Source organism: Mycolicibacterium sp. XJ662 (genome assembly GCF_053484035.1).
This window is the reverse complement of sequence record NZ_JBEFTL010000008.1, coordinates 53,586-166,571: the sequence shown is the minus strand read 5'-3', so window position 1 is coordinate 166,571 and position 112,986 is coordinate 53,586. Positions and strand designations below refer to the sequence as shown.

108 protein-coding genes, 1 pseudogene and 2 riboswitches (2 of these 111 running past the window's edge) are annotated in these 112,986 nt (G+C 68.5%); of the genes and pseudogenes, 55 read left to right on the top strand and 54 right to left on the bottom strand.

From position 1 onward, the window contains the following. Positions 1 to 2,192: the 3' portion of a CaiB/BaiF CoA-transferase family protein gene (locus ABQE93_RS20230; protein ID WP_448409828.1), read on the top strand. The gene continues 109 nt to the left of window position 1, outside the view; only the last 2,192 of its 2,301 coding nucleotides appear in the window; its start codon lies beyond the left edge, outside the window; it ends in the stop codon at positions 2,190 to 2,192. A gap of 15 nt (positions 2,193 to 2,207) precedes the next feature. Here the strand turns inward: ABQE93_RS20230 and ABQE93_RS20225 are convergent, their stop codons facing one another. Next, complete coding sequence (locus tag ABQE93_RS20225; protein WP_448410054.1) at positions 2,208 to 3,395, bottom strand: cytochrome P450; 1,188 nt, start codon at positions 3,393 to 3,395, stop codon at positions 2,208 to 2,210. A 139-nt stretch (positions 3,396 to 3,534) separates the two neighbouring features. Here ABQE93_RS20225 and ABQE93_RS20220 point away from each other — a divergent pair, with 139 nt between their 5' ends. Genes ABQE93_RS20220 through ABQE93_RS20200 form a run of 5 tightly spaced genes read left to right on the top strand, consistent with a single transcriptional unit; the run spans position 3,535 to position 7,629 of the window. After that, a complete protein-coding gene (locus ABQE93_RS20220; protein ID WP_448409829.1) occupies positions 3,535 to 4,641 on the top strand; it encodes an aromatic ring-hydroxylating oxygenase subunit alpha in 1,107 nt (368 codons plus the stop codon). A 17-nt stretch (positions 4,642 to 4,658) separates the two neighbouring features. After that, positions 4,659 to 6,239 (top strand): AMP-binding protein, encoded by a 1,581-nt coding sequence (locus ABQE93_RS20215; protein ID WP_448410056.1) that lies wholly within the window; start codon positions 4,659 to 4,661, stop codon positions 6,237 to 6,239. Positions 6,240 to 6,251: 12 nt separating this feature from the next. Then, positions 6,252 to 6,662 carry a nuclear transport factor 2 family protein gene (locus tag ABQE93_RS20210; RefSeq protein ID WP_448409831.1) on the top strand — a complete coding sequence of 137 codons (411 nt, stop codon included), beginning with the start codon at positions 6,252 to 6,254 and terminating at the stop codon, positions 6,660 to 6,662. A gap of 53 nt (positions 6,663 to 6,715) precedes the next feature. Further along, the gene (locus tag ABQE93_RS20205; protein ID WP_448412445.1) at positions 6,716 to 7,189 is read left to right on the top strand and encodes a MaoC family dehydratase; all 474 of its coding nucleotides are present in this window, start codon (positions 6,716 to 6,718) and stop codon (positions 7,187 to 7,189) included. Further along, the gene (locus ABQE93_RS20200) at positions 7,186 to 7,629 is read left to right on the top strand and encodes a MaoC/PaaZ C-terminal domain-containing protein (protein WP_448409833.1); all 444 of its coding nucleotides are present in this window, start codon (positions 7,186 to 7,188) and stop codon (positions 7,627 to 7,629) included. The genes ABQE93_RS20205 and ABQE93_RS20200 overlap by 4 nt, the downstream gene beginning before the upstream one ends. On the opposite strand, the gene ABQE93_RS20195 is transcribed toward ABQE93_RS20200, so the two are convergent. Together ABQE93_RS20195 and ABQE93_RS20190 are read right to left on the bottom strand one after the other, a co-directional pair. Continuing rightward, positions 7,621 to 9,078, bottom strand: a complete 1,458-nt coding sequence (locus ABQE93_RS20195; RefSeq protein ID WP_448409834.1) for an aldehyde dehydrogenase — start codon at positions 9,076 to 9,078, stop codon at positions 7,621 to 7,623. The two genes, ABQE93_RS20200 and ABQE93_RS20195, sit on opposite strands and share 9 nt — an antisense overlap. 80 nt (positions 9,079 to 9,158) lie before the next feature. Continuing rightward, complete coding sequence (locus ABQE93_RS20190; RefSeq protein WP_448409835.1) at positions 9,159 to 9,560, bottom strand: Rv0313 family protein; 402 nt, start codon at positions 9,558 to 9,560, stop codon at positions 9,159 to 9,161. Positions 9,561 to 9,666: 106 nt separating this feature from the next. Between ABQE93_RS20190 and ABQE93_RS20185 the strand changes: the two genes are divergently transcribed. From ABQE93_RS20185 to ABQE93_RS20170, 4 genes are all read left to right on the top strand, one after another. Further along, positions 9,667 to 10,467 (top strand): nuclear transport factor 2 family protein, encoded by an 801-nt coding sequence (locus ABQE93_RS20185; protein WP_448409836.1) that lies wholly within the window; start codon positions 9,667 to 9,669, stop codon positions 10,465 to 10,467. A gap of 50 nt (positions 10,468 to 10,517) precedes the next feature. Then, complete coding sequence (locus tag ABQE93_RS20180; RefSeq protein ID WP_448409837.1) at positions 10,518 to 10,703, top strand: hypothetical protein; 186 nt, start codon at positions 10,518 to 10,520, stop codon at positions 10,701 to 10,703. Positions 10,704 to 10,772: 69 nt separating this feature from the next. Next, positions 10,773 to 11,336 (top strand): hypothetical protein, encoded by a 564-nt coding sequence (locus tag ABQE93_RS20175; protein WP_448409839.1) that lies wholly within the window; start codon positions 10,773 to 10,775, stop codon positions 11,334 to 11,336. A gap of 30 nt (positions 11,337 to 11,366) precedes the next feature. Next, a complete protein-coding gene (locus ABQE93_RS20170) occupies positions 11,367 to 11,732 on the top strand; it encodes a DUF732 domain-containing protein (RefSeq protein WP_448409841.1) in 366 nt (121 codons plus the stop codon). Here the strand turns inward: ABQE93_RS20170 and ABQE93_RS20165 are convergent. The 3 genes from ABQE93_RS20165 to ABQE93_RS20155 form a co-directional block, all read right to left on the bottom strand. Beyond that, the gene (locus ABQE93_RS20165) at positions 11,729 to 12,667 is read right to left on the bottom strand and encodes an ankyrin repeat domain-containing protein (protein WP_448409843.1); all 939 of its coding nucleotides are present in this window, start codon (positions 12,665 to 12,667) and stop codon (positions 11,729 to 11,731) included. The two genes, ABQE93_RS20170 and ABQE93_RS20165, sit on opposite strands and share 4 nt — an antisense overlap. An 88-nt stretch (positions 12,668 to 12,755) precedes the next feature. After that, the gene (locus tag ABQE93_RS20160) at positions 12,756 to 13,169 is read right to left on the bottom strand and encodes a hypothetical protein (protein WP_448409844.1); all 414 of its coding nucleotides are present in this window, start codon (positions 13,167 to 13,169) and stop codon (positions 12,756 to 12,758) included. A gap of 108 nt (positions 13,170 to 13,277) precedes the next feature. Beyond that, entirely contained in the window at positions 13,278 to 14,087 is an 810-nt protein-coding gene (locus tag ABQE93_RS20155; protein ID WP_448409846.1) for an LmeA family phospholipid-binding protein, read from the bottom strand. A 76-nt stretch (positions 14,088 to 14,163) separates the two neighbouring features. On the opposite strand from ABQE93_RS20155, the gene ABQE93_RS20150 reads away from it, so the two are divergent. The 3 genes from ABQE93_RS20150 (at position 14,164) to ABQE93_RS20140 (ending at position 16,295) form a co-directional block, all read left to right on the top strand. Continuing rightward, a complete protein-coding gene (locus ABQE93_RS20150; RefSeq protein WP_448409848.1) occupies positions 14,164 to 15,486 on the top strand; it encodes an NAD(P)/FAD-dependent oxidoreductase in 1,323 nt (440 codons plus the stop codon). Positions 15,487 to 15,519: 33 nt separating this feature from the next. Further along, a complete protein-coding gene (locus ABQE93_RS20145) occupies positions 15,520 to 15,711 on the top strand; it encodes a hypothetical protein (RefSeq protein WP_448409849.1) in 192 nt (63 codons plus the stop codon). A gap of 92 nt (positions 15,712 to 15,803) precedes the next feature. Continuing rightward, positions 15,804 to 16,295: an NUDIX hydrolase gene (locus ABQE93_RS20140; protein ID WP_448409851.1), complete on the top strand. Its 492-nt coding sequence runs from the start codon at positions 15,804 to 15,806 to the stop codon at positions 16,293 to 16,295. 22 nt (positions 16,296 to 16,317) lie between these two features. Here the strand turns inward: ABQE93_RS20140 and ABQE93_RS20135 are convergent. The 5 genes and pseudogenes from ABQE93_RS20135 to ABQE93_RS20115 form a co-directional block, all read right to left on the bottom strand. Continuing rightward, positions 16,318 to 16,713, bottom strand: a pseudogene (locus tag ABQE93_RS20135) (nuclear transport factor 2 family protein); the annotation flags it as partial. Beyond that, a complete protein-coding gene (locus tag ABQE93_RS20130; protein ID WP_448409853.1) occupies positions 16,710 to 17,585 on the bottom strand; it encodes an LLM class F420-dependent oxidoreductase in 876 nt (291 codons plus the stop codon). The gene ABQE93_RS20130 and the pseudogene ABQE93_RS20135, both read right to left, overlap by 4 nt. Then, positions 17,582 to 19,006: a serine/threonine-protein kinase gene (locus ABQE93_RS20125; RefSeq protein ID WP_448409854.1), complete on the bottom strand. Its 1,425-nt coding sequence runs from the start codon at positions 19,004 to 19,006 to the stop codon at positions 17,582 to 17,584. Before ABQE93_RS20125 ends, ABQE93_RS20130 begins: the two co-directional genes overlap by 4 nt. 22 nt (positions 19,007 to 19,028) lie before the next feature. Continuing rightward, entirely contained in the window at positions 19,029 to 20,144 is a 1,116-nt protein-coding gene (locus tag ABQE93_RS20120) for a PDR/VanB family oxidoreductase (protein WP_448409855.1), read from the bottom strand. After that, the gene (locus tag ABQE93_RS20115) at positions 20,144 to 21,058 is read right to left on the bottom strand and encodes a metal-dependent hydrolase (RefSeq protein WP_448409857.1); all 915 of its coding nucleotides are present in this window, start codon (positions 21,056 to 21,058) and stop codon (positions 20,144 to 20,146) included. Before ABQE93_RS20115 ends, ABQE93_RS20120 begins: the two co-directional genes overlap by 1 nt. 94 nt (positions 21,059 to 21,152) lie before the next feature. Here ABQE93_RS20115 and ABQE93_RS20110 point away from each other — a divergent pair, with 94 nt between their 5' ends. Further along, positions 21,153 to 21,998: a lysophospholipid acyltransferase family protein gene (locus ABQE93_RS20110; RefSeq protein ID WP_448409859.1), complete on the top strand. Its 846-nt coding sequence runs from the start codon at positions 21,153 to 21,155 to the stop codon at positions 21,996 to 21,998. Between the two features lie 3 nt (positions 21,999 to 22,001). Then, positions 22,002 to 22,436 carry an SRPBCC family protein gene (locus ABQE93_RS20105; RefSeq protein ID WP_448409861.1) on the top strand — a complete coding sequence of 145 codons (435 nt, stop codon included), beginning with the start codon at positions 22,002 to 22,004 and terminating at the stop codon, positions 22,434 to 22,436. A 6-nt stretch (positions 22,437 to 22,442) separates the two neighbouring features. Here ABQE93_RS20105 and ABQE93_RS20100 read toward each other — a convergent pair whose 3' ends face one another. Further along, complete coding sequence (locus tag ABQE93_RS20100) at positions 22,443 to 22,871, bottom strand: hypothetical protein (RefSeq protein ID WP_448409862.1); 429 nt, start codon at positions 22,869 to 22,871, stop codon at positions 22,443 to 22,445. Positions 22,872 to 22,950: 79 nt separating this feature from the next. Next, positions 22,951 to 25,089: a 4-alpha-glucanotransferase gene (malQ, locus tag ABQE93_RS20095; RefSeq protein WP_448409864.1), complete on the bottom strand. Its 2,139-nt coding sequence runs from the start codon at positions 25,087 to 25,089 to the stop codon at positions 22,951 to 22,953. Positions 25,090 to 25,191: 102 nt separating this feature from the next. On the opposite strand from malQ, the gene ABQE93_RS20090 reads away from it, so the two are divergent. Continuing rightward, positions 25,192 to 26,394, top strand: coding sequence for an MFS transporter (locus ABQE93_RS20090; RefSeq protein WP_448409865.1), 1,203 nt, complete (start codon positions 25,192 to 25,194; stop codon positions 26,392 to 26,394). On the opposite strand, the gene ABQE93_RS20085 is transcribed toward ABQE93_RS20090, so the two are convergent. Genes ABQE93_RS20085 through ABQE93_RS20070 form a run of 4 tightly spaced genes read right to left on the bottom strand, consistent with a single transcriptional unit; the run spans position 26,363 to position 28,594 of the window. Then, positions 26,363 to 26,686: a DMT family transporter gene (locus ABQE93_RS20085; RefSeq protein ID WP_448410057.1), complete on the bottom strand. Its 324-nt coding sequence runs from the start codon at positions 26,684 to 26,686 to the stop codon at positions 26,363 to 26,365. The two genes, ABQE93_RS20090 and ABQE93_RS20085, sit on opposite strands and share 32 nt — an antisense overlap. A gap of 7 nt (positions 26,687 to 26,693) precedes the next feature. Next, entirely contained in the window at positions 26,694 to 27,032 is a 339-nt protein-coding gene (locus ABQE93_RS20080) for a DMT family transporter (protein ID WP_448409866.1), read from the bottom strand. A 9-nt stretch (positions 27,033 to 27,041) separates the two neighbouring features. Next, entirely contained in the window at positions 27,042 to 27,665 is a 624-nt protein-coding gene (locus tag ABQE93_RS20075; protein ID WP_448409867.1) for a TetR/AcrR family transcriptional regulator, read from the bottom strand. Continuing rightward, entirely contained in the window at positions 27,662 to 28,594 is a 933-nt protein-coding gene (locus ABQE93_RS20070; protein ID WP_448409868.1) for an oxygenase MpaB family protein, read from the bottom strand. The genes ABQE93_RS20075 and ABQE93_RS20070 overlap by 4 nt, the downstream gene beginning before the upstream one ends. A 150-nt stretch (positions 28,595 to 28,744) precedes the next feature. Between ABQE93_RS20070 and ABQE93_RS20065 the strand changes: the two genes are divergently transcribed. The 7 genes from ABQE93_RS20065 (at position 28,745) to ABQE93_RS20035 (ending at position 35,174) form a co-directional block, all read left to right on the top strand. Next, the gene (locus ABQE93_RS20065) at positions 28,745 to 30,301 is read left to right on the top strand and encodes a carboxylesterase/lipase family protein (RefSeq protein ID WP_448409869.1); all 1,557 of its coding nucleotides are present in this window, start codon (positions 28,745 to 28,747) and stop codon (positions 30,299 to 30,301) included. 24 nt (positions 30,302 to 30,325) lie between these two features. Continuing rightward, the gene (locus tag ABQE93_RS20060) at positions 30,326 to 31,264 is read left to right on the top strand and encodes a sterol desaturase family protein (protein ID WP_448409870.1); all 939 of its coding nucleotides are present in this window, start codon (positions 30,326 to 30,328) and stop codon (positions 31,262 to 31,264) included. Positions 31,265 to 31,439: 175 nt separating this feature from the next. Then, positions 31,440 to 32,129 carry an Rv1815 family serine proteinase gene (locus tag ABQE93_RS20055; RefSeq protein WP_448409871.1) on the top strand — a complete coding sequence of 230 codons (690 nt, stop codon included), beginning with the start codon at positions 31,440 to 31,442 and terminating at the stop codon, positions 32,127 to 32,129. Positions 32,130 to 32,177: 48 nt separating this feature from the next. After that, positions 32,178 to 32,516 (top strand): ArsR/SmtB family transcription factor, encoded by a 339-nt coding sequence (locus tag ABQE93_RS20050; RefSeq protein ID WP_448409872.1) that lies wholly within the window; start codon positions 32,178 to 32,180, stop codon positions 32,514 to 32,516. Continuing rightward, entirely contained in the window at positions 32,513 to 33,151 is a 639-nt protein-coding gene (locus tag ABQE93_RS20045; RefSeq protein ID WP_448409873.1) for an SRPBCC family protein, read from the top strand. Before ABQE93_RS20050 ends, ABQE93_RS20045 begins: the two co-directional genes overlap by 4 nt. A 50-nt stretch (positions 33,152 to 33,201) precedes the next feature. Continuing rightward, the gene (locus tag ABQE93_RS20040; RefSeq protein WP_448409874.1) at positions 33,202 to 33,672 is read left to right on the top strand and encodes a VOC family protein; all 471 of its coding nucleotides are present in this window, start codon (positions 33,202 to 33,204) and stop codon (positions 33,670 to 33,672) included. After that, complete coding sequence (locus tag ABQE93_RS20035) at positions 33,669 to 35,174, top strand: FAD-binding protein (RefSeq protein WP_448409875.1); 1,506 nt, start codon at positions 33,669 to 33,671, stop codon at positions 35,172 to 35,174. Before ABQE93_RS20040 ends, ABQE93_RS20035 begins: the two co-directional genes overlap by 4 nt. Here ABQE93_RS20035 and ABQE93_RS20030 read toward each other — a convergent pair. Both ABQE93_RS20030 and ABQE93_RS20025 read right to left on the bottom strand, forming a co-directional pair. Then, positions 35,171 to 37,090 (bottom strand): ABC transporter ATP-binding protein/permease, encoded by a 1,920-nt coding sequence (locus ABQE93_RS20030; RefSeq protein ID WP_448409877.1) that lies wholly within the window; start codon positions 37,088 to 37,090, stop codon positions 35,171 to 35,173. The two genes, ABQE93_RS20035 and ABQE93_RS20030, sit on opposite strands and share 4 nt — an antisense overlap. 45 nt (positions 37,091 to 37,135) lie before the next feature. Beyond that, on the bottom strand, positions 37,136 to 38,782 hold the full coding sequence (locus ABQE93_RS20025) for an FAD-dependent monooxygenase (protein WP_448409878.1): 1,647 nt from the start codon (positions 38,780 to 38,782) through the stop codon (positions 37,136 to 37,138). 20 nt (positions 38,783 to 38,802) lie between these two features. On the opposite strand from ABQE93_RS20025, the gene ABQE93_RS20020 reads away from it, so the two are divergent. The 13 genes from ABQE93_RS20020 to ABQE93_RS19960 all read left to right on the top strand — a co-directional run bounded on the left by ABQE93_RS20020 (position 38,803) and on the right by ABQE93_RS19960 (position 52,905). Next, positions 38,803 to 40,446 carry an acetolactate synthase gene (locus tag ABQE93_RS20020; RefSeq protein ID WP_448409880.1) on the top strand — a complete coding sequence of 548 codons (1,644 nt, stop codon included), beginning with the start codon at positions 38,803 to 38,805 and terminating at the stop codon, positions 40,444 to 40,446. Positions 40,447 to 40,493: 47 nt separating this feature from the next. After that, the gene (secA2, locus tag ABQE93_RS20015) at positions 40,494 to 42,830 is read left to right on the top strand and encodes an accessory Sec system translocase SecA2 (RefSeq protein ID WP_448409881.1); all 2,337 of its coding nucleotides are present in this window, start codon (positions 40,494 to 40,496) and stop codon (positions 42,828 to 42,830) included. Between the two features lie 9 nt (positions 42,831 to 42,839). Next, positions 42,840 to 43,466: a CDP-alcohol phosphatidyltransferase family protein gene (locus tag ABQE93_RS20010; protein ID WP_448409883.1), complete on the top strand. Its 627-nt coding sequence runs from the start codon at positions 42,840 to 42,842 to the stop codon at positions 43,464 to 43,466. Then, positions 43,463 to 44,377, top strand: coding sequence for a DUF881 domain-containing protein (locus ABQE93_RS20005; protein ID WP_448409884.1), 915 nt, complete (start codon positions 43,463 to 43,465; stop codon positions 44,375 to 44,377). The genes ABQE93_RS20010 and ABQE93_RS20005 overlap by 4 nt, the downstream gene beginning before the upstream one ends. A gap of 6 nt (positions 44,378 to 44,383) precedes the next feature. Further along, positions 44,384 to 44,716 (top strand): small basic family protein, encoded by a 333-nt coding sequence (locus tag ABQE93_RS20000; RefSeq protein WP_069404734.1) that lies wholly within the window; start codon positions 44,384 to 44,386, stop codon positions 44,714 to 44,716. Between the two features lie 60 nt (positions 44,717 to 44,776). Beyond that, entirely contained in the window at positions 44,777 to 45,550 is a 774-nt protein-coding gene (locus ABQE93_RS19995; RefSeq protein WP_448410059.1) for a DUF881 domain-containing protein, read from the top strand. Between the two features lie 33 nt (positions 45,551 to 45,583). Next, positions 45,584 to 45,979 carry a glycine cleavage system protein GcvH gene (gcvH, locus tag ABQE93_RS19990; protein ID WP_448409886.1) on the top strand — a complete coding sequence of 132 codons (396 nt, stop codon included), beginning with the start codon at positions 45,584 to 45,586 and terminating at the stop codon, positions 45,977 to 45,979. A 154-nt stretch (positions 45,980 to 46,133) separates the two neighbouring features. Then, complete coding sequence (gene garA / locus ABQE93_RS19985; RefSeq protein ID WP_448393992.1) at positions 46,134 to 46,613, top strand: glycogen accumulation regulator GarA; 480 nt, start codon at positions 46,134 to 46,136, stop codon at positions 46,611 to 46,613. Continuing rightward, positions 46,614 to 47,372, top strand: coding sequence for a transcriptional regulator FtsR (ftsR, locus tag ABQE93_RS19980; protein WP_448409888.1), 759 nt, complete (start codon positions 46,614 to 46,616; stop codon positions 47,370 to 47,372). Positions 47,373 to 47,420: 48 nt separating this feature from the next. Then, on the top strand, positions 47,421 to 47,915 hold the full coding sequence (locus ABQE93_RS19975; protein ID WP_448393990.1) for a bifunctional nuclease family protein: 495 nt from the start codon (positions 47,421 to 47,423) through the stop codon (positions 47,913 to 47,915). A 234-nt stretch (positions 47,916 to 48,149) separates the two neighbouring features. Next, positions 48,150 to 48,773 (top strand): MerR family transcriptional regulator, encoded by a 624-nt coding sequence (locus tag ABQE93_RS19970; RefSeq protein WP_448394086.1) that lies wholly within the window; start codon positions 48,150 to 48,152, stop codon positions 48,771 to 48,773. Positions 48,774 to 48,828: 55 nt separating this feature from the next. After that, positions 48,829 to 48,927: riboswitch (glycine riboswitch) on the top strand. Continuing rightward, positions 48,928 to 49,040: riboswitch (glycine riboswitch) on the top strand. Positions 49,041 to 49,094: 54 nt separating this feature from the next. Continuing rightward, the gene (gene gcvP, locus ABQE93_RS19965) at positions 49,095 to 51,941 is read left to right on the top strand and encodes an aminomethyl-transferring glycine dehydrogenase (protein ID WP_448412441.1); all 2,847 of its coding nucleotides are present in this window, start codon (positions 49,095 to 49,097) and stop codon (positions 51,939 to 51,941) included. A 91-nt stretch (positions 51,942 to 52,032) separates the two neighbouring features. Beyond that, positions 52,033 to 52,905, top strand: a complete 873-nt coding sequence (locus tag ABQE93_RS19960) for an alpha/beta fold hydrolase (RefSeq protein ID WP_448409891.1) — start codon at positions 52,033 to 52,035, stop codon at positions 52,903 to 52,905. Here ABQE93_RS19960 and ABQE93_RS19955 read toward each other — a convergent pair. Genes ABQE93_RS19955 through ABQE93_RS19935 form a run of 5 tightly spaced genes read right to left on the bottom strand, consistent with a single transcriptional unit; the run spans position 52,902 to position 60,427 of the window. Then, positions 52,902 to 54,896 carry a hypothetical protein gene (locus ABQE93_RS19955; RefSeq protein WP_448409892.1) on the bottom strand — a complete coding sequence of 665 codons (1,995 nt, stop codon included), beginning with the start codon at positions 54,894 to 54,896 and terminating at the stop codon, positions 52,902 to 52,904. The two genes, ABQE93_RS19960 and ABQE93_RS19955, sit on opposite strands and share 4 nt — an antisense overlap. Beyond that, entirely contained in the window at positions 54,883 to 57,090 is a 2,208-nt protein-coding gene (locus ABQE93_RS19950) for a malate synthase G (protein WP_448409894.1), read from the bottom strand. The genes ABQE93_RS19955 and ABQE93_RS19950 overlap by 14 nt, the downstream gene beginning before the upstream one ends. 49 nt (positions 57,091 to 57,139) lie before the next feature. After that, positions 57,140 to 58,024: a 3-methyladenine DNA glycosylase gene (locus ABQE93_RS19945; RefSeq protein ID WP_448409895.1), complete on the bottom strand. Its 885-nt coding sequence runs from the start codon at positions 58,022 to 58,024 to the stop codon at positions 57,140 to 57,142. Beyond that, positions 58,017 to 59,069: a hemolysin family protein gene (locus ABQE93_RS19940; protein ID WP_448409896.1), complete on the bottom strand. Its 1,053-nt coding sequence runs from the start codon at positions 59,067 to 59,069 to the stop codon at positions 58,017 to 58,019. Before ABQE93_RS19940 ends, ABQE93_RS19945 begins: the two co-directional genes overlap by 8 nt. Then, positions 59,066 to 60,427 (bottom strand): hemolysin family protein, encoded by a 1,362-nt coding sequence (locus tag ABQE93_RS19935; RefSeq protein WP_448409898.1) that lies wholly within the window; start codon positions 60,425 to 60,427, stop codon positions 59,066 to 59,068. Before ABQE93_RS19935 ends, ABQE93_RS19940 begins: the two co-directional genes overlap by 4 nt. A 304-nt stretch (positions 60,428 to 60,731) precedes the next feature. Between ABQE93_RS19935 and ABQE93_RS19930 the strand changes: the two genes are divergently transcribed. The 3 genes from ABQE93_RS19930 to ABQE93_RS19920 are packed head-to-tail and all read left to right on the top strand — an operon-like array spanning position 60,732 to position 64,390. Further along, positions 60,732 to 61,760 (top strand): iron ABC transporter substrate-binding protein, encoded by a 1,029-nt coding sequence (locus ABQE93_RS19930; RefSeq protein WP_448409899.1) that lies wholly within the window; start codon positions 60,732 to 60,734, stop codon positions 61,758 to 61,760. A gap of 4 nt (positions 61,761 to 61,764) precedes the next feature. Further along, a complete protein-coding gene (locus tag ABQE93_RS19925) occupies positions 61,765 to 63,300 on the top strand; it encodes an ABC transporter permease (protein WP_448409900.1) in 1,536 nt (511 codons plus the stop codon). Beyond that, positions 63,293 to 64,390 (top strand): ABC transporter ATP-binding protein, encoded by a 1,098-nt coding sequence (locus ABQE93_RS19920; protein ID WP_448409902.1) that lies wholly within the window; start codon positions 63,293 to 63,295, stop codon positions 64,388 to 64,390. The genes ABQE93_RS19925 and ABQE93_RS19920 overlap by 8 nt, the downstream gene beginning before the upstream one ends. Here ABQE93_RS19920 and ABQE93_RS19915 read toward each other — a convergent pair. The 4 genes from ABQE93_RS19915 to ABQE93_RS19900 form a co-directional block, all read right to left on the bottom strand. Next, positions 64,343 to 65,779 carry a GuaB1 family IMP dehydrogenase-related protein gene (locus tag ABQE93_RS19915; protein WP_448409903.1) on the bottom strand — a complete coding sequence of 479 codons (1,437 nt, stop codon included), beginning with the start codon at positions 65,777 to 65,779 and terminating at the stop codon, positions 64,343 to 64,345. The genes ABQE93_RS19920 and ABQE93_RS19915 overlap by 48 nt on opposite strands. 88 nt (positions 65,780 to 65,867) lie before the next feature. Beyond that, positions 65,868 to 67,340 carry an NADP-dependent phosphogluconate dehydrogenase gene (gene gndA / locus ABQE93_RS19910; RefSeq protein WP_448409905.1) on the bottom strand — a complete coding sequence of 491 codons (1,473 nt, stop codon included), beginning with the start codon at positions 67,338 to 67,340 and terminating at the stop codon, positions 65,868 to 65,870. A 52-nt stretch (positions 67,341 to 67,392) separates the two neighbouring features. After that, positions 67,393 to 68,337, bottom strand: a complete 945-nt coding sequence (locus ABQE93_RS19905) for a M56 family metallopeptidase (protein WP_448409906.1) — start codon at positions 68,335 to 68,337, stop codon at positions 67,393 to 67,395. A 14-nt stretch (positions 68,338 to 68,351) separates the two neighbouring features. Next, a complete protein-coding gene (locus tag ABQE93_RS19900; protein ID WP_448409907.1) occupies positions 68,352 to 68,768 on the bottom strand; it encodes a BlaI/MecI/CopY family transcriptional regulator in 417 nt (138 codons plus the stop codon). Positions 68,769 to 68,988: 220 nt separating this feature from the next. Here ABQE93_RS19900 and ABQE93_RS19895 point away from each other — a divergent pair, with 220 nt between their 5' ends. Further along, a complete protein-coding gene (locus ABQE93_RS19895; protein WP_448409909.1) occupies positions 68,989 to 69,750 on the top strand; it encodes an iron reductase in 762 nt (253 codons plus the stop codon). Between the two features lie 147 nt (positions 69,751 to 69,897). Here ABQE93_RS19895 and ABQE93_RS19890 read toward each other — a convergent pair whose 3' ends face one another. Further along, positions 69,898 to 70,278: a rhodanese-like domain-containing protein gene (locus tag ABQE93_RS19890; RefSeq protein WP_448409910.1), complete on the bottom strand. Its 381-nt coding sequence runs from the start codon at positions 70,276 to 70,278 to the stop codon at positions 69,898 to 69,900. A gap of 78 nt (positions 70,279 to 70,356) precedes the next feature. Here ABQE93_RS19890 and ABQE93_RS19885 point away from each other — a divergent pair, with 78 nt between their 5' ends. Genes ABQE93_RS19885 through ABQE93_RS19855 form a run of 7 tightly spaced genes read left to right on the top strand, consistent with a single transcriptional unit; the run spans position 70,357 to position 75,105 of the window. Then, positions 70,357 to 70,746 (top strand): PaaI family thioesterase, encoded by a 390-nt coding sequence (locus ABQE93_RS19885; RefSeq protein ID WP_448410061.1) that lies wholly within the window; start codon positions 70,357 to 70,359, stop codon positions 70,744 to 70,746. Positions 70,747 to 70,800: 54 nt separating this feature from the next. Beyond that, positions 70,801 to 71,103, top strand: coding sequence for an urease subunit gamma (locus tag ABQE93_RS19880; RefSeq protein ID WP_448409912.1), 303 nt, complete (start codon positions 70,801 to 70,803; stop codon positions 71,101 to 71,103). Positions 71,104 to 71,111: 8 nt separating this feature from the next. Then, the gene (locus ABQE93_RS19875; protein ID WP_448410062.1) at positions 71,112 to 71,426 is read left to right on the top strand and encodes an urease subunit beta; all 315 of its coding nucleotides are present in this window, start codon (positions 71,112 to 71,114) and stop codon (positions 71,424 to 71,426) included. Next, positions 71,423 to 73,147: an urease subunit alpha gene (locus tag ABQE93_RS19870; RefSeq protein WP_448409913.1), complete on the top strand. Its 1,725-nt coding sequence runs from the start codon at positions 71,423 to 71,425 to the stop codon at positions 73,145 to 73,147. The genes ABQE93_RS19875 and ABQE93_RS19870 overlap by 4 nt, the downstream gene beginning before the upstream one ends. Then, positions 73,147 to 73,782 (top strand): urease accessory protein UreF, encoded by a 636-nt coding sequence (locus ABQE93_RS19865; protein ID WP_448409914.1) that lies wholly within the window; start codon positions 73,147 to 73,149, stop codon positions 73,780 to 73,782. The genes ABQE93_RS19870 and ABQE93_RS19865 overlap by 1 nt, the downstream gene beginning before the upstream one ends. A gap of 10 nt (positions 73,783 to 73,792) precedes the next feature. Beyond that, positions 73,793 to 74,479, top strand: a complete 687-nt coding sequence (gene ureG, locus ABQE93_RS19860) for an urease accessory protein UreG (RefSeq protein WP_448409916.1) — start codon at positions 73,793 to 73,795, stop codon at positions 74,477 to 74,479. Further along, positions 74,479 to 75,105 (top strand): urease accessory protein UreD, encoded by a 627-nt coding sequence (locus ABQE93_RS19855; protein ID WP_448409918.1) that lies wholly within the window; start codon positions 74,479 to 74,481, stop codon positions 75,103 to 75,105. The genes ureG and ABQE93_RS19855 overlap by 1 nt, the downstream gene beginning before the upstream one ends. Here ABQE93_RS19855 and urtE read toward each other — a convergent pair. The 8 genes from urtE to ABQE93_RS19815 all read right to left on the bottom strand — a co-directional run bounded on the left by urtE (position 75,102) and on the right by ABQE93_RS19815 (position 83,142). Beyond that, positions 75,102 to 75,794 carry an urea ABC transporter ATP-binding subunit UrtE gene (gene urtE / locus ABQE93_RS19850; RefSeq protein WP_448409920.1) on the bottom strand — a complete coding sequence of 231 codons (693 nt, stop codon included), beginning with the start codon at positions 75,792 to 75,794 and terminating at the stop codon, positions 75,102 to 75,104. The genes ABQE93_RS19855 and urtE overlap by 4 nt on opposite strands. Continuing rightward, positions 75,794 to 76,585 (bottom strand): urea ABC transporter ATP-binding protein UrtD, encoded by a 792-nt coding sequence (gene urtD, locus ABQE93_RS19845; RefSeq protein ID WP_448409922.1) that lies wholly within the window; start codon positions 76,583 to 76,585, stop codon positions 75,794 to 75,796. Before urtD ends, urtE begins: the two co-directional genes overlap by 1 nt. Further along, positions 76,582 to 77,700: an urea ABC transporter permease subunit UrtC gene (urtC, locus tag ABQE93_RS19840; RefSeq protein WP_448409924.1), complete on the bottom strand. Its 1,119-nt coding sequence runs from the start codon at positions 77,698 to 77,700 to the stop codon at positions 76,582 to 76,584. Before urtC ends, urtD begins: the two co-directional genes overlap by 4 nt. After that, on the bottom strand, positions 77,697 to 78,581 hold the full coding sequence (urtB, locus tag ABQE93_RS19835) for an urea ABC transporter permease subunit UrtB (RefSeq protein ID WP_448409926.1): 885 nt from the start codon (positions 78,579 to 78,581) through the stop codon (positions 77,697 to 77,699). The genes urtC and urtB overlap by 4 nt, the downstream gene beginning before the upstream one ends. Positions 78,582 to 78,588: 7 nt before the next feature. Next, the gene (gene urtA / locus ABQE93_RS19830) at positions 78,589 to 79,839 is read right to left on the bottom strand and encodes an urea ABC transporter substrate-binding protein (RefSeq protein WP_448409928.1); all 1,251 of its coding nucleotides are present in this window, start codon (positions 79,837 to 79,839) and stop codon (positions 78,589 to 78,591) included. Between the two features lie 186 nt (positions 79,840 to 80,025). After that, the gene (locus ABQE93_RS19825; protein WP_448409930.1) at positions 80,026 to 81,399 is read right to left on the bottom strand and encodes a type II NADH:quinone oxidoreductase Ndh; all 1,374 of its coding nucleotides are present in this window, start codon (positions 81,397 to 81,399) and stop codon (positions 80,026 to 80,028) included. Between the two features lie 112 nt (positions 81,400 to 81,511). Continuing rightward, positions 81,512 to 82,441: an LLM class F420-dependent oxidoreductase gene (locus tag ABQE93_RS19820; RefSeq protein WP_448409931.1), complete on the bottom strand. Its 930-nt coding sequence runs from the start codon at positions 82,439 to 82,441 to the stop codon at positions 81,512 to 81,514. A gap of 29 nt (positions 82,442 to 82,470) precedes the next feature. Beyond that, complete coding sequence (locus tag ABQE93_RS19815; RefSeq protein WP_448409933.1) at positions 82,471 to 83,142, bottom strand: SDR family oxidoreductase; 672 nt, start codon at positions 83,140 to 83,142, stop codon at positions 82,471 to 82,473. Between the two features lie 169 nt (positions 83,143 to 83,311). Between ABQE93_RS19815 and ABQE93_RS19810 the strand changes: the two genes are divergently transcribed. The 3 genes from ABQE93_RS19810 to ABQE93_RS19800 all read left to right on the top strand — a co-directional run bounded on the left by ABQE93_RS19810 (position 83,312) and on the right by ABQE93_RS19800 (position 86,490). Further along, a complete protein-coding gene (locus ABQE93_RS19810; RefSeq protein WP_448409935.1) occupies positions 83,312 to 84,106 on the top strand; it encodes an ABC transporter permease in 795 nt (264 codons plus the stop codon). Between the two features lie 6 nt (positions 84,107 to 84,112). Beyond that, complete coding sequence (locus ABQE93_RS19805; protein WP_448409936.1) at positions 84,113 to 85,165, top strand: sulfate/molybdate ABC transporter ATP-binding protein; 1,053 nt, start codon at positions 84,113 to 84,115, stop codon at positions 85,163 to 85,165. A 188-nt stretch (positions 85,166 to 85,353) separates the two neighbouring features. Then, complete coding sequence (locus ABQE93_RS19800) at positions 85,354 to 86,490, top strand: alanine and proline-rich secreted protein Apa (protein WP_448409938.1); 1,137 nt, start codon at positions 85,354 to 85,356, stop codon at positions 86,488 to 86,490. Between the two features lie 28 nt (positions 86,491 to 86,518). Here ABQE93_RS19800 and ABQE93_RS19795 read toward each other — a convergent pair whose 3' ends face one another. Then, positions 86,519 to 86,764, bottom strand: a complete 246-nt coding sequence (locus ABQE93_RS19795) for a CDGP domain-containing protein (protein WP_448409940.1) — start codon at positions 86,762 to 86,764, stop codon at positions 86,519 to 86,521. Between the two features lie 134 nt (positions 86,765 to 86,898). Between ABQE93_RS19795 and ABQE93_RS19790 the strand changes: the two genes are divergently transcribed. After that, positions 86,899 to 87,915 (top strand): zinc-binding alcohol dehydrogenase family protein, encoded by a 1,017-nt coding sequence (locus ABQE93_RS19790; protein WP_448409942.1) that lies wholly within the window; start codon positions 86,899 to 86,901, stop codon positions 87,913 to 87,915. Here the strand turns inward: ABQE93_RS19790 and ABQE93_RS19785 are convergent. Continuing rightward, positions 87,912 to 88,367, bottom strand: coding sequence for a hypothetical protein (locus ABQE93_RS19785; RefSeq protein ID WP_448409943.1), 456 nt, complete (start codon positions 88,365 to 88,367; stop codon positions 87,912 to 87,914). The two genes, ABQE93_RS19790 and ABQE93_RS19785, sit on opposite strands and share 4 nt — an antisense overlap. 114 nt (positions 88,368 to 88,481) lie before the next feature. Here ABQE93_RS19785 and ABQE93_RS19780 point away from each other — a divergent pair, with 114 nt between their 5' ends. Next, positions 88,482 to 89,069: a CGNR zinc finger domain-containing protein gene (locus ABQE93_RS19780; protein ID WP_448409944.1), complete on the top strand. Its 588-nt coding sequence runs from the start codon at positions 88,482 to 88,484 to the stop codon at positions 89,067 to 89,069. Here ABQE93_RS19780 and ABQE93_RS19775 read toward each other — a convergent pair. Both ABQE93_RS19775 and ABQE93_RS19770 read right to left on the bottom strand, forming a co-directional pair. Next, on the bottom strand, positions 89,058 to 89,813 hold the full coding sequence (locus tag ABQE93_RS19775) for a CPBP family intramembrane glutamic endopeptidase (RefSeq protein WP_448409946.1): 756 nt from the start codon (positions 89,811 to 89,813) through the stop codon (positions 89,058 to 89,060). The genes ABQE93_RS19780 and ABQE93_RS19775 overlap by 12 nt on opposite strands. Before the next feature lie 11 nt (positions 89,814 to 89,824). Then, on the bottom strand, positions 89,825 to 92,242 hold the full coding sequence (locus tag ABQE93_RS19770; protein WP_448409948.1) for a phosphoketolase family protein: 2,418 nt from the start codon (positions 92,240 to 92,242) through the stop codon (positions 89,825 to 89,827). A gap of 69 nt (positions 92,243 to 92,311) precedes the next feature. Between ABQE93_RS19770 and ABQE93_RS19765 the strand changes: the two genes are divergently transcribed. Further along, a complete protein-coding gene (locus tag ABQE93_RS19765; protein ID WP_448410063.1) occupies positions 92,312 to 94,660 on the top strand; it encodes a CaiB/BaiF CoA-transferase family protein in 2,349 nt (782 codons plus the stop codon). Next, complete coding sequence (locus ABQE93_RS19760; protein WP_448409950.1) at positions 94,660 to 96,129, top strand: acetyl-CoA acetyltransferase; 1,470 nt, start codon at positions 94,660 to 94,662, stop codon at positions 96,127 to 96,129. Before ABQE93_RS19765 ends, ABQE93_RS19760 begins: the two co-directional genes overlap by 1 nt. 3 nt (positions 96,130 to 96,132) lie before the next feature. On the opposite strand, the gene ABQE93_RS19755 is transcribed toward ABQE93_RS19760, so the two are convergent. From ABQE93_RS19755 to ABQE93_RS19700, 12 genes are all read right to left on the bottom strand, one after another. Further along, a complete protein-coding gene (locus ABQE93_RS19755) occupies positions 96,133 to 96,750 on the bottom strand; it encodes a hypothetical protein (RefSeq protein ID WP_448409952.1) in 618 nt (205 codons plus the stop codon). Between the two features lie 3 nt (positions 96,751 to 96,753). Next, a complete protein-coding gene (locus ABQE93_RS19750) occupies positions 96,754 to 97,959 on the bottom strand; it encodes an NAD(P)/FAD-dependent oxidoreductase (protein ID WP_448409953.1) in 1,206 nt (401 codons plus the stop codon). Between the two features lie 11 nt (positions 97,960 to 97,970). Then, positions 97,971 to 98,741, bottom strand: a complete 771-nt coding sequence (locus ABQE93_RS19745; protein WP_448409954.1) for a DUF72 domain-containing protein — start codon at positions 98,739 to 98,741, stop codon at positions 97,971 to 97,973. Then, a complete protein-coding gene (locus ABQE93_RS19740) occupies positions 98,738 to 99,385 on the bottom strand; it encodes an HhH-GDP family DNA glycosylase (RefSeq protein ID WP_448409955.1) in 648 nt (215 codons plus the stop codon). Before ABQE93_RS19740 ends, ABQE93_RS19745 begins: the two co-directional genes overlap by 4 nt. Positions 99,386 to 99,526: 141 nt before the next feature. Beyond that, a complete protein-coding gene (gene lon, locus ABQE93_RS19735; protein ID WP_448409956.1) occupies positions 99,527 to 101,860 on the bottom strand; it encodes an endopeptidase La in 2,334 nt (777 codons plus the stop codon). 215 nt (positions 101,861 to 102,075) lie between these two features. Then, positions 102,076 to 103,080 (bottom strand): esterase family protein, encoded by a 1,005-nt coding sequence (locus tag ABQE93_RS19730; RefSeq protein WP_448409957.1) that lies wholly within the window; start codon positions 103,078 to 103,080, stop codon positions 102,076 to 102,078. 192 nt (positions 103,081 to 103,272) lie between these two features. Beyond that, on the bottom strand, positions 103,273 to 104,526 hold the full coding sequence (locus ABQE93_RS19725) for an alpha-hydroxy acid oxidase (protein ID WP_448409958.1): 1,254 nt from the start codon (positions 104,524 to 104,526) through the stop codon (positions 103,273 to 103,275). Between the two features lie 5 nt (positions 104,527 to 104,531). Further along, on the bottom strand, positions 104,532 to 105,929 hold the full coding sequence (locus tag ABQE93_RS19720; RefSeq protein ID WP_448409959.1) for a mechanosensitive ion channel domain-containing protein: 1,398 nt from the start codon (positions 105,927 to 105,929) through the stop codon (positions 104,532 to 104,534). Further along, the gene (locus ABQE93_RS19715) at positions 105,926 to 108,103 is read right to left on the bottom strand and encodes an adenylate/guanylate cyclase domain-containing protein (RefSeq protein ID WP_448409960.1); all 2,178 of its coding nucleotides are present in this window, start codon (positions 108,101 to 108,103) and stop codon (positions 105,926 to 105,928) included. Before ABQE93_RS19715 ends, ABQE93_RS19720 begins: the two co-directional genes overlap by 4 nt. A gap of 65 nt (positions 108,104 to 108,168) precedes the next feature. Next, positions 108,169 to 109,446, bottom strand: a complete 1,278-nt coding sequence (locus ABQE93_RS19710; RefSeq protein WP_448409961.1) for an alpha-amylase family protein — start codon at positions 109,444 to 109,446, stop codon at positions 108,169 to 108,171. Next, positions 109,443 to 109,922, bottom strand: a complete 480-nt coding sequence (locus ABQE93_RS19705) for a nucleoside deaminase (protein WP_448409963.1) — start codon at positions 109,920 to 109,922, stop codon at positions 109,443 to 109,445. The genes ABQE93_RS19710 and ABQE93_RS19705 overlap by 4 nt, the downstream gene beginning before the upstream one ends. 10 nt (positions 109,923 to 109,932) lie before the next feature. After that, positions 109,933 to 111,615 carry a tetratricopeptide repeat protein gene (locus ABQE93_RS19700; protein WP_448409964.1) on the bottom strand — a complete coding sequence of 561 codons (1,683 nt, stop codon included), beginning with the start codon at positions 111,613 to 111,615 and terminating at the stop codon, positions 109,933 to 109,935. A gap of 76 nt (positions 111,616 to 111,691) precedes the next feature. Between ABQE93_RS19700 and ABQE93_RS19695 the strand changes: the two genes are divergently transcribed. Next, a complete protein-coding gene (locus ABQE93_RS19695) occupies positions 111,692 to 112,321 on the top strand; it encodes a PaaI family thioesterase (RefSeq protein WP_448409966.1) in 630 nt (209 codons plus the stop codon). Here the strand turns inward: ABQE93_RS19695 and ABQE93_RS19690 are convergent. After that, positions 112,293 to 112,986, bottom strand: the end of a protein-coding gene (locus ABQE93_RS19690; RefSeq protein ID WP_448409968.1) for an FUSC family protein. 1,292 nt of this gene lie beyond the right edge of the window; only the last 694 of its 1,986 coding nucleotides appear in the window; its start codon lies beyond the right edge, outside the window — the gene reads right to left on this strand; its stop codon occupies positions 112,293 to 112,295. The genes ABQE93_RS19695 and ABQE93_RS19690 overlap by 29 nt on opposite strands.

Sequence of the window (112,986 nt, the reverse complement as noted above, 5' to 3'; positions counted from 1 at the left end):
CGGTCAAGGTCGAACCGCCACAAGGCGATCCGTTCCGCCGCTATACGCTCACCGGCGCCGCGCCTCCCGCGGGGGCCGATGCGCCGCTGTTCAGCTATCTCAACGCCGGAAAGCGCAGCGTCACAAGTATTTCCGATGACCTGCTGGCGCGTGCGGACATCGTGGTGCTGACGGCCGACCGTGACGGCGCGCAGCGACGCGGTCTCGACCCGCAGCGGCTTGGCGAAATCGCACCCCATTGCGTGGTGGTCACCGTCTCGGACTTCGGTTGGGGCGGCCCGTGGTCGCAACGCCCGGCGACGGAGTTCACGCTGCAGGCCGCGTCGGGTCTGACGGGGTTTCGCGGTGACCCGGCGGGCCCGCCGATCTCGATCGGCGGTGAGCTGGGGGAGTTCATGGGCGGGGTGTGGGCGGCCTACGGCGCGCTGGCCCTGCACCGGCGGGTGCGCCGCGGCGGTCCGGGCGGCCATCTCGACATGTCGATGCTCGAGGCGGTCACGCTGATGCAGAGCGGCGAGTGGCTGCACAGCCAGCTGCTGCAGGTGCCGCCCGTGCGGCGTTCGGTCGAGGTCCCCTCGATCGAGCGGGCCAAGGACGGCTACGTCGGGATCAGCATGGTGACCGGTCAGCAGTGGCTGGACTTCGCCGCGATGGTGGACTGCCCGGAGTTCACCGAGATTCCCGCGCTGCAGTTCCAGATCGGCCGGTGGGACTACCGCGACTGGATCCGCGAGCGGATCGACCCGTGGATGCGCGCGCGCACCGTCGACGAGATCGTCGAGCTCGGGCAACTGTTCCGGCTGCCGCTGGCGCCGCTGGGCAACGGCGCGACGATCCCGCAGATGGACCACATGGTGCAGCGCGGCGTGTATGTGGACAATCCCGCGGGTTTCCGGCAACCGCGTCCACCGTGGTTGATGAGCGAGGCCCGCCCCGCACCGCTGCGCCGGGCACCGGCTGTCGGCGCCAGCGACGGTGAAAGCCTCTGGGCACCAAGGGCAACGGTGCCGCCGCCGTCCACCGGTGACCGGCCGCTTGCCGGTGTCCGGATCGTGGACTTCACCGCGTTCTGGGCGGGCCCGGCGGCCACCCACGCGCTGGCGGCATTCGGCGCGGACGTGATCAAGATCGAGTCGGTGCAGCGCCCCGACGGCATCCGGTACTCCGGCGGTATGCGCAAGGACGTCGACGACTGGTGGGAGTACGGCTGGGTCTTTCACGCCATGAACACCAACAAGCGGTCGGTGACACTGGATCTGCAGTCGCCCGAGGGGCTGCGGCTGGTCAAGGAACTGGTGAGCAAGGCCGACGCGGTGGTGGAGAACTTCTCCCCGCGGGTGATGGACCAGTTCGGCCTCGGCGCCGACGTCCTGCTGGGCATCAACCCCCAGCTGGTCATGATGCGGATGCCCGCGTTCGGCCTGAGCGGTCCGTGGCGGGACCGGGTGGGGTTTGCGCCGACGATGGAGCAGATCGCCGGCCTGGCGTGGGTGACCGGGCTACCCGACGGATTGCCGATCGCCCCCCGCGGGGCGTGTGATCCGCTCGCGGGTGCGCATGCCGCGTTCGCCCTGCTCGCGGCGTTGGATTTCGCCGAGCGCACGGGCCGCGGCCAGCTCGTCGAGGTGCCGATGATCGAGACGGTGTTGAATGTGACCGCGGCGCAAACGATCGAGTACGAAGTCTTCGGCGAGGTGATGGAGCGCCGCGGCAACCGAGGCCACACCGCGATCACCCAGGACATCTATCGGTGTGCGGGGCAGGACAATTGGGTGGCGGTGTGCGCGCATACCGATGCCCAGCGCGCTGTGCTCAGTGAGCTCGCCGGCGGACTGGAAGCCCGGCTGGAGGGGTGGCTGGCTGGTCAGGATGCCGAGGTCGTGGTGGAAACGCTTGTGGACAGGGGTGTTCCGTCGGCCGTGGTGGTTTCGCCGTCGCTGGTGGTGGACAACCCGCAGCTGGTGCACCGTGGATTCTTCGAGAAGCTCGTCCACCCGAGCACCGGGCCCGGGCTGTATCCGTGTCCGCCGTTCGCCCGCCCCGACGGCGTCGACGCGTGGCTGTACCGCACACCACCGACGCTCGGTGAGCACAACGCCGAGGTGCTGTCGCAACTCTGCGGGCTCGACGACGCCGACCTGGCGCGGCTCAGCGCCGACGCCGTGATCGGCACCCGCCCCAAGGGCCTGTGACCCGCACCGCCTCGGCTAGCGCGGCGTCAGGGTGATCGGGAGCGCGTCGAAGATCGTCATGTTGTTGGTCAGGTTGGGGTGCGACACCCGCGCCGGTCCGAGGCTGATCTCGTCGGCGCGGCAGAGCAACTCGTCGAGCACCGCCCGGATCTCCGCGCGCGCCAGCATCGCGCCCAGGCAGTAGTGCGCCCCGCCGCCCCCGAACGTGACGTGCGGGTTGTCGACACGGCCGATGTCGAAACGGAACGGGTCGTCGAACACCTCCTCGTCCCGGTTGGCCGAGCGCAGCATCGCGACCACCCGCTGACCCGCCGGGATCGTGACGCCGTCCATCTCCACGTCCACCTTGGTCGTGCGGGTCCAGAACGCCACCGGGCTCGACCAGCGCAGCACCTCTTCGACCGCGCTCGACCGGATCGACTCGTCGGCGCGGTACCGCTCGATCTGAGCGGGGTCGGCGACGAACGCCTGCAACCCGTAGGCCAGCGCGTTCTTCGTGGTGTCGCTACCGGCGAACGCCAGCACGAAAAAGAAGCTCTCGAGTTCGGTTTCGGCAATGGACAGTTGCTCGCCGGATTCATCGGTGATCACCGCGGTGGCCAGCGTGCTCCAGATGTCGTCGACGGGGTCGCGCCGCTTCTCGGCGGTGAGATCGACCGCGTACGCGAAGACTTCTGCGAAGGCGTCCACCTGCTCTTGTGTCGACGCCGCCTTCAGGATCCGGTCGAAGGTGGTGAAGATCTGCGGTCGGTCCTTCTCGGGAATCCCGATAATGTCGCCGATGACCGACATCGGCAGCACGTCGGCGACGTCGTCGATCCAGTCCCCGCCACCGGCCTGCAGCAGGCGGTCGACGAGCGAGGCCGCCCGCTCGCGAATCCCGTTCTCGAGCTTGCCGATAGCGCGCGGCGTGAAGGCATGTGACATCACCCTGCGCCGCTTGGTCTGCTCGGGCGGGTCCATGTTGATGATGTTGGGAAACGCGCCCGCCGGTCCGATTCCCTGGATGAGCGGGCCGTCCACGGCGGTAAACGCGTCGGTGTCGCGGTGGATCCGTAGCGCGTGGCGGTGCTTGGTCGCCACCCAAAAGTCGCGGGTGACGGTGCTGGCGACACCGTCGGTGAGCTCATGGTGAAAGAGCGGTCGCGCGCGGCGCAGCGCCGTGAACAGCTCGTCGGGGAAACCGTTCTGCCACAACGACATATCGGACAGGTCGACCGGTTCGGTCGTCGTCACGCGCGGTCCTCCTGGGTCGTCCTTGCTTTAGAATGCCTAAAATAGTAAAAATAGGCAACGGTGGGTCCTCGCGACCTGCGGCGTTGCCTCGCGGACGGAGACAGCAGTGACGGAGACGGACATCCTGGACCCGTCGGAGCGCGAGTTCGGGTCAAGCGGGATCAGCCTGTCGACGTATCGCTTCCCGACCGGCTGGTTCATCGTCGGGTTCGCCTCGGAGCTGTCCGCGGGCCAGGTCAAACGCGCCCACTACTTCGGCGAGGAGCTGGTGATCTTCCGGGCCGAATCCGGTCAGGTCAACGTGTTGGACGCCTACTGCCAGCATCTCGGCGCGAACATGGGTGTCGGCGGCACGGTCGAGGGTGAGCGCATCGTCTGCCCGTGGCACGGCTGGCACTGGAACGGCGACGGCACCAACGCGCTGATCCCGTACAGCAAGATCGGCTGCAAGCAGAACGTGCGCATCCGCAGCTACCACAGCATGGAGTGGTACGGCTTCATCCTGGTGTGGCACGAACGCCACGGCCGCGCACCCTATTGGCAGCCGCCGGTGCTGCCCGAACTCGAAACCGGTGAGTACTACCCGCTGCACCCGCACACCCGGATGCTGAACCGGGTCAAAGTGCATGCCCAGATGATCATCGAGAACGCCGCCGACCCGTATCACGTCCAGTACGTGCACAAGGCCGCGAACCCGGCCAACACCGCGTCCTTCGAGCTGTCCGGCTATCACCTGCATGCGACGGTGAACGCGAATTTCGGTGGGGGACGGGCCAAGACGTGGCTGACCCCCAACGGCCCCGTCGACGCCAAGATCATCTACGACAACTACTCGCTGGGTCTCGGGGTCGTCCGGTTCCCCTCCGAGTTGGTGGCCACCGTTCAGGTGACGGGCCAGACCCCGGTGGACGAGGACTACACCGACTACTTCTACACCCAGGCTTCGGTCCGCGAACCCGGCGACGCCGGCGACAAACCGACGGGGCGGGCCGCGAAATTCCTGCAGCTGCAACAGGAGGTCATCAAACAGGACTTCTTCACCTGGGAGAACATGAAGTACCTGGAGAAGCCCAACCTCGCCCCCGAGGAGGCCCGCGACTACGCCGCCCTGCGGCGCTGGGCACACCGGTTCTATCCGGGCCCCGAGCCGTCGGCGACCGATTTCGGCTACACCGCCGACGGCCAACCCGATCCGGCGGCAGCGCAAGCGTGACATCCGCCGGGCGCCGGATGCCGCCGATCGAGCCGGCGGCGTTCGGTGTCGACCAGTTCACCGTCGCGGCGGTGCTGGACCGCCGGGCCGAACATGTCCCCGACCGGGTGATGATGTCGATCGGCGGGAAACCGGTGACGTTCGCCGAGATGCGCCAAAGGTCGTGTGCCGCAGCCAACCTGCTTCTCGAGTCGGGTCTGGGCGCCGGCGACACCCTCGCGCTGTTCACCGGCACCTGCCCCGAGTGGGTGTACTTCTGGCTGGGCGCCGCCCGGGCCGGGGTGATCACCGCGGCCGTCAACGCCGCCAGCAAGGGCGACTTCCTGGCCCACGCGCTCACGTTGTCACGGGCCAAAGCGGTGCTCACCGACGGCGAGCGGGCACCGCGGCTCGCCGAGGTCGCCGGTCGCGTCGACACGCTCAGCACCACCCTGGTGCTGGATGCTTCGCTTTTCCAGCGACTCGCCGTGGCGCCCGCTGATACGGGACCGTCGGCACCGGTCGCGGCCGGTGACGTCGGCGCGCTGTTCTTCACCTCGGGAACCACCGGTGCCTCCAAAGCCGTCGCCACCACCTGGCACTACCTGTTCTGCGCGGCCGCCACCGTCGCGTCGGCGTGGGAGTTCGCGGCGGGGGAAGTGATCTGGACGGCGATGCCGCTGTTTCACCTCAGCGCGGCGCCCACCGTGCTGGCGCCGATGCTGGTGGCCGGAACCAGTGTGCTCGCCGACGGCTTTCATCCGAGCACGGTGTGGGATGAGATCCGGTCCTGTGGGGCAGTCGGTTTCGCGGGGGCGGGCGCGATGGTGTCGATGTTGTGGAACCTGCCGCCCGACCCGTCCGACAGCGACACCGGTCTGCGGTTCATCTCGGCGGCCCCGATTCCGGCGGAAATCTACCGGGCCGTCGAACGGCGTTACCGCTGCCGCGTGGTGACGATGTACGGCCTGACCGAGGCTTTCCCCATTGCCTACAAGTCGGTTTCAGACGACGGTGTGCCGGGTACGTCTGGTCCCGTCAACCCGGCGTTCGACGTGCGCATCGTCGGCCCCGACGGATCCGAAGTGCGCGACGGGGACGTCGGGGAGATCACCTGCCGGGCGCGGGCGACACATCCGATGAGCGAGGGGTATGTGTCGTCCGTGTCCGGCGGGCTTCAAATCCAACCGCACCCCGAGTGGTTCGCCACCGGAGACCTGGGCCGTCTGGACAGCGACGGCAACCTCACCTACGTCGACCGGGTCAAGGACTCGCTGCGCCGCCGCGGCGAGAACGTCTCCTCGGTAGAGGTGGAGCAGACCGTGATGCGCCACCCCGCGATCTTCGAGGCGGCCGCGGTCGCGATCCCCAGCGAGCTCGGCGAAGACGACATCCTGGTGGTGGTGACCCTGCGCCCGGGCGCGACGGTCGACTTCCGCGAGCTACTCGACTTCTGTGCGGGGCGCATGCCGTACTTCTGCGTGCCGAGATATGTCGAAGTGCTCGACGACATTCCGAAGAACGTCATCGGCCGGGTACGCAAGGACGTGCTGCGCCGCCGCGGGCTCGGCGCCGACGCCTGGGACCGCGACGCGCACGGCTACGTGCTGAGTCGCTAGAAGGAGACGCCTATGACCATGACCTACCAGCAGCAGTACGTGCTCGACAGCCTCGCTGCACGGGCGGCGATCCTCGATCTGGATGCCCGACACAACCGGTTGTACTCCGCCGGTGACCGGAACGGGTGGATCGCCACGTTTCGGCACGCGGGCGCGACGTACACGCGCGGGGGAGAAGCGTTCAGCGATCTGCGGGCCGCATTCGACGGCGGCGGGCGGCGGCTGGTGACGCTCGACCACGAGATCGCGGTGGACGGCGTGGACGCGACCCAGCAGTGTGTCGCGGTGTTGTTCGGCGCCGACACCGTTTTGGCGACCGGCACCTACACCGACCGGCTGATCTACGAGCGGGGCGGCTGGTACTTCACGTCGCGTGAGCTCGAATGGGACCGGGCGCCACGCGAAAACGCACTTCTGTTGTGAGCCAAACCATTCGGTACGCGTTCGCGTTCGGCACCTACGCCGACGCGCTGCGCATGGTCGGGACGAAGACACCGCCGAGGTTTGCGGGCACCGCGGTCAGCGGCGCGCGGATTCAGCACTTCGCCGCCATGGTGCACGATGCCAACCCGGCGTACTGGGATGAGGAGTTCGCCCGCGAGGTGTGGGGCGGGCTGCTCGCCCCTCCTGCGATGTTGATGGGCTGGTTGATCCCGGCGCCGTGGCTGCCGACCGAGCAGCCGCCGACACCGTCGATCGCGATCCTGGTACCGCTTCCGGGTACGACGTTCATCAACGCGTCCAACGACGTCGAGTTCCTCATCCCGATCGTCGAGGGAGACCGCCTGCACGTGGTCGAAGAGGTGGCGTCGGTGTCCCCGGAGAAGACGACCCGCTTGGGCACAGGGCATTTCGTCGAGACCCGCGATGAGTTCTACCGCGCCGACAACGCGTTGGTCGCCGTCAACCACAACACGTTGTTCCGGTTCACCCCGGCGGAGCGGCCGTGACCGCCCGCCCCGAGGTGTCGTGGCAGAACGTCGTGGTGCCGACCGAACTCCCGGAGGTGGTCGACCACATCGACTATCAGCGGGTGGTGATGAACCCCGGCGCGACGTGGGACTACTTTCCCGCCCATTACGATCCGGAATACGCTCGGCGCCAGGGGCATCCGACGATCTTCGTCAACACCATGCACATCGCCGGGTTCGTCGACCGGGTGGTCACCGGCTGGGCGGGCCCGTACAGCCGGGTGGTGCGCCGCAGGGTCAGGTTGCTCGGCTCGATCTATGCCGGCGACACGATGGTGGGGCGCGGCCGGGTGGTCGCCAAACGCCAGGGCGCGTCGAGCGGGGCGCCGCGGCTGCTGGTCGATCTCGAGGTCACGGTGTGCAATCAGCGCGACGAGGTGTGCTGCCCCGCCGAGGTCACACTGCAGCTGTCAGATTAGGTCCGGCAGCGGCTGCGCGCTGACCGTGCTCTGCAACTCCACGTATTCCGACAGGCCCTCGGTGCCGAACTCGCGGCCGATACCGGACTGCTTGAACCCGCCGAACGGGGCGGTGGTGTCCAGGGTGTACATGTTGATGCCGTAGGTGCCGGTGCGGATCTGCTCGGCGATCTGCAGACCGTGCGCGGCGTCGGAGGTCCACACCGAGCCGGCCAGCCCGTAGTCGCTGTCGTTGGCGATCCGTACGGCGTCGCGTTCGTCGGCGTACTTGAGCACCGTGAGCACCGGCCCGAAGATCTCTTCGCGGGCGATGCGCATCTGGTTGGTGGCGTCGGCGAACAGCGTGGGCCGCACATACCAGCCCCGGTCATGCGGTGAATCGGTGCCGCCCAACACCATCCGTGCACCTTCGTCCGCGCCGGAGCGGATGTAGCCCTGTACCCGCTGCTGCTGACGTTGTGCCACGAGCGGCCCGATGTCGGTGCCGTCGTCGGCGGGGTCGCCGACCTGCAGGTCCGCCATCATTCCCGCGAGCGCGTCGACGACCTCGTCGTGGCGGCGTTGGCTGACCAGGATCCGGGTCTGCGCCACGCAGGCCTGTCCGTTGTTCATCAGGCTGGCGGTCTTGAGATGTTTGACGGTGTGCTCGAGGTCGGCGTCGTCGAGGATGATCGCGGCCGATTTGCCGCCCAGTTCCAGGCTGACCCGCTTGAGATGTTCACCGCACAGGGCCGCGATGTGGCGGCCGGTCGCCGAAGACCCGGTGAACGAGATCTTGTCGACGCTCCGATGGCGCACCAGGGCCTCACCGGTGTCGCGCCCGCCCGGCACCACGGAAACCACCCCTTCGGGCAGGTCGATCTCGTCGAGCATCTCCGCCAACCACATGGCGTCCAAGGGTGTTTCGGGTGCGGGTTTGATCACCACCGTGCAGCCGGCGATCAGCGCCGGAACCATCTTCGGCATGATCAGAAACTGCGGTACGTTCCACGGCACGATGGCGCCGACGACGCCGACCGGCGCACGCCGGATGTGCACGTCGCCGAACAACCCCGGCCTGCGTTCCACCCACGGGAAGTCCCGCGCCGTGGCCAGGCCCAGCTGCATCTGCGCGACGGCGCCGGTGGCCTGCCCGAGCCTGCTGAAGCTGCGCGGGGAGCCCATCTCCGCGGTGATCAGATCGGCCATCTCGTCGGTCTGCGCGGCGTAGATTTCGGCGAGCTTTTCGACCTTGGCCATCCGGTCGGCCACGCTCATCCGCGGCCACGGCCCCTCGTCGAACGCCGCTCTGGCGCACTGCACCGCGCGGTCGACGTCTTGGGGTGCCGCGTGCGGGGTCTCGCCGATCGGCTCCTCGGTGTGCGGGGAGAACACCGAGATCCGCTGCGCCGTAGCGGGTTTGCACCATCGCCCGCCGATGAAGAGCCGATCGTAGACAAGCGGTCTCATGAGGGGCCTCCTCGTCGGGCGACGTGCCCAGCTATTGCTGCAAAGATAGCAAAGATGCTGGTCCGCGCCGCGCGGGACGGCTAAGCGTCGTCCTCCGAGGATTCGGCCGCCGCGTCGAGCACGCTGACTGCGATGCCGTACGGCAGGAACCGCACCTTGCGGGTGGGGTCGGTGTTGTTCTTGTTGGCCCGAAGCGCGTCCAGTTCGGTCGGGTACACCTGCTCGATGTGGGCGCTGCCGTCGTCGGCGACGGTGTAGATGGCCCACACGCCGTCGCCGGTCTCCCCGGTGGTCTCGGGTTCGCGCTTGGGACGCGACGACCGGGTGAACTCGTCGATGAGGTTCGCCCACCCCGCGCGTTCCCCGGAGGTGGCGAAGAACCTGCCGACCCCGTCGAGGGCGTCGCGCAGCCCTTCACCGGCTTCGCGGACGACCCGGTCGAACTCTTCGGGGTCGATCCCGAACGGTCCATTGCTGGTCATGGCGGTTCCTCCTCCGCGCCGTAGGCTCGATGCACGGCGGTAAAACCAGTGTGCCCGTCGGTGGCGAACTAGTCGACTGCGGCCGATGAGGGTGGTAGGCAACCTTATGGCCATCTCACGGGCGGACGCGCTGGTCGCCGTCGAGCGATCCCCCGCGGCGTCCGGTGCGCATGACCGCGACCGGTGGGTCGACGCCTTCACCTTCGACGGACGCGTCGAGGACCCGGTCGGTTCTCATCCGCACCGCGGGCACGCCGCCATCGCGCGCTTCTACGACACGTTCATCGGCCCGCGCGACGTCGCGTTCGACCGCGACGTCGACATCGTGGTCGGCTCCACGGTGATCCGGGATCTGGACCTTGAAGTGGGCATGGCCGCCGGGGTGACGATGCGGATACCGGCCTACCTGCGCTACGACGTTGCCCACGACCAAGGCGAACTGAAAATTGCTGCGCTGTATGCGTTTTGGGAACTTCCGGCGATGGTCGCACAGTTTCTGCGCAGCGGTGTCCGTGCGGTCGCACCGGGTCTGCAGCTGTCGAAGGGGCTGCTGCTCAACCAGGGTCTGATCGGCACGCTCGGTTTTCTCAGCGGCTTCCGGGGTCCGGGCCCGCACGGTAAGCGCCGGTTCGGCGAATTCCTCTCCGATGCGCAGGCGGGCAACGAGGTCGCGCTGCGGCGCTGGCTCGGCAAGGGTGCGCGCATCACCCACGGCGACGACGTGGCGATGAGCGGCGCTGAACTGCTGTCGCGCCTGGCCGGGTCCCGGCACCGCAAGCCGATCGCGGCCGGCCACCACCAGGTCGTCGGCATCGACCGCGACGGGCACCGCGATGTGCTGATGGCCGAAGTGTCGAGCAGGCCGTTCGCGATCGACCGGATCCGCTACTTCTCCGACGCCGACTGAGCGGTGCGGCGGGCCGTTTGAACATGGCTGAGACGGGTAGAAAAGCCCCTATGGTCAGGCGTGATGATGAGGAAAAGACGGAAGACGACGTCGACGACGACGAGCACGTCGTGGGTTCGCGTGCGGGCAAATCCGACGGCGACGACGGCACGTACGTCGGGCAGACCGCATCTGATGACGCGCTTGACGTAGGCGAGACGGGCGCCGAAGCGCGCAGCGAAGACGGCGAGCGCTAGCTGCGGCGTTGTTGCGATTCGGTCGCGGATACGCGATGGGCAACCCGGACGTGAGACGGTAAACGCACCATGCACGTCGACGATGAGATGACCTACGAAGAGTTCGGTCGCAAGTTCTTCGAGATCGCGGTGACCGAAGATCGCGTGGGCAGTGCGATCGCCGCGATCGCCGGCGACGAGTTCGAGATGGGCCCGATCGCCCAGGGGCCCGGCAAAATCGCGAAGGTCTTGGCCAAGGTCCGCATCCAGGACCCGCGGTTGACTCGCCAGGTCGGCGACATGATCACCTTCGACATCCGCATCCCGCTGGAGATCGACATGGTGATCGACCTGCGCATCGACAAACCCAAGTTCATGGTGTTCGGCGAGATCACGCTGCACGCGACCGCGCGGGCCGCCGCGCCGCTGTTGCTGATCCTCGACGTCGGCAAGCCGCGGCCCTCCGACATCGCGATACACGTGACGTCCAAGTCGCTGCGCGGCGAGGTGTTGCGGGTGCTGGCCGGGATCGACGCCGAGATCAGACGCTTCATCGCGGCCCACGTCGCCGGGGAGATCGACAGCCCGGCATCGCAGAAGGCCAAGATCATCGACGTGTCCGAGAGCATCGACGCGGGCTGGACCGGCGTCTGAGCGGTGCCCGGCGAAGCGTAGGCTTCGCCCGTGCTTCGCCAACCCGCCACGGCCGCCGTGCTGGCCGCTGGATTTCTCGCCGCGGCGGCCGTCGTGCCGTCACCTGCCCAGGCCGACCCCGTCGAGGACGCGTTCTTGCACGCCGTCGGCGAGGCCGGCGTATTCGTCGGGGATCCCGGTCGCGCCGTCGCCGTCGGTCACCAGGTCTGCCCGATGCTGGCCGAACCCGGACAGAACGCCGCGAACGTCGCCGCCCAGGTGGCCGACGCCGCCGGCATGTCGCTGGGCCCGGCCACCATGTTCACCGGCATCGCGATCTCGATGTTCTGCCCGGCGATGGTGTCCTCGCTGGGGACGGGAACCTCGCCGATACCGCTGCCGTTCCTCGGGATCTAACGGCGCAGCGCGGCTTCGACCGCCGCCCCCGCGGCCGAGGCCAGCTCACGGTGGCGCTCGGTGACGGCGGCACCTGCGCGGCGCAGGGTGTCGATGACGTCGATCACGTCGTCGGCGCGGCAGCCCGCGACGTGCGCACCGCACGACGACAGCAGGGCGTCCAGACCACGGCCGGGTTCGGCGCCCAATTCGACCAGCGCCGCCACCGTGGCGGGCAGTATCTGCTGCGCGGCCCGCTCGATGGGTTGGATGCCGGTCGGGGTGCGCCTGTTGACCGACGCGCCCGCGCGCGCCAGCGCACGCACGATCTGTGCGTTGACCTGATCCCCGGCGCCGTCGATGACGTGCATCGGGGTGGCGCCGGCGGAGTCGACCAACGACGGGTCCACGCCCTGGGCCAGGGCGTGGCTCAGCGCCACCGTGCGGCCCACACGCACGATCTCGTGCAGGATCGTGGTGTAGCGCTCACCGCGGGCGGAGAGTTCGATACGGCGCCCGGCGTCCGCCCCGGCGTCGATCAGGGCCACCACAAGTCCCGCGGACAGGGACCGCACCCCGTACCAGAGCGGCGACGCGCCGCAGGGGTCGAGCGGGTCGGGGTCAAAACCCATTGCGAGCAACTCGATCACCGACGAGTCACCGCGGTGTGCGCGCTCGAAAAGGTCGAGGATGTCAGCGGGCAACGGCTCGGTCCATGCCGGGCGGCCGACACCGAGCGCGTCGAGCACCCGGATCATCCCGTCACGCTTTTCGTACAGGTCGAACCACGGCCACGGCCCGGCGCCCCTGGCGATGAAGTCGGCGACCCGCACGCGCGAACATGCCACGGCGGCTGACCCGCCCTCCGCGCATTGTGTCGAGAACACGAGGTCGCCGCCGTCGTGCGAGACGACGACGCGCGCGTGCCCGTCCAGATACGACGCCAGTTCTTTCACAGCATGTGGATTGTGCCCAAATGCACCAAGGGGCACCCGATCGGGTGCCCCTTGGCGTGGTCAGGACCTACCTGAGCCCTACCGCACGTCAGCTGACGTCGACGTAGACGGTCCGCTCCTGGAACTTGGCGAAGTTCTTGTTGCTACCCACGACCGGAGTGCCTGCGTCAATGCGCTGGAAAGTCGTTCCGGGCCGAATCGAGAGCACCTCGGCCTGATCCAGCGGAGCGTTACCGAAGCGGTTCACGATCACCGTGTAGCCCTCCGACGTCAGCCGCGCGATGGTGTCCTGAGCGTTGGTGTCACCAGTGGGCGCGGCGGCGACCGGCGCGGCAAGCCCGATGACTGCGGCAGCCAGCCCGGCGACAACGGCACTGCCCACTGTTGCCAATCCGAAGTTCTTCATTTCGATGCCTTCCTTTGCAGTTGTAGAGCCGTCGGGCGAAAGCCGCGTCACCAAACAGCGGTCCTTTTTGCTTTCGAAGCCTTCGCGCCGGCTCACCCGAGATAACAAGCAGGTGGGGGGTTTAATTCCACTGGCAGGAAATGGTTGAACCTGGCAGGAATTTATGCATGGAAAAGACGTCGGGAGCGAAAAAAGAACGAATTGCTAACGCAGCCGGCCAAAACCGGTGAGGTTCAACGGCCGGCCCACGACGTTCAGCGCGCCGATGAGGTCCTCGAGCCGTGTTGGCGGGATTTCGATCCGCCACTCCGGAAGCATCCCGGACAGCCGCACGACGTCGGGGCCGAATTCGATCCCGGTCAGCCGCAGACCCCGCGGCAACACGGGCAGGTGCACCGGATAGCTCGGGGTGCGCGAGGGCAGCGGCGAGCGGTACCGGCCGACGACCAGGCCGCGTGGCCGCAGCCACAGCGTCGAACCGTCCAGGCTGGCGTCGACCTCGAGGTGACCCAACGACGGCCGTCGGGTCAGCCGCAGCCGCGCGACGCTGTCGGCGCCGACGGTCGCGCACCAGCGCGGGGCCACCTTCTGCAAGACGCCGTCGATCTCCGACGCGGACACCTCGACGGTCAGCTCCACCGGCGCGGCCACCAACACCGGTGTGGCCGTAGGCCGCACGTGCACGTTGTGCAGCACTGCGGTGACGTGATCGAACCCGCCGGTTGCGTACCGGACGTCGCGGGCCGCCAGGCGCACGTCGTCGAGCTGGCCGACCGACAGCGTGCGCGCGTCGAGGCGGGAGTCGAACTCGGTGACCGTCAGCGTCACGTCGCCTTCCTCGAGCCGGACCGTCAGCCGTCGCCCCACCACGAGCCGACGCACCGTGGTGAACAACGTCCGGTAGGCCACCGTCGCGCCGCTGACCGGTGCCACCGCAGCAGCCGACCACAGCGAGGTCAGCATGTCGATCGGCCGGAACGGATCGAACCGGCGAAGCGGCCGCGGGCGGGTCATACCCTAAGCATCGGCCTCCGCGTCCCGGATGTGAAGCGGTAGCCGGGCCCGGTGGGCATCCGTAGAGTGGATTGCAATGACCTCCGTGGTGATCGTCGGCAGTGGTTTCACCGGTTTCGAGTGCGCACGCAGTCTGGCCCGAAGGTTGCGCAAACATGAAGCAGACGGCGCCGAGCCGGTCGAAATCTCGATCATCTCGCCGGTCGACTACATGCTGTACACCCCGCTGCTGCCGGACGTGGCCGGCGGTCTGGTCGACGCCCGCTTCGTCGCCATCCCGCTCGCCAACACCCTGCGCGGGGTGCAGGCCATCCGCGGCCGCGTCGAGCGCGTCGACTTCGATGAACGCACCGTCACGTTCATCGATCCCGAAGAGCGCGCGCGCAGCCTGTCGTGGGATCGGCTGGTGCTGACGCCCGGATCGGTGACCCGGCTGTTCGACGTGCCGGGGCTGGCCGAGCACGCCCGCGGGCTCAAATCCACGGCGGAGGCGCTCTACCTGCGCGATCACGTGCTGCAGCAGCTCGAGCTCGCCGACGTCGACGACGATCCGGGCCGGGCCGACGCCCGGCGCACGATCGTGGTCGTCGGCGCGTCGTACTCGGGCACCGAACTGGCCACGCAACTGCGCGCGCTCGCCGACTCGGCGGCCAAACAGATGGGCTTTGATCCCGCCGCGGTGAAGTTCGTGCTGCTGGATCTGGCCGAGCAGGTCATGCCCGAGGTCGGGGAGAAGCTGGGCGGCTCGGCCATGAAGGTGCTCGAGGAGAAGGGCATCGATGTCCGGCTGGGCGTCACGCTCAAAGAGGTGCACGCCGAACACGTTGTGCTCAGCGATGATTCGCTGGTACGCACCCACACGGTGGCGTGGGTGACCGGCGTCACCGGTGCACCGCTGATCGATGACCTGGGGTTGCCGACCGAAAAGGGTCGGTTGAAGGTCACCACGGAGTTGCAGGTGCCGGGGCATCCCGACGTGTTCTCCGCCGGGGACGCCGCCGCGGTGCCCGATGTCACCCAGCCCGGCAAGATCACGCCGCCGACCGCGCAGCACGCCACCCGGCAGGGAAAGCTGTTGGCCCGCAACGTGGCCGCCAGCCTGGGCTACGGCAAGCCCAAGAAGTACAAGCACCGCAACATGGGCCTGGTCGTCGACCTCGGGCCCAGATACGCCGTCGCCAACCCGCTCAACGTGCAACTGTCGGGGTTCCCGGCCAAAACCGTGACGCGGATCTATCACCTCTACGCCATTCCACGGTTCGTCAACCGGTGGGCGGTGGCGCTGGCGTATCTGACCGATGTGTTCTTCGACCGCTCGGTGGTGTCGTTCGGGCTGTCCACGCAGGAGGATGCGCAGTTCTCCAGCAGCGAGGGCATCCCGCTGCCGAAGGCGCACTGATTCAAGCCGCGGTGAAGCGGGAACGCTACCCGCATGGCTACTTATCGCGTGTTGAACCCGCAAGGTGATGTCGTCGACACCAAGGACATTGAAAGCGCTGACGACGCGCACGCCTGGTTCGTCGACCAGAAGGCCGGTCCGGAACTGGGCTGGCGCATGGAGGTCAAGGCCGATGACGGCCACTGGGCGTTCTTCGACAGCAGCGAAGGCGACCGCAAGTACTGACTCGATCGGCGCTTTGCGAGCGTGCGCAAACTCGCGATTCGCAACGGCGTGTCGCCCTCTGACACGCACGCTCGCGGTAGAGGGTGAAGGCGATGCCCAAACTCAGCGCCGGTCTGCTGCTGTACCGCGTAGCCGACGGTGTCGTGGAGGTGCTCATCGGGCATCCCGGCGGGCCGTTCTGGGCCCGCAAGGACGACGGTGCGTGGTCGATTCCCAAGGGGGAGTACACCGAAGGGGAAGACCCGTGGACCGTTGCCCAACGTGAGTTCGAAGAGGAACTGGGCAAACCCGCACCGGCCGGTCCGCGCATCGACTTCGCCCCGCTCAAACAGCCCAGCGGCAAGGTGATCACCGCGTTCGCGGTGCGTGGGGATCTCGACCTGACGGGCACCGTGTCCAACACCTTCGAGTTGGAGTGGCCGAAGGGTTCCGGAAAACTCAGGGAGTTCCCCGAGATCGACCGGGTCGGTTGGTTTTCCGTGGCACAGGCTGAGTCCAAGCTGCTGAAGGGTCAGCGTCCGCTGCTCGACCAGTTGGTTGCGGCGCTCGAAGACGCCGAACCGGACGGGTCTCGATCGCGTTGATGGTCAGCGCGCGGCCGTGGATGCGCCAGCCGACCCGGGTCCGCATGTACTCGTCGTCGTAACGCAGATGCCAGACGAGGTCGGTGATCTGCCCGTCGGCCACCGTCCAGTGGTGGGCGATGCAGGTGATGCGCCCCAGCGCGTAGTCGGGCTCATCGCGGGCGGCGGCGTAGACCTCGCCGACGATCGCGTGCTCGGTGCGGGTCACGGCGGCCAGGGCGGCCATGGCCGCCCGCACCCCCTCGCGGCCGTGGTTGCAGCGCACCGGCTCCAACGAGCGCGGCGGATCGGGTAGCCGCAGTTCGGCTGTCTCGGTGAACAGTTCGACCACATCGTCGAACCGGCGGTCGTCGACGGCCGACGCGTACAGGTGCACCAGGTCGGCCAGCGCCAAGCGGTCCGCGAGCGCCAGCGTCACGACGTCAGCCCGAGCCGCTGCGCGCAGGCCGACAACACGTCGCGGGCCTCGTCGATGTCGGTGATCGCCGGCATGGCCAGCACGACGCGGTCGGCGCCCAGCGCGGCCAGCTTGTCCGCCCGGTCGCGGTCGATCTTCGGCACGCTGTGCCCCAGCGACAGTTCGAGCGCATCGGGGTCGCGCCCGTGCTCCTGGGCGCTGGCGCGCATGACGGCGACCAGCTTGTCGAGGTCGGCACCGCCGACACCAAGGGGCTGAAAGCCGTCGCCGAGGCGGCCCGCCCGCCGCGCCGCGGCCGCGCTGTGCCCGCCGATGGTGACCGGAACGGCCGCAACGGGTTTCGGATAGCACATCGCATGGTCGAAGGCGAAGAACTCGCCGTGGAAGCTGACGCCGTCGGGCCGGTGCTCCCACAGCAGCCGCATCACCTCGAGCTGTTCGTCCGCGCGCCGGCCCCGGCTGGCGAAATCGGTTCCGCAGGCTTGGATCTCCTCCTTGAGCCAGCCCACGCCCACGCACAGCCGCACCCGCCCACCCGACAGCGCGTCGAGCGTGGCCACCCGCTTGGCCAGCACCACCGGATGATGGTTGGGCAACACGAGCACACCCGTGGCCAGACCCAACCGCTGCGTGTGGGCGCCCAGAAACGTCAGCAGCTCAAGCGGATCGGGCACCACGCAGTCGGCGCGCAGTTCGACGCGACCGGACGGGTCATACGGGTAGACGCTGCTGTACTGCGTCATCAACACCGTGTGTTCGACCACGACGACGGATTCGAAACCGCACGCCTCCAGGTGGGCGGCGAACGCCGCCATGTACGCCGGATCCGCGGTGACCCCCGCGGCGACGGGCGCGACGACGGCGAATTTCATGGCAGCACAGGCAATCCGTTGCTCTCGCGGATATCCCTTCGGCATTCGCGGCGGGTTTGTCCGGTCTGCTCCATGCACACGCGCACCGGCGAATCTTCGGCGACGGGCAGCGGTTCGTCGGCGGGCTCGACGGTGACGGTCGGGCTGGGCACCTCACCTTCGGTGAGCGACCAGATCGTCGCACCGGTGCTCTGCAGGGTGGCGCAGTACGCGGTCGAGCCATCCTCGGTGGTTCCGGTGGACCCGACCGGTGCGCAGTGCGCGCCGATCACCGCGGTCTGCGCGGCGGCGGGGGCCTCGGTGGTCTCGGCGATCTCGGTTGTCGTGGTGGTCGTCGTCGGTGCCGGCGCCGGAGGCGGCACCGGCCGTGGCGACGCGGAGGTGGTCGACGTCGTCGTCGGCGCCTCGGCGGCGAGCCGTTCCGCGCTACGCGCCTCGCGGAACTCGGCGAGCGCGAAGCCCACCGCGACGACCAGCAGCACGGCCAGCACCGCGGGCACCAGAACCCCGGCCCGCAGCCACGAGCGTTTCGGCGCCTGCGCGACGGGCGCCATGCGGGTGGCGTCGTCGTCTGCGGACGCGTCCGATAGCCGGTGGCGCAGCGCGCGGGCGAAGTCGGCGCACCGGTCGAACCGGTCGTTGGGGTTCTTGGCGAGCGCCTTGGCGAAGACGGGGTCCAGGCCGGCGAGTTCCGGTCGGCGCACGCCGATGGCGGGCGGCGAGGACGATAGGTGCTGGCTGATCACCACCGCCGCGTTCGAGTTGGAAAACGGCGGCGACCCGGTCAGCAGGTGATACGCGGTGGCCGCCAACGCGTACTGGTCGGAGCGGCCGTCGAGGCGCTCACCCATGAGTTGCTCCGGCGCGGCGTAGGACACCGTGCCCACCGTCATGTTCGTGGCGGTCAGCCCGCTGACGTCGTTCACCCACTTCGCGATCCCGAAGTCAGCCAACAGAATTCGCTGATCACCTGCCTGCAGATGAGCGAGCAGGATGTTGGCGGGCTTGACGTCGCGGTGCAACAGGCCGCGCTGGTGCGCGTAGTCCAGCGCGTCGGCGACGGCGGTGACGATGGCCACGACCTCCGAGCTGGGCATGCCGTGCGGATGACGATCCCGCAGCAACTGGGCGGCGTCGGTGCCCTCGACGTAGTCCATCGAGATCCAGATCTGCCCGTCGGCCTCACCGCGGTCGTGCACCCCCACGATGTGCGGATGCCACAGGGTGGCGGCGATATCGGCCTCGCGGTGGAACCGCTCGCGGTACTCATTGTCCTTCGACACCGAGGCGGGCAGCACCTTGAGCGCATCGCGGCGCGGCAGGCGTGGATGCTGCGCGAGGTACACCTCGCCCATGCCCCCGGAGCCGAGCAACCGCACGATGGTGTATCCGGCGAACGTCGCACCATCGGGCAAAGCCATGGGCGAAATAGTAGGGGACGGACTACAGGTCGAGCGTCAGATGTGCGCCCTCGGTGCCGCGGGAGATACAGATCAGCATCATGCCGCCGTCCCGTTCGGGGTCGGTGAGCAGCGTGTCACGGTGGTCGACGTCGCCGTCGGCCACGCCCAGCACGCGGGTGCGGCAGGTTCCGCAAAACCCCTGCTGACAGGAGTACCGGGCACGCACGCCGGCCCGGTTCAGCGCGCCGAGCAGCGTCTCGTCGGCGCCGACGCGCACCGTGTCGCCGGTCGAGGCGGCCGTCACCGAGAACTGCCTGCCGTCCACGACGGGCGGCGCCGCGAACCGCTCGAAATGCAGTTCGACGTCGTCGCGGCCGACCAGTGCGGCGCGGATGGATGTCAGCATCGCCGCTGGCCCGCACGCGTAGACCGCCGTGGCGCCCGGGCAATCGCCGAGCAGTTCGGCCGCGCTCGGCAGGCCGGACTCGTCGTCGGTGCGGATCGTGACGCGCTCGCCGAAGCGCGCGAGCTCGTCGAGGAACGGCAAGCTGTCGCGGGTGCGCCCGACGTACAGCATCGACCAGTCCACGTCGTGCCGCGCCGCGAGGTCGAGCATCGGCAGGACCGGGGTGATCCCGATCCCGCCGGCGATGAACCGCAAGCGCCGGGTGGGCGAACCGTAGCCGGGCACGGTCAGCGGGAACGCGTTACGCGGCCCGTGGGTGGTGACGGTGACGCCGGGTTGCAGCGCGTCGTGCACTTCGAGGGATCCGCCGCCGCCCTCGGGGATGCGTCGCACCGCGATGCGGTAGGCGTCGCGCACGGCGGGGTCCCCGCACAGGGAGTACTGGCGGATCCGCCCGCTGGGCAGGTGCAGGTCGATGTGGGACCCCGGATACCAGCGCGGCAGCGGACCGCCGTCGGCGCCGATGAGCGTCACCGCGACCACCTCCTGGTCGCGGGCGACGACGCGGCGCTCGGCGACCTTCAGCGTGATGGTGCGGTCGGCGGGGGCCGGCGGGATCATGTGGCGTACCCGGCCCGAGACGGCCATCATTCCGGTGAACGCCGCGTCGGCCACGCGCAGTGACAGGTCGTGGCGCATCCGGCCGAAGGCACTGGGCGGCGCCTGCCGGATGCGTTGCAGAAACCCCATCAAATGTGGGCGGCGCGGGCCGCGGGGGAGCTGGCGAGATAGGCCACCGCCTGCGCCGTCGAGCCCATCTGGTCCGGGGAGAACCCCGGCCGAAAATACATCAGCGTGTTGGACCCGAACAGTTTGCGGTAGCGGGGCAGCAGCCCCAGCTTGGAGTCGCGCATCCGCAGCCGGTTGAACTTCCACCAGCCGATGTCGGTGTTCGGGTCGGTGCGCACCAGGTAATAGGCCGCGCGTTGGAAGAACACGAAGATCATCACCACCGCCATCGTCATGGCCCGGATCCGGTCGAGGTAGCTGTCGTGGAAGTACACGGCCACGTCGTGGGCGACGTTGCGGTGCTCGACCTCTTCGCTGCCGTGCCAGCGGAACAGGTCGACCATCGTCGGGTCGGCGTCGTGGTCCTCCCACGCGCAGTTCAGCGCGAAATCACCCATCACCGCGGTGTAGTGCTCGATCGCCGCGATCAGCCACAGGCGGTCGCACAGGTGGTTGAGCCGGCGCTTGGGATCGGTGGAAGTGCTTGGTGCGAGTATCTTTTCGAAGACGTACTCGATCTGGTCGAGGATCGGTTTCGGGTCGATGCCGTTGACCACCATGTACTCGTGCAGAACCTGCTCGTGCACATCGGCGTGGGTGGCCTCCTGGCCGATGAACCCGCGCATGTCGTCGGCCAGGTGCGGATCGGTCACCAGCGGCAGCGCCTCGTTGAAGGTGTCGACGAACCACCGCTCGGCAGCGGGCAGCACCACGTTGAGCAGGCTGACCACGTTGGAGGCCACCGGATGGCCCGGTATCCAGTGCAGGCCAATGTCGTTGACGTCGAAGTGCACCTTGCGGGCCTGGATCTGCACCGGTCCCGGATCGAACTCCCGGTCGAAACGGCGTGGTCGCAGCGTCGGAATTGTCGCCATGCGGCCTCCCTTCGAGACAGCGTTGCCATCGAGTCTAGGGCCAGTATGTGGGAACGCAGGTTTCAGGTACGTCCGCCTTGTCAATAACTTCCCCATGGCGGGCGTCAACGACGTGCTCGAATGGGCCAAGCACCAAGTGACCAGCCGGGTTCCGAAGGCCGATCTGGACCAGCGCGACCCCGACTACATCCGCGAACAGCTGCCGGGGCTGTGGCTGGTCGCGTCGCTGTACTTTCGCGCCGACGTGCGCGGCCTGGACCGCATCCCGGCCGAGGGCCCGGTGCTGCTGGTCGGAAACCACAGCGGTGGGAACGTCCCGCCGGACACGTTCGTGTTCACGTTGGCGTTCTGCTCCTACTTCGGTGTCGAGCGCCCGTTCTATCAGCTCGCGCACAACCTGGTGGTGTCCGCGCCGCCGCTGGCTTCGCTGCGCAAGTTCGGCACCGTCGCCGCCAACCACGAAAACGCGCAGCTGGCGCTGAAATCCGGTGGGGCGCTGCTGGTGTATCCGGGCGGCGACTACGAGGTGTTCCGGCCGTCGTGGGAACGCAACCGGGTCGATTTCGGCGGCCGCAAGGGCTATGTCCGGCTCGCCCGCGAGGCCGGGGTGCCGATCGTGCCGGTGGCCAGCGTGGGCGGTCAGGAGAGCGTGCTGTTCCTCAGCCGCGGCCAGTGGTTGGCCAGGCTTCTGCGGGTGGACAAGATGTTTCGGCTCAAGAGCGTGCCGATCGCGATCGCCCCGCCGTGGGGCCTGGTGATCAGTGACCTCGCAGGCCATATCCCGCTGCCCGCGAAGATCACGGTGGAGGTCCAGGAGCCGATCGGCGTCGAGGAGGTGCGCGGCGGCGACGACGACGTGGTCCACGACAAGGTCATCAGCAGCCTGCAGGCCGGGGTCGACGCGTTGGCCGCAGAGCGCCGCTTCCCGGTGATCGGCTGATCGATGCGCGTACAACGGCACTGCATCATCGACGCCGGGCGCGACGAGGTGTGGCGGGTGGTCAGCGATCCGGGCTGCTACCCGGAGTTCATGGCCAGCCTGCAGCGCTGGGAGACCGTGACCGACGTGCCGCCGGGGGTGGGTGCGCGCTACACCGTGCACTGGAAGATCGGCTCGGTGCCGATCGGCGGGTCGGTGGAGGTCGTCGAGTTCGATCAGCCGCGCGAGCTGTCGTGGATCGGCATCACCGGGGTGTCGCAGCGCGGCCGGTTCCGGCTGCGCCAAACGTCCGACGGCAAGACCAAGGTGAACTTCCGGCTGTCCTACGAGTCGGCGGGCAACCTGCTCGGGCTGATCGCCGACCGCGTCGCGGCCAGGCAGGTCGGCCGCAACATGGGGCAGACGCTGAAGAACCTCAAACGGATGGTCGAGAGCTAGCGAGCCTCAGGCGGGCGGAGGCGGCGGCGGTGGCGCCATGCCGGGGCCCGGGGCGCCCTGGATCGGCACCACCGGGGTGGGGGTGACCGTGGTGACGCCGTTGGATCCCACCCGCGGTCCGCCCGACGGGCCCATCTGCTCGAGTCGGTCGGCGGCGGCCTGGCTGCAGTCCAGCATCAGCAGGATGCGGCCCCGCGAAGTCACCTTCTGCGTGTCGACCAGGCAGTCGGACTGGCGCAGTTCGCTGCCGAACGAACCGCCGAAATATCCCTTGTAGCCCTGGGCCTGCAGGATGCGCAGCGCCTTGTTGTACGGCTCACCGACCACATTGAGGGTGGAGGACCCGGCCGGCTGCGACATGGCGATGCCCGCGCCGACCAGCGCCGCCCCGCCGGCGGCCACCAGCCCACCGCTGAGCACAACGAGCTTGTTCACGTGATCTCTCCTAAGTCGGTGGCGGTGCGAACATATCGCAGTCGTGACATATGGGAAACCGGAGAACCGGCCCCGCGCGTTACACCGGTGGTTGCACCGCAGCCCGCATGATCGCGGCCGTCTCGGCCGCGCGGGCATCGGTGAAGACGTCTTCGACCAGGAGTTTCTTCCCGTCGGGTCCGGTCAGCGGTATCCGCCAGTTGGGGTATTCGTCGGTGGTGCCGGGCTGGTTCTGGGTGCGGCGGTCACCGACCGCGTCGGTCAGCGACAACGCGAGCAGCCGCGACGGGGTGCGGCCCAGATACCGGTGCAGCGCGGCGACGATGTCGTCGACACCGGCGTCTTCGGAGTCGGCCAGCAGCCCGACGCGGCGCAGTTCGGCCAGCCAGCCGGCCTGCTGGGCACGGTCGGCGGCCAGCTCCTCCTCGGCCGGACGGGTCAGCAGCCCGAGCTGTTCACGGAGCCGGACGTGTTCACCGGCCAGGTAGCCGGCGGTCGGCGGCAGGTCGTGGGTGGTGACGGCGGACAGGCAGTACTCCCGCCACCGTTCGGCGGGCAACGGCCCGCCTGCGCCGTCGCGGTCGGCCTCGAACCACAGAATCGACGTGCCGAACAGCCCGCGCTGATACAGGTAGTCGCGCACCCACGGTTCGACGGTGCCCAGGTCCTCGCCCACGACGACGGCTCCGGTGCGGTGCGCCTCGAGCGCGACGATGCCGATCATCGCCTCGTGGTCGTAGCGCACGTAGGTGCCTTCGGTGGGCGCCGCGCCGTTGGGGATCCACCACAGCCGAAACAACCCGATGATGTGGTCGATGCGGACCCCGCCTGCGTGCCGCAGGACGGCGTTGACCAGCGCCCGGAACGGTTGGTAGGCCCGCTGTTCGAGTTGGTCGGGCCGCCACGGCGGCTGCGACCAGTCCTGGCCGAGCTGGTTGAACTCGTCGGGCGGCGCGCCGGCGGTGACGCCCAGCGCCAGCACATCCTGCAGCGCCCACGCGTCGGCCCCGTTGGGGTCGACCCCGACGGCGAGGTCGTGCATGAGGCCGAGGTCCATGCCGGCCTGCAGCGCCGTGGCCTGTGCGGCGGTCAGCTGATCGTCGAGTTGCCACTGCAGCCAGCGGTGAAAGTCGACGATGGCGGCGTGCGTTGCGGCGAATTCGGCGACCGCCGGGTGGACGGGATGCTGAAGTTCCTGCGGCCAGCCGTGCCAGTCGTTGCCGTACTCCTCGGCCAGGGCGCACCAGGTCGCGAAGTCGTCGAGGCTGGCGCCCTCGCGGTTGCGGTAGGCGGCGTAGGCCAGATCGCGCCCTGCCGAGCGCGGCACCCGATGGACGGCCTGCAGGGCCGCGCGCTTGGCCTGCCAGGCGGCGTCGCGGTCGATCAACTCGGCGCGATCGGCGGCAGCCTGAACCTGTTCGCGCGCCTTTCTGCTGCGGCCGCGCCGGCGCAGATAGGCGTACTCGGGGATGGCCTCCACCCGCAGGTAGATCGGGTTGACGAAGCGCCGCGAGGTCGGCAGGTACGGTGACGGCTCCATCGGGGCGTTCGGCGCTGCGGCGTGCAGCGGGTTCACCAGCAGGAACCCGGCCGCGTGTTCGGCTGCCGACCACACGGCCAGATCGGTCATGTCGGTCAAATCGCCGATGCCCCAAGATCTTTGCGAACGCACGCTGTAGAGCTGCACGGCCAGCCCCCAGCTGCGGCCGGTGCCCAGCTGCGGCGGCGCCAGCGAGGCGGGGGTGACGATCAGGGCGGTGCTGACGTCGTCGTCGCCGAGTTGCAGGTGCAGTTCGTGGTAGCCCAGCGGCAGGTCGGGCGGCACCTCGAAGCTGGCTTCGCCGACCAGTTGCCCGTCGAGATCGTATGGCGCGCTGTGGTTTTCCAGTTGACGCAGGCCGGTGCGGGTGCTGCCGTCCTCGAGCCGCACCCATACCCGCGCCGGGTCGCCGTGGGTGACGTGCACCCAGAACGACGCCGCGGTCCCGGCGCGCGCCACGATCGTCGGGGGCAGCGGCCGCGCCCAGTAGGCGCGGTAGTGCGCGGCCAGCGCGGCGGCACGCCGCTGTTCGGTGTCGGCCTGCACGCCCAGCGCGTCGAGTACGGCGGTGAGCGTGGACTCCGCGACGGTGATGCGGCGGCTGGCCCAGTCTTCGTACTCGGTGGCCACGCCGTAGCGCCGGGCCAACTCGATCAGCGACTGCGGCAGGTCCGTCATGCCGTCAATCTTGCCTGTTGGGAATGCACCTCGCCGACCGTCACCACCGGGGTGTACCCACGCGAACCCGCGCGCATGCGTCGGGTCGGTAGGGTGCGGTGCATGGCGTCTGACGCTGTGGAAGCGGCCACGGCGCAGAACCGGCGAGCCCGCATCGCCGTCGCGGTGCTGTTTTTGACCAACGGCGCCGTCTTCGCCACCCTGCTGCCACGGTATCCGGAGATCAAGACCGACCTGGGGTTGTCCAACGCGGTCTACGGCGCGGCGATCGCCGCGTTCTCGGCGGGCGCGTTGGCGGCCGGGTTGACCGCTGCGGCGCTGATCCGGCGGTTCCGTTCGGCCCGGGTGGCCGTGGTCGGCACGATCGGGCTCGCGGTGTTCGTCCTGTCGGCGGGGCTGGCGCCGTCGGCGGTGGCGCTGGCAGGCGCACTGTTTCTGGCCGGTGCGTGCGATGCGGTCACCGACGTCGCACAGAACGCGCACGGGTTGCGGGTGCAGCGCCGCTACGGGCGCTCGATCATCAACTCGTTTCACGCGGTGTGGGCGCTGGGCGCGATCCTCGGTGGCCTGACGGGTGCGGCCGCCATCGCGTTGAACGTCTCGCGGGCCGTGCACCTGGGCGCAGTGGGGATCGTGCTCAGCGTGGTCGTCCTCATCGCCTACCCGTCTCTGTTGGCGGGCCCCGACCACGACGATCACGACAGGTCGGCACGCACCGGCGGGAGGGGAGCAGCGGGCACGACGGTGTATGCGACGCTGCTCGCGCTGGTGGTCATCGCGGTGGCGGGGGCCGTCGTCGAGGACGCCGGAAGCTCCTGGGCCACCCTGTATCTGCGCGACGGCCTCGGTGCGCCGGGTCCGGTGGCGGCGCTCGGATACGTCGCGTTGGTGGGCTTCATGTTCGTCGGGCGGCTGATCGGTGACCGGCTGGTCGACCGGTTCGGCGAACGTGCGGTGGTGCGCGCCGGTGGGTTCATCACCACCGCGGGAATGGGTGCGGCCCTGGCGTTTCCGTCCGTGCCCGGCACGATCGCGGGGTTCGCGGCGGCGGGTTTCGGTGTGGCCGCGCTGATCCCGTCGGCGATGCACGGCGCCGATCAGCTTCCCGGGCTGCGTCCCGGCACCGGCCTGACGGTGGTGACCTGGCTGATGCGGATCGGTTTCTTCGGCGCGCCACTGGTTGTCGGGTTGGTCGCCGACGCCACCAGCCTGCGGGGCGGGTTGCTTTCCGTACCGGTCGCCGGCGCGGCGGTGATGCTGCTGGCCGGTGTACTCAGTGGGAGACGCCGGCCATCTCGATCGTGAGCACGCCTGCGACGATGAACGCGATACCGACCAGCATCATCAGGGTCAGCGGTTCGCGGAACAGCCCGCGGGCGATCAGCGCCACGAGGGCCACACCGCACGCCGTCCACACCCCGTAGGCCACGCCCACCGGCATGCCCAGGCCCAACGTCACCCACAGCAGATAGAACGACACCGCGTAGCCGGCGATCACCGGGAGGATCCACGCCCGCTTGCGAAAGCCCTCGGAGGCGCGCAACGACAGCGTCGCGATCACCTCGAAGACGATCGCGCCGGCCAGCGCCCACCACATCACGGCATCACGGCGCATCCGCCGACGCGCGGTGTGACCCGAGTTCGACGAGCAGCACCCCGGTGATGATCAACGCGATGCCGGCGACGATCGGCCAGGTGAACGGATCGCCGAACAGGACGGCCGCCAGCGCCGCGGTGCCCGCGGTGCCCAGCGCGCCCCAGATGCCGTAGGCCACCCCGACCGGCATTCCGGCGCGCAGCACCATGGTCAACAGTACGAGCGCACCCACATATCCGGTTACGACGACCGCCAGCCACGCCGAATGGTCTTGCGAGGCACGCAAAGACAACGTTGCGGCGATTTCTGTGACGATGGCCGCGCCGAGCAACCCCCAGGTGCGCACCTGACCAAACTAGCTGACCGCGCGTTCCACCATCGGTGTCAACACCTCGTGGGCGAACCGCCGCAACTGGGCGTCGTCGCCGAAATCAGGATCGGCCGGAGGAATCGAGATGTAGGTGAAGAACAGCCGGGCGAAGACGTCGGCGACCCAACGCACCGGTTGTGAGGGATTACCCGGCGCCTCGCCGTGAATGTAGTTGGCGATAAAGGCAGAACCCATCGTCAGCAGTTCGGCGGAGTCGCCGATCGGCGCGGGCTCGACCTGTCCGGCCCGGCGCAGCATCGGGTGCTCGCGGGCGAACCGGACCGCGCCGATGAACGCCTCTGCCACGCCTTCGTGGGGGCCGGCAGCGGCTTCGATGGCGTCGGCCACCGCGGCAAGAAAACGCTGGGTCTCCCGCCGCACCAACGCCTGCACCAGATCGTCGCGGCGTGGATAGCGGCGGTAGGCGGTCATTCGCGACACCCCCGCACGACGAACGACGTCCTCCACCGTGATCCGTTGCAACCCAACGGCCGCGGCTTCCTGCAGTGCGGCGTCCAGGATCCGTTGGCTGGTGCGGTCGGCGCCTTCGTCGACACTGCGGTGCGCCGACACGCCGCCGACGATGTCGATCAGCTCGGCGTCGATCACCGCGCGACGGCCTGTGGTAGCCCCGCCCCAATGGCCCGCTGCTGGGCGAGGCGGACGTAGCGCGGCGTTCCGATCGCCCATCGCAGCTGGTGCGCGTCGAACCGCAGCGCCGGCCCGATCAGCCGCCGGGTCAGCGCTGACGGGCGATCGAAGCCGACGAGCTCACGCGCCCAGCGCGGCGCGCGGCTCATGCCCGCATACATGGCGAACCGGTGCAGTTGCCGGTCGAGCGGTCCGGGCAGGTAGGGAAAGAACGGGGAGGTCATCACGAAGTCGATGAACTCGCGGGTCTGGGCGTTCACTCCCAGGCGGGGACGCATCGTCGCGACGTAGTCGTCGAGTTCGTCGGTGGTCGTGGGCACCCAGTCGGCGCCGCCCATCCTGCCGATGACGGCCTGCTCGGCGAGGTAGCGGTCGCGTTCCCGTTGCGACAGCGGCCGTCTCGTGCGTTCGAACGCGCGCAGGATCATCCACGGTATGCAGGTGTGCACCCAGCCGATCAACTCGGGGTCCAGCGCGCGGTACGGCACGCCGTCGGGTCGGGTGCCGTTGACGAAGGAATGCACGTGCTTCACGTGTTCGATGACGCCGGTCGCGGCTTCGGTGTTGCCGAACGTCGTGGTCAGCACGTAACCCAACGTGGCGCGGGCCCGGCTGAACGGGTCCTGCCGGTAGTTCGACAGATCCTGCACGCCGGCGGCGACGGAGGGGTGCAGCATCTCGAGCACGATCGCAGGCAGGCCGGCCTGCGATACCGACGCCAGGTCGGCGTTGATCTCCCACGAGATGCTGTCGGGGCCGATGAGCCCGGGATCGCCGGGCGGACCGCCGTAGACCGCCGGGTCGTCGTGGCGGCCGGCAGTTTTCTCGAAGTCCGCGGCGATGCGTCGCTTGAGCACATCACCGAACGGTATGGATGTGACACTCACACCATCATCTATACCACTCCGTGTGCCAAAACTCACCTTTGGGCGACAAAGTGCCTGGTAGCACCCATCACACAGCGATCTCGGCGTCCGGGCGCGGCGTAACCTGAAGTGGTTGGAACTGCTCGAGATGAGCCGACGCAAGGAGTTCGCATGACGGCCGACGCACGACGCGCAACCGATCACGCGCTCGTCGTCGACACCGCCAACGGGCCGGTGCGCGGAATCGACGACGGAACGGTCAAGTTCTGGAAAGGGATTCCCTATGCCGCCGCGCCGGTGGGCGAACGGCGCTGGCGCGCACCCGAACCGCCGCAGCGGTGGACCGAACCGCGCGACGCCACCCGGGTGGGCCCGGTGTGCCCCCAGCCCACCGACGCGAAAATCCCGATCGACCTGGGCGCCCCGCAGGGTGACGACTGCCTGACGCTCAACGTGTGGGCCGCTTCCGACATCGAGGCCGGCGCGGGCAAACCGGTGATGGTCTGGGTGCACGGCGGCGCCTACATCCTGGGCTCCTCGGCACAGCCGCTGTATCACGGTCGTGCGCTGGCCAGTTCCGGCGACGCCATCATCGTCACCATCAACTACCGGCTGGGTGCGCTGGGGTTCTTGGACCTGTCGTCGTTCGGTGACCAGTTCGCCACCAACGTCGGCATGCGCGACGTGCTGTTCGCGCTGCAGTGGGTGCGCGACAACATCGCCGCGTTCGGGGGAGACCCCGACCGGGTGACGATCTTCGGCGAGTCCGCAGGCGCCGGCATCATCACCACCCTGCTGGCCAGCCCGGCGGCCGCCGGACTGTTCTGCGCGGCCATCGCGCAGAGTTCACCGGCGACGTCGATCTATGACCAAACGCGTGGCCGGCGCATCGGCGAACAGTTCCTCGCCGCACTGGACGTGCGCGCCGACGAGGCCCACCGGCTGGCCTCGGTTCCGATCTCGGCCGTCAACGCCGCAGCGCAACGGGTCTTCGACGCCGTCCCGTCGACCACGCCGGGCACGCTGGCGTTCGCGCCGATCATCGACGGCGACATCGTGCCCGCCCACCCGGTCGAACTGGCCCGCGAAGGCCGGACTCACCGCGTCCCGCTGATCATCGGCACCAACAAGCACGAGGCCGCGCTGTTCCGCTGGATGAAGTCGCCGCTGATGCCGATCACGCCGAAGGCGATCCGGGAGATGTTCGCGACGATCGCCGCCGAGCAGCCGGGGCTGCAGCTGCCGAGCGAGGCCCAGATCCGGGCGGCCTACCGTGGCAGGCCCAAGATCATCGGCATGGGCGTGGCCCGCGACATCGGCTTCCGCATGCCCTCGATCTGGTTCGCCGAAGGACATTGCCAGATCGCGCCCGTCTACCTGTACCGGTTCGACTTCGCCACCCCGATGCTGCGGCTGCTGCGACTCGACGCCGCTCACGCCACCGAACTGCCCTTCGTGTGGGGCAACCTGGTCGCCGGCCCCAGGGATCCGACGTTCAAGCTCGGCGGGTTGAAGGCCGGCCGAGCCGTTTCGGCGCGCATGCGGACCCGCTGGCTGAACTTCGCCGTCGACGCCACACCGGCAGGCCCGCAGGGCGATCCGCTGTGGCGTCCGTACCGCGACGACGACCGGGCCACCCTGGTCATCGACGCCCAGGACGGAGTGGTCGACGACCTCGACGCCGACGTGCGCACCGCCTGGGGCGATCAGGTCCTCAGCTTCCGCTAGACCGTAGACTTACGGGCTGGAGGTATGGCGTTGGACTGGATTTTTGCGGACGTGCTGCCGCCGTTGATGCACGACCCGGTGATGTACGCGGTGCCGTTCTTCTTGCTGCTGCTGGTCATCGAATGGGCGGCGGCCCGCAAGTTGGCCCACGACGAGCAACGCGCCCCGGCGGGCGCCTACTCCAAACCCGACGCCTGGGCCAGCATCTCGATGGGTGTGGTGTCGATCGGCACCAGCGGCGTACTCAACTTCGTCGCACTGCTGGCCTACGCGGCCCTTTACGCCTACGTCGCGCCGTGGCACCTGCCCGCAAACGCCTGGTACACCTGGGTCATCGCGATCGTCGGCGTCGACCTGATGTATTACCTCTACCACCGGCTCGCGCACCGGGTGCGGCTGATCTGGGCCACGCATCAGGCCCACCACTCCAGCCAGTACTTCAACTTCGCCACCGCGCTGCGGCAGAAGTGGAACATCAGCGGCGACGTGTTCCTGCGCGCGGTGCTGCCGCTGCTGGGCGTGCCGCCGTGGATGGTGTTCGCCAGCTTCTCGATCAACCTGATCTACCAGTTCTGGATCCACACCGAACGCATCGGAAAGCTTTGGGCGCCAATTGAGTTCATCTTCAACACCCCGTCGCACCATCGGGTGCACCACGGAATGGACAACCAGTACCTGGACAAGAACTACGGCGGCATCTTCATCGTGTGGGACCGGCTGTTCGGCACCTTCGCGCCCGAGACCGTGCGGCCGCACTACGGGCTGACCAAGCAGGTCGACACCTACAACATCTGGAAGCTGCAGACCTACGAGTACGTCGCGATCCTGCGCGATATGCGCCAGGCCACCCGGTGGCGCGACAAGCTCGGCTACGCGTTCGGCCCGCCCGGCTGGCAACCGGCCGAACACCGCGCGGCCGATGCGCCCCGCATCGCGGATCCGGCCGCCGAACTGCCCGCCTAAATTTTTTTCGCGGGCCCGTAACATTCCCGTGATCTTGAGCGATGGCCAAGGATAGGTGCCACCGTACGCGGTTGCTGCTGGTCGGGCGGATTATGAGTTCTCTGGCTCGGGTACAGGAAACCGCATCACAGCGGTACCGTTGTCACCCTGTTACTCGAGAGGATCGGTGCGGAAGATGCTCCGACGACGATTTCGCGCGATGGCAGCGTTGGCCGCCCCGATCATCGCGCTCGCCATCCCCGCCGCGCCGGTAAGCGCCTCACCCGGGATCGTCGTGCATCCCGGGATGGAGATCCGTCAAGACAATACCGTGTGCACGCTGGGATTCGTGGACCTGCACGCGCGTGTCGCGTTCACCGCCGGGCACTGCCGGGGCAGCGGTCATGTCCGCGACCGCAGCGGCAACTTCGTCGGCACCCAGGTTCAGTTCCGCGACAACACCCCCAACGGCGCCACCGTCGACACCAACCATCAGATCACCGACTGGCAGATCATCGGCCTGGGCCCCGACGTGGCGGTCAACAACGTCCTGCCCGGCGGACGGGTGCTGGTGTCGGATCCCGCCGTGGTGCCCACACCGGGTCTGCCCGTCTGCCACTTCGGCGTCGTCACCGGGGAGAGCTGCGGAACCATCGAATCTGTCAACAACGGCTGGTTCACGATGGGCAACGGCGTCGTCAGCGGTAAGGGCGACTCCGGCGGGCCCGTCTACGTGGTGACCCCGGACGGTCGGGCGGCCATCATCGGGATGTTCAACAGCACGTGGGGGCAGTTCCCCGCGGCGGTGTCGTGGCAGGTGACCAGCGCGCAGGCGCGCGAAGGGGTCATCTCCGCGGCGTCGAGCAACGCCGGATCGATGCCGTAACCTCTATTGAGTGTTGACTTATATAAGTCATCGCTTTAATTTAGGTGGGTGCACGCGTTCGACGTCCTGGGCGATCCGGTGCGCCGCCGCATCCTCGAACTGCTCGCCGACGGTGAAATGTCGGCGGGGGCCATCGGATCGGCGGTCCAAAGTGAGTTCGCGATCACCCAGCCAGCGGTGTCGCAACATCTGAAAGTGCTGCGCGACAACGGGTTCACGTCGGTGCGGCCGGACGGTCAACGGCGGCTCTATGCCGTCGACGGTGCGGGGCTGCGCGAAGTCGACGAGTGGCTGGACGGGTTCCGCCGGTTCTGGACACCGCGGCTGGATGCGTTGGCCACCGAGATCGCGCGCGGCAAACGACAACGGCGAAAGAAGACGACATGATCGACGTCAACGTCGAGTACCAGATCAACGCGGTGCAGCGGACTTTCGGCACCCGAACCATCGAGACCGGGCAGGCCCACGTCGCCACCATCGCCCAGACCTACGACACCGACGCCGAGGACCTCTGGGATGCGGTCACCAACATCGAACGCATACCGCGGTGGCTGCTGCCGATTTCCGGTGATCTGAAGCTCGGCGGCTCCTACCAGCTGGAGGGCCAGGCCGGTGGCACCATCCTGACCTGCGACCCGCCCAGGAACTTCACCGCCACCTGGGAGTACGGCGGCGGCACCAGCTGGATCGACGTCACCGTCCGCGGCGAGGGCCCGGACAAGGCCCAGTTGGTGATCGAGCACATCGCCCACGTGGACGACGACACCTCCCGCATGTACGGGCCGGGCGCCGTCGGCATCGGGTGGGATTCCATGGTGCTGGGGCTGGCGATCCATCTGCGCACGGGGGAGTCCGTCGACCCCGCGGACGGACAGCGATGGCTGGGCACCGACGACGGCCGGCGCTTTCTGGCACTGTCCAGCGAGCGGTGGTACGACGCGAACGTGGCCCGGGGCGAAGACCCCGTCGCCGCGCGGGAGATGGCCGATCGCTGTCTTGCGGCCTACCTCGGCGAAGGCTGAACTAGAACACGTTCTAGCCAACGGTGCGGGGCGGCGATATCCTCGACGCGATGCTTGCCCAGACACCTGTCCAGATTGCGTGGGTGACCCGGGATCTCGACGCCACCGAAGCGGCGCTGACCGCGCTGCTCGGCGCCAAGAAGTGGATCCGCATGCCCGAGGTGCACTTCGCCCCCGATGCCTGCACCTACCGCGGCCGTCCCGCGGATTTCGTCGCCGCCATCTCGCTGAGCTACGCCGGGGACACCCAGTTGGAGATCATCGCGCCGGTGCGCGGGGACAGCATCTACACGGAGTTCCTCGACCGCGCCGGGCCGGGGTTGCATCACATCTGCGTGGAGGTCGACGACGTGGACGCGGCACTGGCCGAACGCGGCGCCGAGGCGGTGCAGCGCGGCGTGATGCCGGGCGGTATGGAGTTCGCCTACATCGAAGCCCCCGGCGTGCCCTACCTCGAGATCGCCTACGTGCCCGACGAGATTCGCGCGTTCTTCGACTACATCAAACAGGAGCAACAGTGAGCGAACTGGACATTCCCGACACCGTCGACGCGGCCGAGGTGGCGGCGTGGTCCGACGAGGTCGACGTCGTCGTCATCGGTTTCGGCATCGCCGGCGGCTGCGCGGCGGTCAGCGCGGCGGCCGCGGGCGCGTCGGTGCTGGTGCTGGAACGCGCGGCCGCAGCGGGCGGGACGACCTCGATGGCCGGCGGGCACTTCTATCTCGGCGGCGGCACCGCCGTGCAGCAGGCCACCGGGCACGACGACAGCGCCGAGGAGATGTACAAGTACCTCGTCGCGATGTCGCGCGACCCCGAGCACGACAAGATCCGCGCCTACTGCGAAGGCTCCGTCGAGCACTTCAACTGGTTGGAGGACTTGGGGTTTCAGTTCGAGCGCAGCTACTACCCGGGCAAGGTCGTCGTCCCGCCGGGCACCGAAGGCCTGTCCTACACCGGCAACGAGAAGGTGTGGCCGTTCTGCGAACAGGCCAAACCGGCGCCGCGCGGCCACTCCGTGCCCGTACCGGGTGAGTTGGGCGGCGCCGCCATGGTCATCGACCTGCTGCTCAAGCGCGCCACCGACCTGGGCGTGCACATCCGCTACGAGACCGGGGTGACCAACCTCGTCGTCGACGACGGGTCGGTGGTCGGGGTGGCCTGGAAGCACTTCCGCGACACCGGCGCGGTCAGGGCCAAGTCGGTGATCATCGCCGCGGGCGGGTTCGCGATGAACCCCGAGATGGTCGCGCGCCACACCCCGGCGTTGGGCCAGCAGCGAAAAACCAAACACCACGGCGTGGTGGAGCCCTACATCCTGGGCAACCCGCACGACGACGGCCTGGGCATCCGGATGGGCGTCTCGGCGGGCGGCGTCGCCAAGAACCTGGACCAGCTGTTCATCACCGCGGCGGCCTATCCGCCGGAGATCCTGCTGACCGGCGTCATCGTCAACAAGGATGGTAAGCGGTTCGTCGCCGAGGACTCCTACCACTCGCGGACTTCGGCGTTCGTGCTGGAGCAGCCCGAGCAGAAGGCATACCTGGTCGTCGACGAAGCGCACATGCAGATGCCCGAGATGCCGCTGATCAAGTTCATCGACGGCTGGGAGACGATCGCCGAAATGGAAGCCGCGCTTGGCATTCCGGAAGGCAACCTGGCGGCCACCCTCGAGCGCTACAACACCGACGCCGCTCGCGGCGCGGACCCCGACTTCCACAAACAACCCGAATACCTTGCGGCCCAAGACAAGGGGCCGTGGGCCGCCTTCGACCTGTCGCTGGGCGTGGCGATGTATTCGGGGTTCACGATGGGCGGTCTGGCGGTGTCGATCGACGGCGAGGTGCTGCGCGAGGACGGCAGCGTCGTGCCGGGCTTGTACGCGGCAGGCGCGTGCGCGTCCAACATCGCCCAGGACGGCAAGGGCTACGCCAGCGGCACGCAGCTGGGCGAGGGGTCGTTCTTCGGGCGGCGGGCGGGTGGACACGCAGCGCGGCGGGCAGGGGCGCACGCCGACAAGCTTTAAACGGGTACCGGCTCGTCCTGGATGCGGCCGAGCCGCCACTCACCGTCGCCGAGCAGCTTGAGCTCGTGGGTGTGATGTTGTTCCACGCTGCTGCGGTGGCTGACGGAAACCAGGATGGTGTCGGGCAGTTCGGTGCGCACGAGGTCATAGAGCAGGAACTCCAGGCCCTCGTCGAGCGCAGACGTGGACTCGTCGAGGAAGACCGCCTTGGGTTTGGTCAACAGGATGCGGGCGAACGCGATCCGCTGCTGTTCGCCGGGGGAGAGCACCTTGGCCCAGTCGTCGACCTCGTCGAGGCGGTCCACGAGATGCGACAGCGCCACCTTGGTCAGCGTGTGACGCAACATCTCGTCGTCGATGCTGCCCACTTCGCTCGGGTAGCTCACCACCGTGCGCAGGTCACCGAGCGGCACGTAGGGCAGCTGCGAGAGGAACATCGTCTCGTTGGGTCCGCACGGGCGCGTCAACGCCCCCGAGGTGAACGGCCACAGCTGGGCCAGGCTGCGCAGCAGGGTGGTCTTGCCGCTACCGGACGGCCCGGTGATCACCAACGTGTCGCCGACTTCCAGCCGCATGTCGAGCGGTTTGACCAGTTGCTTGCCGTCGGGCGTGCGGACCTCCACGTCGGTGAGTTCCACGGTGCCGTCGACGCAGGCGTTCGTGGTCAGCTCCGGCAACGCCCGGCCCTGGTCGTTGGCGAGCACCAGGCCGTGCAGCCGGATGATCGCCGCCCGGTATCCGGCGAACTGGTCGTAGGCGTTGCGGAAGAACGAGAGGCCCTGCTCGATGTTGCCGAACGCCGCGGCGGTCTGTGTCATCGCGCCCAGGGTGATCTCGCCGGACAGAAACCGCGGGAACTGCAGCAGGTAGGGCGGCACCACGATGATCTGGTCCATCGAGAGGTTCCACCCGTAGAACCCCATCATGCGGTTGATGTAGCGCTTGTAGTTGGACACCACCGGCGCGAACAGGCGCCGCAGGCCCGTGCGTTCGGCGAGTTCGCCGCGGTAGAAAGCGACCGCCTCTGCGGCGTCGCGCAACCTGACCAGCGCGTACCGGAAAGCGGCGTTGTACTTCTCGTTGCGAAACGACAACCAGATGATGGGCCTGCCGATCCAGAACGCGAAGACCGACGCCAACAGCACGTAGGCCAGCAGGATCCAGAACATGGCCTTGGGCACGGCGATCCCGACCACCGGCAGCGTGAGCGTGCCCGACAGGTTCCACAGAATGGCGGTGAACGAGATCATCGAGGCGACGGCGTTGACCGCGCCGAACAGCAGGGTGGCCGTCGAGGTGTTGTTGGGGGTGTTCGGTAGTCCGCCCACCCCGGCGGTGAAGATGTCGATGTCCTGCTGGATGCGCTGATCGGGGTTGTCGATCGTGTCGTCGATGAACCGGGTGCGGTAGTAGGCCTTGTCGTCGAGCCAGTCGGTGGTGAGGCGGTCGGTCAGCCACACCCGCCAGGCCAGCATGAACCGCTGGGTCATGAACAGGTCGAGCATGATGCGCGCGACGTGCAGGACCGCCAGGAGCGCGAAGACCAGCATCGACATCCAGAAGCCGGCCTCGCCGGAGTCCCTGACGGCGGCGTCGCCGGTACCAAGGCCGGACGCCACCACCTGGAAGCTGGTCATCATGTCGTTGCCCTGATAGGTGAACAGCACCGAGAGCCGAACACCTACGATCACCGACAGCAGCAGGGCGGCCAGCCAGAGCCAGACCTTGACGCTTTCGGGGCCCTTGAAGTAGCCGCCGGTGATGCGCCAGAACTGGCGCCCCCACGTGGTGAATTTGGCGATCAGCACCACGACGATCAGCGTGGCGATCGCCGCCATCACCCAGGCGCGCGCGACCCAGACCAACGAAGTCCACAGCTCGTGTCCCCAGTCCAGCGTCGGGACAAAACTTTCCATGCGGGCAAGGTACCTTTCCGAAACGCGATCAGCGCTGCCGAGAGCTCAACTGTTCGCCGCCGAGGGCGGCGCGGCGAATGTCGCCCGCAGGTGGTTGACCACCGCGTCGGCGTCGACGCGCGGCGCGGCGAAACCGAGGTAGCCGTCGGGCCGCACGACGAACGCCGCTTCTGCGCCGGTTGCGTAGGCGCGGGCGAAGTCCCCGCCGGTGTCGCGGATCAGCGGCAACGTGGTGGCGGCGACGTCGGCTCCGGGCGCCGCGATCAGATACCCCCTGGCCTGACCGTGGGCGGCCCTGACCGCCCGGTCGACTACGCGCTCGAAACGCTCGAGGTCGCCGGCCCCGTGCTGCTCGCCGGCGTAGAGCAACACGGTGTGTCCACGTCCGAACAAGGTGAACAGCCGCACCGGGGCGGTAACCGCGGCGCGGGTCAACCCGCTGACATCCGGTGCCCGGGTGCCCGCACGGGGCCCGGGCGTCGCCGGCCCGGCGGCTCCGGGCGACACGATCGGGCTGTCCGCGTAGTCGATGAGCAGTTGCGCCTCGCGGCGTATGACGAACCCGACATCGGTGGAATCGGCGCCGATACCGTCGCGTGCGCTGCGCACGGTCCGGCCCACCACCTCCTCGCCGACGGGGCGCCGCTCGGCGTCGTAGCTGCCGAGCAACTCCGCCGAGGCGTGCCCGGCGGCGGCCAGCGCCAGCTTCCACGCCAGGTTGTGCGCGTCCTGGATGCCGGTGTTCATGCCCTGCGCACCGGTGGGCGGGTGGATGTGGGCCGCGTCTCCCGCGACGAACACTCGATCCCGGCCATACGAGTCCACGATGCGGTGACTGATGCGAAACACCGAGGACCAGCGCAGGTTTCGCGCGGTCGTCGGCTCGGGAGACAACCGATCGAGCACGGCCTGGATGTGGTGCAGTTCGGGTTTGCGGCCACCTTCGAAGCCGTGCGCCACGCCGTCGGGGGCAGCAGCGCTGAGCTCATCGGGCACCAGCATGGACATCCGGTAGCGGTTGCGGCCCGGCAGTGGGATGCACACCAGCAGGTCGTCGGTGCTTGCGCCGGTCTGGTGCATCGACCGCACGCCGTACCCGCGCGGCATCGACCAGTCCACCTCGACGTCGCCGAGCATGTACTGCTCGTCGAAGGCCGCGCCCTCAAACATCAGGCCCAGGCCCTTGCGCACCGTGCTGTGGGCGCCGTCGGCGCCGACGAGAAAGCCCGCGCGCAACGTCTCGTCACCGCCGTCACCAGCCAGCGTCGCGGTCACGCCGTCAGCGTCTTGTTCGAACCCGGTCAACGCGACCCCGCGCTCAATCCGCCCACCGCAGGCGGTGAGTTCGGCGGTCAGCACCCGCTCGGTGGCGTACTGCGGAATCGCGATGAAACCGAACGGCACGTCGAGAGGCAATGTCAGGTCGAGCTGCGCGGTCTTCTCGCCGTTGACGTAGACGATCTGGCCGTGCATCGAGATCGCCGCGTCCAGGATGCGGTCCAGCACACCCATACTTTCGAAGACTTCGAGTGTACGTGGTTGCACCCCAACGGCTTTCGCGTATTGCGGCGGTTCGGGCAGTGGATCGACGATGCGACAGTCCACACCGCGACGGGTCAACTCGATGGCGGCGGTGAGACCGACCGGCCCCGCGCCGGCGATGAGCACTTGGGTTTGGCTGGGGCTGGGCACCCGGTGATTATGCTCCCGGTATGAGCACCGACGCTGCGGAGCCCGCCACGGTGAACGCGGGCCACCTGATCGCCCGCCGGCTGCGGGCCAGCGGCATCGACACGATCTTCACGCTTTCGGGTGGCCATCTGTTCTCGATCTACGACGGCTGCCGCGCCGAGAACATCCGGCTGATCGACACCCGCCACGAGCAGACCGCGGCGTTCGCCGCCGAAGGCTGGTCCAAGGTCACCCGCGTGCCCGGTGTCGCGGCGCTGACCGCCGGGCCCGGCGTCACCAACGGCATGAGCGCGATGGCCGCCGCCCAGCAGAACCAGTCGCCGCTGGTGGTGCTGGGCGGACGGGCCCCGGCACTGCGGTGGGGGCAGGGTTCGCTGCAGGAGATCGACCACGTCCCGTTCGTGGCGCCGCTGGCCCGGTTCGCCGCGACCGCGGATGGCCCCGATGCCGTCGGGCCGCTGATCGACACGGCGCTGCGCGCCGCCGTCGGCGCCCCCTCGGGCGTGGCGTTCGTCGACTTCCCGATGGACCACGTGTTCAGCGAGGCCCGCGACGACGGCGCACCCGGCGCGCTGACCGGTGCGCCCGCGGGCGCGGCACCCGACGGAGATGCCGTCGACACCGCTGTGCGTCTGCTGTCGCAGGCGCAGCGGCCCGTCATCATGGCAGGCACCAACGTCTGGTGGGGGCACGGCGAGACCGCGCTGCGCGACCTCGCCGAGACGCTGCGGATCCCGGTCCTGATGAACGGTATGGCCCGCGGGACCGTGCCCGCCGACCACGAGCTCGCGTTCTCCAGGGCCCGCTCAAAAGCGTTGGGGGAGGCCGATGTTGCATTGGTGATCGGCGTACCGCTGGACTTTCGGCTCGGCTTCGGCGGGGTGTTCGGGGCCGAGACCAAGCTTGTGGTCGCCGACCGCGTCGCACCGCAGCGTCCGCATCCCCGCGAGGTGGCGGCCGGCCTCTACGGCGATCTGGGCCAGATCCTGGCCGCGTTGTCGGCGGCCACCCCGGCCGGACATGCGGACTGGATCGAACAGTTGCGCACGGTGGAGAGCGCCGCGCGGCAAGCCGAGACCGCCGACCTGGCCGACGACCGCGCACCGCTTCACCCGATGCGGGTCTACGCCGAATTGAAGGCGCTGCTGGACCGCGACGCCATCGTCGTCATCGACGCGGGCGATTTCGGCTCGTATGCGGGCCGGGTGATCGACAGCTACGTGCCGGGCGCCTGGCTGGACAGCGGGCCGTTCGGCTGTCTGGGCTCCGGCCCCGGCTATGCGCTGGCCGCCAAGCTGGCCCGGCCCGACCGCCAGGTGGTGCTGCTGCAGGGCGACGGCGCGTTCGGGTTCTCCGGTATGGAGTGGGACACGCTGATCCGCCACGGTGTCCAGGTGGTGTCGGTCATCGGCAACAACGGCATCTGGGCGCTGGAGAAACATCCGATGGAGATGCTGTACGGGTACTCGGTGGTGGCCGATCTGCGGCCGGGCACCCGCTACGACGAGGTGGTCGCGGCGCTGGGTGGGCACGGCGAGCTGGTGTCGACGCCGGCCGAGCTGCGCCCGGCCCTGCAGCGCGCGTTCTCGGCGGGGGTTCCGGCGGTGGTCAATGCGCTGACCGATCCGACGGTGGCCTACCCGCGCCGCTCGAACCTGGCCTGAGGCCGCAGGCTCGCCGGCCGGTGAGCAGGGACGCGTACCGTATCTGTGTGGCTAAGACCAAGACCCGCACGACAGGTCGTGTCAGCAACCGGTTCTGGAAACTGCTCGGCGCGAGCACCGACCGGGATCAGGCGCAGTCGATGGCGCAGGTGCGCAAGTCGGCCGAGTTCGACGAGCGAGCCGCCGACCTCGACGCCGAACAACTGCGCAAGGCCGCCAAGCTGCTGAACCTCGAGGACCTGGCCGACTCCACCGACATCCCGCAGTTTCTGGCGATCACCCGCGAAGCCGCCGAGCGTACGACCGCGCTTCGCCCGTTCGACGTCCAGCTGCTCGGTGCGCTGCGGATGTTGGCAGGAGACGTGGTCGAGATGGCCACCGGCGAGGGCAAGACGCTCTCCGGTGCGATCGCCGCGGCCGGCTATGCGCTCGGCGGCAGGCGCGTGCACGTCATCACGATCAACGACTACCTCGCCCGCCGCGACGCCGAGTGGATGGGCCCGCTGCTGGAGGCGCTCGGGTTGACGGTCGGCTGGATCACGGAGAAGTCCACCGCCGAGGAGCGCCGCGCGGCCTACCGCTGCGACGTCACCTACGCCTCGGTGAACGAGGTCGGTTTCGACGTGCTGCGCGACCAGTTGGCCACCGATGTCGCCGACCTGGTGTCGCCGAACCCCGATGTGGCGCTGATCGACGAGGCCGACTCGGTGCTGGTCGACGAGGCGCTGGTGCCGCTGGTGCTGGCCGGAACCACCCACCGGGAGACGCCGAAGGTCGAAATCATCCAGATGGTCGGTGACCTCACCGCTGGCCTGGACTTCGACACCGACGACGACAACCGCAACGTGCACCTCACCGACGTCGGCGCCAGAAAGCTGGAGGCCAAGCTCGGCGGCATCGACCTGTACTCGGAGGAGCACGTCGGCAGCACGCTCACCGAGATCAACGTGGCACTGCACGCGCACGTGCTGCTGCAGCGCGACGTGCACTACATCGTCCGCGACGGCGCGGTGCGCCTGATCAACGCCTCGCGCGGCCGCATCGCCCAGCTGCAACGCTGGCCCGACGGTCTGCAGGCCGCCGTCGAGGCCAAGGAGGGCATCGAGACCACCGAGACCGGTGAGGTGCTCGACACCATCACCGTGCAGGCGCTGATCAACCGGTACCCGAGGGTGTGCGGGATGACCGGCACCGCGCTGGCGGCCGGTGAGCAGCTGCGCCAGTTCTACAAGCTGGCCGTTTCCCCAATTGCGCCGAATACCCCCAACATTCGCCAGGACGAGCCCGACCGGGTGTACGCCACCCAGGCCGCCAAGAACGACGCCATCGTCGAGCACATCAGGGAAGTGCACGCAACCCGCCAACCCGTGCTGGTCGGCACCCACGACGTCGCCGAATCCGAGGATCTGCACCGGCAGCTGGTCAAGGCCGGCGTCGCCGCCGTGGTCCTCAACGCCAAGAACGACGCCGAGGAGGCCGCGGTGATCGCCGAGGCCGGCAAGCTCGGCAGCGTCACGGTGTCCACCCAGATGGCCGGGCGCGGCACCGATATCCGGCTCGGCGGATCCGATGCCGACGACCAGTCGGACAAGAAGAAAGAGGTCGCCGAACTCGGCGGGCTGCACGTCGTCGGCACCGGCCGCCACCACACCGAGCGGCTCGACAACCAGTTGCGCGGCCGCGCGGGCCGCCAGGGCGATCCCGGCTCGTCGGTGTTCTTCTCCAGCTGGGAAGACGACGTGGTCGTCGCCCATCTCGAGCCCAACAAGCTCCCGATGGACACCGACGACACCGGGCGCGTCGTCAGCCCCAAGGCCGCGTCCCTGCTGGACAACGCGCAGCGCATCGCCGAGGGCCGGATGCTCGACATCCACGCCAACAACTGGCGCTACAACCAGCTGATCGCGCAGCAGCGCGGCATTATCGTCGAACGTCGAAACACGTTGCTGCGCACCGCAGTTGCCCGTGAGGAGCTCGAGGAGCGGTCACCGAAGCGCTACGCCGAACTGGTCGAGAACCTCGGCGAGGAGAAGCTGGAGAAGATCTGCCGGCTGATCATGCTGTATCACCTGGACCGGGGCTGGGCCGACCACCTGGCGTACCTGTCCGACATCCGCGAGAGCATCCACCTGCGGGCGCTGGGTAACCAGACCCCGATCGACGAGTTTCACCGGATGGCCGTCGACGCGTTCGCCTCGCTGGCCGCCGACGCGATCGAGGCCGCCCAGCAGACGTTCGAGACCGCGCAGTCCATCGAGGACGAACCCGGCGTGGACTTGTCCAAACTGGCGCGGCCCACCTCGACGTGGACCTACATGGTCCACGACAATCCGCTCGCCGACGACTCGCTCTCTGCGCTTAGCCTGCCCGGGGTGTTCCGCTAGGTTTAGCCCATGACCGAGGCGCATGGCCGGGCGCCTTCGCCGCCGGATACCACAGGTTCCGCCCGCGACCGGGTGCTGACCGTCCCCAACGTGCTCAGCGCGGTGCGCCTGGCGCTGGTGCCGGTGTTTCTGTGGCTGCTGCTGGCCGCCGACGCCACCGCCTGGGCGGTGGGCGTGCTGATGTTCAGCGGGTTCTCCGACTGGGCCGACGGCAAGATCGCCCGGCTCGTCGACAACCAGTCGTCGCGGCTGGGGGAGTTGCTCGATCCGACGGTCGACCGCATCTACATGCTGGTGGTCCCGGTGGCGATGGCGTTTCACGGCTCGCTGCCGTGGTGGATCGTGGCGACCCTACTCGTCCGCGACGCCGCGCTGGCCGCGACGCTGCCGGCGCTGCGCGCCCGCGGGCTCACGGCCCTGCCGGTGACCTACATCGGCAAGGCGGCCACGTTCGCGTTGATGTCGGGTCTGCCACTGATCCTGTTGGGGCAGTGGGATGCGCTGTGGAGCCGCGTGATCCTGGCCTGCGGGTGGGGGTTTCTGATCTGGGGGCTCGCCATGTATGTGTGGTCGGGTGTGCTGTATCTGCTGCAGGTGGGCCTGGTGATCCGCCGCATGCCCAAGGTGGCGCGATGACCCAAAGCTTCCGCAAATCGCTGGGCGGGTACGACCCGAACGCCGGCCGCAGCGCTCACGCAGCCGACAAGCCGACGTTGATCCCGGTGCCGTCGCTGCTGCGGTCGTTGCTGACCGAGCATCTGGACCCCGGCTACGCCGCGGCCGCCCAAGCCCGCGCCGAAGGCAAGCGCCGCCCGAAATGGCAGAACCTCGCCTGGCAGCTCTGCGGTGCGCTGCTGATCGCCGTCGTGTTCGCCACCGCCGCGGCCCAGGCCCGCAGCACCGCCCCCGGTGTCCGCGAAACCCAGCACGCGCTGGCGGGCAGCGTGCGCTCGGCCGAGTCCGCGACCGCCGATCTCGCCGCGCGCCGCGACGCGTTGGCCGCACAGGTCGGCGCCGAACGCCGCAGCCGCCTCGAAGGCGACGCCCGCGGCCAACAGCTGTTGGACGAACTGGACGACGCGGACTTCGCCGCGGCCGCCACCGGCGTGATCGGCCCCGGCTTGACGATCACGGTCACCGATCCGGGCGTCTCGCAGAACCTCACCGACGTATCCAAACAACGGCTGCCCGGAAGCCAACAGGTGATCCTGGACCGCGATCTGCAGCTGCTGGTCAACTCGCTGTGGGCCAGCGGTGCGGAGGCGGTGTCGGTGGGCGGCGTGCGGGTCGGGCCCAACGTCACCGTCCGGCAGGCCGGCGGCGGCATCCTGGTGGACAATCAGCCGATCGTCAGCCCGTACGTCATCCTGGCGGTCGGACCGCCCAACACGATGAAGGACATCTTCGAACGCAGCCCCGGCCTGCAGCGGCTTCGGCTGTTGGAGATCTCGTACGGGGTGGGCGTGCAGGTCAGTGCCACCGACACCGTCACGGTGCCCGCCGGTTCGGTACGGGAAGTCAACTTCGCCAAGCAGATTGGTCAGTAACCACGCATGATCGGAATCGCCGCACTCGTCATCGGCATCGTGCTCGGGTTGGTGTTTCAGCCCGACGTCCCCGAATTCGTCCAGCCCTACCTGCCGATCGCCGTGGTGGCCGCGCTGGATGCGGTGTTCGGCGGGTTGCGCGCCTACCTCGAGCGCATCTTCGACGCCAAGGTGTTCGTGGTGTCCTTCGTGTTCAACGTGCTGGTGGCCGCACTGATCGTCTACCTCGGCGACCAACTCGGGGTGGGCACCCAGTTGTCCACGGCGATCATCGTCGTGCTCGGGATACGGATCTTCGGTAACGCCGCCGCATTGCGGCGCAGATTGTTCGGGGCGTAGTCCGTGACCCAGCATCCACCTGAGCACACGCCGGAGCCAGACCGCCCCGACGACACCGCGATTCGCGCCGGGGGCAAACACCAGTCGCCGCCCGACGAGCCGACGCAACCGGTCGCCGGCGCGCGGCGGCGACGCTCACAGGTGGTGTTCGGCACCTTGGCGGTGTTGTTGTGCCTGCTGCTCGGCGTCGCGATCGTCACCCAGGTGCGGCAGACCGAATCCGGGGACTCCCTGGAGACGGCGCGACCGGCCGACCTGCTGGTGCTGCTCGACTCGCTGCAGCAACGCGAGGCGGCGCTGAACACCGAGGTCGCCGAACTGCAGCGCACGCTGGTCGAACTGGAGGCGTCGGGAACCAGCGACCAGGCGGCCATCGAGAACGCCCAGGCCCGGCTGGCCGCGTTGTCGATCATGATCGGCACGGTGCCGGCCACCGGGCCCGGTGTGACGTTGACCATCACCGACACCACACCGGGCGTGCCCGCCGAGACGCTGCTGGACGTCATCAACGAACTGCGCAACGCCGGCGCCGAGGCCATGGAGATTCAGGGCCGAGGGGATTCCCAACAAACCTCGGTGCGGGTGGGTGTCGACACCTGGGTGGCGGGCGCGCCCGGCGCGCTCGTCATCGACAACATCACCCTGCATCCACCGTATACCGTTGTGGCGATTGGTGATCCGCCGACGTTGGCGGCGGCGATGAATATTCCGGGCGGCGCGAAGGACAGTATCGAGCGGGTGGGCGGCACCATGACGGTGCAGCAGGCCGACCGGGTCGATGTGACCGCCTTGCGGCAACCGAAACCCCGCCAATACGCTCAGCCGGTTAAATGAGGCCAAGGCAGTGAGTGAAAAATTAGGAGCGCAGTGAGCGATATCCCAGCCGACCTGAAGTACACCGAGGAACACGAGTGGGTGCTGCGCACCGGCGACGACACCGTGCGCGTCGGCATCACCGACTACGCCCAGTCCGCGCTGGGTGACGTGGTGTTCGTGCAGCTGCCCGACGTCGGTGCCGACGTGACCGCGGGCGAGTCCTTCGGCGAGGTGGAGTCGACCAAGTCGGTTTCGGATCTCTACGCCCCGGTCAGCGCGAAAGTCGTTGCCGTCAACGGCGATCTGGAAGGCAATCCGCAGCTGGTCAACTCCGACCCCTACGGTGAGGGCTGGCTGGTCGATCTGCAGGTGGACCCGTCGGCGGCAGAAGAGGCGCTGGGCGGGCTTCTTGATGCCGACGGCTACCGCGCCGCAGTGTCCGAATGACGGTTGTTAGGGTTTTGCACACCGGACGTCGATCTCGCGGCGGATCCGGCGGTGGTGGGCACAATGACGTCTACTGCGCGGTACGGTCGGTGTCAGACGCACTACGGCTGGGGCTCGGCCCTGTATCGCCACAGCAGCCAGTAAGGAGCAGCGGGTGACGGATAAGGACAAGAACTCTGGGGCTGATCAGGCGTCTGACGAAGTCACCGTGGAAACGACATCGGTCTTCCGCGCCGACTTCCTCAACGAACTGGACGCCCCGGCGGCGGCCGGCGCCGAGGGCGCTGTCTCCGGTGTGGAGGGCTTGCCCGTCGGCTCGGCGTTGCTCGTCGTCAAACGCGGACCCAACGCCGGCTCGCGGTTCCTGCTCGACCAGCCCACGACCTCCGCGGGCCGCCACCCCGACAGCGACATCTTCCTCGACGACGTCACGGTGAGCCGCCGCCACGCCGAGTTCCGGCTGGAAAGCGGCGAGTTCCAGGTCGTCGACGTCGGCAGCCTCAACGGCACCTACGTCAACCGCGAACCGGTGGACTCCGCGGTGCTGGCCAACGGTGACGAGGTCCAGATCGGCAAGTTCCGGCTGGTCTTTCTCACCGGTCCCAAGAGCGACGACAGCGGTCCAGGCACCTAAGTGACGGCGCCCGACACTCCCGCGCTCACTGGGATGTCGATCGGAGCGGTCCTTGATCTGCTGCGACCGGACTTCCCGGACGTGACGATTTCCAAGATCCGGTTCTTGGAGGCCGAAGGGCTGGTCACTCCGGAGCGCACCGCGTCGGGTTATCGGCGGTTCACCGCCTACGACTGCGCTCGGCTGCGGTTCATCCTGACCGCCCAACGCGACCAATACCTGCCGTTGAAGGTCATCAAGGCCCAGCTCGACGCGCAGCCCGACGGTGAGTTGCCCCCGCAGAGCGGATCCGCTTACGGCGTACCGCGTTTGGTGCCGGTATCCGGTGACGACGCCACCGACCTGTCCGCCGCGCACGTCAGCACCGCGGCCTCGGTGGCCCCGACGCAGGTGCGGCTGTCGCGGGAGGATCTGGTGTCGCGGTCGGGCGTGGACGACGAAATGTTGACCGCGTTGGTCAAGGCCGGCGTGATCACCACCGGACCCGCCGGCTTCTTCGACGAACATTCGGTGGTGATCGCCCAGTGCGCCCGTGCGCTGGCCGAATACGGCGTGGAACCGCGCCATCTGCGGGCCTTCCGCTCGGCGGCCGACCGCCAGTCCGACCTGATCGCCCAGATCGCCGGGCCGGTGGCCAAGGCGGGTAAGGCGGGTGCGCGGGAGCGCGGCGACGATCTCGCCCGCGAGGTGGCCGCGCTGGCGATCATGCTGCACACGTCGCTGATCAAGTCGGCTGTACGCGACGTTCTGGATCGCTGAGGATTAGACTCGTTTTGGACGGCTTCTTGGTGCGGAAGGCAGGCACAGATGGGTGAGGTGCGTGTGGTCGGCATTCGCGTGGAGCAGCCACAGAACCAGCCGGTTCTGCTGCTCCGCGAATCGAACGGTGACCGCTATCTGCCGATCTGGATCGGCCAGTCAGAGGCGGCGGCGATCGCGCTCGAGCAGCAGGGCGTGGAACCCGCCCGGCCGCTGACGCACGATCTGATCCGAGATCTCATTGGTGCGCTTGGCCATTCGCTCAAAGAAGTGCGGATCGTCGACCTGCAGGAAGGCACGTTCTACGCCGACCTGATCTTTGACCGGGATATCAAGGTGTCGGCGCGGCCGTCGGATTCGGTGGCGATTGCGCTGCGCGTCGGTGTGCCGATATACGTCGAAGAGGCGGTGCTTGCCGAGGCCGGCCTGCTGATTCCCGACGAGAGCGACGACGAAGCGGCCGGCGCGGTCCGCGAGGACGAGGTCGAGAAGTTCAAGGAGTTTCTCGACAGCGTGTCGCCCGACGACTTCAAGGCGACCTAGTTCGCGACTGGCGTGGGGGCCCACGACGTTTGTCACGGTAGCGTCTCGTCGCCGTCGACACGCGGTGCGGGTATCCGGCTACCGGGAAGCGGGCAGCCATACTTTGACGTGCCGGTCCACTGATGGACAGTCGCGGGCTCGGCGAAAAGCGTATGCTCGACACACTCGGGCTCGGCAAATGTGCGCCCCACGCGGGACTACGGAGCGGGTTCGATCGGCGAGAGGATTTCGGAAGTGGGAGACACGCCACGTCAAGAGCAGTTGGACCTGACCTCTGCTAGCGGCCCCGCGGAATCGGAAGTGACGGCACCCAGCGAACCCGTGCAGGCAGGACTTTTTCCCGACGACTCCGTACCCGACGAACTGGTCGGCTACCGCGGGCCCAGCGCCTGCCAGATCGCCGGCATCACCTACCGCCAGCTGGACTACTGGGCCCGCACCTCACTGGTCGTGCCGTCGATCCGCAGCGCGGCGGGTTCGGGCAGCCAACGGCTGTACTCGTTCAAGGACATCCTGGTCCTCAAGATCGTCAAACGGCTGCTCGACACCGGCATCTCGCTGCACAACATCCGCGTCGCCGTCGACCATCTGCGTCAGCGCGGCGTGCGTGATCTGGCCAACATCACGCTGTTTTCCGACGGCACCACGGTTTACGAATGCACGTCGGCCGAAGAAGTCGTCGACCTGCTGCAGGGCGGCCAAGGGGTGTTCGGCATCGCCGTCTCCGGTGCGATGCGCGAGCTGACCGGTGCGATCGCCGACTTCCCGGGCGAGCGCGCCGACGGCGGCGAGTCCATCGCCGCCCCCGAGGACGAGCTGGCGTCGCGGCGCAAGCACCGCGACCGCAAGATCGGCTGACGTTGCGCCGCTAATCCGCCGCTCCGGGGCGGTCGCGGTAAACTCGTCACCGCATCGCCCTTGTGCGGGAGAGTTCCGTGGCAACCAGCCACGGACGCCGAAGGAGCAATACCTCTCCGTCAACCTCTCAGGCACCCAGGACCGCACGAGACCCCGATGCCTCTGGAAAGCGGTGGGCGCGCGCCCACCCGCCCATGGGGAAAGGCGTTGTCCCGATTCTGTCGGAGCGGCGCCGAATCTCTCAGGCACCCGGACCGGGTTGACGACAGAGGGAGAGGAACCCAGCGGTTCTCAACCTTCATGTGTCTGGAGTACTCGCCAGTGTTCGATCATCACCAGCCCAACTTCGCAGACCGCCACATCGGCCCCGACGCCGAAGAGGTCGCGACCATACTCGAGACCATCGGCGTGGCGTCCCTCGACGAACTCGCCGACAAGGCGGTGCCCGCCGGGATCCTCGACGCGGTCGCCTCCGACGGACGCGCACCCGGGCTGGATCAGCTGATGCCGGCCGCCAGCGAGGAGAAGGCGCTGGCCGAGCTGCGGGAGATGGCCGACGCCAACACCGTCGCGGTGTCGATGATCGGGCAGGGCTACTTCGACACGCTGACCCCGCCGGTGTTGCGGCGCAACATCATCGAGAACCCGGCCTGGTACACCGCCTACACGCCCTACCAGCCCGAGATCAGCCAGGGCCGGCTGGAGGCGCTGCTGAACTTCCAGACCATGGTCACCGACCTCACCGGCCTCGAGGTGGCCAACGCGTCGATGCTCGACGAGGGCACCGCGGCCGCCGAGGCGATGACGCTGATGCACCGGGCGGTCAAGGGCACGTCGAACCGGCTGGCCGTGGATGCCGACGTCTATCCGCAGACCGCCGCGGTGCTGGCCACCCGAGCCGAGCCGCTCGGCATCGAGATCGTCACCGCCGACCTGCGCCAGGGGCTGCCAGACGGCGAGTTCTTCGGTGTCATCACGCAGCTGCCCGGCGCCAGCGGGGCCGTCGTCGACTGGACCGAGCTGGTGGAGCGGGCCCACGAGCGGGGCGCGCTGGTCGCGATCGGCGCCGACCTGCTGGCGCTGACCTTGATCACCCCGCCCGGTGAGCTCGGCGCCGACGTCGCCTTCGGCACCACGCAACGGTTCGGGGTGCCGATGGGCTTCGGCGGCCCGCACGCCGGCTACCTGGCCGTGCGCAGCAAGCAGGCCCGCCAGCTGCCCGGCCGGCTGGTCGGGGTGTCCGTGGACGCCGACGGGTCGCCGGCCTACCGGCTGGCGCTGCAAACCCGCGAACAGCACATCCGCAGGGACAAGGCGACCAGCAACATTTGCACCGCGCAGGTGCTGCTGGCGGTGCTGGCCGCGATGTATGCCAGCTATCACGGCGCCGACGGGCTGACCGGCATCGCCCGCCGGGTGCACGACCGGGCCCGCGCGCTGGCCGCCGGGCTGACCGCCGCCGGCGTCGAAGTGGTGCACGACGCGTTCTTCGACACGGTGCTGGCCCGGGTGCCCGGGCGCGCCGCCGAGATCCGCGACAAGGCCAAGGCCCGCGGTATCAACGTGTGGTGCGGCGACGACGACCACGTGTCGGTGGCGTGCGACGAGGCCACCACCGCGTCGCACTTGGACGCGGTGCTGTCGGCGTTCTCGGCGACGCCGGTCGACTCGGCGTTCGACGGCCCGTCGATCGCGTCGCGCACGTCGGCGTTTCTGACCCATCCGGCGTTCACCCGCTACCGCACCGAAACCGAGATGATGCGTTACCTGCGGTCGCTGGCGGACAAAGATATCGCGTTGGACCGCAGCATGATTCCGCTCGGGTCGTGCACCATGAAGCTCAACGCGGCCGCGGAGATGGAGCCGATCACGTGGCCGGAGTTCGGCCGTCAGCATCCGTTCGCACCGGCCGCCGACACGCCCGGGTTGCGCAAGTTGATCGCCGACCTGGAGCGGTGGTTGACCGACATCACCGGCTATGACGCGGTGTCGCTGCAGCCCAACGCCGGCTCGCAGGGGGAGTACGCCGGTCTGCTGGCGATCCAGGCCTATCACGCCGAACGCGGCGAGGCGAAGCGTGATGTCTGCCTGATCCCGTCGAGCGCGCACGGCACCAACGCGGCGTCGGCGGCGCTGGCGGGGATGCGGGTCGTGGTGGTGGGCTGCCGCGACAACGGTGACGTCGACCTCGATGATCTGCGCGCCAAGGTGTCCGAGCACGCAGACCGGTTGTCGGCGTTGATGATCACCTACCCGTCGACGCACGGGGTGTACGAACACGACATCACGGACATCTGCGCGGCCGTGCATGACGCCGGCGGTCAGGTGTACGTCGACGGCGCCAACCTCAACGCGCTGGTCGGGTTGGCCCGGCCCGGCCGGTTCGGCGGCGACGTCAGCCACCTCAACCTGCACAAGACGTTCTGCATTCCGCACGGGGGCGGCGGGCCCGGCGTCGGCCCGGTCGCGGTGCGCTCGCATCTGGCCAAGTACCTGCCCGGTCATCCGCTGGCCGACGAACTCGGCGACGACCACACCGTGTCGGCGGCGCCGTACGGATCGGCGTCGATCCTGCCGATCACCTGGGCCTACATCCGGATGATGGGCGCGGCCGGGTTGCGGGCGGCCTCGCTGACGGCGATCGCCTCGGCCAACTACATCGCCCGCCGCCTCGACGAGTACTACCCGGTGCTCTACACCGGCAAGAACGGCATGGTCGCCCACGAGTGCATCCTGGATCTGCGCGCGATCACCAAGCAGACCGGTGTCACCGTCGACGATGTGGCGAAACGGTTGGCCGACTACGGTTTCCACGCGCCCACGATGAGCTTCCCGGTGGCGGGCACGCTGATGGTCGAGCCGACCGAAAGCGAGAGCCTGGCCGAGATCGACACGTTCTGCGAGGCGATGATCGCGATCCGCGCCGAGATCGACAACGTCGGCAACGGCACCTGGCCCGTCGACGACAACCCGCTGCGCAACGCACCCCACACCGCCGAGTGCCTGCTCGTCGAGCAGTGGGACCATCCCTACACCCGTGAGCAGGCCGCCTATCCGCTCGGCAAGAACTACCGGCCCAAGGTGTGGCCGCCGGTGCGCCGCATCGACGGCGCGTACGGGGACCGCAACCTGATGTGCTCGTGCCCGCCGGTCGAAGCGTTCGCCTGACGGCCCAATTGTTCGCCGAACGTTCCGTACCGCGCGATACTTCGCCGATTTTTCGAGCGGTAAGGAACGTTCGGCGACTACCGTCGGGCGGGTGCTTCCCCCTGACGTGACCGCGTGGCGCGACGCCGGCCGCTGGCTGACCACCCCCGCGGGAAGGGTGTTCGTCCACAGCGCCCCCGGCGACGGCCCGACGATCCTGATGCTGCACGGCTACCCGTCGAGCAGCTACGACTACCGGCAGGTGGTCCCGCATCTGCACGGCAGAGCGTGGCTGACGATGGACTTTCTGGGTTTCGGCCTTTCGGACAAACCACGCCCGCACCGCTACAGCCTGCTGGAGCAGGCCGATATCGTGCAGACGGTCGTTGCCGAGGCCGATGCGGGCCCGGTGGTGCTGATCGCCCACGACATGGGAACTTCGGTGGCCACCGAACTGCTCGCCCGAGATCTTCAGGGCCGCTTGCCGTTTGACCTACAGCGGGCGGTGCTGAGCAACGGCAGCGTGATCCTGGACCGGGCCAGCCTGCGGCCCAGCCAGAAGGTGCTGCGCGGTCCGCTCGGCCCGCTGCTGGCCCGGCTGGTCATCCGCCGCGGGTTCATCCGCGGGTTCGCCAAGCTGTTCAGCGACGGGCATCCACTCTCGGCTGCCGAAGCCGAGGCGCAGTGGGCGCTGTTGGCCCACAACGACGGTCACCGCATCGCGCATCTGTTGATCGCCTATCTCGACGAGCGGGTGCGCTACGCCGAGCGCTGGCACGGCGCGGTGCGCGACTGGCCCAAGACGCTGAGCTTTCTGTGGGCGCTCGATGACATCGTCGCGACCACCAACGTGCTCGACGGCCTGCGCGAGTTGCGGCCCGCCGCAGAGGTGGTCGAACTTCCCGGCGTCGGGCACTACCCGCAGGTGGAGGTGCCGGACGTGTTCGCCAGGTCGGCGCTGAGCCTGTTGTCGGCGCCGGCCTAACCGAGCATGTTCGCGATGGCCGCGTTCAGTTCCGGAGCGGTTGAGCTCTCCAGGTTCTGATAGGTGCCGCCGGTGATCTGCGCGACGGCCTCCCACGTCTCGCGGTCGGAGTCGGCGCCGAAGTCGATGACGTTGACCGCGACCGGACGCGCCGGGTCGAACGCCCCGCGGATGTACTGCTGCAGGCCCGGCCCGTCCAGGGTCCTGTCGGTGTGCGGTCCGGTGGTGATGACGAGCACCGAGTTAGGTTGTCCCTCACGGTAATTCGCCGACGCGTCCGTGTAGACCAGGCGCAGCGTGGTGAAGGACACCGCACCTCCGCCGGACGCCGACTGCGCGTCGAGCGCCGCGCTCAGCGCCGCCGAGCGCGGCTGGCCGTCGACCGGATCGGTCAGCGTCCCGGTGCTCACCACCGAGCGGCCCGCGGTGCCGTCGAAGGTCCACAGCCCGACCGCCGATGTCTGGGGCAGCGCCTGCAGGCGTGCCTGCAGCGCGGCCACCACGTTGGCCAGCCGCGATCGGCCGCCTTCGTCGGTCGGCATCGACTGGTCGAGCATGATCGTCACGGCGGGGTTGGCCGCGGGGGCGGTCAACGTGGCGGCCAAGGCGGCACGCGCGGCGTCGTCGCCCAGCGACAGCGGCTCGGCGAGCGGCGGGAAGTCGAGCACGTCGCTCTCGGGCGTCGTCCCCTCCCCGGCGCGGAACCCGGCCTCGGCGAACTGCGCGAGCTGCTCGGGTTTGCGCATGTACCGGGCGAATTCGCTGGCCGCCCTGACTTGTTCCTGGCTCAGCCAGTCACCCGACAGCAGCACGGTCGGATAGTCGGCCACCGCGGGCGGGCCCGGCGGCAGCCACGACGCCACCGTCTGGGCCGCGTTCTGCATCTCGGTGGTGCGCTGGTAGAGCTGCTGCTCGGTGGTGACGACGGCATGCACGGGTGCCGACGCCGGGTCGGGGGCGTTCAGCAGCGCGTCCATGGCGGTCGACGCCGTGTTGTCGGCCAGCTTCGGTTGGCCGGCCACCAGGGTGTTCACGGCGCCCGCACCGGCGCTCGGCGGCGCACCGTCGGGAGCCGACGCCGCGGCCACCGCCTCGGCGGCCAGATACGACGCGTCGGCGTCGCCGCTCAGCGGCAGCGCCAGCCGCAGCGAACCCCAGCCCGGCAAGTTCAACTCGTTCAGCGACGTCGGGTTGGTCTGCAGACCCGGCAGCGTGCCCCAGTTCTGCTGGGCCAGCGCGGGTTTGAGCTGCGGGCGGAGCGCAAGCAGAACGGGGGAGCTGACCAACGTCCGGCTGTCGCTGATGATCTGCGGGCCGGCCCCGGCCTCCAGCCGGGCGTCCGCGACCGAGCTGGCGGGCACCCACAGCGCGGGGCGCTCACCGAGTTCGTCGGGCCAGGTGCCGGTGAAGCCGTCGACCACCTGATCGGAACCGGCGGCCGTGACGCCGACCTCGACGCACCGGTCGCCGACCGGGGCCGCGGTTTCGTTGTAGCTGTCGGCCAGCGCCTGGATCTGCTCGGAAATGGACGGGTCGGCGACCACGGAAACGGCCAGTTCACCGTCCACGCACCGGGCGGCGGCCACGTCGCTGCGCGACGACAGCGCGTCGCCGAAGAACCGCCACAGGATCACGGCGCCGACCAGCACCACCACGGCCACCAACGCGACGATGACGCCGACGCTGACCCCGCGCCGTTTCGGCGTTATCGCGCGGTGGCTACCGGTCCACTCGCCGCCTTCCCAGTCACCGCTGTGCTGCGGGCCCGAGCGGCCGGGCCCGCGCGGCGGTGGCGTCGCGCCGGAGGCGCCGGCGTCCGGTTCGGGCAGGTCGCCGCCGGGCTCACCGTATTGCGGTGTGCCGTACGCGGGCGTCCGGTATTCCGGCTCGTCCCGAAACGACCCGAAGCGTTCGGTCAGAGATTCCGAAGACTCCGAAGCCTGCTCGTCGCCTGCCGAGTCCTCGGGATCCGGAAGGCTATGCCTGCCCACTTGCAGCCTTGTACTCGCGGCGTCGGCGGTGCAGGATCGGCTCGGTGTAGCCGTTCGGTTGCTCAGCGCCGGAGAGGATCAACTCTTGGGCGGCCAGGAACGCGATGTTGTTGTCGGGATCCGGCGCCATCGGCCGGTACTTGTCGTCGCCCTCGTTCTGCTTGTCGACGACGGCGGCCATCCGCCGCAGACTGGCCTTCACGTCCTCTTCGGTGATCACCCCGTGACGCAACCAGTTCGTCAGCAGCTGGCTCGAAATACGTAGCGTGGCACGGTCTTCCATCAACGCGACGTTGTGGATGTCGGGCACCTTCGACGAGCCCACGCCCTGATCGATCCAGCGCACCACGTAACCGAGGATCGACTGGCAGTTGTTGTCGACCTCCTCGCGGATCTCCTCAGGCGCCCAGGCCAATTCCTTGGCCAGCGGAATGGTCAGCAGTTGGTCGATCGTCGCACGACGCTCGCCGGCCAGGTCTTTCTGCACCGCGGCGACGTCGACCTGGTGATAGTGCATCGCGTGCAGGGTCGCCGCGGTGGGCGACGGCACCCACGCGGTGTTCGCACCAGCCCTGGGTTGGCCGATCTTCTGCTCGACCATGTCGGCCATCAGATCGGTCATCGCCCACATGCCCTTGCCGATCTGGGCGCGGCCGACGAAACCGGCCGCCAGACCGACGTCGACGTTGTTGTCCTCGTAGCCCAGAATCCACGGCTGCGTCTTCATCTGGCCCTTGCGGATCATCGGACCCGCCTCCATCGAGGTGTGGATTTCGTCGCCGGTGCGGTCGAGGAACCCGGTGTTGATGAACACCACTCGCTCGGCCGCGGCCTTGATGCAGGCCTTGAGGTTGACGGTGGTGCGGCGCTCCTCGTCCATGATGCCGACCTTGAGCGTGTTCGCCGGCAGGCCGAGCACGTCCTCCACCCGGCTGAACAGATCGACGGTGAACGCGACCTCGTCGGGACCGTGCATCTTGGGCTTGACGATGTAGACCGACCCGGTGCGGCTGTTGACCATCGGGCCGTTGGCGTCGCTGGACTTCAGCCCGTGGATGGCGGCCAGCGAGGTGATCAACGCGTCCATGATGCCCTCGAACACCTCGTTACCGTCGCTGTCGACGATCGCGTCGTTGATCATCAGGTGTCCGACGTTGCGCACGAACAGCAGGCTGCGACCCGGCAACGTCAGCTCACCGTCACCGTCGGGCGTGCGGTAGGTGCGGTCCTCGTTGAGCACGCGCGTGAACGTGGTGCCGTCCTTGCTGACCTCGGCGGACAGGTCGCCCTTCATCAGGCCCAGCCAGTTGCGGTAGGCGGCGGTCTTGTCCTCCGCGTCGACGGCGGACACCGCATCCTCGAAGTCGATGATCGTGGTGACGGCCGATTCCAGCACGACATCCTTGATGCCGGCCCGGTCGGTCGAGCCGATCGGGGAGTCGGGGTCGACGAGGACCTCGATGTGCAGACCGTGGTTGCGCAGCAGCACCGACCACTGCGCTGCACCGAGGTCGCCGGTGTAGCCGACGAACTGCTCCGGCGCGGCCAGCGCCGTGGACCGGTCCTCGCCGAGGCCGACGACCAGCTGCCCGTCCTCGATCCGCAGGGCGGTGATGTCGGCCCAGCCGCCGTCGGCCAGCGGGACGGCCTCGTCGAGGAACCGGCGCGCGTAGGCGATGACCTTGTCGCCGCGGATCTTGTTGTAGCTGCCGCCCTGTTCGGCCCCGTCCTCCTCGGAGATCACGTCCGTGCCGTACAGCGCGTCGTACAGCGATCCCCACCGGGCGTTGGCGGCGTTCAGCGCGAACCGGGCGTTGGTGACCGGCACCACCAGCTGTGGGCCTGCGGTGGTGGTGATCTCGTCGTCCACCCCGGAGGTGGCGATGGTGAAGTCGTCGGGCTCGGGCAGCAGGTAACCGATGTCGGTCAAGAACTGCTGGTAGGCCTCTTTGAACTCCGGCGTGTCGATTGGCTCGATGACCCGCTGGCGGTGCCACTTGTCGAGCTGCGCCTGGAGTTCGTCGCGGCGGTCCAGCAGCTGCCGGTTGCGCGGAGTCAGCTCACCGACGACCTTGTCCACGCCCGACCAGAAGGTGTCGGGATCGATATCGGTGCCCGGTAGCGCCTCGTTGTTGATGAAGTCGTACAACACCTGGGCGACGCGAAGGTTTCCCACCGTCACGCGATCGGTCATCTTTCCTCCCTTGAGCTGTCGCCTCAGCTTACCCACCGGTAGCTGGGGTTTATCCGCCAGCGCCAGCGCCGCCGGGTTCATGGCTGGCCGAGGCGAGAAGTCGGTCGCATCGATCGGCGAGGGCGGCGCGTAGCGGCGCAGCCCGGTCGGCAACGTCCTGCTGGATCCGTACGTATTCGGCCCGACCGGCCGGTGTCTCGATCTCGATCGGAGTGAATCCGTATTCGCGGAGATCATAGGGGCTGGCCCGCATGTCCAGTTCACGGGCATCGGCGGCCAATTCCAGGCAGTCCATCACGAGCTCGGAGTTCACCAGCGGGCCCAGCTTGAACGACCACTTGTAGCAGTCCATCGCCGCGTGCAGACAGCCCGGTTGTTCGGCGCCGAACTGGCCGTCGCGGGTGAGGCGCTCGGTGTTGCGCCGGGCGGCCGGTTCGGTGAAGAACCGGAACGCGTCGAAGTGGCTGCAGCGCAACGGCATCGACTCGACCACCGCATCGGTGCCCGCGGCGCCGAGCCGCAGCGGAACCTGCTTGTGGCGCACCGTCGGCGCCCGGTAGACCATCGCCCACTCGTGCAACCCGAAGCAGTTCAGCCGCGCGGGGCGGGCGGCGGTGACGCGCAGCAACCGGGCGATGAAACCGACGGTGTCGAGGCGGGCGGCCAGGTAGTCGCGGGTGACGGTGACGCCGCCGTCGTCGGTGCGGGCGTATCCGGTGCGGCCCACGTAGCGCTGCGCGGCGGCACCGGTCAGCACGGTGCCGAAGCCGGGATGCCAGGTCCGCAACTGTCGGGGCCGCAGGCTGTAGTAGCTGAACAGGAAGTCCCAGACGGGGTGGGGTCGGTCGGGTGAGGAACGGTATCTGCGCAGAAAGTCGTCCACGCGCCGGTGGTGCGCGCGGGCCCGGCAAGTCCAGTCTGCGAGCCTAAACACGGTGCGTCCCGTCGCGCACGGTGCCCACCAGGTCCTCGACCAGGTCTTCCAGCGCCACCATCGCCGATACGGTGCCGTCGCGCTCGGTGACCAGCGCGAGGTGCGCGTTGCGGCGCCGAAGCCGGGACAGCCCGTCGGGCAGTGGCAGCGACGCCGGCACCCGCGGCAGCGGACGCACCATCGCCGAGTCCAGCACCGCGTCGGGGTCGTTGACCAGCGGCAACACATCCTTGATGTGCAGGTAGCCGAGGTAGTTGCCGTTGGTGTCGGCGATCGGGAACCGGGAGTATCCGGTTTCGGCCAGCGCGTCCTCGATGGCGCCGACGGTGGGCCCCGCCCCTTCGCGGGCCACCGGCACGGCCCGGATTTCGCGCAGCGGTACGGCGACGTCGTTGACCACGCGGTTGCGGATCTGCAGGGCGCGGGTCAGGCGGGTGTGTTCCTCGGGGTCGAGCAGCCCCTCGGACACCGACTCGGCGATCATCTCCGACAACTCGACCGTGGAGACCGTGACGTCGAGTTCGTCCTTGGGCTGGATGCGGAAGGCGCGCAACGTCATGTTGGCGCACCAGTTGTAGAACGCGATCAGCGGTTTGGCCATCCGGATCCACACCAGGTAGGTGGGGATCAGCAGCATCGCGGTGGTCTCCGGGCCGGCGATCGCGATGTTCTTCGGCACCATCTCACCCAGCAGCACGTGCAGGGTGACGACGACGGCCAGCGCGACGAAGAACGACACGGTGTGCAGCACCGCGTCGGGGATGCCGACCAGGTCGAACGGCTTCTCCAGCAGGTGCGCGACGGCCGGTTCGCCGACGCGGCCCAGCAGGATCGAGCAGATCGTGATGCCGAGCTGCGAGCCGGCCAGCATCAGCGACAGGTTCTCATTGGCGCGGATGACGGTGACCGCGCTCTTCTTGCCGTTCTCGGCGAGCGCTTCGAGCCGGTCGCGGCGTGCGGAGATCAGCGCGAACTCCGACGCGACGAAGAACGCGTTGAGCGCCAACAGCACGATGGTCAGGAGCACCCCGAACAGATCGTTCATCGGTTCTCCTCGCTGGTGCTGCGGCGGCCCAATTCGGTCAGCTCGAGCAGGTCGATGCGGCGACCATCCATCCGCACGACGGTGGCCAGCCACTGCACCGGGTCCTCCACGACGTTGTCCGGATCGAACGCGGTGAGCACCACCGTCTCGCCCTCGGCGGGGATGTGGCCGAGGCGCTCGAGCACCAACCCGCCGATCGTCTCGTAATCGCCTTCGGGCGCACGGAAGTTCGTCGCACCGGCGACCTCGTCGATACGCAGCAGCCCCGCCACCTGCCAGCCGCGCCCGGCAGGCACCACATTGGGCGCTTCGACGTCGTGCTCGTCGCGCACGTCGCCGACGATCTCCTCGATCAGATCCTCGACGGTGACCATGCCCGCGGTGCCGCCGTATTCGTCGACCACCAGCGCGGTCTGCAGGCCGTTGGCGCGGATCTGGGTCATCACCGCGTCACCGTCGAGCGTCGAGGGCACCTTGGCGACCGGTAGCGCCAGCGCGGCCAGGCGGGTGGTGGCGCGCTGATCCATCGGCACCTCGAAGACCTGTTTGACGTGGGCGATGCCGATGGTCTCGTCGAGGTCGCCGCGGATGATCGGGAACCGCGAGAAGCCGGTCTTGATGGCGACCTCGACCAGGTCGGCGACGGTGTCCTCGGCGTCGAGCGCCTCGATCTTGGACCGCGGGGTCATCAGCTCCTCGGCGCTGCGGTCCCCGAACTGCAGGGAGCGGTCCACCAGCAGCGCGGTGACCGGATCCAGCGCGCCGCTGCGCGCCGAGTTGCGCACCAACGACACCAGCTCCTGAGCTGAGCGCGCCGAGCGCAGCTCGTCGGCGGGTTCGATGCCGACCCGGCGCAGGATCCAGTTGGCGGTTCCGTTGGTGAGTTTGATCAGGGGGGTGAACAGCGCCGAGAACAGCAGCTGTGGGCCGGCCGACCAGCGCGCCGTCGACACCGGTTTGGCCACCGCGAGGTTCTTGGGGACGAGCTCGCCGAACACCATCGACAAAGAGGTGGCGATGACGACGGCGAACAACAGCGAGACGCCGGGGATCAGGCGCGAGGGCACCCCGACGGCGTCCAGCCCGGGCTGGATCAGCCGGCCGACGACCGGTTCGGCGAGATAACCGGTGGCCAGCGTGGTGATCGAGATGCCGACCTGGGCGCCGGAGAGTTGAAACGACAGCGTGCGGTGCGCGCGCCGGACCATCTGGTCGCGGCGGTCGCCGGAGCGCGCGTTGGCCTCGACGGTGCTGCGCTCCAGCGCGGTCAGCGAGAACTCTGCGGCGACGAACACCGCGGTGCCCGCGGTCAGCAGGATGATCGCCGCGATCGACGCAAGCGACATCGCGAGGCTCATCGTCGCCTCGCATCGAGGACGCCGGGCCCGTGGCCCGGCCACCTAGAGGAGGGTTCGACCTCGCATGGTTCGTGGTCGGACCGCGTGGCGGCGATGGCCGGCTCGGATGGACTGCCATCCAGTGCCTGCGGCACCTGGTCCCCTTCGTCGCAAATGGCGGACGCGCGTGTGGTACATCGCGCGAATTCGGCTGAATGTCAAGACATGTTAGCGGAATCCAGACGCCCGTCGGGGCCACCTTTCATCAGCGCAGCTGATTCGAGGTCGATGGTACTTTCTAGCCAAAGCTTTGGAGGCATGCCTGATGGCGAATTCGTTCACCCGATTGGTAGGCGCGTGCGGGGCGGTGGCCGCCATGCTGGCATTCAGCGCATGCGGCTCGCAGCCCCAGGGCGAGGATGCCGACAAGATCACCGTGTACTCCGGGCGCAGCGAAGAGCTGGTCAAGCCGCTGATCGAGCAGTTCACCACCGACACCGGCATCGAGGTGGAGACCCGTTACGCCGGTTCGGGTGAGCTTGCCGCGCAGCTGCTGACCGAAGGGGACAAGTCGCCGGCGGACGTGTTCTTGTCGCAGGACGCCGGTGCACTCGGCGCGGTGTCGAACGCGGGTCTGCTGGCACCGATCAACGCCGAGACCTTGGCCGCGGTCCCGGAGCAGTATTCGGCCGCCGACGGCTCCTGGGTCGGCGTTTCCGGCCGGGCGCGGGTCATTGTCTACAACCCCACGTTGGTCCCCGATCCTCCGGACACGATCGACGCACTGCTGGCCCCGGAATGGAAGGGCAAGATCGGCTTCGCTCCGAGCAATGCGTCCTGGCAGGCGTTCGTCACCGGACTGCGGGTCGTGCGCGGCGACGACGGCGCCGCGCAGTGGCTGCGCGCGTTCAAGGCCCAGGAACCGCAGGCCTTCGAGAACAACGTGGCCATCCGCGACGCGGTCGACTCGGGCCAGATACCGCTCGGGCTCTCCAACCACTACTACCTCTACGAGCTGATCCAATCGAAGGGCGCCGACGCGGTCGTCGCACGCAACCAGTACATGGCGCCCGGCGACCCCGGCGGGCTGGTCAACGTCGCCGGAGTCGGTGTGCTGAAGTCGGCCCCCAATCCCCAAGGCGCGCAGGCGTTCGCGTCCTACCTGGTCGGGGAGTCGGCGCAGAAGTATCTCGCTGAGGAGACTGCGGAGTACCCGCTGGTGGCCGGGGTGGCTCCGGCCGCCGAGATGCCGCCGTTGGCTGATCTGCGCCCGCCCGCGGTCGACCTCTCCCAACTCGACGACATCGAGACCACTCAGGAGATGCTGGTCGCGACCGGACTACTGACGAACTGATTCGTTGAGCCGCCCCGAACGCCCACCGGCAGGGCTGCTGCTTCCGGCCGCGCTGGTCGCGGCGTGCACGCTGGTTCCGCTGGTCTACCTGGTCGAGCGGGCGTTGGAACGCGGGTGGCCGTTCGTCGTCGAGGAACTTCTGCAGCCGCGCACTGCTGCGCTGATCGGCCGGTCCCTGCTGCTGGTCGCGGTCGTCACCGTGGCATGTGTCGTCCTCGGTGTGGGCCTGGCGGTACTGGTTACCCGCACCGATCTGCGCGGGCGACGCGCCCTCGCGGTGGTGTTGACGCTGCCGCTGGCGATGCCGAGTTATCTGCTGGCGTACCTGTGGGTTTCGGCGTTTCCGATCGCCGCTGGGTTCTGGGGTGCGGCGTTGGTGCTGACGCTGGTCAGCTATCCGCTGGTGCTGCTGACCACCATGGCGGCGCTCGCACGCGTGGACCCCGCGCAGGAAGAGGTGGCCAGGTCGTTGGGGCTCGGCGGGGTCGCGGTGCTGTTCCGGGTGACCTTGCGCCAGACCCGCGCCGCGATCGCGGCGGGCGCCCTCCTGGTGGCGCTGTACGTGCTCAGCGATTTCGGTGCCGTCGCGGCGTTGCGGTATGAAGCCTTCACATGGGTCATCTACGGGGCCTACCGGTCGGGCTTCAATCCGTCCCGCGCGGCGGTCCTGTCGCTGGTGCTGATCGTGTTCGCGGTCCTGCTCGTGGTCGCCGAGCACCGGGTTCGCGGCGTGGCGGCGGCGGGACGTATCGGCAGCGGCGCCCCCCGTCCGGTCCCGGTCAGCAGGCTCGGCCGGTGGCGGTGGCCTGCTCTGATCGTGCCGGCGGTGGTGCTGGGCGCAGCACTTGTGGTGCCCGGGATCGAGCTCGCCGGCTGGCTGCTGGCGGCAGGCCTGCAATGGGACGTCGGGGAGTGGCTCGGGGCGCTGGGCTCGACGGTGTGGCTGTCCGCCGCCGCGGCGGCAGTGTCGACCGTGGCAGCGCTGCCGCTGGGGGTGCTCGCCGCCCGGCACCGGGATCGGCTGACGCGCACGCTGGAAGGGGCCAGTTTCCTTGCCCACGGCTTGCCGTCGATCGTCGTCGCGATCTCGATGGTGTCGCTCGGCGTGCTGTTGCTGCGCCCCATCTACCAGCGCGAACCGCTGCTCATCCTCGCCTATGCCGTGCTGTTCGTGCCGATGGCGATCGGGTCGATCCGCGCGTCGGTGCAGGCGACGCCGGTGCGCCTGGAAGAGGTCGCCCGCTCGCTGGGCCGCCCGCCGGTCCGTGCGTTCGGCGCCGTCACCGCGCGCATCGCCCTTCCCGGCATCGCCGTCGGCGCCGCTCTGGTACTCCTGACGTGCATGAAGGAGTTGCCGGTGACGCTGCTACTGCACCCGACGGGCACCGATACGCTCGCCACCCGCTTGTGGGGGTATAGCTCGGTCAGCGACTACCCTGCAGCCGCGCCGTACGCTGCGGCTTTGTTGATGTTCGCCGCGGTGCCGACCGCGGTACTCGGACTGTGGAGCACAAGTTCAACGGAGGTGCGCGTTGACTGACCCGATCCCGGTACCCGCGGCGTCGGTCACGGCTCACGGCATCCACAAGGCGTTCGGCATCCGGTCGGTGCTGCGCGGGGTCGACCTCGAGGTGCCGGCAGGATCGATCACCGCGATCCTCGGGCCGTCCGGCTGCGGAAAGACCACGCTGCTGCGCATTCTGGCCGGATTCACCGATCCCGACCTCGGAACGGTCAACATCGCAGGGGAGACGGTGGCCGGCGCCGGTGTCACGGTGCCGGTGCATCGCCGCCGCGTCGGGCTGATGCCTCAGGAAGGTGCACTGTTTCCGCACCTGAGCGTCGGCGAGAACGTCGCCTTCGGTCTGGGCGGCGCCGACCGACGGCACGCCCGGATGCACGTCGCGCACTGGCTGGAGGTCGTCGGCCTTGCCGACCTATCCGACGCGCGGCCCCACGAGATCTCGGGCGGTCAACAGCAGCGCGTCGCGTTAGCGCGCGCACTTGCGGCGCGGCCCCGCGTCCTGCTGCTCGACGAACCGTTCGCCGCGCTCGACGCCGGCCTGCGGGTCAGGGTGCGCGAGGACATCGCCGCGATCTTGCGCGACGCCGGCACCACCGCGATCTTGGTCACCCACGACCAGTCCGAGGCGCTGTCGCTGGCCGACTCGGTGGCGCTGCTGATCGGTGGTGTCGTCGCCCAACACGGAACGCCGGCCGAGTTGTACCACCGTCCCGGCACGCTGACCAATGCCCGGTTCATCGGCAGCACCGTCGAAGTGGCGGGCACCGCGACCGAAGGAAACGTTCACACCGTGCTCGGCACTTTGCGGTCGAAGGTGCCGGTCCGCGACGGGCCCACCGTGGTGGTGCTGCGGCCCGAGCAGTTACGCGTCGTCGGTCCCGCAGGCTCTGGTGCGCAGGCCCGGGTGACGGCCTGCCGGTTCTACGGCGCCGACACCGCGGTGCACGTGACGCTCGACGACGGCACCGCGCTGCGGGTGCGCAGCCCGGGCGCACCCGCGCTCGATGAAGGCGCGGCAGTCGCCGTCGAGGTCATCGGTGACGTGCTCGCCTATCCGTCACCAGCCGCTCGGGAGCGGGTGACCCTCGGCGAACCCGGCAGCTGACTGCACGCCCAGCACCACCTTGTCGTGCAGTTCGCGCAGGTTGGCGGCGCCGACGTAGGTGCATGTGCTGCGCAGACCCGAGGTGATGTGGTCGAGCAGGTCCTCCACGCCGCCGCGCGACGGGTCCAGCCCCATCCGCGACGTCGAGATGCCCTCCTCGAACAGCGCCTTGCGGGCCTGGTCGAAAGGGCTGTCGGCGGCAGCGCGGGCCGCGACCGCCCGCTTGGACGCCATCCCGTAGCTCTCCTTGTACGGCTGGTCGTCGCGGTCGCGCATCAGATCGCCCGGCGACTCGTAGGTGCCTGCGAACCAGGAGCCGATCATCACGTTGGACGCACCGGCGGCCAGGGCCAGCGCCACGTCGCGCGGGTGGCGAATCCCACCGTCGGCCCACACGTGCGCGCCGAGTTCCCTTGCGGCGGCGGCACATTCGACCACGGCTGAGAACTGCGGGCGTCCGACGCCGGTCATCATCCGGGTGGTGCACATCGCGCCGGGTCCGACGCCGACCTTCACAATCGACGCGCCTGCGTCGATCAGGTCGCGGGTGCCCTCGGCCGAGACCACGTTGCCCGCGGCCAGCGGCAGCCCCAACCCCAGCGAGGCCACCGCCTTGATCGCGTCGAGCATCTTGACCTGATGGCCGTGGGCGGTATCGATGACCAGCAGGTCGACGCCGGTTTCGGCCAGGCTGCGCGCCTTGCCGCCGACGTCGCCGTTGATCCCCACCGCCGCGGCGATCCGCAGCCGGTCGGCGTCGTCGACGGCCGGTGTGTAGATGCCCGCGCGGATCGCGGCGGTGCGGGTCAGCACGCCGGCCAGGCTGCCGTCGGCGTCGGTCATCACCGCCACGTCGACGGGTGCGTGCTCGAGCAGATCGAAGACCTTGCGCGGGTCGGTGCCGACCGGTGCGGTGACGAAGTCGGAGGTCGCGACGTCGCGTACCCGGGTGAACCGGTCCACCCCGACGCAGTTGCCCTCAGTGACGAGGCCGATCGGGCGGCCCTCGAACGCCACGACAGCGACGCCGTGCGCGCGTTTGTGGATCAGCGCGGTCGCATCGGACACCGAGTCGTCGGGGGAGAGCACGACCGGGGTGTCCACCACCAGGTCTCGGCTTTTGACGAAGTCAACGGTCTGTTTCACCACGTTGACGGGCAGATCCTGGGGCAGCACCACCAGCCCGCCGCGGCGGGCGACGGTCTCGGCCATCCGCCGCCCGGCCACCGCGGTCATGTTGGCCACCACGACTGGGATCGTCGTGCCCGAGCCGTCGGAGGTGGACAGGTCGACGTCCATCCGCGACTGCACCTCCGAGCGGCCGGGGACGATGAAGACGTCGTCGTAGGTCAGGTCGAAGGCGGGCCGGTGGCCGTCAAGAAAGCGCATGTCGTGTCAAGTCTAGTTGTCGCCGAGACTGCACAGAGATCGCGATTGTGCCGCGATATCGCGATCTGTGCGCAGTTTCGACGAGGGCTCAGGCCTCGACTTCGCTGCGGTCGCCGCTCCACAGCGTGTGGAACTTCTGGTCGCGGTCGGCGTCGATGCGCGCGTAGGTGTGGGCGCCGAAGTAGTCGCGCAGACCCTGGATCAGCGCGGCGGGCAGCCGCTCGGTGCGCAGCGCGTCGTAGTAGGACAACGCCGAGGCGAACCCGGGGATCGGGATGCCCAGCTGGGTGGCGGTGACGACGACGCGCCGCCAGCTGTCGATCGCCGACTCGACCGCGCTGCGGAAGTACGGCGCCGCGATCAGCGTGGCCAGGTCCGGCTCGCTGTCGTAGGCGTCCTTGATCCGGTTGAGGAACTTGGCGCGGATGATGCAGCCGCCGCGCCAGATGGTGGCCAGGTCACCGGGGGCGACGTTCCAGCCGTACTCGGCGCTGCCCGCCTGGATCTGGTTGAAGCCCTGCGCGTACGCGATGATCTTCGACGCGTACAGCGCCTGGCGCACATCCTCGGTGAATTTGGCTGCGTCACTGGGGTTTTGGCCTAGGTCGCCGGAGGCCAGCCCGGTGGTGGCCTGCCGCTGGGCGACCGAACCCGACAGCGCGCGGGCGAACACCGCCTCGGCGATGCCGGTCACCGGCACACCCAGGTCGAGCGCGGACTTCACCGTCCACCGGCCGGTGCCCTTCTGTTCGGCCTCGTCGACGATGACGTCGACCAGCGGCTTTTCGGTCTTGGCATCGACCTGGCGCAGCACCTTCGCGGTGATCTCGACCAGAAAGCTGTCCAGGTCACCGGAATTCCATTCGTCGAACACGTCGGCGATCTCGCCCGCCGACTTGCCCAGCCCGTCGCGCAGCAGCTGATAGGCCTCGCCGATGAGCTGCATATCGGAGTATTCGATGCCGTTGTGCACCATCTTCACGAAATGGCCTGCCCCGTCGGGGCCGATGTGGGTGCAGCACGGCACGCCGTCGACGTGGGCGGAGATCTCCTCGAGCAACGGGCCCAGCGACTTGTAGGACTCGGCGGGGCCGCCCGGCATGATCGAGGGCCCGTTGAGCGCGCCCTCCTCACCGCCGGAGATGCCCGCGCCGACGAAGTGCAGGCCGCGCTCGCGCATGGCCTTCTCCCGCCGGATGGTGTCGGTGTAGAGCGCGTTGCCGCCGTCGATGATGATGTCGCCGTCATCCATCGCGTCGGCGAGCTCGTTGATCACGGCGTCGGTCGCTTCACCGGCCTTGACCATGATCAACACCCGGCGCGGTTTCTCCAGCGCGGCAAGGAATTCGGCGATGGTCTCGGTGCGGACGAACTTGCCGTCGGAACCGTGCTCGGCCAGCAACGCATCGGTTTTGGCGACCGAGCGGTTGTGCAGCGCGACGGTGTAGCCGTGCCGCGCGAAGTTGCGCGCGATGTTCGAGCCCATCACCGCCAGGCCGGTCACCCCGATCTGCGCGGTGCCTGTGGTGGCAGCTGGGGAGGACGCGTCCGACGAGCTCATGCAGGCAGCCTTTCGTTGTTTCGCTTGGTGTAACGGAAAAACGCTACGCGATCTATCCGGTGAAGAGCCGGTGCAGTTCGGTCAGCCAGGGCAGCGCCACCGCATAGGTCGGCACCACCAGCACTGCCGCGGCGGCCAGATACGCCGCGATGCCCCACGCCAGGCTGTTGCCGCGGCCACCGAGGCGGCGCACGCGAAGCAGTGTCGTCGGCCCGCCGGCGGCCAGCGCACCCGAGGGCGTGTGCCCGCCCGCGCACGCCACCAGCGCCCGGGCCAGGGGAGTCGGGCCCGCGGTGCGCAGCGCGGCGTCGTCGGCCAGCATCTCGATCAGCAGCCGGACCGCGCCCAGCGCGCTGGCGCTGCGCACGAACCGCGGGAACGCGGCGTGCACCGCGGTGAACATCTCCAGCACCAGATCGTGGCGGGCCCGCAGATGCGCGCGTTCATGGGAAAGGATCGCGGCGAACTCGTTGTCCGCCAACGCGCTCAGCGTGCCCTCGCTGACAACCACCCGGCTGCGCACGCCGGGCAGACAGTAAGCCAGCGGCTGAGCCACGTTGAGGATGCGAAGCCCGTAGCCCGCGGTCGGATGGTGGCGGCAGGTCTGGGATTTGCCGACCAGGTCGACGACCATGCGGTGATGCGCCCGTCGGCGCCGGGTGGCGACGGCGACCTGGAGGACGGAGACGATCAGCCGCGCCCCGATCACCAGGGTGATCGCGAAAACCACCACGTAGACGGTCCACAACGGCCAACCCAGCACGGCGATCTCGCTGACCACGGTCGCGGTCGGCCGGCCGTCGGCGCCGGGTTCGAAAAGCCGGCTGGCGATGGCGATACCTGCGGAGAACGCCGAGAGCACGGCGGCGAGGGCGATCGCCTGCCACAACACGATGGCCGCCCGCGGCGCGCGCATCGGCCAGGAGGCGCGGGCCAGCATCGCAGGCACTGGTCCGGACAGGACCAGCGCCAGAACGGTGAAGGCCAGCGCGGACACGCTGTCAGTGTCTCTCAGTCAGCGCCTGAATGGCCAGTGAGCCGCGAAATGCCGTCTTTGTCTTCCAGATCGGACAGCGCCCGGCGCAATGCCGCCGCCTCATCGGCGCCGACGCGTTCGACGAAGTGCACGAGCGCGGCCTCACGGCTTCCGGAGTCCGCGGCCTGGTCGAGGGCGTCGACCATCAGCCCGGCGACCAGTTCGTCGCGGCCGTGCGTGGGTGCGTAGCGGTGGGCGCGGTCGTCGCGGTGCTGCACGACGAGGTTCTTCTTCGCAAGCCGCTGCAGCACGGTCATGATCGTGGTGTAGGCCAGATCGCGCCGCGACGACAACGCCTCGTGGACCTGTCGCACGGTCTGGGGCTCCGGTGCGGACCACAAATGATCCATCACCTCACGTTCGAGGTCCCCTAGCCGCGTCAGTTTGGGCATGCGAATGTTCTCTCCTAGAGACAGTAAAGCCAGCTTACTACGGGTTTACTACGGTGTGTCGTATCCAACTGCGGAGGTTCGGAATTTATGTCCTCGGGCCCGATTTGCGACGGTCCTCACCACCGCTTCTGACCGCGCTGTGAGTCCAGTCACAGGGTCTAGCCGCCGTTCCCTCGATGACTATAGTAAGGCTAACCTAAGTCACGATCGGGAGGTGCGCATGACAGTTGCGGTCGACGATCCGCTCATCGCCAGCATGGCGATCAGGCGGCCGCTACCACTGCACGAATCGAGCCGACGCCTGCGTGAGCTCTATCCCGAATGTCCGCGGGTCTACGGCGTCGCGGTGATGGGCGACCTGTCGCGCCGGCGATGGTGGCCGTTGAGCGAAGCGTTGACCACAGACCGTCTGCAGAACATGTTCGATCTGGCCAATGAGGAGACCGACAGCCCGACCGCGGTGACCCATCAGTTGGCCGCGACGCTGGCCCACGTCGTCGTCGGGCGGGTGATACCGCTTCTGGTGTTGGAGGCGCGGGCCTGGGACACCGGCCTGGAGAACCTGTGGGTGCATGTCGATTCCGAAGGGGCGATCGACTGGGTCGGTGTCGCGGATCCGACGGTGCGGGCGCTGTCCGACGATCCGTACTTCGATAACCGCAGGGCGGTGCGCGACGGGATCGTGGCGCTGCCGAGCGAAGCGGCGCTGACGACGTGGGTGGCCCACCGCAGCCACCGTGCCCTCGAGCCGCTGTTCGCCAAGCTGGCCGCGGTGAGCCACGGGGCGATGTCGGTGGCGTCCATGTGGCATGTCGTCGGCACGGCCGTGGTGAGCGCCACGACCCTGGTGCCGCTGCTGGCGGGGTCCAGTGAGCTGACCGCCATGCAGCGCGGACAGGCCGTGCTCGACGCCTTCGTCGGCTTCGGGCTGCCGGTCCGCGGAACTTCCCGAGTTTCCGGAGCGAAGGTCTTGCTTAATTAGGCAAGCCTTGCCTATCCTTAATCAGGTCATTGACGTCGACCACCGGACCGCGCCGGAGTCCTGAGGGCTGCAGAGACTCCCGGTCCACATCAAGGACGGGCCCCACACCGCTGGTGTGGGGCCCGTCCGGTTCTTTCTATGCCTTTTCTACGGCTTTTCGATGGCGCCGCCGCTTTCGGCCCAGTCGCCGAACCCGCCCAGGTTGTACACCCGCTCGTAACCCAGCTCCTTGAGCGCCTGACCGGACAGCGCCGACCGCCCACCGGAGGCGCAGTACACGATCACGGTCTTGTCCTTCGAAAAGTTTTCGTCGTGGTACGGCGACTCAGGGTCGGCCCGGAACTCCAACATCCCGCGCGGGACGTGCACGGCGCCGGCCACCTTGCCGCTCTGCTCGACCTCGGGGGCGTCGCGTACGTCGACGACCAGGGTGTTGCCTTTGGCGATCATCTCGGACGCCTCGGCATGGGAGATGTGCGGCACCACCGCGTTGGCGGCGGCCACCAGATCTTTTGCGCTCTTGGTCATGCCCGACGATAACGCCTCACCACCCCTGCGGACAGGGCGGCGGCGCGCACGTGTAGACACGTTCGCGTGAGCATCGACATGGCCGATCTCGGCAAGGGATTCGACAACGCGCTGGGCCTGACCTATGCCGACCTCGGCCCCGACGGCGGAACGGCGCGGCTGACCATAACCGAAAGGCTGCTGCAGCCCGGGGGCATTGTGCACGGCGGCGTGTACTGCGCGATCGTCGAGAGCCTGGCCAGCGTGTCCGGCCACCTCTGGCTCACCGAAAACGGCGGCGGCCTGGTGGTCGGGGTCAACAACAACACCGACTTCCTGCGCGCGATCTCCTCGGGCACGGTCACCGCGGTGTCCACCCCGATCCACCGCGGACGACGCCAGCAGCTGTGGCAGATCACCGTCACCGACGAGCGAGACCGCGTCGTCGCCCGCGGGCAGGTGCGGCTGCAGAACATGCCGGCGGAGTAAAACGCACATCGCTCGCGCTGCTGCGCTGGGCGAGGCATGGCAGTATCGCCGACTATGCGCTTATCGCCGCATGAACAGGATCTGCTGCTGCTGTCGTATGCCGCCGAGTTGGCGCGGCGGCGACAGGCCCGCGGCCTGCTGCTCAACCATCCCGAGGCGGTCGCCGTTATCAGCGACCACATCCTCGAGGGCGCCCGTGACGGCCGCACGGTCGCGGAGTTGATGGTCAGCGGTCGTGAGGTGCTGCGCCGCGACGACGTCATGGAAGGGGTGCCCGAGATGCTCGAGGACGTCCAGGTGGAGGCGACGTTTCCGGACGGCACCAAGCTGGTCACCGTCCATCACCCGATCTCGTGAGCGGGCCAATGGTGCCCGGCGAAATCGTGTTCGGCGCCGGCGACATCGAGATCAACGTCGGCGCAACGCGTCTCGAGATGGACGTGGTCAACACCGGTGACCGCCCTGTGCAGGTCGGCAGCCACGTGCACCTGCCGCAGGCCAACACGGCGCTGGAATTCGACCGCGCCGCCGCGCACGGATACCGGCTCGATATCCCTGCGGGCACCGCGGTGCGCTTCGAGCCCGGTGTCGCCCAACAGGTCACGCTGGTACCGCTGTCCGGTTCACGCGAAGTACACGGGTTGACGCTGTCGCCTCCCGGCCGTCTGGACGCGTCATGACCCGGCTGTCGCGGCCTCGGTATGCCGCGCTGTTCGGTCCCACCACGGGCGACCGGATCCGGTTGGCCGACACCGACCTGTTCGTCGAGATCACCGAGGACCGCAGCGGCGGCCCCGATCTGGCGGGCGACGAAGCGGTGTTCGGCGGCGGCAAGGTGTTGCGCGAGTCGATGGGTCAGGCCCGCGCCACCAGGGCCGAGGGTGCGCCCGACACCGTTATCACCGGCGCGGTCATCATCGACTACTGGGGAGTCATCAAGGCCGACATCGGAATTCGTGACGGACGCATCGTGGCGATCGGCAAGGCGGGCAACCCCGAGATCATGGCGGGCGTGCACCCCGACCTGGTGGTCGGACCGTCGACGGAGATCATCGCAGGCAACGGCCGCATCGTCACGGCCGGCGGTATCGACTGCCACGTGCATCTGATCTGTCCGCAGTTGATGTCGGAGGCGATCGGCTCCGGCATCACCACCGTGATCGCCGGTGGCACCGGTCCCGCCGAAGGCAGCAAGGCCACCACGGTCACCCCGGGTGCGTGGCATCTGGGACGGATGCTGGAGTCGCTGGATTCCTGGCCGCTCAACTTCGCGCTGCTGGGCAAGGGCAACACGGTCAGCGCCGAGGCGATGTGGGAGCAGTTACGCGGTGGCGCTTCGGGTTTCAAGTTGCACGAGGACTGGGGATCGACGCCTGCGGCGATCGATGCCTGCCTGACCGTCGCCGACGCGGCCGGGGTGCAGGTGGCGCTGCACTCGGACACGCTCAACGAGGCCGGTTTCGTCGAGGGCACGATCGGCGCGATCAACGGGCGCTCGATCCACGCCTATCACACCGAGGGTGCGGGCGGTGGGCACGCACCCGACATCATCACGGTGGCGGCGCAGCCGCACGTGCTTCCCAGTTCGACGAACCCGACCCGGCCCCACACGGTCAACACCCTCGACGAGCACCTCGACATGCTGATGGTGTGCCATCACCTCAACCCCGCTGTGCCAGAGGATCTCGCGTTCGCCGAGAGCCGGATCCGGCCGTCGACGATGGCCGCCGAAGACCTGCTGCACGACATCGGCGCGATCTCGATGATCGGCAGCGACGCGCAGGCGATGGGCCGCATCGGGGAGGTGGTCATCCGCACCGTGCAGACCGCGCATGTGATGAAACGCCGCCGGGGCGCCCTGCCGGGCGACACCGCAGGCGCCGACAACAACCGGGTGCGCCGCTATGTCGCCAAGTACACGATCTGCCCGGCCGTCGCGCACGGCCTCGACCACGAGGTGGGTTCGGTCGAGGTGGGCAAGCTGGCCGACCTCGTGTTGTGGGAGCCGGCGTTCTTCGGGGTGCGACCGCACGCCGTGGTGAAAGGCGGCATGATCGCCTGGGCCGCAATGGGAGACGCCAACGCGTCGATACCGACCCCGCAGCCGGTGCTGCCGCGGCCGATGTTCGGCGCTGCGCCGGTGTCGGCGGCGGCCACGTCGGTGCATTTCGTGTCCCCGCAGGCCGTCGAGGACGGGCTGGCGGACCGGCTCGCCGTCGCCCGCCGCATGGTCGCGGTCAAGGACGTGCGCACGGTGGGTAAAGCCGATCTGCCGCTCAACGACGCGCTGCCCGACATCGAGGTCGACCCGGACACGTTCACCGTGCGCATCGACGGCGACGTGTGGCGCGAGGACCCGGCCGCCGAACTTCCCATGGCGCAGCGGTACTTCCTGTTCTGATGACCAACCTCGCGACGCTGTTGACGCTGTCGGACTCGCGGCTGCCCACAGGTGGGCACGTGCACTCCGGCGGCGTCGAGCAGGCCGTCGCCGAGGGGCGGGTCAGCGACCTCGCGACGCTGCGGGCGTTTCTGGGCCGCCGCGTCCGCACCCACGGTCTGGTGGCGGCTTCGGTCGCGGCGGCCGTGCACAGCGCCCGGCTCGACGTCGAGGCCGCCGACCGCGAAACCGACGCCCGCACACCGGCTCCGGCGGCCCGCCGGGCCTCCCGCGCCCAGGGCCGCGGTCTGGTCCGCTTGGCACGGCAGGTGTGGCCTGAGGTCGAATGGCGCCGGCTGGGCGGCGCCCCACACCTGGCGGTCGCGGCGGGCGTGGTGGGGGCCGCCGGCGACATGGCGGCCGAACACACCGCGCTGTCGGTGATCTACACGACAATGACCGGTTCGGCCACCGCCGCGCAGCGGCTGCTGGCACTGGACCCCGGTGACGTCGCGGCCGTGACGTTCGAATTGGCGCCGCTGTGTGACCAACTGGCCGCCGAGGCCGCCAAGGAGCTGGCCGAACTGTCCGATCCGCTGCTCGACGTGCTGGCCGAGAGGCACAGCCAACGCGAACGCCCCCTATTCGCCTCCTGAAAGGCGCACCATGCCACCGCATTTCCTCGACGGTCAGCCCCACGCTCACCTCGACCGGCCCAAGCGCCTGCGTCAGCCGGGGGAGCCGTTGCGCATCGGGGTCGGCGGGCCCGTCGGCTCGGGCAAGACGGCGCTGGTCGCGGCGCTGTGCCGCCAGCTGCGCGAGGGCCTGTCGGTGGCGGTGCTGACCAACGACATCTACACCACCGAGGACGCCGACTTTCTGCGCCAGCACGCCGTGCTGCCCGATGCGCGCATCGCGGCGGTGCAGACCGGCGGCTGCCCGCACACCGCCATCCGCGACGACATCACCGCCAACCTCGACGCCATCGACGACCTCATCACGGCCAACTCGGGACCGGCGCAGCGGCTCGACCTGATCCTGGTGGAGTCCGGTGGTGACAACCTCACCGCCACGTTCTCCTCGGGCCTCGTCGACGTGCAGATCTTCGTCATCGACGTGGCCGGTGGCGACAAGGTGCCGCGCAAGGGCGGTCCCGGTGTGACGTACTCGGATCTGTTGGTGGTCAACAAGACCGATCTCGCCCCGATGGTCGGCGCCGACCTCGACGTGATGCGCCGCGACGCCGCCGCCGTGCGCGGTGAACGCCCCACGGTGTTGATCTCGCTGACCGAGGACCCGGCGGCGACGCCGGTGCTGGCCTGGGTGCGCCAGCAGCTGCAGGTGCCGGTCTAGTGCGCTCTGACGTGGTGATCATCGCCAGCCCCGGCCGCCGGGCGCGGATCGAGTGCACGGGAGCGCTGGCGGCACGCCACACCGAGGCCGACACCGTGCACCTGGTGTCGGCCGCGGCCACCCCGTTGGGCGGTGACACGCTGGCGGTGCGCGTCGTGGTCGAAGCGGGGGCGCGGCTGCGGGTGCGCACGACGGCGGCGACGGTGACGCTGCCGGGTCCGTCGACGGTGGAATCGCGCGTGGTGTGGAACCTCGAGGTCGCCGGGGATCTCGACCTCGATCCGGAGCCCACCGTCGTCGCCGCGACGTCGCGCCACCTCACCGCCACCCACCTGGAACTGACCGGACCGGGCCGGGTCCGGCTGCGGGAACGGGTGCAGATCGGCAGATCCGGTGAGCATCAAGGTTTCTGGTCGGGATCGTTGCACGCCGACGTCAACGGTGCGCCGTTGTTGCGCCACCGCATCGAGCTGGGCAGCGGCTCGGTGACCGACGACGATCTCGGCGCGCCGATGGCCTGCGTCAGCGAACTGCACTATCCAAACGGCGCCGCCGACACCGCGGGGCTGCCGTTGGCCCTGGCCGGCGGCGGCTGCCTGGCGACCTGGCAGGGGGAGCGGCTCTAGATCGCCATCGCGGCGCGCACATCGGTTTCCGAAGCCGAGCCGCCGGTGCCGCTGGAGGTGAGCCGCCCGGCTTCCAGAATGTAGTAGCGCTGCGAGGACTCCAGCGCGAAGCCGATGTGTTGTTCGACGAGCAGCACACCGAGGTTTCCGCGGTTGGTGAGATCGGTGATGGCGGATTCGATCTCGGCCACCACCGAGGGCTGGATCCCCTCGGTCGGCTCGTCGAGGATCAGGCATCGGGGATCGGTGATCAGCGCGCGGGCGATCGCGAGCTGCTGGCGTTGCCCACCTGAGAGCAGACCGGCCTTGCGGGACAGTACTTCTCGCAGAGCCGGAAACAGGTCGAGTTGTTCGTCAAGGCGCCGTCTGCCGTTTTTGCGCCCGTCGGCGACGACCTGCAGGTTCTCCATGGTGGTCAGCTGGCCGAAGGATTGCTGGCCCTGCGGCACGTAAGCGAGGCCGCGGGCCACCCGTGCGCTCGGCCGCAGCTTGGTGATGTCGTCGCCGTCGAAGAGCACCTTGCCCGCAGCACATTTGAGCAGTCCGACCGCTGCGCGCAGCAGCGTGGTCTTACCCGCGCCGTTGTGGCCCATCACCGCCGCCACGCCATCGGTGGGCACCTCGATGCTGACGCCGTGGATGACCTCGGAGCGGCCGTAACCGCTGCGGACGTCGACGAGTTGCAGCATCAGCGGTTCTCCTCGACCAGTGCGGTGCCGAGGTAGACCTCCTGCACCTTCGGGTTGGCTTGGACTTCGGCGACCGTTCCGTCGGCGATGACCTGTCCGCGGGCCAGCACGGTCACCGAGGTGGCGAAGGCCCGCATGAAGTCCATATCGTGTTCGACGACGACGACGGTGCGTTGCGCGCCGATGCGGCGCAACAGGTTTCCGGTCTCTTCGCGTTCCTCGTGGCTCATGCCGGCGACCGGTTCGTCGAGTAGCAGCACGTCGGCGTTCTGCACCAGCAGCATGCCGATCTCCAGCCACTGCTTCTGGCCGTGGGCCAGCGCACCGGCCGGCTTGTCGGCGTGGTCAGCTAGGCCGATCGTGTCGAGCGCGGTTTCGATTTCGGGCAGCACTCCGCGCCTGCGGCGCAACAGGGTCCACGCCGACCGACCCGCGCCCGCGGCGATGTCGAGGTTCTGCAGCACGGTCAGCTGCTCGAACACGCTGGCGGTTTGGAACGTGCGTCCCACCCCGAGCCGGGCGACCTGGTGCACCTTCTTGCCGAGCAGCTCCACACCGGACTTGTTGACCGATCCGGTGGCGCTGACCAGGCCCGTGATCGCGTCGATGACCGTGGTCTTGCCCGCGCCGTTGGGCCCGATCAGAAACCGCAGGTCACCCTGGAACAGCGTCAGGTCGACGCCGCTGACCGCCTTGAAACCGTCGAAATCGACGGTGAGTCCGCGGATCTCGAGATACTCGGCGCCCATGCCGGCGTTGCCGCCGGGGGCGGGTTCCGTGGACGTGCTCATGTGGGTGCACCCACCTTCTCGGGGTCGGGGTCGGGTTGCGCCGCCGGTTCTGGTGCGGGCGGCGGCTTTGGTTTGCGTAACCGCCGCCGCGCGAACACCGCGCCGAGGCCGGCCAGCCCGGCGGGCATGAAACCGACGACCAGGATGAACAGCAGCCCCTGGGCGTAGATCCACTCCGAGGGAAACCGTTCGGAGAACACGGTTTGCGCCCAGGCGACGCCGATGGCGCCCAGCACCGGGCCCAACAGCGTGGTGCGACCGCCGATGGCCACGCCGATCAGAAACGCGATCGACGGCAGGATGCCGACCTGTGAGGGCGCGATGAACCCGACGATCGGCGCGAACAGTGCCCCGGCGATGCTGGCGAACAGCGCGGCGACCGAATACGCGACCACCTTGATGTTGGCCGGGTCATAGCCGAGGAACCGCACCCGTTCCTCACCGTCGCGCACGGCGACCAGCAATTCGCCGTACCGGCTCACCATCAGCTGCCGCACCACCGCGACCACGAGCAGCAGCACCGCGGCGGCGATGAAGTACAGCATCCGCCGGTTCACCGGGTCGTCGAGCGTGAACCCGAAGAAGGTGCGAAACCTGTTGAGCCCATTGCTACCGCCCAGGCTGGTCTGCCCGACCAGCAAGATCGCCAGGGCAGCCGCCAGGGCTTGTGACAGGATCGCGAAGTAGGCGCCCTTGACCCGGCGTTTGAACACACCGAGGCCCAACGCCGCGGCGATGGCGGTCGGCACCAACACGATCGCGGCCAGCGTGAACGCGGGGGAGGCGAACGGCACCCAGTAGCCGGGCAGTTCACGCACCCCGGCGATCTGCATGAAGTCCGGCACATCGTTGCCGCGGATCTGTGCGTCGGCGATCTTGAGGTGCATGCCCATCATGTAGCCGCCGAGGCCGAAGAACACCCCTTGGCCCAGCACGAGCATGCCGCCGCGGCCCCAGGCCAGCCCGATGCCGACCGCGACGATCGCGAAGCACAGGAACTTGGCAAGCAGGCTGAGCCGGAATTCCGACAACACCGCGGGCGCCACAGCGAACAGCAGCACGGCGGCGACGCCGAAGCCGGCCCAGGTCTGCCAGCGGCCCAGAACGGTTTTCACGCGAGGCTCCTTGTCCGGACGGTGAACAGGCCCTGCGGACGGACCTGCAGGAAGATCACGATGATCACGAACAGCACCACCTTGGCCACCGACGCGGTGCTGTTGTACTCGAGGAACGAGTTCACCAGGCCCAGCCCGAACGCGGCGATCACTGTGCCCTTGAGCTGGCCCAGTCCGCCGACCACGACCACCAGGAACGCGTCGATCAGGTAGCTCTGCCCGATGGTGGGGCTGGTCGAACCGATCAGCGTCAACGCCACCCCCGCCACCGCCGCCAGGCCCGAGCCGACGAAAAACGTTGTGACATCGGTCCTTCGCGACGAGATCCCGCTGGTCTCCGCCAGGTCCCGGTTCGCCACCACCGCGCGGATGCGCCGGCCCATCGGGCTGAACTTCAGCGCGGCCGCCAGCGCCGCAACACACACGACGGCCAGCACCAGGATGAAGATCCGGGTCTTGGGCACCACCGCGCCGAAAATCTCCACCCCGCCCGACAGCCAAGCCGGCGCCACCACGTTGACGGCGGGCGCGCCGAAGATGTCGCGCGCCACCTGTTGTAGCACGAGGCCGACGCCGAACGTCACCAGCAGCGTGTCGAGGGGGCGGTGGTACATCCGCCGGATCAGCGTGGTCTCCAGCAGTGCGCCGAGCGCACCACCGATGAGGAAACCGATCAGCAGCGAGATCAGCAGCGACGCACCGGCGTTGGAGACGATCTGCTGCACGACGTAGGCGGTGTAGCAGCCGGCCATGATGAACTCGCCGTGCGCCATGTTGATGACGCCCATCTGGCCGAACGTCAGCGACAATCCCAGCGCGGCCAGCAACAGGATCGAGCCGAGGCTCAATCCCGTTGCCAGCTGCCCGATCAGGACATCCACAGGGTGCTCAGCTCGACAGGCCGGCCGCCCACGGATACGTCTTCAGATACGGGTCGGGCTCGATCGGGCCGGGGGACTCCCAGACCGTGTAGATCAGCCCGTCGGGGCGGATCTCACCGATGCGGGCGGTCTTGGTGATGTGGTGGTTCTCCCCGTCGATCGTGACCAGACCCTCCGGCGCGTCGAACGTCACACCGCCCGCGTTGTCCTGGATTGCGCTGACGTCGAACGACTTCGCCTTCTCGACGGTGTTCTTCCACAGGTACACCGAGACGTAGGCGGCCTCCATCGGATCCGAGGTGGGCTTGTCGGCGCCGTACTTGTCCTTGTACGCCTTGACGAACGCGTTGTTCACCGGAGTGTCGATGGTCTGGTAGTAGTTCCATGCGGTCAGCTGACCGGTGATGTTCTGCACGCCGATGCCGCCGATCTCTTCCTCGGCGATCGACACCGACACGACGGGCATGTCCTGCGGTGTCAGGCCGACGTTGCGGTACTCGCGGAAGAACGCGACGTTGGAGTCACCGTTGAGGGTGTTGAACACCGCGTCGGCGTCGGCGGTGCGGATTTTGTTGACGATCGTGGAGAAGTCCGTCGAACCCAGCGGCGTGTAGTCCTCACCCTTGATCTCGATGCCGTTGGCGTCGGCGTACGCCTTGATGATCCGGTTGGCGGTCTGCGGGAAGACGTAGTCGCTGCCGACCAGGTACAGCGATGTGACGCCCTGCTCCTTGAGATAGTCCAGCGCGGGCACGATCTGCTGGTTGGTGGTGGCCCCGGTGTAGAAGATGTTGTCGGAGGCCTCCAGGCCCTCGTACTGCACCGGGTAGTAGAGCAGCGCGTCGGTGCTCTCGAACACCGGCAGCATCGCCTTGCGCGACGAGGACGTCCAGCCGCCGAAGACCGCAGCCACACAGTCGCTGCTGATCAGCTTTTCGGCTTTCTCGGCGAACACGGTCGGTTCGGAGGCGCCGTCCTCACCTACCAGCTCGACCTGCTTGCCCATCACGCCACCGGCGGCGTTGATCTGCTCGACCGCCAGATCGATGGCGTTGCGCACGGTCACCTCGGAGATGGCCATGGTGCCCGAAAGTGAGTTCAGCGCGCCGATTTTGACACTGGGCCCGGAGGTGTCGACACACGACTCGGCGCTGGCCGAACCGGATTCCCCTGCCTTGCTTCCGCAGCCCGCCAGGACCAGGCCCGTTGCGGCGGCAAGGCTTCCGGCCACCAGCACTGAGCGTCGTAGAAGTCGCATGAACAGCCTTTCCCTATATGTCCCGCAGACAACGTGCGGTTGTTCGCTTGGGGACGTTAGAGCGGCTGTGTTTCTGCCAAATGTCTGAATGTGACGAACAAATTAACCTGTGGTGTGCGCAGGCCGATTCAACGCGAACACGCGCGCACGTGAGTACCGTGATGGCACAAGGTCATTGACCGGTCGTCAGACCGCGGCTTTCTGCGTGTCCTGCACCGATGCCGCGATCTCCTCGAGCTCTTCGATCCTGGTGCGGGCGTAGGCCTGCTGCTCGGTGATCGTGAGGTTGCCGCGCTGGGTGGACAGGAAGGTAACGGTCCACGACACCAGCGTGGTGAGCTTGCGGCGGAACCCGACCAGATAGACCAGGTGCAGCACCAGCCAGGCCAGCCAGGCGATGAACCCGCCGAACTCCAGCGGTCCGATCTTGGCGACCGCGGAGAAGCGGGACACCGTGGCCATCGAGCCCTTGTCGAAGTACTGGAACGGCTCGCGCTCCGCGGGGTCGGCGCCCTTGATATACCCCTTGATGGCGTCGGCGGCGTACCTGCCGCCCTGGATGGCGCCCTGCGCCTGCCCGGGCACCCCGTCGACGTAGGCCATGTCGCCGACCACGAACACGTTGGGGTGTCCGGGGATGGACAGGTCCGGTAACACCACGACGCGGCCGGCCTTGTCGATCTCCACACCGGACTGCTCGGCGAGGTCGCGGCCCAGCGGGCTGGCCGACACCCCGGCCGACCACACCTTGGTCGCCGATTCGATACGCCGGATGGTGCCGTCAGCGTCTTTGACGGTGATGCCGTTGCGGTCGACGTCGGTGACCATCGCGCTGAGCTGGATGTCGACGCCCATCTTCTCCAGCCGCGCCTTGGCCTTGTTGCCGAGCTTCTCACCCATCGGGGGCAGCACGGCCGGTGCCGCGTCGAGCAGGATCACCCGCGCGGTGGTCGAATCAATGTGGCGGAACGCACCTTTGAGGGTGTGATCGGCCAATTCAGCGATCTGCCCTGCCATTTCGACGCCGGTCGGACCCGCGCCGACGACGGTGAACGTGAGCAACTTCTCCCGGCGGGCGGGGTCGCTGGACCGCTCGGCCTGCTCGAACGCGGTGAGGATGCGGCCCCGCAGCTCGAGCGCGTCGTCGATCGACTTCATCCCGGGCGCCCATTCGGCGAAGTGGTCGTTGCCGAAGTAGGACTGCCCGGCGCCGGCGGCGACGATCAACGAATCGAACGGCGTGACGTAGGTGTGGCCCAGCAACTCCGAGGTGACGGTCTGCTTGGTGAGATCGATGTTGACGACATCGCCGAGCAGCACCTGACAGTTCTTCTGCTTGCGCAGGATCATCCGGGTCGGCGGCGCGATCTCGCCCGACGGGATGATGCCGGTCGCGACCTGATACAGCAGCGGCTGGAACAGGTGGTGGCTGGTCTTGGCGATCAGTTTGACGTCGACGTCGGCACGCTTGAGCCGCTTGGCAGCGGTCAACCCGCCGAACCCTGATCCGATGATGACGACTTTGTGCCGATCAGATGCAGTGGCTCCGGGATGGCTCATGATTGGGCTCCTCGAAGGTGCTTCACGTGCAGTTCTACCCACCACGGTAGTGGCCTGAACCTCGGATCGACGATTCCGTCAGCTGTGGCATATCCCACGTCAGGCGTTCAGATTAGCCTTCCAGAATCGGCTTGAGAAGCTCGCCGACCGCGGTGACCCCACCGGGCTGATAACCGTTGAGGCTCGTCACCGGGCTCAGGATCACGCCATCGACGCCCACGTCGAACACCTTGGCCTTCAGCTGCTCGACCACCTGCTCGGGGCTGCCGAAGACGGCCTGCTGTTTGAAGTCGTCGGGAATCACGTCGCCCGTGACGTTTTCGTCGATGATCGCGACGACGAGCATGCTGGTCTCCAGTGTTGCTGGGTCGCGGCCGATCTCGGCGCAGCGCTCCTTGACCACCTGCAGCTTGCGGGGCAGTTCGTCGAATCCGGCGATGATGTTGAGGTGGTCGAAGTGCCGCGCCGCGAGCGGAATGGTCTTCTTCTCGCCGCTGCCGCCGATCATCAGCGGAATGTGGTCGCGGAACCGCGGCTCGGCCATCGCCTCCTCGGTGCGGTAGTACTTGCCCGAAACCGTGGGCCGCTCACCGGCCAGCATCGGCAGGATGATCTGCAGCGCCTCGTCGAGCTTGTTGAACCGGTCGGTGAAGGTGCCGAACTCGTAGCCGAGGCTTTGGTGTTCCAACTCATACCAGCCGGTGCCGATGCCCAGCACCGCGCGGCCCTGGCTCATCACGTCGAGCGTGGTGATGGCCTTGGCCAGCAGGGTCGGGTTGCGGTAGGTGTTGCCGGTGACCAGCGTGCCCAGCTGGACACGTTCGGTGGCGGCGGCCAACCCGCCCAGCGCCGTGTACGCCTCGAGCATCGGCGCATCCGGGGTGCCGAGCCCGGGCAGTTGGTAGAAGTGGTCCATCACGAAGACAGAGTCGAAGCCGGCCGCTTCTGCTTCCCGCGCCTGCTCGATCACTGTGGGGAAGATCTGGGCGACGCCGGTGCCGTAGGAGAAGTTGGGTATCTGAAGTCCGAGTCGAATGCTCACGCAGTAGTTCTACCGCGCCAGCCTCGGATTCATTCCCAGCTGGCCGCGGCGCCCTGGCTGACGTGCAGGGTCTGCCCGGTGATGTGGCGGGCGGCCGGTGTGGTCAGAAACAGCGCCAACCGGGTGATCTCCTCGGCCACCGTCGGCGTGGTGCGCGACAGGCCGTCGTAGCCCGGTTCGGCGCTGCGGCCTGCGGCTATCGCGTTGACGGTGATGCCGCGGGTGCCGAAATGACCGGTCTGGCCCGACGTCCAGTCCGCCACTGCGGCTTTGATGGCCGCCTCGGCGCTGCCGTCACTCGGAGGTGCGGGGATGACGGTGACGATCGACCCGCCGGAGCGCAGATGGTCGCCGAGGATCTGCACGGTCAGCACCGCCGAAAGCACAGTGGCGTCCAGCGCATGGCGCCAGGCCATCGCGTGGTCGGCCAGCGAATAGGCGCGCGGATCGCCCGCATCCCAGCGCGGGGCGGGCACGTTGACGATGGTGTCCAGATGGTGGGGGAACTGTCCGCGGGCCTCTTCGAGGCTGGCCGGATCGGTGTTGTCGAATACCAGCGCGTCGACATCGAGTTCTTTGGCGGCCACCTCCAGGTCGGCGCGGCGGGCGCCGGTGATCACGACCCTGTGTCCGGCGTCGCGGAAACCGCCCGCGATCGTGCGGCCCAGATCGGTGTCCCCGCCGGTGACCAGGACCTCCATCGCACGGACCTCCCTTTAGAACCATCGCTGAACCTCAGCAATTGCGGCCAATGTTACTGGACAGTAGCTAGGGGACGAAACAGGCGCGCGGTAAGTCGGCGTCGCGGCAGCCGAACTCCGCAGGGGAGGTGTCTTAAGGTTTGGCTGTGAAGCGGGAAGCGGCGCCGGTTTGAGCACGTCAGCGGCCCTGCCCCGATGGCTGTATCTGCCGGCCGCGATCGGTGCGCTGTTCGTCGCGGTGCCGCTGATCGCGGTCGCGGCCAAGGTCGACTGGCCCAATTTTGTCTCGCTGATCAGCAGCGAGTCGTCGGTGACGGCGCTGCTGCTCAGCCTGCGCACGGCGGCCGCGAGCACCGCGCTGTGTCTGCTGTTCGGGGTCCCGATGGCGCTGGTGCTGGCCCGCAGCACCAGCCGATGGGTCCGCGTCGTGCGCCCGTTGGTGCTGTTACCGCTGGTGCTGCCGCCGGTCGTCGGGGGCATCGCGCTGCTCTACGCGTTCGGCCGGCTCGGTCTGCTCGGCCAGTACCTGAGCGCCGCGGGCGTCGACATCGCGTTCACCACGACGGCGGTCGTGCTGGCGCAGACGTTCGTGTCGCTGCCGTTTCTGGTCCTGGCGCTGGAGGGCGCCGCGCGTACGTTCGGCGCCGACTACGAGGTGGTGGCCGCGACGCTGGGCGCCGGGCCGACGAGTGTGTGGTGGCGGGTGACGTTGCCGCTGTTGGCGCCGGGCCTGGTGTCGGGGGCGGTGCTGGCGTTCGCGCGCGCGCTCGGCGAGTTCGGCGCCACCCTGACCTTCGCCGGTTCGCGGCAGGGGGTCACCCGCACGCTGCCGCTGGAGATCTACCTGCAGCGCGAGAGCGATCCCGAGGCCGCGGTGGCGCTGTCGCTGCTGTTGGTCGCCGTGGCCGCGGTCGTGGTGGTCGGGCTCGGCAGCCGACGGCTGCGGGGTGCAAGTGCCTGGTAGTCGACCGTGACCGGGGTCAGCGTGCGCGCCGTCGTCGAAAGCCGCGGTGTGGACGTCGAGTTCGCCGTCGGATCGGGCGAGGTGCTTGCGGTGCTCGGCCCCAACGGCGCGGGCAAGTCGACGGCGCTACATGTGATCGCCGGGCTGGTGCGGCCCGACGACGGTGTGGTGGCCGTGGGGGAGCGGGTGCTCACCGACGTCCAAGCCGGGGTGCACGTCGCGACCCATGACCGGCGCGTCGCGCTGTTGATGCAGGATCCGCTGCTGTTTCCGCATCTGAGCGTCGTGGCCAACGTGGCGTTTGCGCCGCGCAGCCGCCAGCCCGCCCGCTGGCTAACGGAGGTGGATGCGGTGGAGCTGGCCGACCGGATGCCGCGTCAGCTCTCCGGTGGTCAAGCGCAGCGGGTGGCGCTGGCGCGCGCGTTGGCCGCCGAGCCCGACGTGCTGCTGCTCGACGAGCCGCTGGCGGGGCTGGACGTGGCCGCGGCCACCGCCGTGCGCAAGGTGTTGCGAAAGGTGCTCGCCAAAGACGGACGTTCGGCGCTGCTGGTCACCCACGACATCCTCGACGTGCTGACGCTGGCCGATCGGGTGATCGTGATGGAATCCGGTCGAATCGCCGAAACCGGTTCTGCTGCAGCGATTTTAGCAACACCGCGCAGCGGGTTCGGGGCGCGGTTCGCCGGGGTGAACCTGGTCAACGGTGTGGTGGACGCCGACGGCGCGGTGCGGACAACCACGGGGCGCAGCTGGCACGGCACCCCGGCGGCCGATCTGGTGGCGGGTGACCCCGCCGTTGCGCTGTTCTACCCAGCCGCCGTCGCGGTGTACCGGGACAAACCCCACGGCAGCCCGCGCAACACCGTCGAGGTGACCGTCGCCGAACTCGACAGTCGCGGACCGGCGATCCGGGTGCGCGCCGAAGACCAACCCGACGGGGCGCCGGGACTGGCCGCCGACGTCACCGCCGAGTCGGCAGCCGAGTTGCGGCTGGCGCCGGGCGACCGGATCTACTTCGCCGTGAAGGCGCAGGAAGTGGCGCTCTACCCCAGCGCGTAACACCGCTGACCCGTGGGCGCGAAGGACAAGTTGAAGCACCCCGCGCGACGCGCGGGGGCCTTTTGGTGCCAGCAAACGGTTGCCTTCGGCATTTTCTGGCACTTCTGCGGGCTCAGCAAGGAAAAATCTAAGCACAATAAGAGCAACTCACACTTGCGTCACGGCGGTAACACGGTAGTTTCTTCCACATGGATCAGCCGGACGCGTTAGTTCAACACCGTAAGGGCATCACGAGGACGCTGGCGACCGCCGTGTTGACCGGTGCCACCGCGGTGGCGCTCGCGCTGCCGACGGTGGCGCAGGCGCAACCCGAGCCCACACCGCCACCGCCGCCGCCGCCGAGCGGCAACACCTTCCTGGAGGGACCGCCGCCGCCGGCGCCGCCGGCCGCACCCGCACCTCCCGCCGACCCCAACGCGCCGCCGCCGCCTCCTGGCGTCGCGCCCGCACCGCCTCCGCCGCCCGCGGATCCGAACGCACCGCCGCCACCACCCGGAGTCCCGCCGCCACCGCCGCCTCCTGGCGTCGCGCCGCCGCCTGCGGACCCGAACGCACCGCCGCCGCCTGCCGACCCCAACGCGCCGCCGCCGGCCGATGCCGGCCGCGTCAACAACGCCGCGGGTGGGTTGAGCTTCGTCGTGCCGGCCGGATGGCAGGTGTCGGATGCCACCCAGCTGTCCTACGGTCAGGCGCTGCTGACCAAGGTCACCCCGGAAGGCGCCGAACCGCCGAACGACACCAGCATCCTGCTCGGACGGCTGGATCTGAAGCTGTTCGCCGGCGCGGAGACCGACAACACGAAGGCGGCCCAGCGGCTGGCTTCGGACATGGGCGAGTTCTTCATGCCGTTCCCGGGCACGCGCGTCAACCAGGAGACCGTCGAACTGGATGCCGACGGGATGCCCGGTGTCGCCTCCTACTACGAGGTGAAGTTCACCGACACGAACAAGCCCAACGGCCAGATCTGGGCCGGGGTGGTCGGTGAGGCCACCGAACCCGGTACACCGCGCGGCCAGCGCACCCCGGATCGCTGGTTCGTCGTGTGGCTGGGCACCGCGAACAATCCGGTGCCCAAGGAGGAGGCCGTCACGTTGGCCAACTCGATCCGGCCCTTCACGGCACCGGTGCCCGCGGTCCCCGCGGACCCGAACGCGCCCCAGAACGCACCGCCGCCGCCGGCCGATCCCAACGCACCGCCGCCGCCGGCCGATCCCAACGCACCGCCGCCGCCGCCGGCCGATCCGAACGCACCGCCGCGGCCGGCCGTCGGTCAGCCCGTTCCGGTGGCGCCGGAGAGCGCACCGGAGATGATGCCGCCGGCGTGATTCGCGTCAGCCGCTGTGGGTCGCTCCCTTACGGACCGACCCACGGCGGCTGGGCGTGGGCGACGTTGACGATGAAGCAGTTCGTGCCGCCGAAGCCCAACGCCCCTGCGGTCTGGCAGCGTTCGAAGTTGCCGTCCGGCGCGATCGGCCCGTCGCAGATCGTGCCGCCGCCCCACGGCGTCCACCCGCCCTGACAGCCGGCGTTGGCCGGGGCGGCAAAGGCGATGCTGCCCGCCGCGAGCGCGCCGATACCCAGTGCTGCAAGTGCTTTCATCGGTCCCCTTCCTTCGCATCAGCCCCGACCGTTATGTCCAGGTTACTTCTTCGTTATGACATCGGCGCGGGTGTTTTAGGCCCCCCGGCGGCCGACCCCTGGTGCGCCGCAACACATCGCGCGACCATGGGGCGATGAGCGCCTCGACCATGACCGCGTGGCGGGTGATGACGCCGGGCCCGATCGGCAGCGGCCCGGTGGAACCCGTTACCGCGCAGGTGCCCCGGCCGGGGACCGGTGAGTTACTGGTCGCCGTGCACGCCTGCGGTGTCTGCCGCACCGACCTGCACGTCGCCGAGGGCGACCTGCCCGTGCACCGGTCCGGGGTGATACCCGGGCATGAAGTGGTCGGGGAGGTCGTCGAGATCGGCCCGGACACCGCCGATCGGTTCGCCGTCGGCGACCGGGTCGGCGTCGCATGGCTGCGGCACACCTGCGGACGGTGTCCGTACTGCGCCCGCGGCGACGAGAACCTCTGCCCGGAGTCGCGCTACACCGGATGGGACGCCGACGGCGGCTACGCCGAATTCACCACGGTGCCAGCGGCTTACGCCCACCACCTGCCGCTGGGATACACCGATGCAGAGTTGGCCCCGCTGCTCTGCGCAGGGATCATCGGCTACCGCGCACTGCTGCGCGCCGAGGTGCCCGCGGGCGGACGGTTGGGCATCTACGGGTTCGGCGGCAGCGCGCACCTCACCGCGCAGGTCGCCATCGCCGAAGGTATCGAGGTGCACGTGATGACCCGCGGGCAGCAGGCCAGAGACCTCGCGCTGGCGCTGGGCGCGGCGTCGGCGCAGGGCGCCGCCGACAGGCCGCCGGTTGCCCTGGACTCGGCGATCCTGTTCGCTCCGGTCGGCGACCTGGTGCCCCCCGCGCTGGAGGCGCTGGACCGCGGCGGCACGCTGGCCATCGCCGGCATCCACCTGTCCGACATTCCCACGCTCAACTACCAGCGCCACTTGTTCCTGGAACGCCAGCTGCGGTCGGTGACCTCCAACACCCGCGCCGACGCCCGCGAGTTCCTCGCGTTCGCGGGCAGGCATCGCATCGAGGTCACGACGCCGCGCTATCCGCTCGGGCGCGCCGACGACGCGCTCAGCGATCTCGCCGCCGGCCGGGTGTCGGGTGCGGCGGTGCTGACCGTCTAGAGCTCGGCGAGGGCCGCGCCGAGCCGGCCGGTCAGATCGCCGCGGCCGAACCGGTACAGCGGTCCCGACCCGTCGGCCAACAGCTCGCGCAGCCGCGCCATCCCGCGCGCACCGACCGGCTGCGGGGACTCGAGCCGGCGCGCGACCGTGTCGATCATCGCTTCGGCCGCGCTGATGTTGGGCACATGCATCGGCAGCCGTGACGACCTCAGCAGCCCGCCGGAACGCGCATCCCGTACGGCTTTGCGCAGCGCGCGTGCGACGCTGGCGCGTTCGTCCGCCGACGTGAGCCGTGCGTAGTGCAGCGCGAGGGGGCTAGCCTGCGGTGCCGGCACGCCGACCGCGATCAGCCGGTCGAACTTGGCAGCCCGCACCCGTGCCGTCAACCGCGCCGCCAACGACGCCGAGTTTTGCGCCGAGAAGTGGCCCGACGCCGTCAGGTGGTCAATCATCACGAGCCCTGCTCCGATCTGCTATCCCCCGATGGAATGACTATCAAAAACGTTATACCGGTCATTCATGACTAGTCAACACGATTTGATGGTCACTAGACGTAGACTGGGCACATGACGTCAGCCCGCACCTGGCTCGGTGATTCCGAGACCAAACCGGCACCCGCACCGCTGAGCCGGGTTCAGTCGCTGGTCAACACCTTCGAGCTGCCCGCGGGCCCGGACCGCCTCGCCGACCCCGCCGATGCGCGGCCATGGTTGATCGACCACGGTCTGCTAGGGACCGACGTCGAGCTGAGCGACGCCGACCTGGAGTTGCTTCGCGGCGTGCGGGAAGGGCTTCGCGCCCAGTTGGTGCACAACGCCGGGGGCCCGGCCCCCAGCGACGCCGCGCTGGCGCCGCTGCGCGCCGTCGCGGCCCGCGGGACGGCGCGTGTCCACGTCGGCGACGACGGTGACGTCCGGCTCGCGGTCGACGGTGACTCACCGTCGGAGCGGCTTGTCGAGCTGCTGTTGATCGTGCGCGACGCGCAGCGCGACGGCACGTGGTCACTGCTCAAGGCGTGCGCCAACGACGAATGCCGGTGGGCGTTCTACGACATGTCACGCAACCACGCCGGAACCTGGTGCAGCATGGCGACGTGCGGTAACAAGCTGAAGAACCGCCAGTTCCGGGCCCGCAGACGCGGCTCAGGTGGATAGGTGCCAGACCATCGCGGCGGCCAGCGCACCGAGCCCGTTCAGTGACCAGTGCAGCGCGATCGGGGCGATCAAACTGCCGCTGCGGCGACGCAGCCAGGTGAAGACGAACCCGGCGACCGCGGTCGCCAGCACCGCCAGGGCAACGCCCGCGATCGTCCCCAGCCAGCCGCCGCCGAACAGCCGGGTGAAGCCGACGTTGCTGGCAGTCAACCCCAGCGACGTGGCGATGTGCCAGAGCCCGAACAGCAGCGACCCCGCCGCGGCCACACCGCGAAAGCCCCAGGCCCGGTCCAGCGCACCCTGCAGCACACCGCGGAACGCCAGCTCCTCGGGGATCACCGTCTGCAGGGGGATGATGATCATCGAGGCGATCAGGGCGCCGGAGATCGTCGCGTAGTTGTTGTTCATGAACAGCGGCCTGGTCCACGGCAGCATCGCGCCGATCGCGATGACCGACACCACCACCGCGACGGCGGCCAGCGCGTAGCCGACGCCGGAGCGCCACTGTGCGCGGCCCAATCCGAGTTCGGTCCAGCCCAGGCCGTGGGAGCGCACCAGGACCAGCAGCCCGACGGCGGCGGCAGGCACCACCGCGATGCTGGCCCACGGGGTGGTGAAGTGTGCGATCAGGTTCGTCAGCGCCAGCACCACGACGACGACGCCGATGTCGACGTAGGTGCGGAAGCGATGCAGGACCGACAGCTGCTCGATCAGCGGATGCGGTTGCTCTGCGGCGACGGACACGACGATAAATCCTACCGGGCGGTTTCGCCGCGGGCGTCCTGGGACAGCGACGGTCCGGCGAAGTCGGGATCCCATGTCCAGTCGGCGATCGCCGGGTCGTCCTCGCCGTGTTCGCGGGTGTAGCGGCGGGCGGCCAGCCGGGCGTCGACCATCTGCTGGCGCAGCACCGCGGCGCGCCCGGCCAGCCCCTCGACCCGGTCGATGACGTCCATGACGAGGTGGAAGCGGTCGAGGTCGTTGAGCATCACCATGTCGAACGGGGTCGTCGTGGTGCCGCGCTCCTTGTATCCGCGCACGTGCAGGTGTGCGTGGTTGGTCCTGCGGTAGGTCAGCCGGTGAATCAGCCACGGATAGCCGTGGTAGGCGAAGATCACCGGCTTGTCGGTGGTGAACAGCGCGTCGAACTCGTGATCGGAAAGTCCGTGCGGGTGTTCGGTTTCGGGCTGCAGCCGCATGATGTCGACGATGTTGATCACCCGTACCGCCAGCTCCGGCAGTTCGCGGCGCAGGATGTCGGCGGCGGCAAGCGTCTCCAGCGTCGGGATGTCACCGGCGCAGGCCAGTACGACGTCGGGCTCGCCGGTGGTGCTGCTGGCCCAGTCCCAGATCCCGAGTCCGCGGGCGCAGTGGGCGATCGCCTCGTCCATCGTCAGGTAGGTCAGCCCCGGCTGCTTGCCTGCGACGATCACGTTCACGTAGTGGCGGCTGCGCAGACAGTGGTCGGCCACCGAGAGCAGCGTGTTGGCGTCCGGCGGCAAATACACCCGCACCACCTCGGGACGCTTGTTGGCCACGTGGTCGATGAAGCCGGGATCCTGGTGCGAGGCGCCGTTGTGGTCCTGACGCCAAACATGGGATGTCAGAAGGTAATTCAATGAGGCGATGGGCCGCCGCCACGTCAGTTCCCGGCTGCTGGACAACCATTTGGCGTGCTGGTTGAGCATCGAGTCGATGATGTGGACGAACGCCTCGTAGCAGTTGAACAGCCCGTGTCTGCCCGTCAGCAGATAGCCCTCGAGCCAGCCCTGACACAGGTGCTCGGAGAGCACTTCCATCACCCGGCCGTCGGGGGCGAGGTCTTCGTCATCGGGGCCGGTCTCGGCCATCCACGCCTTGTCGGTCACCTCGTAGACCGCCGACAGCCGGTTGGACGCGGTTTCGTCGGGCCCCATGAGCCGGAACCTGTCCTGGTTGCGCGCGATCACATCCCGCAGGAACATGCCGAGCACCCGGGTGGCCTCGGCGGTTTGGCTCGCCGGCTCGTCGACGTCCACGCCGTAGTCGGCGAACGCCGGCAGGTCCAGATCCCGCAGCAGCAGACCGCCGTTGGCGTGGGGGTTGGCGCCCATCCGGCGCGACCCGCTCGGAACGAACGCCCGCAGTTCGGGCCGCAATGCCCCGTGCTCGTCGAACAGTTCGTCGGGTCGATAGCTGCGCAGCCACGACTCCAGCTCCGCCATGTGTTCGGGGTCGGTGCGCGTCTGTGCCAGCGGAACCTGGTGGGAGCGCCAGGTGTCCTCGACCTTTTTACCGTCGACCTCTTTGGGTCCGGTCCAGCCCTTCGGGGTGCGCAGCACCACCATCGGCCACAGCGGCCGGCCCGGCTCACCGTCGAGCCGGGCGGCCCGCTGGATCGCCGCGATCTGGTCGAATGCCTCGTCGAAGGCGGTGGCCAGCTGCTGGTGCACGTTGGCCGGGTCGTCACCGGCGACCGTGATGGGCCGGTACCCGTAGCCGAACAGCAGCGATTCGAGCTCCTCCTGCGGAATGCGCGCCAGCACCGTCGGGTTGGCGATCTTGTAGGAGTTCAGGTGCAGGATCGGCAGCACGGCACCGTCGGTGGCCGGGTTGAGGAACTTGTTGGCATGCCAGCTGGCCGCCAGCGGACCCGTCTCCGCTTCACCGTCGCCGATCACGCAGGCCACGACCAGGTCCGGGTTGTCGAACGCGGCGCCGTAGGCGTGCACCAACGCGTATCCGAGTTCACCGCCCTCATGGATCGAACCGGGCGTCTCGGCGGCGACGTGGCTGGGCACCCCGCCGGGGAACGAGAACTGGCGGAACAGTTTTCGCATCCCGTCGGCGTCCTCGGAGATCTGCGCATAGACGTCGCTGTAGGTGCCCTCGAGGTAGACGTTGGCGAGCAGCCCCGGCCCGCCGTGACCGGGCCCGGTGATGTAGATCACCGAGAGATCGCGGTCACAGATGATGCGGTTCAGATGCGCGTAGATGAGGTTGAGCCCGGGAGTGGTGCCCCAGTGGCCGAGCAGGCGCGGCTTGATGTGTTCGGCGGCCAGCGGCTCCCGCAGCAGCGGGTTGTCCAGCAGGTAGATCTGGCCCACCGACAGGTAGTTGGCTGCGCGCCAATAGGCGTCGACCAACGCCAGCTCGTCGTCGGAAAGGGTGGGGGAGAGCGGCTCAGCGGTCATGTTCCGGCAATGGGTACCCAACACACCTGGGAAATAACCCGATCGTGACCAACTACGCTCACGGTCGTGCTGGGCGAACGGGTGCGACCGCTGGCGCCGTTGCGGGTGCTGGACCTGGGTGGCGCTGACTCCGATGCCGTGGGCCGGTTGTTCGCCGACCTCGGCGCCGACGTGCTGAAGATCGAACCTCCCGGCGGTGTGGAAGGGCGCCGCGAAGCGCCGAGCGTGGCCGGCGCCAGCGTGCGGTTCGCACTGCACAACGCCAACAAGCGCAGCGCGGTGCTCGACGCCACCCGTGCCGCGGACCGCGACCGCCTCATCGGGCTGGCCGGTTCGGCCGACATCGTGATCGACAGCGGCAACCCCGGGATGGCGGCCGCGTTCGGCACGTCGTGCGCCGCGCTGTCGCAGCGGTTCGCGCACCTGGTCGCGCTGTCGGTCACCGACTTCGGCACCGCGGGACCGCGCGCGGCGTGGCAGGCCACCGATGCGGTGCTGTACGCGTTGTCGACGGCGTTGTCGCGGACCGGCCCGACGACGGGCACCCCGGTGCTGCCGCCCACCGGTGTGGCGTCGACGACGGCCGCGGTGCAGGCCGCGTGGGCCGCGCTTGCCGCCTACTTTCGCCGGTTACGCGACGGCAGAGGCGATTACATCGACTTCTCCCGCCTCGAGGGTGTGCTTCAGGCACTGGATCCGCCGTACGGCTCTGAGGGGCAGGCCGCCGTCGGCCGCAAACCCACCAGCGAGCTGTGGCGGGGGCGGCCGCGAAACCAACAGATCTACCCGATCTTCGCCTGCCGCGACGGCTATGTGCGCATCTGTCTACTCTCGCCGCGCCAGTGGCGCGGCATGTTCGGCTGGCTGGGCGAACCAGAGCAGTTCGCGGGCCCCGAGTTCGAGACGATCGCGGCGCGCTACGCGGTGTCACGGGAGCTCAACGCCGTCATCGCCGACTTGGTCGAAGACCAGACGATGAACCAGTTGGTGGCCGAAGGGCAGGCCCGCGGGGTACCGATCGCCGCGGTTCTCACCCCGGCACAGACGCTGTCCTCCAACCACTTCCGTGACGTCGGCGCACTGACCAGCACCGAACTGGCGCCCGGCGTCGACGTTGTCGTACCTGCCGGGCCGTTCGTCGTCGACGGCAGCCGAGCCGGGCTCACCCGGCCGGCACCGGCGCCCGGCGCCGACGATGCCGTCTGGGCCGCCGACACCACAGCACGCCCGGAAAGCGGAGGCGCACCGGTGCGCCGGCCGTTTGAGGGGATGCGCATCCTCGACCTCGGTGTCATCGTCGCCGGCGGTGAGCTGGGCCGGTTGTTCGCCGATCTGGGCGCCGAGGTCATCAAGATCGAAAGTGCGGCGTATCCCGACGGCCTGCGCCAAGCCCCGCCGGGCATGACGATGAGCAGGTCGTGGGCGTTGACGCACCGCAACGAGTACGGCCTCGGCCTGGATCTGCGCCACCCCGACGGCGCGGCCGTGTTCGCGCGTCTGGTCGCCGAGTCCGACGCGGTGTTCGCCAACTTCAAACCCGGAACGCTTGCCTCGCTTGGGTTCTCCTATGAAAGGCTGCGGGAGATCAACCCGGCCATCGTGCTCGCCGAAAGCAGCGCGTTCGGAGCGACCGGACCGTGGAGCGCCCGAATGGGCTACGGCCCACTGGTGCGCGCCACCACCGGCGTCACGTCGCTGTGGACATCCCCGGACGCCGGGCCCGGCGAGTTCTACGACGCCACCACCATCTTCCCCGACCACGTTTCGGCGAGGATCACCGCGATCGCGGCGCTGGCCGCGCTGATCCAGCGCCGCCACACCGGAATCGGTGCGCACGTGCACATCTCGCAGGCCGAAGCCGCGGTCAACCAGTTGGCGACCGTGTACGCCACCGCGGCCGCCCGTGCCGCGGGCCTGCCGGTCGACGACGACACCGCCGTCCACGGCGTGTATCCGTGCGCGGGCGACGACGAATGGTGCGTGGTGTCCGTACGTACCGACGCCGACCGCGCCGCACTGGCGACCGTCGTCGGAGACGGCGAGATAACTAACGTCGTCGGAGACGGTGACGTGGCGGCGTGGACCCGGACGCGCGACAAGACCGACGTCGCGAACACCCTGCAGCAGAACGGGATAGCGGCGGCGCCGATGAACAGGGCGATCGACGTCCTCACCGATCCGCAGGTGCAGTTCCGCCGCCCCTACACCGACATGGAACATCCGTTGTTCGACGCGCCGATGCCGACCGAGACCGGTCCGGCGCCGTACACCAACATCGCGCCCGCGCAGCTGCGGCCCGCCCCGATGCCGGGGGAGCACACCCGCGAGATATGCCAGAAGGTGCTCGGTTTGACGTCCGAGGACATCGACCGGCTCCTCGCGCAGGGCGCACTTTTCGCACATCAAGAAAGGCCATGATGGACCCCAGGACACCCGTGCTCGTCGGCTACGGCCAGGTCAACCAGCGTGAGAACGACCCGACCGTGGAGCCGGTCGACCTGATGGCGGCCGCCGCCCGTGCGGCAGGTGATCCCCGGCTGCTCGAGGCCGTCGACTCGGTGCGGGTGGTCAACCTGCTGTCGTGGCGGTATCGCGACCCGGGACTTCTTGTCGCCCAGCGCATTCGGGCCGACAAGGCCAGCACTCGATACACCGGCATCGGTGGGAACGTGCCGCAGTCGCTGGTCAACCAGGCGTGTCTGGACATCCAGGGCGGCCGTGCCGACGTGGTGCTGATCACCGGCGCCGAGACCTGGCGCACGCGCTCGCGGCTGCGCGCCGAGGGCACCAAACCGGACTGGACGCGGCAGGACGAGTCGGTGCCCGCGGCCGAGGGCGGCGACGAGAGCGTGCCGATGGCCGCACCCGCGGATATGCGGATTCACTTGGACCGGCCGGCCTACGTCTATCCGATGTTCGAACAGGCGCTGCGCATCGCCGCCGGCGAGACACCGGATGTGCACCGGCGCCGCATCGGTGAGTTGTGGGCGGGGTTCTCCGCGGTGGCGGCGAACAACCCGCACGCCTGGAGCCAGCAGGCGCGCTCGGCCGACGAGATCTGGCAGCCCTCTGCCGGGAACCGGATGGTCAGCTGGCCCTACACCAAGTTGATGAACTCCAACAACATGGTGGATCAGGGTGCGGCGCTGATCCTGGCCTCCGCCGAAAGGGCAAGGCATCTGCAGGTTCCCATCGAACGCTGGGTGTTTCCGTATGCGGGCACCGACGCCCACGACACCTACGCCATCGGTGAACGCGCGGAGTTCTGGGCCTCACCCGCGATTCGGATCGCCGGGCGGCGCGCGCTGGCGCTGGCCGATATCGGCGTCGACGACGTCGACGCGGTCGACGTGTACTCGTGCTTCCCGTCGGCAGTGCAGGTCGCGGCCAATGAGTTGGCGCTGCCGCTCGGCGACCCCGACCGTCCGCTCACGGTGACCGGTGGGCTCACGTTCGCCGGCGGCCCGTGGAACAACTACGTCACCCATTCGATCGCCAGCATGGCCGAGCACCTGGCGGCCCACCCCGGGCAGCGCGGCCTGATCACCGCCAACGGCGGCTACCTCACCAAGCACAGCTTCGGCGTGTACGGCACCGAGCCGCCGCCACACGAATTCCGCTGGGAGGACGTGCAATCGGTGGTGGACCGTGAACCGACGAGGACGTCGATCGTCGAGTGGGAGGGCGTGGGCACCGTCGAATCGTGGACCACGCCGTACAGCCGCGACGGGGAACCCGAGAAGGCGTTTCTCGCGGTACGCACCCCCGATGACGCACGTGTGCTCGCCGTCGTCGCCGATGCCTCCGAAGCGGCCGAGACGGTGCGCGGCGACATCGCAGGCGCCAAGGTGGCCGTCAACTCCGACGGGACGGCGACGCTGCGGTAGGGGTCATGGCGCCGTGGGCGGAACCTCGGTGTAGCGCGGCGCGAACCCTTCGGCGGAGAACGTGAACCCGTTGCCGCTGGCCTCGCTCATACACGACACCCCGGAATCCTGCACGTTGCAGCGGAACCCGGCTGCGTTGAGGATCTTGTTGAAGTCCAATACTTCTGCCGCATCGGAGTCGGTGGCCGCCAGGGAGAACTCGGGCTCGTCGAGCGCGACGAACCGGGCCTCGCCCTCCCGTTCGACCACGACGGCGTTGGGTGTCGCATCCTCGCCTGACGCGTCGGGTACCGATGTGGGTGCGCCGGAGATGCCCATGTCCGATGCCCAGCCCGTCGCCGACTGGCAGCCGGCCTTGACCCGCGGCACGATCGCGCAGGCCCACCGCCCGCTGGGGGTGGTGAAGTAGTAGACGGCCGCGCCGTCCGGATGCGCGACATAGTCGAACGCGTCCACCAGATGCTGACTGTTCGGCGCGGCAGGCGGTGGGGTCGTCGTGCTGGCCTGCGTGGTGGGCGGGGGTTCGTCGGTGTTGACGATCCGTCCTCCCGAGCAGCCCGCGCCGGTGACGGTGAGCGCTGCTGCCAACAAAGCCCAACGCGCAGTGTTTTTGGTCCCCATGCGTCAGCCGGCGCCGATCCGCTCCGGGTTGATCGGCTCACGCGATTGGATCAACGCCTTGAGGTCGTCGAGCCCCTCCCAGATGTTGACGTTCATCCCGGCGATCACCCGGCTGTCCGCGTCGAACCAGAACGCGGTGAATTCGCGTCCGGCCACGTCGCCGCGGAACGCCACCCTGTCGTATTCGGGGGCGTGGCCGACGTATTCCATTCCGAGGTCGTACTGGTCGGTGAAGAAGTAGGGCAGCTCGGCGTACTCGGCGGGTCTGCCGATCATCGCATCGGCGGCGATGGCCGGTTGCTTGAGCGCGTTCGCCCAGTGTTCGGTGCGGATGCGCACACCCAGCAGCGGATGTTCGGCGGCCGCGATGTCGCCGACGGCGTAGATGTCCGGGTCGCTGGTGCGTAGCGACGAATCGACCTGCACGCCACCGTCGGCGATCGCCAACCCGGCGGCCTCGGCGAGTTCGATGTTGGGCGCCGCGCCGACGGCGATCAGCACCCGGGCGGCGGCGACGGTGGTGCCGTCGCTGAGCTTCAGGCCGGTCGCGGCGCCGTCGGCGACGGTGATCTCCTGCACGGTCGTCGACAGCCGCAGATCCACGTCATGCTCACGATGCAGGTTGGCGAACACTTCGCCGAGTTCGCGTCCGAGCGCGGCCTGCAGCGGCGCGCTTGCGGTTTCGACCACGGTGACGGCCGCCCCGTGCTCACGTGCCACCGCGGCCACCTCGAGGCCGATCCACCCCGCGCCGACGATCGCCAGCGAAACACCGTCGCCCAACGCCGATTTGAGCGTGTCCGCGTCGTCGATGGTGCGCAGGTAGTGCACACCGGCCGCATCGGCGCCGGGGATGGGTGGTTTGCGGGAGCGCGAACCGGTGGCCAGCAGCAGCTTGTCGTAACGCACCGCATCGCCGTCGGGCAGGGACACCGTGTGCGCGGCGGTGTCGATACCCGTCACTTCGGTGCCCAGTTGCAGTTCGATGTGGTGGTCGCGGTACCAGCTTGCCGGCGCGACGGTGAAGTCGCTGAGCGATTTCTTGCCCGCCAGGAAGTCCTTGGACAGCGGAGGCCGCTCGTACGGCAGCTGCTCCTCAGCGGCGAATAACTTGATGTGACCATCAAAGTCTTTGTCCCGCAATATCTCTGCAGCCTTGGCTGCGGCGAGACCACCGCCGACAATGACGATCGTGGACGACGTTGTCATGCCACACGAGCTTACTCCCGGTGCATGATGGCGGGGGAGTCGGTGTCGGCGTCACCGGTTCGAGCCGTCAGCTCTTTGAGCAGCCGCGCATTTCGAATGGCGTGCCCGCCGAGGTCGTTGTTGAAGTAGACGACCACCCGCTTGCCCTTTGCGTCCCAGTCCAGGACGCGGTCGGCCCAGCGCCACAACTCATCGTCGGGATAGGAGCCGGCATACATCGAGTTCTGGTCGGGGCCGTGCATGCGGACGTAGACCAGCTCGGCCGTCGCACGCGGCACGCACCGCAGACCCGCGCCGCTCATCACCACATACGCCGCGTTGTGGCGTTCCAGCAGGGCATACACGGCGGGGTCATCCCACGAGGGATGACGCAACTCCATCGCCACGGGGATCCGGTCGGGCATCAGGCGCAAGAACGTGTCGAGAAGTTCGTCGTCGCGCTCCAGCGCGGGGTGGGGCTGGACCAGCAGCGCTTCGGAGCGGTCGCCGAGCGCGGTCCAACAGCGCTCGAAGCGCTCGATCCACGGCTCCGGCGACCGCAGCCGGCGGTAGTGGGTCAGGCCGCGCTGGGCCTTGACCGACATTGTGAAGCCCTCGGGCAGCCGCTCACGCCAGCCGGCGAACGCGCTGTCTTTGGGCCAGCGGTAGAAGCTGGCGTTGAGCTCGACGGTGTCGAACTCCTCGACGTAGCGGGCCAGTCTTTTGGCCACTGGCAGACCCGGCGGGTAGAGCACATCGGCCCAGTGCGCATAGGACCACCCCGACGTGCCGATGCAGATCATCGCGACGACGAAACCTTTTCGCGCAGTTCATCGTCCAGCGATACCCGGACCAGCGCGGCCGCCAGTTTCGCCGTCGACCGTGGCGCGAGCGCGGCAAGTTCGTCGGCCTTGCCCGGCAGCCCCAGCTTGCGCGCGCCGTCCTTGGCGCGCTTGTCGAAGTAAGGCCGCGCCCACGTCCAGATGTCCTGCGCCTCGCGCAGGAAGATGTCGGCTCCGGTGTCGCCGATCCCCTTGAACTGCTTGAGAAGTTCGGCCGCGGTGCGCACATCGCCGTCGGCCTCGGCCGCCAACCGCCGCAGGTCGCCGTGGTATTCGTCTTGGACCGTCTGAGCGATGTCGGTGAGCCTGTCCGCCGAACTCTCGTCGTAGCGCACGTAATGCGCACGGCCGAACGCGCGAATCATCTGCTGACGATCCGCGTCGAGCACCGCGTCGGGTTTGCGCAGTCCGTCTGCGAAGAGTTCGCGGGCCGCGCTCACCGCGATCTCGGCGTCGATCGGCTTGCTGGCAAGCATGCACAGGACCAGCAGTTCGAACAGCGGCATCGGCTGGTCCTTGAGCCGGATCCCCGCCTCTTCGGCGTAGGTGGTGCCGGCGTGCTCCAGCAGGCTCTGGACCAGTTGCTTGCGGTCAGAGGTACCCATTTGCGCTGACGTACCCGCGCCGGGCAGGTGACAAACGTCCGCAAGCCGCGCTCACCCCTGAGCGCGAGCAGACGCAGAAGGCCCCAAATTGTCAGCCGGAAAGGGCCTTCTGCGTCTGCTCGCGGTGATATGCGGGCCGGGTCAGGCGGCTGAGGCTTCGGCCTCCTGCGCGGGCACCAGGGCCTGCGCGATGATGTCCGCCACGTCGGTCATCGGCTTGACCTCCAGCGTGTCGAGCACGTCGGCCGGGACGTCGTCCAGGTCGGCCTCGTTGCGCTGCGGGATGAAAACCGTTGACAACCCGGCCCGTTGCGCGGCCAGCAGCTTCTGCTTGACGCCGCCGATCGGCAGCACCCGGCCGTTCAATGTCACCTCACCGGTCATGCCGACGTCCGAGCGCACCTGGCGCCCGGTGACCATCGACACCAGCGCGGTCACCATCGTGACACCGGCCGACGGACCGTCCTTGGGCACCGCGCCCGCGGGCACGTGCAGGTGGATCCGGCGCTCCAGCGTCTTCGGGTCGACGCCCAACTGATCAGCGTGCGAGCGCACATAGGACAGCGCGATCTGCGCCGACTCCTTCATCACGTCGCCCAGCTGACCGGTCAGCTTCAGGTCCGGTTCGCCCTCGGTAGCGTTGGCCTCGATGTAGAGCACGTCGCCGCCCATCCCCGTCACCGCAAGGCCGGTCGCCACGCCGGGCACCGCGGTGCGCTCGGCCGACTCCGGCAGGAACCGCGGACGGCCAAGGTACTCAACGAGATCGGGCTCGTCGATGACGACCACACCGGGTTCGGTGGCCAGTTTGGTCGCGACCTTGCGCATCATCTTGGCCAGCAGCCGTTCGAACTGCCGCACACCCGGTTCGCGGGTGTAGTCGGCGGCGATCTTGCGCAGCGCGTTCTCTGTGACCTCGACTTCATCCATGGTCAGCGCGGCACGTTCGCGCTGCCGGGGCAGCAGGAAGTCCTGCGCGATGGCCAGCTTGTCGTCGGCGGTGTAGCCGTCGATCTCCACCAGCTCCATGCGGTCCAGCAGCGCCGACGGGATGTTCTCGATCACGTTGGCGGTGGCCAAAAACACCACATCGGACAGGTCCAGATCCAGGTCCAGGTAGTGGTCGCGGAACGTGTGGTTCTGCGCCGGGTCCAAGACCTCCAGCAGCGCCGCCGCCGGATCCCCTCGGAAGTCCGAGCCGACCTTGTCGATCTCGTCGAGCAGCACGACGGGGTTCATCGAACCCGCCTCGCCGATCGCGCGCACGATACGGCCGGGCAGGGCGCCGACGTACGTGCGCCGGTGACCGCGGATCTCGGCCTCGTCGCGCACGCCGCCCAGGGCGACGCGGACGAACTTGCGGCCGAGCGCACGGGCCACGCTCTCACCCAGCGACGTCTTACCGACGCCGGGCGGGCCGGCCAGCACCATCACCGCACCCGAGCCTCGGCCGCCGACGATCTCCATCCCGCGCTGAGCGCGACGCGCCCGCACGGCCAGGTATTCGACGATGCGGTCCTTGACGTCGTCCAACCCGTGGTGGTCGGCGTCGAGAATCTCGCGCGCCCCCTTCAGGTCGGCGCTGTCCTCGGTCGTGACGCTCCACGGCAGGTCCAGCACGGTGTCCAGCCAGGTGCGGATCCACCCGCTCTCCGGGCTCTGATCGCCGGCGCGCTCCAGCTTGCCCACCTCACGCAACGCCGCCTCGCGGACGTTGTCGGGGAGGTCGGCGGCCTCCACGCGGCTGCGGTAGTCATCCGATCCGTCGGGTTCACCCTCGCCGAGCTCCTTGCGGATCGCGGCGAGTTGCTGGCGCAGCAGGAATTCCTTCTGCTGCTTTTCCATGCCCTCGCGGACGTCCTCGGCGATCTTGTCGGTCACCTCGACCTCGGCGAGGTGCTCACCGGTCCAGTCGATCAGCAGTTTGAGCCGCTCGGCGACATCGGGTGTCTCCAGCAGCTGACGCTTCTGCACCTGCGTCAGGTACGAGGCGTAACCGGCCGTATCCGCCAGCGCCGACGGGTCGCTCAGCTGGTTGACGAAGTCGATGATCTGCCAGGCTTCCCGACGCTGCAGCATGGCCAGCAGCAGCTTCTTGTACTCGCCGGCCAGCGTGCGCGCCTCGTCGGTCGGCTGCGGCTCCTCCACTTCGGTCACCTCGACCCACAGCGCGGTGCCCGGGCCGCTGGCCCCGACGCCGATGTGTGCACGGCTATTGCCGCGCACCACCGCTGCGGTGCCGTTGCCCCCGGCGATGCGGCCGATCTGCACGATCGAGGCCAGCACACCGTAGGTGGGGTAGCGGTCCTCCAACCGCGGCGCGATCAGCAGTTCGCCCGGACCATCGGACGCGGCCGCCCTAGCTGCTTCAATGGCCGCGCGTGCGGCATCGTCGAGTTCGATCGGCACCACCATCGACGGCAGCACGATCGGAGTGCTCACGAACAGCACGGGCACTGTCTTGGCTTCAGCCATCACACCTCCAAAGTTCAGTCAGATGGACTCAACCTTGGCCAGGCCCGGTTTGTTCCCGCCGGAGCGCGCTCATTCTGTTCGCGAGACGTACACCAGGGCTGTGAATACCACCGATCGAACGACCCTGGTGTACGTCTCGCGAAATGCCGCCCGCCCCACAGAAGGCAGGGAGCCTGCCGTTCGGGGGTTACGGCAGGCTCCCTGTGTGGGGTGGATTAGACGGCGCCGGAGGCTCCGAGCACCCGCTGGATGTCGGGCTTCATCTGCTCGAGCTGCTGCCCCCAGTAGCCCCAGCTGTGCGTGCCCTGCTCGGGGAAGTTGAACACACCGTTGGTGCCACCCGCGGCGACGTAGTTGTCGCGGAAGGTGATGTTGGTGCGCAACGTGAACCCTTCGAGGAACTGCGCGGCCATCAGGTTCTGGCCGGCGGCGCCGGAGTCCAGATCCGACGGGGTGCCGGTACCGCAGTAGATCCAGAGCCGGGTGTTGTTGGCGACCAGCTGACCGATGTTGACCATCGGGTCATTGCGCTTCCACGCCGGGTCCGTCGAGGGACCCCACATGCTCTCGGCGTTGAAGCCGCCCGCATCCTGCATCGCCAGCCCGATCAGCATCGGCCACCAACCCTCGGAGGGGTTGAGGAAGCCCGACAGTGAAGCGGCGTAGATGAACTTCTGCGGGTGGTAGATCGCATACGTCAGCGCGCTGCTGCCGGCCATCGAGATGCCGACCACCGCGTTGCCGTTCTGCGACACGCCCCGGTTGGCCTCCAGCCAGGCCGGAAGTTCCTGGGTCAGGAACGTCTCCCACTTGTAGGTGTAGTCCTGGCCGTTACCCCGTGACGGCTGGTACCAGTCGGTGTAGAAGCTGGACTGACCGCCGACCGGCATGACGACCGACAGCCCGGACTGGTAGTACCACTCGAACGCCGGGGTCTCGATGTCCCAGCCGTTGTAGTCATCGCGGGCGCGCAGACCGTCGAGCAGGTACACCGCGTGCGGCCCACCGCCCTGGAACTGCACCCGGATGTCGCGGTTCATCGCCGCGGAGAACACATCCAGGTACTCGACGGGCAGACCTGGCCGGGAGAACGCGTTAGCGGTCGCCGACCCCCCGACGATGCCGGCCAGACCGGGCAGGGTCGCCGCAGCCACGGCGGTCACCGCCAAACGGCGCAACAGTTTGGTTCTGGTACCTCGGTACCTCTTTAGAAACTTCATAACGGCAACCAACCCACCTTTCATCGCTTGTTACAAAGCAATTGCCGTCGCTTTCCTGCGTTATGAAACACGCCTCCCGGCCCGGTCGACGCGTGCAACACTCGGTTGCCACATCGCGGTTGGCTAACGATTACGACTCGCCTCGGACTCAAGGACCGCCGATATGTCGTGTGACCAGTGAGAAAGTAGTGACTAGTGTGACGACGGCGCATGGGCGGAATCGCCACGCGAGAACCGGTGCAGCTGGGTCACGTGGCGTGGGCCGAGTTCGTCCAGCGACGTCACACCAAGCAGCTTCATTGTGCGGCTGACCTGCGACGACAGGATCTCGATGGCGCGTATGACGCCGGCCTCGCCACCGGCCATCAGCCCGTAGAGGTAGGCCCGACCCACCAGCGTGAAGCGGGCGCCCAGCGCTATCGCGGCGACGATGTCGGCTCCCGACATGATCCCGGTGTCCAGCAAAACCTCGGTGTCGCCGCCGAGCTCACGTGCGACGCGCGGCAGCAGGTGGAACGGCACCGGGGCGCGGTCGAGTTGGCGGCCGCCGTGGTTGGACAGCACGATCCCGTCGACGCCGAGCTCCACGACCGCGCGCGCATCCTCCAACGTTTGAATTCCCTTGACCACCAAGCGGTTCGGCCACTGCTTCTTGATCCAGGCCAGATCCTCGAACGTGACGGTGGGATCGAACATGGTGTCCAGGTATTCGGCGACCGTGCCGGGCCAGCGGTCCAGCGACGCGAACGCCAGCGGTTCGGTGCTCAGCAGGTCGAACCACCAGCGGGCGCGCGGTACCGCGTCCAACACCGTGCGCAGGGTCAACGTCGGCGGAATCGACATGCCGTTGCGGGTGTCGCGAAGCCGCGCACCGGCGACCGGAACGTCGACGGTGACCAGCAGCGTGTCGTAGCCGGCCGCGGCGGCGCGCTCCACCAGCGCCATCGACCGGTCCCGGTCCTTCCACATGTAGAGCTGAAACCAGTTGCGGCCGTGTGGGTTAGCCGCCTTGACGTCTTCGATGGACGCGGTGCCCAACGTGGACAGCGCGAACGGGATGCCCGCCGCGGCTGCGGCGTGGGCGCCGGCGATCTCACCTTCGGTGTGCATGAGCCTGGTGAACCCGGTCGGGGCGATGCCGAACGGCTGGGCCGCCGCGGCGCCCAGCACGGTGCGGCTGGTGTCGATCGTCGCGACGTTACGCAGGATGGTCGGATGAAACTCGATGTCGCGGAACGCTTGTCGGGCCCGGGCCAGCGACAGCTCGTCCTCGGCGGCGCCGTCGGTGTAGTCGAACGCCGCCCTGGGGGTGCGTCGCTTGGCGATTCGGCGAAGGTCCTCGATGGTCAGCGCGGCGTCGAGCCGATGCTTGATCCGGTTGCGCGTGGGTCTGCGGAACTGCAGCAGCGGGGCAAGTTCGCGGGGCCGGGGTACGCGTCGCCTCATCGGGCTCAGTCCTGCGCGGCCAATGCCTTGCGCAGGTTGGTGCGCCGTTCCTCGATGGCCTGCCCGATGTCCTGTAACAGCACTGGTCGGCGCGCGGCCAGTTCCTCGATGGCCTGACGTTCGACCTGCAGTGCGGTGACTTCCTCGAGCGCACGCGCCGATGCGGTGACGGGTTCGCGCGTGAGGGTGGTCTGCCCGAGGAAACCACCCTTTTCCAGGGTGGTGACCGTGGTGACGGTGCCGTCGTCTGCGGTGGTTATCAGCCGCACCCGTCCCTTGACGATGAACGTCATGTTCGTGGGGACGTCACCGGCGTACTGGAGGTACTCATCGGAGCCGTATCGGACCAGGCGGACGTGGGGGAGCAGGCTTTGTTGGTCGTCGTGGCTCAGCCGCAGGGTCGGCGCGATGACCCGCAGCGATGCCTCGATCCGCTCCGGTGTCTCGAACTCGTCTTCGGCCTCGTCGAAGTGCAGGCCCGCACGACGCGACGCGTACCAGACCCACCGCCGAAACAACGGCTCGGCGGTGAAGTCGTCGGCCGGCGTGCGTAGCGGAATGCAGGTGGTGTACGACAGCGCACCCGTGCATGTGCTGGACGGCTGCGCACCGTGGCGCAGCTGCGGCAGCATTTCGGCGACCCGGTTGAGCATCGCGATGACCTCGTCGGGTGCGTCGTCGACCGAGAATACGGTGTTGACGTACAGCGCATGGGTACCGGTCGGCCGGCTCAGGTTCGTGAAGGACGCTGCCGCCAGCACCGAGTTGGGCATGATCAGAAGACCCTCGCCGGTATCGATATGCGTTGCTCGCCAGTTGACTTCGACAACGCCACCGCGACCCGACGGGGTATCGATCCAATCGCCCAACTGGAACGGCTGCTCGAAGAGCACCAACAGGCCCGAGATGATCTGGCCGACCGAGTTCTGCAGGGCCAGACCAAGCACGATCGATGAGACCCCGAGCGCGGCGAACAGGCCACCGACGTTCGCACCCCAGATGTAGGCGAAGATCAGCCCGACGCCGAGCGCGATCAGCACGAACCGGGCGACGTCGAGAAAGATCGACGGTATGCGTTTGCGCCAGGTGCCTTCGGGCGCCCCGTGGAACAGCGTGGCGTTGAGCCCGGAAAGCAGCAGCAGCAGCACCACGAAGCCGAACACCGTCGCCACAATCCGCACCGAGGTCGCCTCGTTGGAGACCTGCATCGCCTGCACCAACAGAATCAACAGCGCGGCCAGCGGCAGGATGTAGTTGCGTAGCAGGTGAACCGGGCGCGCGAGGTGGCTCCCGCGGCGATGCAATGCGTTGTGAAGTTCGGTGAGGATGACCAGACAGATCGGGAAACCCACCGCAACACCGACGGCCCACCAGAACCACGGTGCCTCGAAAACGCTTCTCACGGCTGCTGCTCCGAGAGCCGCCAGATGGGTTGTTCTTCACCGTCGACGGTGATCACACCGGCGGAGGTGAACTCGCGGCTGTCACGCATCGCCTCGTGGACCCGTGACGTGACATACACGCCGGGTTGCGGTGAGCCGCTCTGTACCTGGTAGGCGAGGTTGACTGCCGAACCCCACATGTCGTAGGCGAGCGTGGATCGGCCCACCAGACCACTGGAAACCGTGCCGGTGTCGATACCCGCACGCAATCGCAACTCGTGGCCGGTCTCGAGATTGAATCTGTCGATGGTGCGGTGCATTTCGGCGGCGAAGTCGATCGTGCGCCGCACGTTGTCCAACCGTGGGACGCTCAGGCCACAGCTGGCGAGGTAGCCGTTGTGCAACGTCCGTACGTGTTCGACACCCAAATTGTCTGCAGCAGCGTCGAATTGACGTGTTAGCGTGTTGACGATCGTCAGCAGCTCGTCAGAATTCAGTTGGTCGCCCAACTCATTGAGCCCGATGATGTCGGCGAAGATCACGGTGACGTTCTGGTGGTCCAGCGCGATCGTCTCCTCACCCTCCCGATAGCGCTGTACCAACTGTTCGGGCATCAACGACAACAGCAACCGGTCGTTTTCCCTGCGCTGCTCGGCCAGCAACTCTTCTTTGATCGTCAGGTTGCGGCTCATATCGTTGAATGCGGCGGTGAGATCGCCGAATTCATCGTGGGACTGCACCGGCAGCGTCACACGGTAATCGCCGGCGCTGATCTGTTGGGCGCCGGCCTCCAGGCGTCGGATCGGTCTGACGAACAGCCGCGCCAGCAGCATCGCGGCGATGCACACCACGAAAATGATGATCGTGGTCGATAACACCAGGGTGCGGGTGAATTCCGCCACCGGGGCGAACGCCTCCGATGTGTCGATCTTGGTGATGATCGCCCAGTGCAGTCCCGGCAGGTCGACCGGTGCGTAGGCCTGCAACGTCGGGTGACCGAGGTAGTCGTCCTCGATGACGGTACCGGTCTGCCCGCGCAGCGCGCGCTGTGCGGAACCAGACGCCACCGGTTGCACCAACGTGGTGCCGCCCTTGCGAATCGACTCGGCGGCCACCGCCGGGGGTGTCCCGGCCTCGATCACATCGCGCTGGAACTGCTCCGGATCCTCCAGAAACAGGCGCGAGTCCGAGCGCATCAGGTCGTCGGTTCCGACCAGGATGGTCTCACCGGTCCTGCCCATTCCGGCGGCCTCCCATTGCCGGTTGGCGGTCATGGCCCGATTGATCTTGGAGACCGGAAACTGCAGGGCCAGCACGCCTTCCACGCGGCTCTTCGGACCTACTGGCGAAACCATCCATGCCGTGGGTTCGTTGTTGGACGGCTGATATTCGTCGAAGTCGGTGACACCGACGTAGTCGATCGCGTTCGAAGCCAGCGCGTCCGAGTAGGCCTCACGCAGGTTGTCTTCCCGGTACGGCCCGGTGAGGATGTTGGTGCCCAGATCCACACCCTTGTACGCGCTGTACACGACGTTTCCGCGGGTATCGAGCAACAGCGCGTCCTCGAACTGGAAACGCGTGACGATCTCGCGGAAGTAGTTGTTGAACCGGGCGTTGGCCGCCGACCATGCGCTGCCGTCGCGGGCGTCGTCGAAGGCGATTGCCTTGTCCCAGTCGTCGAACGGCGCGGTGTAGTGGGCCTGCAGATACTTCTGCGCGTTGGACGTGGGCAGCAGGGCATCGACATCGACTTTGCTACCGGCCTCGTCCTGTTCGAGGTTCCCGAACTGCTCGGTGTAATAGTCGACGATCGACTGCCACTGTGGCGGCGCGATGGTGGCATCGCTCAACTCGTCGAACCCCGCGGTGAATGCCTCGACGGCCGCAACGGCGGTCTCGCCGCGCGTATAGACGATCAGCGAACCCCTCAGATCCGAGAATACGCTGCTCAGCAGCCTCGTCTGCGCGGCGCGGACCTCGGTCAGACGGTCGAACACCGAAGCACGCAGCGACGACCTCCCCGATTCGTAACCGATGGCTCCCACCACTGCCACCGACAGAATGCTGGTCACCAGCAACATCAGCAGCAATTTGGACTGGATGCTGATCCGGGAGAACAGGCGCCGGCGCAGGCGTCGTGGTCGTCGCCCGCGCTCCGCCGGGTTTGACTCTTCCTGCTCAGTCGTTTTCGCCATTGAATTCGACACCCTAGCGAAAAAGACGTGTCACCGACGTTCCTGTCGGCGAATCGTTGTTTTTCTTAGACGTTTGGGGCGACGACGAGCCAACCGTGCGGCTCGATTTCGGTCTCGGCAATCGTGTCGAGCGGACGCGCACCGGATCCGGCGACGATGCGGCCCGAACCGAACCCGATTTCGGTCATCACGACCCGAGCCGGGGCGTCGTCGATGTTGAGCGCGACCACCAACGTGTCGTCGCCGTTGCGGGTTTCGTACACGTACTGCCGGTTGCTCAGGTGCAGCGCCGACGTGCGCGCGTTGTGCAGCCAGGGATGTCGTCTGCGCAGCCCGATCAAGTGCTGATGCAGCCGGAACACATCGTGGCCGTGCTCGTCGGCGGTCGGTGCGGGGCCGAATTCCGGTCGCACCGCGTCGTCACCGCCGAACCGCTCCTCCTTGACGCCGGAATAGGCGAATTCGTCACCGGCGTACACGCTCGGGGTGCCCCCGGTCGTGAACAGCAGGACCAGCGCGTGTTCCAGATGCCCGGTGTGCTCGAGCTGGCTGGCGATCCTGGTGACGTCGTGGTTGCCGACGAACGTCAACGGGACGAAGGTATCGAGGAATTCGTTGTGGCGCAGCAGCGCCCAGTCCAGTTCGTAGAAGTTGCCGTCGACCAGAGCGCTCCAGATCGCCTTCCACAGCTCGTACTGGGTCACCGAATCGAAGCGCGCCTGCTGCACCATCTCCGCGTAGTCGCCGTGGATCACCTCTGCGAGGAACCAGGCGTCGGGATACGCCGCGCGGACCTGCGGCAGCACCGCGGCCCAGAACCGGTCGGGCACCGCGTAGGCGGCGTCCAGGCGCCACCCGTCGGCGCCGCGCCCCAGCCAGTGTGTGAGCACGTCGACGGTGTAGGAGATGACCTCGGGATTGTCGTGATCGAGGGCGATCAGGTCGCCGTGGCCTTCGAACGTGTCAAAGCCGTTGGCGCCCCGGCGGAACCATTCGGTGCGCGCGAAATCGGCTGCGACGTGGTTGAACACGCCGTCGAGCAGGATCCGCAGCCCGCGGCTCTTGGCCTCGGCGACCAGCGCGTCGAAGTCGGCGTCGTCACCGAGCCTGGGGTCGATGCGGTAGTGGTCGACGGTGTCGTAGCCGTGGCTGCGCGAGGCGAACACCGGTCCGAGCGCGAGCCCGGAGGCCCCGAGTTCGATGGCGTGGTCGAGCCAACCGGTCACGCGGCGCAGCCGGTGTTCGTCGGGGCCCGGCGCCGGATCGACCGGATACGCGCCGACGAAACCCAGTGGATAGATCTGCCACCAGATCACGTGCTGGACCCAGCCCGGCTCGGTCACGACCGGTACTTCGCTTCGTAGAGCGCCTTCATCGTCTCGGTGAACTCCGCGACCGGCCCGTCGGCCCGCACCCCGGGAGCGACGGTGGTGATCGGCAGCGGCGCCACCGGCGACGGCGGTGCGCCCCACTCCTTGAGCCAGCCGCTCAGCTGCGCCGAGGACGTCGCGTAGACGATGCGGTCCAGGCCCACCCAGGCGTGCGCGGCCGAGCACATCGGGCAGTGCTCACCGGAGGTGTAGACGGTGGCCCGGGCGCGTTCGGCGGGGGTGAGGTTTTCGACGGCCCAGCGCGCGATCGCGAACTCCGGATGGCGGGTGTGGTCGCCGTCCTTGACCCGGTTGCGGTCCTCGAACCGGGTCTGGCCGTCGGCGTCGACCAGGATCGAGCCGAACGGCTCGTCGCCGTTGTCGAGCGCCTCACGCGCCAGCTCCACGCAGCGGCTCAGGCGGGCGAGATCGTCGTCGCGCAGTGCCATCGACCGCAGTCTACGGGGCGCTGACCTCCAGACGACACGCACATGAGGCCGCGATCGGGACGTCTGCGCGCGCCATGGCCAGCGCCAACTGCTGACCGATGATCGTGGCTTCGTCGGTTCGGCCCAGCCGCTGCAGGCATTCGTGGTAGCCGTGCAGGCTCCACACGTTGTTGGGGTGCTGGCAGGGCCGCGGCAGGGTGCGATCGAGCCCGAGGTCGGCGGCGTACACGCTGGCCGCCCGTTCGACGTGGCCCTGTTCGAGCAGCAGGGCGCCGTAGGCGTGCCGGGTCGGCTGCATCCAGCCCCACGGTTCGTCGTAGGGCAGCGCGTCGTCGAGCGTGATCGCGGCCTCCAGCCGTGCGAACGCTTCGTCGAATTCTCCGTCGCGGTAAGCGATCTCACCGGCGAGCATCTGCGAGGCGATCGCCAGGATGTCGAGCACGGTGTTGTTGAACAGATAGCGGGTGTCGGGGATGCGACCGTACGCGCTCAGAAACGCGTCGCGCTCGGCGTGGGCCGCGGCGAGATTTCCCCTCACCGCGTGGGCCACGCCGCGGCCGTAGTGGATGGTGGCCGCGGTGGAGCAGTACAGGTCGAGGTCCTGCGGCAGCCGGTGGGCGATCAACTCGTCCCAGCGGCCGAACCGCACCAGCGCGTGGACGCCCAACGGCACGAACGCCTCGAGCCAATCGGCCATCGGCGGGCTTTCGATCCGCAGCAACTCGGGCGTCAGCTGAGCGGCGAGTTCGTCGGCGGCGGCGAAAGCGGCGCGCGAATTGCCTTCCAGCATCGCCGAATACACGATGAAGTGCAGGTTGTGGGCGCGGTAGAGGGAGTAGAAGTTCAGCGGCCCCTCCCGGTCGACGAACTGCCGGTCGACCCGCGCGGCTGCCGAGTTGGCAATTACCGAGTCCCGGTAGTTGCCGCACAGCACGTCGATGTGGCTGGGCATGTGCAGCAGATGGCCCGCATCGGGCACCAGGTCGCGCAGCAGGTCCGCAGCGGGCAGCGCATCCTGCGGGTTGGGCGACATCTCCATGGTGTGCAGGTACAGGTGCAGGATGCCGGGATGTTCACGTCCGGCGGCGCCGGCCAGCGCGCGGTCGAGGATCTGTTTGGCCGCCAGCACCCGCGAGCCGACGGCCGGTTCGCCGGTCCTGGTGTCCCACAGCGCCCACGCCGTCACGTTGACCAGCGCGTCGGCGGTCAGGGCCTGCACGTCGACGTCGTCGGGATAGGTGTCGCCGAGTGTCTGCATCGCGTCGGCGTAGGCCGCGCCTCCGGCGCCCAGCGCCTCGGCGTCATCGGGATCGGCGGTGGGAAACCGTTTCTGCAGTGCCTCGATCAGCGCGCGTTCGACGGGCGCAGCGCGGCCGTCGGCGGCCAGCCCGAGTTCCGTTCTGGCCCTGGCCAATGACGTGGCGGCGTCGACGGGGTCGAACGCGTCCCAGCCCTTGTTGTAGTTGGGCCCGACCGAGTACGCGATTCCCCACCGCGCGATGGCCAGGTCGGGGTCGAGAGCCAGGGCGCGCTCGAAGCACCTGATGGCCTCTTCGTGGTTGAACGCGTAGGCCCACACCATGCCGCGGTCGAACCACGTCTGGGCCTCCGGCACGGCGGTGTCGGTGGGCCGGTGATAGCCGCCCAAGTCGTAGTAGGGCTCGGGGTGGGCTTTGGTGGGAGCCGGGGTCATAAGGCACGGTAGTTCAGCCGCGCGGCGGCGGCACGCTGATTCGACAAGCCGCTCTAGAACGTGTTCTAGTGCTCCAATGGTGGAGTTCACCCATATCGGCGACGTCTCCGCAGCCGAGATCGCGCAGCTGCGCGAGGTCTATGCGCCGCTCGCCGATTCCGTCAGGGAACTGGTCGACGCGACGATCCGCACCGAGGTCGACGCGCAGACGGTGTCGACCGTCAAGGCGCAGATCGATGCGGCCACCGCGCAACTGCGGTCGCAGCAGTGCGACGGAGCGTTCGGGGTTCGCTACACCACCGACGGCGACCGCATGGCGTGGGGCAACCCGGTGATCGGCATCCGGAATCCGTTCGCGCCGCCGCTGGTGGTGCACCGCGACGCCGACGGGCGCGTGCACACAGACTTCGACATGGGCGCAGCCTACGAAGGGCCGCCGGGTCACGTGCACGGCGGCATCGCCGCGCTGGTGCTCGACCACCTGCTCGGTGAAGCGGCAGCCGACGGGATGAACCCGCGCTTCACCGGCACCATCACGCTGCGCTACCTGCGCACCACCCGGCTCGGCCGGTTACACGCGGAGGCCAAGATCACCCACAGCGAGGGCGTCAAAACCTATGCCACAGGTTATTTGGCCGATGCCGAGGGTGTGACCGTGGAAGCCGAAGGGGTGTTCATCACACCGAAGTGGGCTCGCGAACAGTAGCGATGCTCGACAGGCTGCGGGTGATCGTGGCGATCTCGGCGACGAGCACGCGGGCCGCACCGTTGTCGGCGGCCAGGTCAGCGGCCCGGTCCCGCACCTGCTGGTTGGCCGCGGTGAGCGCAGCCAAATCGACCGTCCACGGCGCGGCCGGACTCGGCGGCGCGCCGCGCAGCGCATCCACGTAGTCGTCTACCGCCGCGACGAATTCCGCTGGCACGTTGGCGAGCGGCTGCGGCGGCAGGCTGGCCTCCAGCGCGGTACACGCGGCGGTGACGGCGTTGAGCGCCGCCCGGTACGAACGCAGCCACCGGCGCAGCTCGGGGGAGTCCAGCCGCGCGGCGCCGGATGCCGCTTCGAACGAAGCGCGGGCCCGGAAGGCCTTCTGCCACGCCGCCGACACCGCCTCCGCGGGACGGTCGAGTTCGTGCACGAAAGCCTTGATTATCGTTGTAGCGTAGTCGATCTCGGTCTTCAGCAGCTCACCGGAACGTTGCCACAGCCGGATCAGCGAGTGGTCAGGAAACGATACGTGCGCCACCACGGCCAACCCGCCGCCGATGACCAGGGAGAACAACCGGTCTTCGACGGTCGCGCCCGACGTCGCCGAGCCGATGTCGAGCAGGAACACGACGGCCCCGGCCAGTGCGGCGCTGACCGCGAGGTAA

What these genes read in the sequence shown, in the direction of transcription:
- ABQE93_RS20155 (WP_448409846.1), bottom strand. Translation starts at nt 14,087, where the DNA reads ATGACCCGCCCGCGGCCGCTTCGCCGGTTCGATCCGTTCCGGCCGATC.
- ABQE93_RS20205 (WP_448412445.1), top strand. Translation starts at nt 6,716, where the DNA reads ATGGTCGGGACGAAGACACCGCCGAGGTTTGCGGGCACCGCGGTCAGC.
- ABQE93_RS20010 (WP_448409883.1), top strand. Translation starts at nt 42,840, where the DNA reads ATGACCGAGGCGCATGGCCGGGCGCCTTCGCCGCCGGATACCACAGGT.
- ABQE93_RS20210 (WP_448409831.1), top strand. Translation starts at nt 6,252, where the DNA reads ATGACCATGACCTACCAGCAGCAGTACGTGCTCGACAGCCTCGCTGCA.
- ABQE93_RS19745 (WP_448409954.1), bottom strand. Translation starts at nt 98,741, where the DNA reads ATGATCTGCATCGGCACGTCGGGGTGGTCCTATGCGCACTGGGCCGAT.
- ABQE93_RS19935 (WP_448409898.1), bottom strand. Translation starts at nt 60,427, where the DNA reads ATGAGCCTCGCGATGTCGCTTGCGTCGATCGCGGCGATCATCCTGCTG.
- ABQE93_RS20175 (WP_448409839.1), top strand. Translation starts at nt 10,773, where the DNA reads ATGCACGTCGACGATGAGATGACCTACGAAGAGTTCGGTCGCAAGTTC.
- ABQE93_RS19730 (WP_448409957.1), bottom strand. Translation starts at nt 103,080, where the DNA reads ATGAAGTTTCTAAAGAGGTACCGAGGTACCAGAACCAAACTGTTGCGC.
- ABQE93_RS20020 (WP_448409880.1), top strand. Translation starts at nt 38,803, where the DNA reads ATGAGCACCGACGCTGCGGAGCCCGCCACGGTGAACGCGGGCCACCTG.
- ABQE93_RS19890 (WP_448409910.1), bottom strand. Translation starts at nt 70,278, where the DNA reads ATGACCAAGAGCGCAAAAGATCTGGTGGCCGCCGCCAACGCGGTGGTG.
- ureG (WP_448409916.1), top strand. Translation starts at nt 73,793, where the DNA reads ATGCCACCGCATTTCCTCGACGGTCAGCCCCACGCTCACCTCGACCGG.
- ABQE93_RS19755 (WP_448409952.1), bottom strand. Translation starts at nt 96,750, where the DNA reads ATGGGGACCAAAAACACTGCGCGTTGGGCTTTGTTGGCAGCAGCGCTC.
- ABQE93_RS20145 (WP_448409849.1), top strand. Translation starts at nt 15,520, where the DNA reads ATGGCTACTTATCGCGTGTTGAACCCGCAAGGTGATGTCGTCGACACC.
- ABQE93_RS19695 (WP_448409966.1), top strand. Translation starts at nt 111,692, where the DNA reads ATGGTGGAGTTCACCCATATCGGCGACGTCTCCGCAGCCGAGATCGCG.
- ABQE93_RS20000 (WP_069404734.1), top strand. Translation starts at nt 44,384, where the DNA reads ATGATCGGAATCGCCGCACTCGTCATCGGCATCGTGCTCGGGTTGGTG.
- ABQE93_RS20065 (WP_448409869.1), top strand. Translation starts at nt 28,745, where the DNA reads ATGACGGCCGACGCACGACGCGCAACCGATCACGCGCTCGTCGTCGAC.
- ABQE93_RS20090 (WP_448409865.1), top strand. Translation starts at nt 25,192, where the DNA reads ATGGCGTCTGACGCTGTGGAAGCGGCCACGGCGCAGAACCGGCGAGCC.
- ABQE93_RS20120 (WP_448409855.1), bottom strand. Translation starts at nt 20,144, where the DNA reads ATGGGGTTTCTGCAACGCATCCGGCAGGCGCCGCCCAGTGCCTTCGGC.
- ABQE93_RS19715 (WP_448409960.1), bottom strand. Translation starts at nt 108,103, where the DNA reads ATGGCGAAAACGACTGAGCAGGAAGAGTCAAACCCGGCGGAGCGCGGG.
- ABQE93_RS19795 (WP_448409940.1), bottom strand. Translation starts at nt 86,764, where the DNA reads ATGAAAGCACTTGCAGCACTGGGTATCGGCGCGCTCGCGGCGGGCAGC.
- ABQE93_RS19780 (WP_448409944.1), top strand. Translation starts at nt 88,482, where the DNA reads ATGACGTCAGCCCGCACCTGGCTCGGTGATTCCGAGACCAAACCGGCA.
- ABQE93_RS20055 (WP_448409871.1), top strand. Translation starts at nt 31,440, where the DNA reads ATGCTCCGACGACGATTTCGCGCGATGGCAGCGTTGGCCGCCCCGATC.
- ABQE93_RS20125 (WP_448409854.1), bottom strand. Translation starts at nt 19,006, where the DNA reads ATGGCTTTGCCCGATGGTGCGACGTTCGCCGGATACACCATCGTGCGG.
- ABQE93_RS20030 (WP_448409877.1), bottom strand. Translation starts at nt 37,090, where the DNA reads ATGGAAAGTTTTGTCCCGACGCTGGACTGGGGACACGAGCTGTGGACT.
- urtD (WP_448409922.1), bottom strand. Translation starts at nt 76,585, where the DNA reads ATGAGCACGTCCACGGAACCCGCCCCCGGCGGCAACGCCGGCATGGGC.
- ABQE93_RS19870 (WP_448409913.1), top strand. Translation starts at nt 71,423, where the DNA reads ATGACCCGGCTGTCGCGGCCTCGGTATGCCGCGCTGTTCGGTCCCACC.
- ABQE93_RS19815 (WP_448409933.1), bottom strand. Translation starts at nt 83,142, where the DNA reads ATGGAGGTCCTGGTCACCGGCGGGGACACCGATCTGGGCCGCACGATC.
- ABQE93_RS20045 (WP_448409873.1), top strand. Translation starts at nt 32,513, where the DNA reads ATGATCGACGTCAACGTCGAGTACCAGATCAACGCGGTGCAGCGGACT.
- ABQE93_RS19760 (WP_448409950.1), top strand. Translation starts at nt 94,660, where the DNA reads ATGGACCCCAGGACACCCGTGCTCGTCGGCTACGGCCAGGTCAACCAG.
- ABQE93_RS20130 (WP_448409853.1), bottom strand. Translation starts at nt 17,585, where the DNA reads ATGAAATTCGCCGTCGTCGCGCCCGTCGCCGCGGGGGTCACCGCGGAT.
- ABQE93_RS19895 (WP_448409909.1), top strand. Translation starts at nt 68,989, where the DNA reads ATGACAGTTGCGGTCGACGATCCGCTCATCGCCAGCATGGCGATCAGG.
- ABQE93_RS20185 (WP_448409836.1), top strand. Translation starts at nt 9,667, where the DNA reads ATGGCCATCTCACGGGCGGACGCGCTGGTCGCCGTCGAGCGATCCCCC.
- ABQE93_RS19750 (WP_448409953.1), bottom strand. Translation starts at nt 97,959, where the DNA reads ATGACAACGTCGTCCACGATCGTCATTGTCGGCGGTGGTCTCGCCGCA.
- ABQE93_RS19705 (WP_448409963.1), bottom strand. Translation starts at nt 109,922, where the DNA reads ATGGCACTGCGCGACGACGATCTCGCCCGCCTGAGCCGCTGCGTGGAG.
- gndA (WP_448409905.1), bottom strand. Translation starts at nt 67,340, where the DNA reads ATGAGCTCGTCGGACGCGTCCTCCCCAGCTGCCACCACAGGCACCGCG.
- ABQE93_RS19885 (WP_448410061.1), top strand. Translation starts at nt 70,357, where the DNA reads ATGGCCGATCTCGGCAAGGGATTCGACAACGCGCTGGGCCTGACCTAT.
- ABQE93_RS19740 (WP_448409955.1), bottom strand. Translation starts at nt 99,385, where the DNA reads ATGGGTACCTCTGACCGCAAGCAACTGGTCCAGAGCCTGCTGGAGCAC.
- ABQE93_RS20215 (WP_448410056.1), top strand. Translation starts at nt 4,659, where the DNA reads ATGCCGCCGATCGAGCCGGCGGCGTTCGGTGTCGACCAGTTCACCGTC.
- ABQE93_RS19770 (WP_448409948.1), bottom strand. Translation starts at nt 92,242, where the DNA reads ATGACCGCTGAGCCGCTCTCCCCCACCCTTTCCGACGACGAGCTGGCG.
- ABQE93_RS19800 (WP_448409938.1), top strand. Translation starts at nt 85,354, where the DNA reads ATGGATCAGCCGGACGCGTTAGTTCAACACCGTAAGGGCATCACGAGG.
- ABQE93_RS19930 (WP_448409899.1), top strand. Translation starts at nt 60,732, where the DNA reads ATGGCGAATTCGTTCACCCGATTGGTAGGCGCGTGCGGGGCGGTGGCC.
- lon (WP_448409956.1), bottom strand. Translation starts at nt 101,860, where the DNA reads ATGGCTGAAGCCAAGACAGTGCCCGTGCTGTTCGTGAGCACTCCGATC.
- ABQE93_RS20180 (WP_448409837.1), top strand. Translation starts at nt 10,518, where the DNA reads ATGGTCAGGCGTGATGATGAGGAAAAGACGGAAGACGACGTCGACGAC.
- ABQE93_RS20060 (WP_448409870.1), top strand. Translation starts at nt 30,326, where the DNA reads ATGGCGTTGGACTGGATTTTTGCGGACGTGCTGCCGCCGTTGATGCAC.
- ABQE93_RS19825 (WP_448409930.1), bottom strand. Translation starts at nt 81,399, where the DNA reads ATGAGCCATCCCGGAGCCACTGCATCTGATCGGCACAAAGTCGTCATC.
- ABQE93_RS20105 (WP_448409861.1), top strand. Translation starts at nt 22,002, where the DNA reads ATGCGCGTACAACGGCACTGCATCATCGACGCCGGGCGCGACGAGGTG.
- ABQE93_RS20115 (WP_448409857.1), bottom strand. Translation starts at nt 21,058, where the DNA reads ATGGCGACAATTCCGACGCTGCGACCACGCCGTTTCGACCGGGAGTTC.
- ABQE93_RS20085 (WP_448410057.1), bottom strand. Translation starts at nt 26,686, where the DNA reads ATGTGGTGGGCGCTGGCCGGCGCGATCGTCTTCGAGGTGATCGCGACG.
- ABQE93_RS19700 (WP_448409964.1), bottom strand. Translation starts at nt 111,615, where the DNA reads ATGACCCCGGCTCCCACCAAAGCCCACCCCGAGCCCTACTACGACTTG.
- ABQE93_RS19875 (WP_448410062.1), top strand. Translation starts at nt 71,112, where the DNA reads ATGGTGCCCGGCGAAATCGTGTTCGGCGCCGGCGACATCGAGATCAAC.
- ABQE93_RS19975 (WP_448393990.1), top strand. Translation starts at nt 47,421, where the DNA reads ATGGGTGAGGTGCGTGTGGTCGGCATTCGCGTGGAGCAGCCACAGAAC.
- ABQE93_RS20225 (WP_448410054.1), bottom strand. Translation starts at nt 3,395, where the DNA reads ATGTCGTTGTGGCAGAACGGTTTCCCCGACGAGCTGTTCACGGCGCTG.
- ABQE93_RS19865 (WP_448409914.1), top strand. Translation starts at nt 73,147, where the DNA reads ATGACCAACCTCGCGACGCTGTTGACGCTGTCGGACTCGCGGCTGCCC.
- urtA (WP_448409928.1), bottom strand. Translation starts at nt 79,839, where the DNA reads ATGCGACTTCTACGACGCTCAGTGCTGGTGGCCGGAAGCCTTGCCGCC.
- urtE (WP_448409920.1), bottom strand. Translation starts at nt 75,794, where the DNA reads ATGCTGCAACTCGTCGACGTCCGCAGCGGTTACGGCCGCTCCGAGGTC.
- ABQE93_RS19880 (WP_448409912.1), top strand. Translation starts at nt 70,801, where the DNA reads ATGCGCTTATCGCCGCATGAACAGGATCTGCTGCTGCTGTCGTATGCC.
- ABQE93_RS20110 (WP_448409859.1), top strand. Translation starts at nt 21,153, where the DNA reads ATGGCGGGCGTCAACGACGTGCTCGAATGGGCCAAGCACCAAGTGACC.
- ABQE93_RS19900 (WP_448409907.1), bottom strand. Translation starts at nt 68,768, where the DNA reads ATGCCCAAACTGACGCGGCTAGGGGACCTCGAACGTGAGGTGATGGAT.
- ABQE93_RS20150 (WP_448409848.1), top strand. Translation starts at nt 14,164, where the DNA reads ATGACCTCCGTGGTGATCGTCGGCAGTGGTTTCACCGGTTTCGAGTGC.
- ABQE93_RS19950 (WP_448409894.1), bottom strand. Translation starts at nt 57,090, where the DNA reads ATGACCGATCGCGTGACGGTGGGAAACCTTCGCGTCGCCCAGGTGTTG.
- ABQE93_RS20190 (WP_448409835.1), bottom strand. Translation starts at nt 9,560, where the DNA reads ATGACCAGCAATGGACCGTTCGGGATCGACCCCGAAGAGTTCGACCGG.
- malQ (WP_448409864.1), bottom strand. Translation starts at nt 25,089, where the DNA reads ATGACGGACCTGCCGCAGTCGCTGATCGAGTTGGCCCGGCGCTACGGC.
- ABQE93_RS20005 (WP_448409884.1), top strand. Translation starts at nt 43,463, where the DNA reads ATGACCCAAAGCTTCCGCAAATCGCTGGGCGGGTACGACCCGAACGCC.
- ABQE93_RS20140 (WP_448409851.1), top strand. Translation starts at nt 15,804, where the DNA reads ATGCCCAAACTCAGCGCCGGTCTGCTGCTGTACCGCGTAGCCGACGGT.
- ABQE93_RS19785 (WP_448409943.1), bottom strand. Translation starts at nt 88,367, where the DNA reads ATGATTGACCACCTGACGGCGTCGGGCCACTTCTCGGCGCAAAACTCG.
- ABQE93_RS19915 (WP_448409903.1), bottom strand. Translation starts at nt 65,779, where the DNA reads ATGCGCTTTCTTGACGGCCACCGGCCCGCCTTCGACCTGACCTACGAC.
- ABQE93_RS20195 (WP_448409834.1), bottom strand. Translation starts at nt 9,078, where the DNA reads ATGAGACCGCTTGTCTACGATCGGCTCTTCATCGGCGGGCGATGGTGC.
- ABQE93_RS19790 (WP_448409942.1), top strand. Translation starts at nt 86,899, where the DNA reads ATGAGCGCCTCGACCATGACCGCGTGGCGGGTGATGACGCCGGGCCCG.
- ABQE93_RS19940 (WP_448409896.1), bottom strand. Translation starts at nt 59,069, where the DNA reads ATGAACGATCTGTTCGGGGTGCTCCTGACCATCGTGCTGTTGGCGCTC.
- ABQE93_RS19725 (WP_448409958.1), bottom strand. Translation starts at nt 104,526, where the DNA reads ATGAGGCGACGCGTACCCCGGCCCCGCGAACTTGCCCCGCTGCTGCAG.
- ABQE93_RS20040 (WP_448409874.1), top strand. Translation starts at nt 33,202, where the DNA reads ATGCTTGCCCAGACACCTGTCCAGATTGCGTGGGTGACCCGGGATCTC.